Genomic DNA, 113,240 nt, shown 5'->3' with positions numbered 1-113,240 from the left:
CTGATCAACGGGGTTCAGGTTGCCGGTGAAAACGGGCAGTTTGACGTGATCAACCCAGCCACCGGCACCGCATTCGCACAGTGCCCGGCCGGTTCCCTGGCGCAACTGGACCAGGCGGTGGCGGCTGCCCAGGCGGCCTTCAAGACGTGGCGGCACAGCACTCACGCGCTGCGTTGCGAGCGCCTGCTGGCGATTGCCGAGGCGATCGAACAGGATGCCGACGCCCTGGCCCGGTTGATCGTTCTCGAACAGGGCAAACCGCTGGAGCTGGCGTTGTCCGAAGTCATGGGCGCCGCCGCGTGGACCCGCTATGCCGCCGCGCAACAGATCCCCGTGGAACTGGTGGAAGAAACCCCCACCCAGCGTGTCGAGTTGCACCGCAAGCCGCTGGGCGTGGTGGCTTCCATCACACCGTGGAACTGGCCGGTGATGATTGCCGTGTGGCACATCATGCCGGCGTTGCGTGCCGGCAATTGCGTGATCAGCAAACCCTCGAGCCTGACGCCATTGAGCACCTTGCGGCTGGTGGACATCATCGCTCGGCATCTGCCCCACGGGGTGATCAATTGCGTGACCGGTGAGCAAGGTTTCGGCAGCGCGATCACCACCCACCCCGGTATCCAGAAGATCGTCTTCACCGGCTCGACCGCCACCGGGCAAAGCGTGATGCGCGGCGCTGCCGGCAACCTCAAGCGATTGACCCTCGAACTGGGCGGCAACGATGCCGCCATCGTACTGCCGGGCACGCCGGTGGAAGAGGTCGCCGAAGCGATTTTCCAGGCAGCGTTCCTCAACATGGGCCAGACCTGTGCGGCCCTCAAGCGTTTGTACGTTCATGAGTCCCAGTACTCGGCGTTTGCCGATGCATTGACGCGCATCGCCGCACGCCAGGTCGTCGGTGACGGCCTGGCGCCGGGGGTCACGTTTGGTCCGGTGCAGAACCTGGAGCAACTGCAACTGGTCGAGGCACTGGTCGCCGATGCGCGCGAACACGGCGCGCGGGTTTTGTGCGGCGGCGCACGCCTGGAGCGTCCGGGGTTCTTTTATCCACCCACGCTGGTCGCCGATGTCACGGACGGCCAGCGGCTGGTCGACGAGGAGCAGTTTGGCCCGGTGTTGCCGTTGATCGCCTATCAGGATGTGGAAGACGTGCTGCGTCGCGCGAATGCGGGCGACATGGGCTTGGGCGGCTCGGTCTGGGGGCCGGACGTCGAACAGGCGACGGCGTTGGCCAGCCGTCTGGAAAGCGGCGTGGCATGGGTCAACTGCCATGCCCGCATCCAGCCGAACACGCCGTTCGGCGGCAGCAAGATGTCCGGGTTCGGTGTCGAGTTCGGCCTTGAAGGGCTGCTGGAATTCACCGGGCAACAGCTGTTGTTTGTCCACAACCGTGACGCTGAGTAAGGGCCTGAGCCATGTACGAAAAATACAAAACCGCGCAGAAGAAATTCTGGCATCCGATGAGTTCCAGTGCCCCGGCGCAGCGTGCCAAGACCTTGATCATTGCCCGTGGCGACGGCAACTACATCACCGACATCGACGGCCAGCGCATGCTCGACGGCGTGGGCGGCCTGTGGAACGTCAACATCGGGCACAACCGTGCGTCGGTCAAGGCCGCGATTGCCGCGCAACTCGACGAACTGGCGTATTACCAGACCTTCGACGGCATTGCCCATCCGCGGGTGTTCGACCTGGCCGAGCGGCTGACGTCGATGTTCGCCCAGGAGCAGATGACGCGTGTGCTGTTCAGTTCCGGTGGCTCCGATGCGGTGGAGACCGCACTGAAAATGGCCCGCCAGTACTGGATCGCCAGCGGCGAGCCGGGGCGCACGCGCTTTTTGTCCCTGCGCAACGGTTATCACGGCGTACACATGGGCGGCACGTCAGTGGGCGGCAATGGGGTTTATCACTACAACCACGGGCCGTTGTTGGCCGGATGCCATTTGCTCGACACCCCATGGTTGTATCGCAACCCTTGGGACTGCCGGGACCCGCAAGCGCTGACCGCGCACTGCATTCGCCAGCTTGAAGATCAGATCGCCTTGCTGGGCGCGCAGACCATCGCCGCGTTGATCGCGGAGCCGGTGCAAGGCGCCGGTGGCGTGATCGTGCCGCCGGACGACTACTGGAAGCGCCTGCGTGAGGTGTGCGACCGCCACGGCATTCTGTTGATCGCCGACGAAGTGGTCACCGGTTTCGGTCGCTCGGGCTGCATGCTCGGCAGCCGCGGCTGGGGTGTCGCGCCGGACATGCTGTGCCTGGCCAAAGGCATCACCGCCGGTTATATCCCGCTGGGCGCAACGATGTTCAATCAGCGCATCGTCGACGCGATTGAGCACGGCGAAGGCTTCAGCAACGTGATCATGCACGGCTACACCTACAGCGGGCATCCGACCGCCTGCGCGGCCGCCCTGGCGGTGCTGGATATCGTCGAAGCCGAGGACCTGCCGGGCAACGCCGCCAAGGTCGGCGGGCAATTGCTCGAACAGCTGCAAGCACTGACCGAGCGTTACGCCGTGGTCGGTGAAGTGCGCGGCAAGGGCCTGATGATTGCCCTCGACCTGGTGGCGGACAAAACCACCCGCGAACCGCTGAACCCGGCGGCCGGGCAGCCTTTGCGGATCGCTGACGCGGCACGCCGCGCCGGGGTGCTGGTGCGGCCGATCGGCAACAAAATCGTTCTTTCGCCACCGCTGACCCTCACGGGCGGGGAGGCCGAATTGATCGTCGCGGCGCTGGACACCGCGCTCGCCGCTTGCGGCTAGCCCTTGCGAGCCTGGCGCAGCGCGGCTGCGCCAGTGTTATGCGAATACCTAAGACAGCCTTTGAAGGTGCACCTCAAGGAGTTTCAACCATGCGGTATCCATCCCCTCCCTTTCGCCGCGGCACCCTGGCTGCTACATTGGCGCTTTGCGCCGTCGGCCAGGCCCATGCCTATGAGGTTTACAGCGACGAGAGCCGACATCTGAACGCCGATATGACCGCCGTATTCGGTCAGTTCAACAGTCGCAAAAACTATGACGGCGCCCCGGGCGGTTCGACCTGGCGCGAAGGCTTCATCAAATACGGCTTGAGCGGCGACCAGGCCCTGGCAGGCAAAGGCACGGCCTATGGCGCGTTCGCGCTGGTCAGTTCCGCGACCTGGGGCGACGGTGATCCGGCCGGCAATACCCTCGGCACCGAACACACCACGAAAATTGAAGACGCTTACCTCGGTTGGCGTTCCGGCGACCTGTTTCCGGCACTGGGCAAGGACGGTGTGGATATTTCCGGTGGGCGCCAGGTGGTCAAGATCGGTCGTGGTTTCCTGATCAACGACGACGGGCCGAACCTGGGCAAGGGCCCGGCGGATGGCGCGCTGAACCGTGGCGGGGCCTTTTACCTGGCGGCGCGGCATGCCTTCGATCAAACCGCGGTCCTGCGCCTGGGCGGGCAGGAGGGCGTGCATGGCAGCGTGTTGTGGCTCAAGTCCGACAACCGCGCCCAGGCTGAAACCGAACTGGCCGCCGGCACCCTGGACTACACCGCCAAGCCCGGCACCCTGGGGTTGACCTGGGTGCATGGCATCGATGTGAACGAGCGCTGGGCCAGCGATTTTCAGCGCCAGCGCAAAGGCATGAATGTCTACAGCGTGCGCGGCGAAGGCGATGCCGGGCTGCCGAACGTCAGCCTGGCATTCGAGTATGCCTGGCAGGACAAAGACGCCGGGCCTGAAAAAGCCTGGTACGGCGAAGCCGGCTACACCTTTGCCGACATCGCCTGGGCGCCGAAGCTGACCTACCGCTACACGCGCTATTCGCAAAAATGGGACCCGCTGTTCACCGGGCTCAGCACGGGTTACGGCACCTGGTTCCAGGGCGAGGTGGCCTCCAACTATGCCGGCCCGTTCAACAGCAACACCGGTATCCATCACGTCGGTCTCAAGGCAACGCCATTGGAGAACCTGACGGTCGGCGCGCTGTACTTCGACTTCGACACGTTGCGCAAAAGCAATGCGCTGAACCTCGATGCGCGGGAGCTGGACGTCTACGTCGAGTGGGCCGTCAACCCGCACCTGATCGTCACGCCGCTGATCGGCCTCTACAAGCCGAAGCAGGACTCCACCAGCGGCGGCAACCAGACGGTCGGCAATGGCACCAACCTGTACAGCCAATTCACGGTCGCGGTGCCGTTCTGAGGTTGACGGCCGTCGCGTTCCTGACCCTCAGGACGCGGGGGCGCTCGGTGGGTTGCGCATGTTTTCGGCAATTCGCCGTGTGGTGTCCATCACCATTTCGATCACGGTTTCCTGACGCAGCAGCTTGAAGCTCTGGCTGCTGCCGACGGCGGACAGACTGCCAACCACCTCGTCCATATCCGGCCGGATGATGGGCGCGGCGATGCCGGTCAGGCCCAGGTTGAGTTCGTCGTGGGTCAGGCAGTAGCCGTCCTTGCGGATCTTTTTCGCGGCCTTGGAGAAGCTGGCCCAGTCGTATGGGCTGTCCGGGTCGTGGGCCATGTGTTCTTCGAACAGGCGTTGCAAGCGTCGACCTTTCTGAAAGGCGATCAGCACCTTGGATTGCGCGCCGCGAAAAAACGGCAGCGGGTGTCCGCGGCCAAAGGAGAAGTGGTAGGTGTCGCTGGGTTCGGCGATGTAGGTGTTGATGATGCGCCCGTCATAAAAAACGCTGGCGAACACGGCCAGGCCGGTCTGGGCGGACAGTTCGTGCATCAGCTCGCGCCCGGCGAGGAGGATGGGGTCGTACTGGCGCATCATCCAGTCCAGTTCGATCACGCGCGGCCCCAGGCCGTAGCTGCCGGCATCCACGCGGGTCAGCAGGCCGGCGTCACACAGGTCCTTGACGTAGCGATACACGGTGGCGCGCGACAGGCCCATGCGCTCGGCGATGGTGTCCGGATCGATCTTCAACGTCTGCGGACCGAACAGGTCCAGGACACTCAACAACTTGCTCAGACTGCTCATTTCGTTCCTAGAAAAGGGGATGGCACGCGGGTGAGCACTATAGGCACGCCCGCCCGCGCTGAAAAGACGGCCGGCCCGATGGGGGGCCGTCACGCCACCCTATCGCAGTTAAGCGAAAAAGCAATCGTCGCAGCACTTTTCATAACCGATTAATTGGCATTTATCTCATAAGTAGAGACAAATGGTAAAAAACAGCTTGTTTGATGTGTTTTTATGTGTGATAAATCTCATCAAAGAAGATGCTCAAGCGAGAGGGCTGATAATGAATGGTGCGCAACTGATAGTGAATGCGGCAGCGGCAAGCGGTATCGAGTACTGCTTCGCCAACCCGGGAACCACGGAGATCCCGCTGGTGGCGGCCATGGCCAGCGCGCCCGCCCTCAAGCCGGTGTTGTCGTTGTTCGAAGGCGTCTGTACCGGAGCGGCGGACGGTTACGGCCGCGTCGCCGGCAAGCCCGCGATGACGCTGACTCACCTGGGCCCGGGGTTTGCCAATGGCATCGCCAACCTGCACAACGCGCGGCGCGCCAACACGCCTATCGTCAATGTGATCGGTGACCACGCCTCATGGCACGTCAACTACGACCCGCCCCTGGCCAGCGATATCCAGGCCCTGGCCGGCACCGTGTCCGGTTGGGTTCGCACGTCGCGCACCGCCTCGGCGATCGGTGAGGACCTGCAGGAAGCCGTGCGTGCCGCCTGGCAAGCCAAGGGCCAGATCGCCAGCCTGATCCTGCCGATGGACCTGCAAGCCGCCGCGGTGACGCACAACGGTGTGTTCACGCGGATGCAGGCGCCGATCCGCCGCTTTGCCGGCGACCGTATCGAAGCGGTCGCGCAGGCCTTGCGTGATGGTCAGCGGCTGGTCTTCATCGTCGGTGATCAAGGCTTGTCGGTTGCCGGCCTGGAAGCGGCAGGGCGTCTGGCGCAATTGCCCGGCGTGCGGCTGTTCGCCGAAACCTTTCCCCGGCTCAGCTACCGGGGCGGCGGCTTGCCGGACCTGGACCGCCTGCCGTACTTCCCGGAAGTGGCCATCGAGATCCTCGAGCAGTACGACAAGGTGGTCTGTGCCGGTGTCCCGGAACCCATCAGTTACTTCGGCTACGAAGGCATTCCGTCGCGGCTGGCCGAGCGTGAGCGCTTGCTGTCGCTGGCCGACGTCGGCGACGACGTGGCCGGGGCGTTGACCGCGCTGGCCGACGCGCTGAATGCACCGGCTTATGTGCCGACCCCGCGGGGGATCGAGCTGCCGCCAGGCGAGGCCGCGTTGACGCCGCAGTCGGTCGGCCAAGTGTTGGCCGCAGCGCTGCCGGACGACTGCATTGTCTCGGTCGAAGGGGGCACCTGCGGCTATCCGTTTTTCACCGCCTCCGCCGGTGCGGCGCGGCACCGTGTGTTGACCAACACCGGCGGCGCGATTGGCCAGGGCATTCCGGTCGGGTTCGGCGCCGCGCTGGCGGAGCCCGGTACCCGGGTGTTTTGCCTGCAATCGGACGGCAGCGCGCAGTACACCATTCAAACCCTGTGGAGCATCGCCCGCGAGCAATTGCCGGTGGTGATCCTGATCGCCGCCAACCACCGCTACGCGATCCTGCAGAACGAACTGCGCCGTTTCGGCATGACCGAACTCGACCCGCAAGCCCTCAGCCTGACCGTGCTGGACCGTCCGCGGATCGACTGGAAAGCCCTGGCCACCGGCTACGGCGTGCCGGCCCGTACCGTACACACCAATGCCGAACTGCAACGGGCGCTGGCCAATGCCGCCGCCGATGCGGGCCCTTGCCTGATCGAAATGGCACTGTGAAGGAGTCGATGATGAATCAGCTTGACGTGTTACCCGCCGTCCAGGCGTTCCTGTCTCAACCCGGCCGTCTGTTCATCGGCGGTACCTGGCAGGACGCGGCCAGCGGTCGCCGGTTCGCGGTGGAAAACCCTGCCACGGAAGAAACACTCACGGAAGTCGCGCGCAGCGACGAGCGCGATGTGGATGCGGCCGTAGCCGCCGCCCGCTCCGCATTCACGGGGGCTTGGGCGCAGCAGTCACCGGCCCAGCGCGGCATGTTGCTGTTTCGCCTGGCGGACTTGCTCGACCAGCACCGCGAAGAGCTGGCGCAACTGATCACCCTGGAAAACGGCAAGCCGATTACCAACGCACGCGCCGAGGCGGCCAGCGCGGCCAGCATCCTTCGTTACTTCGCCGGTTGGCCGACCAAGATCGAAGGCAGCACGCTGCCGGTATCGCCGGCCAGCGGCGCACCGATGCTCAACTACACGTTGCGCGAGCCGGTGGGCGTCTGCGCCTTGATCGTGCCGTGGAACTTCCCGTTGAACATGTGCGTGTGGAAGCTCGGCCCGGCGCTGGCCACCGGCTGTGTGGCGGTGCTCAAGCCCGCCGAGCAGACGCCGCTGGTGGCGATCCGGCTGGTGCAGTTGATCGAGGCGGCGGGCTTCCCGCCGGGTGTGGTCAACCTGATCACCGGCCTGGGCGCCGAGACCGGCGCACCGCTGGCGCAGCATCCTGACGTGGACAAGATCGCCTTCACCGGCTCGACCCAGGTCGGGCGGCTGATCGCCCAGGCGGCCACCGGCAACATGAAGAAGGTCTCGCTGGAGCTGGGCGGCAAATCACCGAACATCATCTTGCCCGACGCCGACATCGTGCGCGCCGCCAAGGGCGCCGCCGATGGGATTTTCTACAACCAGGGCCAGGTGTGTACGGCGGCATCGCGTCTGTACGTACACGCCAGCGTGCTGGATCAGGTGCTCGAAGAATTGCAGCGCCACGCTGCTGCCCATGTCCTCGGCAACGGCCTGGACCCGGCCAACAGCATGGGCCCGCTGGTGTCCGCGCGGCAGCTGGATACGGTCAAGGGCTACCTGCAGCGCGGCCAGGAGGAGGGCGCCGAACTGATTTGCGGTGGCGGCCGCCCCGAGCACCTGGAACGCGGGCACTTCATCCAGCCGAGCGTGTTCCTCGATCGTGCCGAGCGTGCCTGCGTGGCCCGCGAAGAGATCTTCGGCCCGGTGCTCACCGTCATGAGCTGGACCGACGTCGATGACCTGGTGTTGCGCGCCAACGACTCGCCCTATGGCCTGGCCGCCGGCCTGTGGACCCGCGACTTGCGCTCGGCGCACCGCCTGGCGGCGCAGCTCCAGGCCGGTTCGGTGTGGATCAACTGTTGGAACGTGGTCGATGCGGCTTCGCCGTTCGGCGGCTACAAGCAATCCGGCTGGGGCCGGGAAATGGGCAAGAACGTTATCGACGCCTACACCGAGACCAAAAGTGTGTTTGTCGATCTCGGCTGAACAGAATAATCACAAGAGGAACTGCTATGGATCTGGAATTGAAAGGCCGCGTGGCAATCGTCACCGGAGGTGGCATGGGCATCGGCAAGGAAGTTGCGCGCTTTCTGTCCGAAGAAGGCTGCAAGGTGGTGATCTGTGCGCGGCGCATGGCGTTTCTCCAGCTGGCCGCCGAAGAGATCAGCGCGCAGACCGGCAACGAAGTACTGCCGCTGTTCTGCGACACCAACGATATGTCGGCCGTGTCGGAAATGGTCGCCGCCGCGCACAAGCACTTCGGCCGCATCGACATCCTGGTCAACGGTGCCGCGGCGCCGTCGGGCGTGGTGCGCAATGACATCGAGCATGCCGGCGACGACGAGTTGCTGTCGGACCTCAACACCAAAGTGATCGGCTACTTCCGCTGTGCCAAGGCCGTGACCCCGCACATGAAGGCGGGTGGCTTCGGCCGCATCATCAACATCGGCGGCCTCACCGGGCGCAGCAGCAAAGTCCTCTCGGGGATGCGCAACCTGGCGATCGCGCACATGACCAAAACCCTGTCCGACCAGTTGGGCGCGTTCGGCATCACGGTCAACCTGATCCACCCGGGCGTGGTCGACACCCCGCACATCCGCGAGCTGTACGAGCGCGAAGGGATCAAGCAGGGCAAGACCCCGGAGCAGGTCGAGCAGGGCTACATCGACGCAACGCCGATTCGCCGCACGCTGGCGCCCATTGAAATGGGTTGGCTGATCGGCTTCCTGGCGTCCCCCAAGGCTGGCGCGGTGACCGGTGAATCCATCGGCATCGACGGCGGCCTGACCCGTGGCATCTTCATCTGAGGAGTAACTGCGATGAGTAACGGAACCCTATTAGTCGCCACCGTCGGCCAGGCCGTGATCCGTAGCGCCGACGATGGCCGCAGTTGGCATCGTCTCGGCCTCGGGCAGGATCTGGAGTTCGATGCGATCACCCGTTCGCTGAGCTTTCACCCCGGCACGCCGGACGTGATTTATGCCGGCACCGACATTGGTTTGTGCGTCAGCCACGACACGGGCGGCCATTGGCAGCAGGTCGACACGCCGTTCAACGGGCAGACCGTGTGGAAGGTGGCGGTCGACCCGCAGGATGCTCTGCGGATATTCGTCGGCACCGGTGCGCCTTCGCGCGCCGAGCTATGGCGCACCCTGGACGGCGGCCTGAGCTGGGATCGCGCGCCGGTGGAAATCCCGGAGTTCTGTGATGGCGTCAGTCGTCCACGGTTGCTGGCCTTCGCCTACGACCCCACCGACCGCAACCAGGTGTGGTTCGGCCTCGAGGAGGGCGGGTTGTTCCATTCGCGTAACGGCGGCGAAAGCTGGATGCGCGTCGATGATCGGCTGCTGTGGGACTTCAACTCGGACATTCACAACATCCTGGTCCTGCCCAATCACGGTGAGAAAGTCATCGTGGTGGTTTGCGTCAATGCGGTTTACCGCAGCCTTGATGAAGGGCTGACCTGGACCGGCATCGTCGCCCGCGAAGCGTTTGGCCTGTATTACGCGCGCGCCATGAGTGCGCCATTGGGCACGCAGGATACGCTGTACCTGAGCATCTCCGACGGCACGCCGGGCACCACCAGCAAGATCCTGGTCTCCCATGATGCCGCGCTCAGTTGGCAGGTGTTGCCGCTGCCGCAACAGCCCAATTCCTGTGTGTGGGCTATCGCCTTCAACCCGGCGAACCCTCGGCAAATCGTCGCGGGCACCAAGTACGGCCATTTGTTCACCTCCGAGAACGGCGGTGACGGCTGGCAGAAGCAGTGGCGCGAATTCAGTGAGATCGCTGACGTGCTGTGGACGCCCGCCGTGGCGCAGATCAAGGCGGGGCATCAATCCATCGTCAAGAAAAACTGAGGTAGTGCGTGATGAAAGTCGAAGTCCTTCGTACTCACTTATCGCTATGGGTGAGTGATCCAGATGTGTCAGCACTTTGGTACGCCGACATCCTGGGTATGCACGAAAGTGCCCGTGGCGAGAGCTGGGTGATGATGGCGTTTGGCACCAAGCACCACGACATTGCGTTGATTCGTGCCGAACCCGGCGCCCATCAGGGCGGGTTGGGGTTGCAGCACTACGGATTGGAAATCGCCGGCGACATGACCACCCTGCGCCAGCTCTACGGCATGTTGCTGAGCAAAGGCGTCGAGGTGGTGAAAATCACCGATCACGAAATCGGCCATGGCGTGTATTTCCACGATCCGGATTGTAATCGCATGGAATTCTTTCTCGAGACCGAGCACGACGACGCACTTGGCAAGGCCCGCTTCAAGGCCGCCGGCGCGCCGAGCCGGAATTTTAAACTCGACCCACTTTGAATAGAGGCAGCTCTGATGAAAACCGCGAATTTCGCCAGCTATCACATCCGTAAATGGTACAGCTTCATTGAAGAAACCCTGGCCAACGAAACCGGCCAGTTGGCCGATGGCGAACCTGTGTACAAGTACGCCATCGCCGCAGTGATTGCCAACCCCTATGCCGGCCGCTTCAGCCAGACGCTGGATGCATTGGTGGACGACTCGCCGTTGCTGGGCGAAGAGTTCGGCCGGCGCATCAACGCACTGGCCGGCGAGCACGAGATTGTCAGCTACGGCAAGGCTATCCTGGTGGGCACCGAGGGCGAGTACGAGCACGGCAACGCGTTCCTGACCAACCCTGCCGCCGATCCGATCCGTGTCGCGCTGGGCGGTGGCAAGTCGTGGGTGCCGTCCACTGGCAAACGTGGCGGTCCGGGTTCGACCATTGACGTGCCATTGGCTCACAAGGACGCGCTGTATGTGCGCTCCCATTACGACAGCATGTCGCTGATGTTCGGTGACGGTCCTTCGCCGGACGAGATCGTTGTGATCTGGGCCTTCGCCACGCGCGGACGCCTGCATGCACGGCTCGGCGGTTTGCAGGCGGCGGATGTGCAAGGTCTCGACGGGCTGCACTGAGCCCGGGCGCAAGGCCTTGCGTGGCATCCGATCAAAACCACAACAAGAAAGCGGTGACTAGCGATGAAGCAGGACAAAACCCAGGTGGTCATTGTCGGCGGCGGCCCGAACGGGATCACCGCCGCACACTATATGGGGATGTACGGTATCGACTGCGTCGTCCTTGAACTGGCCGACGGCATCCTGCCTTATCCCCGCGCAGTTGGCATGGATGATGAAGCGCTGCGTGTACTGCAGGGGATCGGCATTGCCGAGCTGGCCGCACGTGACATGATCTGCGATGTACCGCTGCGCTATTACAACGCGCGTGGCGTGTGTTTCGCCGAGGTCAAGCCGAGCGTCGCGCAGTACGGTTGGCCGATGCGGAACATCTTCATGCAGCAATTGCTCGAAGGCACCCTGCGCGAACATCTCGTGCAGCACGCCAGCGTCCAATTGCGCCAGGGCCATGAACTGCTCGAACTGGAGCAGGACGAGCAGGGCGTGACCTTGCAGGTGCGCGATGCCCACGGCGAGCTCTACCAATTGCAGGCCGACTATGTGATTGGCGCCGACGGCGGGCGTTCCACCGTGCGCAAACAGTTGGGCGTCGAACTGCTCGGGCTCACGCATCCGCGCAAATGGGTGGTGGTCGATACGGCCAACGACACCCTGGATGCGCCGTACACCGCCCTGCATGCCGATCCGCAACGGCCCTTCGTGTGTATCTACCTGCCTTATCAGCAGCGGCGCTGGGAGTTCATGCTGCTGGAGGGCGAAGACGAAGCGAAAATGTGCGACGAGGCAACGATTCGTGAACTGATCCGTGGCCATATCGGCGCGGCCGTGGATCAGTTGAACGTCATCCGGATCCGCGCTTACACCCACCACTCCCGCGTTGCGGCGCGGTTTGTCCAGGGGCGGGTCGCGCTGGTCGGCGATGCGGCGCATATTTCGCCGCCCTGGGCCGGGCAGGGCCTCAATTCCGGCCTGCGCGACGTGGCCAACGTGGCCTGGAAACTGGCGGCGATCATTCAGGGCCGCGCGGCGCCATCGATCCTCGCCAGCTACGACCAGGAACGCCGCGGCCACGCCACCGAGCTGGTGGCGCTGGCCGACAACATGGGCGCCGTGCTGGGGTTGACCAACCCGCTGATGGCCGGCGTGCGCGACTGGCTGTTCCAGGCGGTCAACAGTGTCGACAACCTGCGCTCGCACCTCTTGGAATTCAAGTTCAAACCCAAGGCCACCATCACCCAAGGCCTGGTCTATCACGAGCGTGCCGAGCTGCGCGAAGACGACCTGGTCGGGCAACTGTTCGTGCAGCCTTATATCGAAGATGCCCAGGGCCAACGTCGGCGCCTCGACGACATGCTGGGCAACTCGTATGCCGTGCTGGGTTACCGTACCAATCCCCGGGCGCCACTGAGCGAGGACATGGCCGCGTATTGGGCGCGTTGGAACACGCGCTTTATCCAGGTCAACCGTTCGCGCAGCGGCGTGGGGCGCAACCAGCCGCTGACGGCGATGGACGCGATCAGTGTGGAGGACGTGGATAACCGGCTGGGCGAGTGGTTCTCCAAGGTGCGCGACTGCATCGTCGTGGTGCGTCCGGACCGCTTTGTCGCGGCCATTACCACCCCAGAGCGGCTGGACGGTGTATTGCGCAAGCTGGCGGAGCAACTGTCATGAGCACGCCCGACGATGTACTCGGCCAACTGCGCCAAGCGAGGCTCAGCGCTCATGCCATTGCACCTTTGGCACCGCAGGCGCTGGACCGGCAGCAAGGCTACGCGCTGTTGCGCCAGACCCTGGAGCGACGCGTGGCCGCCGGGGAGAAACCGAGCGGCTGGAAGGTCGCCTTCGCTGGCCGAGCCGCGCAAGCACGCTTTGCTCTCGACGAACCGGTGTACGGCGGCCTCACGGATGCGATGCAGGTCGAGCCGGGGAGTGCGGTGCCGTTGGCGCGGCTGATCCAGCCCAAGCTGGAGGTCGAACTGGCGTTCGTCTTCGGGCACGCGCTGGCGCCGGGGGACTACCGCGACCAGGACATTCTGACGGCCATCGCCGAGGTGGCGCCCGCGTTCGAAATCGCCGACTGCCGGTGGCAAGGCTGGCGTTTCGGGCTTGGCGCCTTCCTCGCCGATAACGCGGCGGCGGGGCTTTACTGTGTGGGGCCGAGGTCGCCGTTCGAGCCGCAACAGCATGCCTGCGTGCCCTATCGTCTGGAGCACGAAGGGGTTCACCTGGGCAGCGGCGATACGCAGGCTCGGGAAGACAACCCCCTGTTCAATCTGTGCTGGTTGGTGCGCCGGCTCCTGGCGGACGGTCACCGTATCGAGGCTGGGCAGGTGGTGCTGTCGGGCGCGTTGCTGGCACCGATCGATATACAGCCGGGAACCTATCGTCTGCAGATGCTTGGCACGGAACTGGCTTTGGTTTTCCAGGCGGACACTGTGCCCGTGTGAATGCCAGCTGCCGTCAGGGATGACTGAGCCCCCTTCAGGCCAATGACCAGACACAGGCCGCCGAGGAACGACGAATATGCTCGCTGAAGTCCGAACCTTCAATGATCCTCAACAGCACGCCGGCTCGATCCAGGGCTGGCAGCAGATCTACGACCAACTGGGCCGTGGCTGCCTCACCAGTGAACTGCGCCAGTTGTCCTGCGATCGCTTCCAGATTTTCCAGGAGGTGCTGGACAAGCGAGTGGTGCAGCATGGTTCCTCGCCCAAAGGCCGGTTGTGCGCCGCCATGTCATTGGGCAGCTCGCCGGTGGTGCAAGGGCAGCAAGTGGACGCGCAGAGCGTGGTGCTGCTGCGCGATTCAGAGGAGTTCGTATTGCATGCCCCGGAAGGCACGCATTTTTTCGCGATCAACGTCGACGCGGTACGCTTTGCCAAACTGGCGGCTTTCGAATTATCCGGCGAGCAGCTTAAACGCCTGACCACCGTGTCTCAGCTGCGTGTGGATGAGGCGTTACTGCTGCGTATACACCAGCGTATTCACCCGTTGTTTCGTCACCTTTTGGAACATACCGACGCGATCAGCGCCGTTTCGGAAAAGATCCTGGAAGATGAGCTGCTCGGCACCTTCCTGGACCTGTTCACCCATGCCAGCGACGAGGTGCGTTGCCGGCGCGGCAATTTCGCCGTCAGTGCCTACCTGGTCCGGCGTTGCCAGGAGTTGATCGTTGCCAGTGGCGATACCCCGTTGAGCATCCTCGACCTGTGCGAGCAATTGCGCGTCAGCCGCAGGACCCTGCAGAACAGTTTTCAGGCGGTGACCGGCCTGCGCCCGGTCGAGTACCTGCGCAATCTGCGCCTCAACGCGGTCCGGCGGCGGTTGATCGCGACCGCGGCCAGCGAGAAAAACGTCGGTGAGGTCGCCGTGGCCATGGGCTTTTTTCACCTGAGTCACTTCGCGGCGCATTACCGCGAATTGTTTGGCGAGTCGCCCTCGGAAACGCGCAGGGCCGAGCGCTGATGCGCGATCAGTCCGCTGCCTCGCCAAGCCCGGGGTTCACGCGCTTGCCGATGTCCTTGAGCCGCGCCAGTTGGTCGATCATCGAGGGGGCTTCATCCAGGCAACTGACGAAAGTCCACAGGTAAGTCATCACCGCATAGATATGCCCGGCTTTTACGGCCGGCGACAATGCCAGTTGCGTGATGGCAACCACAAACAGCAGCGCCGCCAGGATGCCAATGAACAGGAAGGCGATGGCCTCACGGTCCGACAAGCGGATGCGCAGTCGCGACAGCAGGCGATAATGACGGTGCAGGGTATGCGCGCCGACGGCTTCCACCATGCCGATTTCCTTTTCCAGGCGATTGTTCAAGCGCTCATGCAAGCGCTGGTTACGCCGGGCGAAGCCGGGCATCACGGTGACGCACAGCAGCAGCGCGAGCAGGCATGCCACGCCAACCCATGGCTCGATCACCAGCAACATGCCGGCCGCGCCAATGATCGAGACCAGCGCGGTGGCGATGATCGGCACGTGCTTCTCGAAAAAGTCGACAAAGTCCCGCGCCAGCACCACCCGCGCCGCCGCCTTGGACGTGCTCTGGCGTTCCAGGCGCTGATTGAGGATCACCGGCACCGCAAGATCGGCGTAGATGCGCGTAAAGGTGCGCGTATCCAGCGCGCGCCGCGCCGCCCCCACCACCCAGAACCCCAGCACCACGCCGGCATAGAGCAATGCGCTGGCGGCATCGCCACGGATGATTGAGTCCACGGCAAACCCGGCAAACAGCGGGTAGGCGAGCAGCAGTGCATTTTCCAGCGCCACCAGCGACAAGGTCGCGAACAGCTTGCCGGGGTAGGCCCTGGCAATGGCCTTGAGGGTCTGGCTGGCGGATTGCTGACCGAGCTTTTTGCTTTCTTCGAGCACAATCCTAGGGGTTACGGACGGCATGGGCCACCTGTCGAGCGCATCATGGGAGGATAGATACCGCGGGCGACGCCGAGCAGATAGCGCGCCTCCTCGGTCATCAATAACAAATTGATCTGCACTTCTTCGATAACGATTTCCAGGGCGATCAATATGCAAATGGCCGGCGCTGCAATCAGCCAGTGACAATAAGACTGTGTGATCAACGACGCGCACACACCAATCAACCACAACGCCAATACGCAATGCGGCGCGTACTTCTGCAGGGGAATCCAGAAGCGCTGCAACTTTCGCAGTTTGAGTGTGTAGAGCGTCAGTGACGCTTCCAGCTGTTTGGAGTCAACAAGGGGGCGAGCGGAATGCAGAGTCGGCATAACAATTGTCCGCGTAAAACATTGAACGTCATTTGCCAGGTGTTGCTTCATTATCCCGGCGCCCGTGGCCTGGAAGGGTTTGATTGAACCAGGCAAGATTGATTGCTGTGACTTCGACCCATTCGCCCTGAGTTGGCATCCTTTCGCAGCTCTTGAACGCGATACAACGTCCTTGTGAGTTCAATAAGGCAAAGTGGCGATATTTCGTGGCTCTATTAACTATAAAAATAGAGAGGCGCATGCCATCACCTTTGTCGGTTTGAATATTCAAGCGGGTTTGGCGTTATATGCAGTTACACCTCAGTAGACTCCGTGTAGGTATCCAGGCTTTGCGTTGTTGTTGGCCAACTGAGTTCAAACACGGTGCCGCCGTTAATCGATGTCCGACAGCTCACCGTGCCACCATGGGCGATGGCAATCGCGCGCACCACGGCCAGGCCCAGCCCACTGCCTCCCTGGGCACGGGAGCGAGAACTTTCGCCGCGCTGGAACGCATCGAAAATATGCGTCGCGAACGCATCGTCCACCCCCGGCCCCTCATCCGTGACTCTCAGGAAGTTGCGCGAGCGTTGGCTGCCGAGTTGCACCCAGACATTGCCCGGCGTCGCATGCCGGCGGATGTTGTCCAGCAGCGCCAGCAACGCCTGGCGAATCCGCGCGCGGTCACAGCATATCGGGCCTTTGAGCAGGTCCAGGTGCAGCACGAAGCCGGCGCTGCGCAGGCTCGATTCGAACAACCGTGCTTCGGCTTCCAGGTCGGCGGCCAGGTCGGCGTAGTCGGGTTCGAGCTTGAGGTAGCCGCTGTCTCCCAGGCCGACCACGCGCAGGTCTTCAACCAGGCGCGTCAAGCCTTCCACTTGCGTCAGCAGGCTGTAGAACTGCGCGGTGTCCGGTTCGAACACACCTTCGGCGAGCCCCTGCAGGCGGCCGCGCAAGATGGTCAGCGGCGTGCGCAACTCATGGGCGATCGCTGCGTTCCAGAACGCCTGTTCTTCGGCCATGCGTTTCAGTCGGTTGGCCATGCTGTTGAAGTCATCCACTAATAAGGCGGCTTCGCCCAAGGATTGATCCGGCGCCACTGCGCGGGCATCCAGGTCGCCATCGGCCAGCCTGCGCAGGCTGGCCGCCACCGAGTTCAAGGGCATCAGAATGCGCCGGGACAACTTGATCGCCGCTGCGACGCCGACACCCAGGCTGACGCAGGTGATCAGGCTCATCCAGGCCCACTCCATGCCGCTGGGCAGCCACTCATCCATTTCCGCGTCGCTCAGCGGAGCAAACGACCACAGCAACCCATAAAAAACATAGGTCCCGACAATCGCCAGGGTTATCACACACAGGACCACGGCCGACATCGACAGGATAATCTGCCGACTCAAGCTGTTGGCGCCTTTCATGGCAGGCTCCCGAACCGGTAGCCGACCCCGCGGATACTGGCCGGTACGCCTTGCAGTCCGAGGTCCTCGATTTTCCTGCGCAATTTGCTGATATGGCTGTCGACCGTGCGCTCCAGGCTGTCGCTCTCGGGCGAACAGAGGGCCAGCAACTCGGCGCGGCTGAACACGCGCCGGGGCGCCTTTGCCAATTGCGCGAGTAACTTGAATTCGGTCACGGTCAGGTTCAATGGGTGTTTCTGCCCATCGATGCTGACGCTCACGTCATGGTTGTCGATGTCGATTTCGAAGGCGTCCACGCGCAGCACGCTGCGCCCCGTCAAATAGCCATTGTCGATGCAGCGGCGCAGCACCGCCTGGGTTCTGGCGACGACCTCGGCCGGGTTGAACGGCTTGACGATGTAATCGTCGGCGCCAATACGCAGCCCCATGAGTTTGTCCACGTCCTGGTCCTGTGCGGTCAGCATGATGACCGGCGTGTTACCGCGGTGACGAACCTCCGCCAGTACCATCCAGCCATCCAGTTTCGGCATCAGTACATCGAGCAGCACCAGGTCGGGCTTGAGCGTTTGATGCAGTTCGAGTGCGCGACGGCCATCCTGCGCATGCGCGGTTTGAAAGCCGGCGCGTTTGAGATAGGCCGTGAGGATATCGGCGATTTCCGGTTCGTCTTCGGCGATCAGGATCAGTGCCTGATTAGCGGTTGATGCAACGAGTGATTCGGTCATGTTCTGCTCGGTCGATGTGCCCTGTGCTACCGGGCCATGCTGCAACGGCGCGCGGTTTTCTGGCAACGGGTTGGATGATGCACGGCAAGCATGCACTTTCAGCGTAGGTTTTATGGAGAAATGATGGAGACGCAGGTTTATTTTTCGTCGCGCGGGGGAGGGGGGTGAACGCTGCCTGATGCGGCGCGTTCAGGCGAAGCTGATGCGGTCGCTGTAGGCGTTCTGCACAATTTTGCGCTGGTAGTCACAGGGTGTCGTACTGACCAGCTTCTTGAAGTCGCGCAGGAAGTGTGACTGATCGGAGAAGCCCAGGTCCAGCGCCAGTTCCGAGAAGGATACATCGTGCTGGGTGTTCAATGTTTCCAGGGCCGCCTGGCAGCGAATGATGCGACAAAAGATCTTCGGCGACATGCCGGTGTCCTGGCTGAACTGGCGATGGATGGTGCGGCTGGTGTAGCCGCTGAGGTCTTCAAGCTGCTGAATGCGCAGGTCACCGCGATGCACCAGGGCCTGTTGAATCACCATCGCCGTCAGTTTCGAGGTCCTGCCCATCAGGCGCGGGGCCAGGTAGTCATTGAACAGCCTCATCTGCTCTTCCAGCCGTGGGGTTTGCACGATGTTCTCGAACATGCGCTGGGCAAACCCCGAGACCTTGAGCAGATCCAGCTCCTGTTCGGTCAGGTCCGCGGCCAGCACATTGATGAAGCCTGGAATGACCCCCGGTGAAAAGCGCACGCCAAAGTAGTGATGATGCTGGTGCAGTTCGACGCGCTGCGCCTCCAGCGGCGTGCCGCAGATCCGCACGGTGGGACGTGTGGCATCGCAGTCGAAAACGATGTCCACGCAGCCATCCGGCACCGCCAGCACGTCGGTCGATTGGGCGACATCGAAGGCATAGAAATGCGAGATCGCCGGGTGTTCGGAAGGCATCACCGAATACCGCGATGAGTTGAGTACGAACCAGGGTTGTTCGTAGGCGGTTGGGTGCCGCGGCCTCGGCGCACACAGGTTGACCATGACGGAACCTTCGATTGGCAATATGCGCGAATATTCAGGCATTTATCGCGCCAACTCAGGTGCCCGCGGCAAGCGCCGATGTCCGAAATTTACAATACCGCCGATAAGCCCAGCCCGATACTCGGACTCGACAGCGTGGGAGCCGCGCCTACCGCAGCGATATCACCTTCAGCCCGAGAATAATTATGTCCACGACTACAAAAATAGACTTCATCTACCTGTCCGAGCAGGACATGATCCGCGCTGGCGTCACCGACATGCTTGCCTGTGTCGACACCATGGAAGAGATGTTCGGCCTGCTGTATATCGGCGACTACCGCATGGCGGGCCCGAACAACGATTCCCACGGCGCGATGGTGATTTTCCCCAAGGAATCACCATTCCCGAACATGCCCAAACCCACCGCTGACCGACGCATGATGGCGATGCCGGCCTACCTGGGCGGCAACTTCTGCACCGCCGGCGTGAAGTGGTACGGCTCCAATATCGCCAACCGCGACAAAGGCCTGCCGCGCTCGATCCTGATGTTCACGCTCAACGACCCCGACACGGGCGCACCGCTGGCGCACATGTCGGCCAACCTGCTGTCGGCGTATCGCACCGGCGCGATTCCCGGCGTGGGCGCGCGCCACCTGGCCCGCAAGGATGCCAAAGTCGTCGGCCTGCTGGGCCCGGGGGTGATGGGCAAGACCACGCTGGCCGCTTTCATCGCGGTGTGCCCGCAGATCGATACCTTGAAGATCAAGGGACGCGGCGAGAAAAGCCTCAACGATTTTATTGCCTGGGTAAAGCAAACCTACCCACAGGTGACCACGATAAAAGTCGTCGACACCCTCGAAGATGTGGTCCGCGACGCCGACCTTGTTACTTATTGTAGCTCCGGTGAGGTCGGCGACCCCTCGAACTACCCAATCGTTAAGCGTGAGTGGGTCAAACCGGGCGCCTTCATGGCGATGCCGGCGTCCTGCTCCCTGGATGAAGGCATGGAGAGCTCCGAGGTGCGCAAGGTGCTGGATAACACCGGCCTCTATGAAGCCTGGTTCGAAGAGTTGCCCAAGCCCGCGCACCACTGTGTGCCGGTGATCGGTGTGCGGTTCATGGACATGATCGCCGAAGGCAAGATGCAGCGCGACGAGCTCGAAGACATCGGCAAGATCGTTGCCGGCGATGCCCAGGGCCGCCGGAACGACGAAGAGATCATCATCATGTCGGTGGGCGGCATGCCCGTGGAAGACGTGGCCTGGGGCACGGTGGTGTATCGCAATGCCATCGCAAAAGGCATCGGCGTGAAACTGAATCTGTGGGAAACCCCCGCGTTGCGCTAAGCCACCCTTATCCATCTGAAGAGGCAACGACATGACCAAAATCATCAAGCTCAAGACCGGTTCCCCGTTTGAAGACCAAGCCAGCTATTCACGCCTGGTGGTGGTGGACAACTGGATCTATGTCTCCAATACCGCAGGCCGCAACCCGCAAACCAAGTTGATCCCCGAGGACATCCTCGAACAGACGCATCAGGTATTCGCCAACATCGAAACGGCCCTCGCCGCCGTCGACGCCAGCCTGGCCGATGTGGTGTGCTCGCGGGTGTTCATCCAGGACCCCAAGGACGTTCCGGCGGTCATGGGTCTGATCGGCGAGAAGTTTCGCGGTGTCGATCCGGCCAGTACCGTGACCTGCCCGCCGTTGGGCTCGACGGTCTACAAGGTGGAACTGGAAGTGACGGCCTATCGCAACGCCTCCAAGGCGCAGGTCGAAGTCATCCGCCTGTCGCAATGACCGCTACGCGGCCGTGCGCTTGCGCGGCCGACCTCAATCGCTCACAGAGTCTTGATCATGGCCCCGACTATAGCGCCCGTGAACACGTCAACCACGTTCCCCTTCGCGACGTCCGTCGTCATCATTGGCGGCGGGATTATCGGCTTGACGGCTGCGCTGACATTGGCCGAACGCAATATCGCGGTGGTGGTGCTGGAAAAAGGCCGTATCGCCGGCGAGCAGTCCTCACGCAACCTCGGCTGGGTACGCAAGACCAGCCGGCACGCCGCCGATATCCCCTTGGCCCTCGCCGCAGATCGCTTGTGGGCGCAGATGCCTGAGCGGGTCGGCGCCGACGTCGGGTATCGGCAAGAGGGCATCATGTTCCTGGGCCGCAACGAGGCGCAGATGGCGATGCATGAAAGCTGGCTGAAATCGGTCGAACATCTGTCCCTCGACTCGCGGTTGCTGAGCCAGCGCGAGATCGCGCAACGGGTGCCGGGCGGCGTGGCTGACTGGGCCGGCGGTATCTTTACGCCATCCGATGCGCGGGCCGAGCCGACCCTGGCCAGCAGTGCGATCGCCAAGGCGGCCATGGCCAAGGGCGTGGTGATCATCGAGCAGTGTGCGGTGCGTACACTGCAGATGTCCGCCGGCAAGGTCAGTGGGGTGGTCACTGAAAAGGGTGAGATTCGCTGCGATCAGGTATTGCTGGCCGGGGGGATGTGGTCGCGGCGCTTTTTGGGCAACCTCGGCGTGGCGTTGCCGACCTTGGCCTTGACCTGTTCGGTGCTGCGCACGCATCCGATGGACGGGCCTACGGAAATCGCCGTGGGCGCGCCGGACTTTTCCTTTCGCAAGCATAAGGACGGCGGTTTCATCATTACCCAACGCGGCAAATTGGACGCCTACCTGACCCTCGATCATCTGTTGCTCGCCAAGCAATACATGCCGCAGTTTCGCGCGCAGCGCAGCGTGTTGAACGTGTCGCTGGGCAAGTATTTCTTTAACGACCTGGCGCTGGCCCGGCGTTGGTCGGCCGACAGTGTCAGCCCGTTCGAACGGGTACGGGTGCAGGACCCGGCCGCCAACCCGCGGCTCAACAACGATGCGATGAACAACCTCAAGGCCGCCTGGCCGGTATTCGAGCAGGCGCGGATCGCCCAGGCCTGGGCGGGCACCATCGACGTGACGCCGGACTCGAACCCGGTGATTGGGCCGGTCGCGCAAATTCCCGGGTTGACTGTCGCCACCGGTTTCTCGGGGCACGGTTTCGGTACCTCGCCGGCGGCCGGCCATCTGGCGGCGGATATCGTCAGCGGGGATACCCCGATCATCGATCCGAGCCCGTATCGTTTCGATCGTTTCTAAGCCGGCCCAAGCCCAGCCTTCATGGAGCACAACGATGTCGCCTGCCAGCTGTTTTTTTACTAATCGCACAGGCTTGCGCCTGCATTTTCTGCAATGGGGCGAGCCGAGCGGCGTGCCTCTGGTTCTGCTGCACGGCTTGCGGGCCTATGCGCAGACCTGGGAGTCGCTGGTGCAGGCGTTGGGCCCCGGTTACTGCGTTTACGCCCTGGACCAGCGCGGTCGCGGGTTGAGCGATTGGGCCACGCCGAGCAGCTACCACACGCAATCTTATGTGGAGGATGTGGAGGACTTCGTCGCCCACCTCGGTTTGCAACGCTTCGTGTTGCTGGGGCATTCGCTGGGTGGCGCCAATGCCCTTGAATATGCACGGCAAAACCCAGGGCGTTTGCACGGGCTGATCATCGAAGACATCGGTCCCGGCTCTTCGATCCAGGGCGACGGCGCGGCGCGTATTCGCCGTGAAATGAGCCAGACGCCGTTGCACTTCGACAGCTGGGCGAGCGCCCGCGCTTTCTGGCAGGCGTCGCGCCCGGGCTTGTCGGAGCAGGGCCTCGCTTCCAGGCTGGCGCATTCGATGAAAGCGCACGAAGGGCTGATCAGCTGGCGGCACGATCAGCAAGGCATCGCCGAGGCGCGCCTGAGCATCGAGCCGACCGACCTGTGGCCGGCGGTGCGGGCCTTGGACTGCCCGACCCTGTTCATTCGTGGCGGGCGTTCGGACTTCCTGCCCACCGCGACGCTGCAGGCGATGCGTGACAGCAATCGGCAGGTGCAGACGGTGGAAGTCGCGCACGCCAGTCACTATGTCCACGACGATCAGGGCGAGACGTTCAACCGGCTGGTCGCTGACTTTCTCGCCAGCCTCACGACTCCCAGCCCATGAAGGCAAGCGCGCGCCGGCACTGACGTTTACGCCGCATCGAGACTGGCGCGGATCTTGTCCGCCAGCGCCAGCAACGGCGCGGCATACTGCGCGACCACCGCTTCGATCGGCTGCGGGGTCGACACGCTGATATTCAAAATGTGGTCCTGATAATTGCGTATGCCGAGTGGGGTCGAAATAGCCACCACCTCGGCCTGCCAGGACGCCGCGCAATACCCGCGAAGGCGGATGCTTTCATCGGCCTCGGCGATCTCGGCCGCCAACCCCTCCCATCTGGCGTCGCAGCGCCTGGCCTTGAACAGCGCCAGCAGCGCTTGCTGTTTCTGCGTTGGAATCGTCGCCAGGTAAGCGCGTCCCAGCGAGGTGAACTCCATGGGTACCCGTTGCCCGGTTTGTACGGTGCGTGGCGTGTTCTTGCGACTCAGGCGGATCGACTCCAGGTAAATCATTTCATCGCGGTCGGCGGCGGCCAACCCGACATTCACCCGGAGTGCATGAGCCGCCTCGCGCATCAGTGGCGCGGCGCGCTGAATCAGTGAACTGCTGTTGTACATGGCGTTGCCCAAGCAAAGCGTGGCGGGCGCGAGGCGATAGGCGCTGCGCTGGCCGTCGTACACCAGCATCCCGCTGTGAATCAGCGTCTGGGTCAAGCGACTGATGGTCGACTTGGACAAACCCGTGCGCTCGCTGATATCGCCATTCCCCAGGTACTCGGTGCCCGCGCGAAAGGCCCGCAGAATCTCGAGGCCCCGCTCAAGCGAGCGGTTGAGGGGCGCCTTGCCCGCACCGGGTCTGTCCAGGCCGTCATCCTCTCTCATCGTGTTCCACCCAGTGGAATTGGCGGATTGTTAATCATGGGGAGCTCCATAGACTCGGATCAGCGCAAGGCCTTTCAGTTTGGGCCGCTGCCATGCCAACAACAAGAGAGAGATTCCCCATGACGATGTTGCAAAGTGTTACTTCGCCGATCCACATGACCGTTGATGACGACGGTATCGCCGTGCTCACGCTCAACCGCCCCGAGGCGCGTAATGCGATCAGCGACGAGATGCGCAGCCAGATGATCGAGCTGCTGGAGGAGGTCGCCGCGAACCGCGCGATTCGCGCACTCATCATCACCGGCACCGGCAAGGGTTTCTGCGCCGGAGGCGACATCAAAGGCATGGAAAAGCGCATGAGTGCGCCGGCGGGCGAGGTGGCCTACAACGGTTGGAAGCGCCAGCAGCGCGTGCATCATGCGGTGTCCCTGTTGCTCAACCTGCCCAAGCCGACGCTCGCCGCGGTCAACGGCGCCGCCACGGGCCTGGGGTGCGACCTGGCGTTGAGCTGCGATTTCGTGGTGTCCTCGCGGCAAGCCAGTTATGCGATGAGCTACATCGCACGGGGCCTGATTCCCGACGGCGGTGGCTTGTATCTGCTGCCGCGTCGCGTCGGGCTGCCCAAGGCCAAGGAGCTGATCTATACCGGGCGCACCGTGCAGCCTGAAGAAGGTTTGGCGATCGGCCTGGTGGACCGGCTGGTGGAGCATGACGACCTGCTTGTGGAGGCCCGGCGCTGGGCCCTTGAGTTATCCGCCGGCTCGGCCACTGCGCTGGCCTTGAGCAAATCCATCCTGAACAACAGCTTCGAACTCACCCAGGCCCAGGTATTGGCCATGGGCAGCCAGGCCCAGGGCATCTGCTACACCTCCGCCGAGCACCAGGCATCGGTCGCCGCTTTTCTGGCGGCCAAGGCGAAGAGGGGGTGAGCATGGACAGCATTTCCCGCCTGATGAACCCGCGCAGTGTCGCCGTGATCGGCGCCTCCGGGGACGCGCAAAAAACCTCCGGCAGGCCCATCGCGTTCTTGCGTAAACATGGCTTCGCCGGCCGCTTGTACCCGGTCAATCCACGCTACGCCGAGATCGATGGATTGACGTGCTATCCCAACATCGCCGCATTGCCGGAAGTGCCGGACGCCGCCATCATCCTGCTCGGCCCCGAACGCGCCAACCAGGCCGTGGCCGAATTGGCGGCCATGGGCACGCCGGCGGCCATCGTGCTTGCCGGTGGTTATGGCGAAGCCGGCGAGGAGGGCATCGCGCGCCAGCAAGCCTTGCAAGCCGCGCGAGGCAACATGCGCGTGCTGGGGCCGAACACCATCGGCCTGATCAACCTCACTCAAGGCATCACCCTGTCTGCCAGCGGCGCACTTGATCAGGAGGCGTTGCGGGCCGGCAATATCGCGGTGATTTCGCAAAGTGGCGGGATTCTCGGCTCTATCCTGTCCCGTGGCGCAGCTGCCGGCATCGGCTTTTCAAAGTTGGTGGCAACCAGCAACGAGGTCGATCTGGACGTCGCCGATTTCGTCGATTACCTGGTGGATGACGCGGCAACCGACGTTATCGCCCTGTATCTGGAAGGGCTTCGCGACACGGCCAAGTTCAGCCGTGCCGCGCTCAAGGCGCGCGCTGCCGGCAAACCGATCGTCGTCTTCAAGGTCGGACGTTCCGAGGCCGGTGCCCGCTCGGCGGCGTCCCATACCGGCGCCCTGGCCGGTGCCGACGCGCTCTACGATGTCTACTTCAAACAATTGGGCATTGTTCGCGCCCAGACCTTTGCCGACTTGCTCGACCTGCCTTTCGCACTGGCCAGCCGGCGCACGATGGCGGGCAATCGTGTGGCGATTCTGACCTCCACAGGCGGCGCCGGTACGCTGATCGCAGATGCCCTGGGCGCCAGCGGGTTCGACACCCCACCGCCGGGCGAGGCCACCGCCGCGCGTTTGCGCGATCTCGACATCGGCGACCAGGCCGTGCTGGATCGCAACCCTATCGACCTGACGCTGGCCGGCCTGCAGCCGCATATCATGCAGCAGGCCATGTGCATCCTGCTGGAAAGCACGGACTACGACGCGGTCATCAGCGTGGTGGGGTCGTCCGGCGTCGCCCGCCCGACATTGATGGCGGATGCAATCCGCGACAGTCAGCGCGACAGCCGCAAGCCGGTCCTCGCCTATGTCAGTCCTTATGCACCGCAAGCCTTGCTGCGCATCAACAGCAACCAAGGCATCGCCTTTACCGCGCCTGAGGCGTGTGCCAGTGCGTTGCTGGCCTTGAAAGGCCACAGCGCTGTCGAGCCGTGCGCGGCGCCGACGCAAGCGCGCAATCAAGCCATGACCGCGACGGAAGTTGAGCAATTGCCGAGCGGCACCCTGGATGAACGGCACAGCAAGGCGCTGTTCAGCCGCTTTGGCGTGCCGGTCACCCGCGAACGGGCGGTTGAGCATACGAGCCAGGCAATAGACGCCGCTCGTGCGCTCGGCCCCAAGGTTGTGCTGAAGGTGCTCTCCGAGCGCATTCCCCACAAAACCGAAGTGGGCGGCGTCGCGCTCGGTCTTACCGAACACACCATTGGCCAGGCGCTGGAACACATGCGCGGCGTGGTCGCGGACAAGGTGGGTTTTGTCCCCGAGCGCTTTCTGGTTCAGGAGATGGTCAGCGGCGGCCACGAGCTGATCCTGGGCTTCCATCGAGACCCGCAACTGGGGCCTGCGTTGCTACTGGGGATGGGCGGTGTCAGCGCCGAACTGCTGCGGGACACCAGCATGAGGCTGCTGCCGATCAGCCGCAACGACGCGCAGGCAATGCTCAGAGAACTGAAAACCTTTGCGCTGCTCGACGGCTATCGCGGCGCCCCCAAGGCGGATATCGGTGCGCTTGTCGACTGCATCATGGCCTTCGCCGATATGGCAACGACCTTGGGCACCAAGCTCCACGAAGCCGAAATCAACCCTTTGCGCGTGTTCGCGCAAGGGCAGGGTGTCAGGGCGGTGGATGGCCTGGCACTGCTGGCGTGAGGCAACACCTGTTCCACTCTGTGGAATAGGTGGATTGACCCTCACAGCCCCGGTTTCATAATCAAGACAGCTTCATCAACGACTCATAAAAACAAGTAGGTCGCTATGAACGTACTCAACTGCACATCGAACCAACGGCTCCCTCTGGGCAACCTGCATTTTCAGAGAAGGAGCCCATCATGCCTGTCGCATTAAAAGCCATCACCACGCCAGCTGGCGCGGAACGGGATGAGCGCGCGTCGGCGCTGATCCAATTTATCGGTGTTTCCAAATCCTTCACGGTCAAGGGCGTGGCCAAACAGGCATCCCACAGCATCAACCTGTCGATCGAGAAGGGTGAAGTGGTCACCGTGGTCGGGCCATCGGGATGTGGTAAATCCACACTGCTGAACATGGTCGCGGGGCTGTTCGCGCCCACCGAAGGGCAGGTGGTCTACAACGGCAAAGCCGTATGCGGGGTCAATGGCCGTACCGGCTACATGACCCAGAGCGACCACTTGCTGCCCTGGCGCGATGTGGTCGGCAACATTGCCGTGCCCCTGGAAATCCAAGGCATGCCCAAGGTGCAACGGCGCGAGCGTATTCAGGAACTGATCAAACTGGTCGGTCTTGAAGGCTTCGAAAAATCCTACCCCAGCCAACTGTCCGGCGGCATGCGCAAACGTGCGGCGCTGGCCCGCCTGCTCGCCTATGACCCGGAAACGCTGCTGATGGACGAGCCTTTCGCGGCATTGGATGCGCAACTGCGCATGCGTATGCAGACCGAGCTGATTCGGCTCAGTCGGCGCTTGAACAAGACCGTGATCTTCGTGACTCACGACTTGGATGAAGCCGTCGCCCTGGGGGATCGCTGCCTGATCTTCGCCGGCCGGCCCGGCACCATTGTCAAGGACGTGCCGATCCCGCTGGGCGAGGAGCGCAACATTCTCCAACTGCGCAAGGACCCCAGGTACCACCAGCTTTGCGGCGACTTGTGGGACTTCATGACCCCATCTTTGAACGATGCATCGGAGGGTAACCGAGCATGAATATATTCCTTGGACGTCTGGCGATCTTCATCACACTGTTCGCCACGTGGGAGCTGTCATCGGGGCCGTTGATCGATCCCTTTTTCGTCAGTTCTCCCAGTGAAATCGCCGGCAAGTTCTACGAGCTGGTGATCAGCGGAAGGCTGTTTTCCCATGGTGGGATCACGGTGGTGGAAACCCTTGCCGGCTTCGTGCTCGGGGCGACGGTCGGGATCGGGGTGGGGTTGCTGTTGGGCCGTAACGAATTGCTGGCCAAGCTGCTCGATCCGATCCTCGTGTCGATCTATAGCTTGCCGAAAGTGGCCCTGGCCCCGCTGTTCATCATGTGGTTCGGCATCGGGATCGAGATGAAGATCATCCTGACCGCCACCATCGTGTTCTTCCTTGTCTTCCTCAACACCTACAGCGGCGTGCGAGCGGTCGACCGCGAGCAGCTGGAGATCCTGCGCTTGATGGGCGCACGCGAGCATCACTTGATCACCAAGGTGGTGTTCCCTTCGGCCATCCAATGGGTATTCACCGGGCTCAAGCTCTCGGTGCCTTACGCGCTGATCGGGGCCATCGTCGGCGAAATCATGGCGTCCAATCGTGGGCTCGGCTATCTGCTGCAAGATGCGGCGGGGCAGTTGGACACCGCTGGGGTGTTCGCCGCGTTGGTCGCCATCATCGCTCTGGCGCTGCTGCTGCAAGCGATCGTGCGTATGGTCGAGACACGCCTGATGCCATGGAAAAAAGATCTGGGTGATCGTGAAGCTTCGGTTTGACCTGTTCATAACTCACAAGAAAATACAGGTGTACGCATGTCTATTAAAAAACTGATCGCAAAGGCGGGCCTTGTCGCTTCGTTGCTGGCTGGCGCCACTGGCGCTTATGCGCAGGATATAAAAGTTGCCCTGGGCACCGATGGGTTCGTGCATATGCCGCTGTTCGTGGCGGTGGATGGCGGCTATTTCAAGAAGCAGGGGATGAATGTCGAACTCGTCAAGTTCAAGGGCGGCGGTGCCGCGACCTCGGGCCTGGCCAGTCGAACCGTCGAGTTCTGTTCCTGTGCGATCCAGAACTCGATCAACGCGAAATTGAAGGGCGCCGACTTGACCCTGCTGGGCCGGCTGGTGGGGCAGTACGCAAGCAACGTGGTGATCAGCCAGAAGAAAGCCGACCAACTGGGCCTGACCGCGCAAACGCCGATGGAGCAGCGGCTGAAAGCGATGAAGGGCTTGAAGATTGCGGTCAGCGGCGCGGGCGGCAGTGCTGATTTCCTGGTGCGGTTTCTCGGTGAAAAAGGCGGCCTTTCGGCAGAAAAGGACTTCACGTTGTTATACCTGAACAGTGCCAGCGCCATTCTGACGGCGTTCGCCCAGGAACGTATCGACGGTTTCGCACTGTCCTCTCCGACCTCGGACAGCGCCATTATCGAACACAAAGGTTTCACCCTGTTGGATATGGCCGAAGGACAGGTCAAGGAGCTTGATGGTTATCCCTCCATCGCCTTGAGTGCGCGCAAGCAATGGGCCGATGAAAACCCGCAGACGGTGAAGACATTCCTGGACGCGCTGGCGCAAGCGACGACGCTGATCAACGAGCACCCTGAGCAGGCCATGAAACTGGTGCGCGCGCGCTTTGAAGGCACGCCGGATAACGTGTACGCGGCGGCCTGGGCCTCCAACAAACACTCATTTCCTCAAACGCCTTATCTGAGCGAGGAAGACGTCGCCCGGGCGATTGCGTTTCTCGGCAAAGTCCAAGGTCAATCGATTCCCGGCAAGGCCGGCGACTACATGACCGCGATGCACTGACACCCTCACTCTTACCTGATGGATATACCGGCCCACCGATCTCGAACGAGCGCGGTGTGGCTGCGTACCGCCCGGAAATCATCATGAATAATAAAAAAATATGCACATCGTGGGGCGTGGTGTTCGCCGTCGGACCCTGCCTGGCCACCGCCCAGGCAGCCGACTTCTTCGCCGACTCCAAGGTCGACCTGGAAATGCGCAACTTCTACATGAACCGCGATTTTCGCGACGGCAGCGGCCCATCAAAACGCGATGAATGGGCGCAGGGCTTCATTCTGCGCGCACAGTCGGGTTACACGCCCGGCGTCGTCGGGTTTGGCCTGGATGCGATCGCCATGGTCGGCCTGAAACTCGATTCGAGTCCGGATCGAACCGGCACGGGGTTACTGCCGGTTCGCGATGACGGCAGCGCCCCGGGCGAGTATTCCAAGGCCGGGTTGACCGCGAAAATGCGCGTGTCCAAAACCGAGCTGAAGGTCGGCACCTTGATGCCCAAGCTGCCGACGCTGCAAGCGAACTTCGGACGCTTGCTCCCGCAAACGTTTCGCGGAGGCATGATCGAGTCCCGGGAGTGGAATGGCCTGGAGCTGATCGGGGGGCACCTTGATCAGGTCACCGATCGCGATGTCACCGGTGCGCGAGGGTTGTCGATCAATAACAAGAATCGGCGCTTTTCCGGCGCGCTCGACGGCGGCAACTTCGAGTTGGCGGGTGCCGCTTACCGCTGGAAGCATTTCCAGCTGACCTATCAGCTCGGACGACTGGAGGATGTCTACCAGCAGCACTATCTCGGTTTCAACAGTACCCACGACGTCGGTGAGGGTAAGTTCAAGGCGGATCTGCGCCTGTTTGTCAGCGACGATCAGGGGCAAGCGCGCGCCGGGCAGGTGGACAATCGTGCGTTCAGCGGGCTGGCTACCTATGAATGGCGGGGCAACGCATTCAGCCTGGGGTATCAAGCCATGCACGGGGATTCGGCGTTTCCCTACGTCGACGGTACCGACCCTTACCTGGTCAACTTCGTGCAGGTGGGCGACTTTGCCGAGAAGGGCGAACGCTCATGGCAAGTGCGTTATGCGCGCGATCTGGCGTCGTGGGGCTTGCCGGGGATGACCTTCATGACCCGTTACATCAAGGGCTCCGACGCAGAGCTGCGCACGACCGACTCCGGCGGCGAGCGTGAGCTGGATGTCGAACTGCAGTATCGGGTGCAGAGCGGGCCGCTCAAGGCCTTGGACATACGCCTGCGCAACGCGGTGTACCGCTCGGACTTCTCCCGTAATGCCAACGACACGCGGGTGATCCTCAGCTATCCCATTTCCTTCCTGTGACCCTTCCGCCTGGTGACGAAGGATCGTTACCAGGCGACGGTCGCATCACTCAGGTAACGCTCATGGAATCCTTGGTCAGTTTGAATTCAGCTGATGGCATTGGTGTCATCGTCATCCATAACCCGCCGGTGAACGCGTTGTCCCAAGGCGTCCGGCAACAACTGTCGGACTGTTTGGCACAGGCTCAGGCCGACCCCACGGTGCGCGCCATCGTCCTCGCCTGCCAGGGCACGACGTTTGTGGCCGGAGCCGATCTCAAGGAGTTCGACCAGCCGTTGATGGCGCCGCACCTTCCGGACGTTCTGAACACCATTGAAAACAGCCCCAAACCGGTGATTGCTGCGCTTCACGGCTCCGTGCTCGGCGGGGGGCTGGAGCTGGCGTTGGCGTGTCATCTGCGGGTCGCGGATGCGTCTGCGGTGCTTGGTCTGCCCGAGGTCAGCCTGGGCTTGATCCCCGGTGCCGGCGGCACGCAGCGCTTGGTTCGCCTGTGTGGCGCGTTGATCGCCGTCGACCTGGTCATTGCCGGGCAGCGTCTGACGGCGGCGCAGGCACACGCAGCCGGGCTGATCGATCACTGCGTGGCGACCGACGTCCACGTCGCAGCGATTGAGTACGCACGGCGCTTCAGTGTGGCCCAACCCTTCTGGCGGCGAACGCGAGATCGGCTGATTGCCGAACATGACGCCGCTGAATTCGAGGCGAAAGTCGCCGGCGTCATGAAAAAAATGCGCGGGCAACAAGCGCCCCTGGCTGCCCTCGAGGCGATCAAGGCCGCCCTGACCGTGCCGTTTGACGAAGGCATGGCCGTGGAGCGCAGGCTGTTTATCGAGCGCCGACAATCGGCCCAGGCCAAGGCGTTGCGGCATCTGTTTTTCACTGAGCGCGCCTTGGCCAGCCGCACGCGTCAGCTCGCTGCCAATGGCCACGCGCCCTCGATTCAAAAGGTCGCGGTGATTGGCTCAGGCACCATGGGCGCCGGGATTGCCATCTGCATCGCCAATGCAGGCCTCGTTGTAAGCCTGATCGACGTGCAGGATGCCGCGTTGCAACGCGGTGTGAAAAACATCGACGACTATTACCGGGACGCGTTGCTCAAAGGGCGGCTCGATGCCCAGGCTGCGCAACACTGCCGGGCCTTGATTCGGCCGTCGACCTCAATGGACGCGGTGGCGGACGCCGACCTGGTCATCGAAGCGGTGTTTGAAGACCTGCAGGTAAAACGTGCGGTGTTTCAACAACTGGACAGGTTGTGTCAGCCGCACGCCATTCTGGCGACCAACACGTCCTACTTGGACATCGAAGCCATCGCCGATGGCGTCAGCCGTCCACAGCAGGTCCTGGGCATGCATTTCTTCAGCCCCGCGCCGGTGATGAAACTGCTGGAGGTGGTGCGTACCACCCAGACCGACCGGGCAGTGCTGGCGGCGGTGCTGGCTTTGGCGCAGCGGCTCGGCAAGGTTGCGGTAACGGTCGGGGTGTGTGACGGTTTTGTGGGCAATCGGCTGTTGGCGGCGCGGGAGCGGGAAGCTATGTTCCTGTTGGAGGAGGGCGCGCCACCCGAGGATGTCGACCGTGTGATGCGTGCCTTCGGCTTCCCCATCGGCCCCTTTGAACTGCGTGATCTGGCCGGCGTGGATGTTGCCTGGCGCAACCGCCAGGGGCGCCTTTCTCGGTTGAACGAGCGTGAGCGGCGCTGCGATTGGGTCGATAAACTGTACGCCGCCGACCGTCTTGGCCAAAAAGCCGGTGTTGGGTTTTATCGATACGCGCCAGGCAGCCGCCAGGCCGTGCCGGACCCCTGGTTGACCGAGGTGTTGGACCAGCACCGGCAGCAATGGCACATCACGCCGCGGAACATCACCGATCAGGAAATCGAAGAGCGCTGTTTGTTTGCAATGATCAACGAGGCCGCCTGGCTGATCGACAACGATATCGTGGCGCACCCTGGCGATATCGATCTGGTGTGGATTCATGGATATGGCTTTCCGCGCTACAAGGGCGGGTTGACTTACCATGCCGACCAGAGGGGGCTGGGCTATGTGGCAAAAGCGCTGACGCGCTATAACCCTGAAGCTGGAAAGGCACTCTTGGCGTTCATGACGCGCCGCAAAACCTTCCACGCTCATTGACGATCGGCCCCGGCGGGTTGTTGAGCCCGCCGGGGCATTGCGTCAGGCTTCTTTGATCACATGCCTCAGAATCAACGTCAGGACCGTCGCGACACACAGCATCGCGGCCATTGCGATAAGGCCGGCGTTGAATGAGTGGGTGAGGTCTTTGAGCCAGCCGACCGCGTAAGGACCGACCAACCCCCCGAGGCTACCCACGGCGTTGATGAACGCAATGCCACCGGCCGCGGCTTGCTTGCTCAGAAACGTCGCGGGGATGCTGTAGAAGCACGTGCGGACCGAACTCAACCCGATCAACGCCACCGTGAGGCCAATCAGTGCCGGAATCAGGTCGCTGTAGACCACCGAGAAAATAAACCCGGCCGCTCCGGTGGCGCAGGTAATGGCCAGGTGGAGCACATACCGCCTTTTGCGCGCGAGCACCTTCGCCCACACGAGCATCGCGACACTGGCAATCAGATACGGTATCGCCGACACCCAGCCGATCTGAGTCGTCGTCAGCGCATGGCTTTTGAGGATTTGCGGCAACCATACGCCAATGCCCAGGATGCCGATGATGTAGCTGAACAGAATCGCGGCGAGCAGCCATACCCTGACGTCGTTGATGGACTGTCGAAAGCTGTGCGCGCCCTTTGACTCATGTTCCGCGTCGAGTGCCGACTGCAACGCTTGGCGCTCGTGCACAGTCAGCCACTTGGCGTCTGCGGGCCTGTCGGCCAGGCACTTCAAGCACAGTACGCCGAGCACACATGCCGGAAGGCCTTGTAGCACCAACAGCCACTGCCAGCCCCGGTACCCCCAAAGACCATCCATCGAGAGCATGGCGGCAGAGAGCGGCCCACCGAGGACGGAAGAGACGGGGATGGCAAACAGAAACCAGGCCATGACCCGCGTCCGGTATTGGATCGGAAACCACAGCGACAAGAAGAAAATGACGCCAGGAAAGAACCCGGCTTCTGCGATACCGGCCAGCAGGCGGATGAAGGCGTAACTGAGCGGCCCTTGAGCCAGCGCGGTGGAGGCGGAGAACAGCCCCCAGGTAATCATGATTCTTGCGAGCCATCGCCGCGCACCGAAGCGGTACAGCGCCAGATTGCTGGGTACCTCGAACAAGCAATAGCCCACATAAAAAATGCCGGCTGCAAAACCGAACTGGGAAGCAGTGAGCCCCAAATCTTCATTCATTGTCAGTGAAGCAAAGCCGACGTTAGTTCTGTCGAGATAATTAAAGAAATACGCGATGGCGAGCAGTGGGATTAACCTTATCGCGGCTTTACGGCAGGCACTCGATTCCAGCGCCTCCTGTCTTGTTACTTCGCCTGCTGTGAGTATGTTCATGCGCGTCCATTATTGTTGTAGTGAGGAACCTGGAAGCATAGGGGCGCGCTTCTTATCCTCGCCAACACCTTTTAACCATAGGTCGCTATAACCACAGGGCATGGGGCCGTGGCAGTGTTTGCGGGGATTCCTGCCATGCCCGACAGGCATCGAAAACCATGACGCATCAGCATTGGTTATTTTCTTGAAAGTGCATAAACCTGATGGCTCACACCCATCGGTTTGGCGTGCCAAACAATAATAAAAGGCTCATGTAATGCAATACACTAAGATGATTAAATCTCTCATAGTGGCAGGGCTAGTTGCCTATAGCTTGCCGGGACATACCGACGACATGGTCAGAACAATTGTTGCCGAGAAAGGCAATGTACACATTGAGGCGCTGGATCAGGGCAAGGGGCATGTCATCGTGATCCTGCCTTCAAAAGGCCGTGGCGCGAACGACTATGACGAAGTGGCCCGTTACCTGGTAGGTGACGGCTATCGCGTGATCCGTCCGGAGCCTCGCGGTGTCAAGGGCAGCAAGGCGCCCATGGATACGCCGACGCTGCACGATTTTGCGGCCGACGTCGCCTTGGTGATGGATAAAGCCAGCACCGGGCCTGCGGTGGTGGTCGGGCATGCCTGGGGAAGCCAACCTGCGCGTGTGCTGGCGGTCGATCGTCCAGATCTGGTCAAGGGGATCGTATTGGCCGCCGCGTCGATTGGTAAGTTGCCTGCCGGTTCATCTGAAAAGCCCTACGGCCGCATGCTCGAAGCGATCAAAGGCGCGGGCAATTACGCGTTACCCGAAGCCCAGCGAATCAGCTATCTGAAGGAAGCGTTCTTCGCCCCCGGCAACGATCCGCGCGCCTGGCTGAGCGGATGGTACGACAAGACCCACCAGGCTCAAGACCATGCACGGGACAGCACACCCGTGGATCTTTATTGGTCAGCCGGCGCAACCGTGCCGATTCTCGACCTGCAAGGGCAGCATGACGCCGTCGTTATCCCGAACATTCTTAAATCCATGCTCGGCGATCGGGTCGAACATAAAACCATTGCCAACGCCGGACATGCCATGGCCCCCGAGCAGCCGCGTGAAATGGCGAGTGCCATCGCCGATTTCGCTAAACGCGTGTATGCGGACAAGTGATCGGCGTCTGTCGCCGATTTGATTGACGGGCGGTGCATGCGTTGGCCGTGGCCTGACGGAAAAATGCTCCGGACCTTTCGGTTCGGAGCATTCCTCATCTGTTGCGCGGCGTGTATTGCGCGCTACATCTTGCGGGCGTACTGGGCCTTGGCAAACGCAGCGATGGCATCCGCCATCGCTTTGGGTTGCTCAGGCGCCATGGCGTGTCCGGCATCTTTCAAGACCACGACCTGGACCCGGTCACCGAGCATGCTTTTGAGCACGCCGGAGAAGCGCCGCGGGGCAACCGTGTCCGCTTCACCTTGCAGATCGAGAATCGGGGCACTGCCGGCGGCGAAGTAGTCGTCTACCGGTGTGGTGTTGCGTGCATGGGACTCGGCATCGTGGGTGGCCTGGTGCCAACCGCCCAGCCACACAGTAGGATCGTTGCCGGGGGCAAAGAAGGCCTTGCGCAGGTAGATCAGGCGTTGCTCTTCGGGCAGCGACAGGTCGCCGGCACCATCGATGGCCTGCCGCATCTCGGCATTGATCGGTTTTTCCGTCGAGCCCGGCGGCACTTTGCCGGCAGACGCTGCGGCCATCACTACACCGCGGACAAGGTCAGGGCGATCGGCGGCGAGCATGCGCGCGGCGAAGTTGCCCCAGGCGTGACCGACCACCACGACAGGGCCTGTGTTTTCATGTTCGACGACTGCTGCGACGTCCCGGGCAAAGTCGTGTACCGACAGGTTTTCCATCGGCCCTTTGCTTTGCCCTATGCCACGCGGCTCGGGCCTGAGGACGCGGAACCCATCCACCTGAAGATAATGGGCGACCTGGTCATAATCGCGAGCCGAACGCCCCAATGAAGGGAGCATCACGATCACCGGCCCTTTCCCTTGCGAGCTGACCTCGATTTGCACGTTGTCATAGTTGACCAGCGTTTGCTTGATCGGTGTGCCAGCAGCCATCGCAACGGCGCAAGTGAGGCCAAAGGTGGCGCCGAGCAGAATACGCGAGAGGGTTTTCATTATTTACGCTCCTGTGCCGTTGGATTGTTGGCCGGTTCGAGGCCGCTTTCGGTCAGCAGATGACGTGCGGCCGGGCTGTTGAGGAAGGCAATGAACTCACGGGCAGGTTGTGTATGAGGCGTCTCGCGGGCGACTGTCGCGCAGAACCGGCTGATTTTCTGTACCTCTTCGGGAAGCGGGCCCAGGTAGTCGACGCCGGGGGTGACCTTCAACTCGCTGATTTGCTGCATGCCGATGTCCGCATCGCCTCTGGCCAGCGCCGTGCCCACCAGTTCCTTGCCGGCGATCTCAACGGTTTTACCTTTGATCTTGTCGCTGATGCCCAACCGCTGGAACAGCTCGGTACGGATATACACGCCGCTGGCACCTTGGGAGTAAGCGATCTTGTCGGCATTGAGCAACGCCGAGGTGAGCGCGGCGACGCTTGATACGTCCGGCTTGGGTTTGCCGTGAGGCACCCCGACACCGATGCGCGAGTCGGCGATCTCGCGGCGGGTGGTCATATCAAACGCGCCGGTGGGCGAGAGCAGTTCCAGGGTTTCATCCGCCATGATCGCCAGGTCCATCGGCTCTTTATGCCTGATGCGTTCTGGAATGGATTCGGGCGATGTGCCCATTGAAGGTCCCCAACTGAAACTCAGGGTATTGCCGCTGGCTTTTTCGTAGGCCGGCTGAAGGTGTTCCATGGCACCCCGCAGTGCGCCACTGGCAATGATCTTCAGTTCAGCGGCTTGGCTCAATTGAGAAAAACCGAGCAGGCTGACCAAACCGGTGGACAGCAGTATCGGAGCAGATCTTGTTTTTTTCATGGTGCTGCCTTCTTCAATGGGCGCCTGTTTCAAGCGCCGCGAGTGTTGACGAATAACGAGTACAACGATGTGGTCGACGCCATCAGCAGACGATTCCCGCGTGGGCCGCCGAAGCACAGGTTGGCGCAACGCTCCGGCAGGTCGATGTGACCAATCGCGGTGCCATCAGGGGCGAAGATGCGTACACCGTCCAGTCCGGGCTCAGGCGTGGCCCAGCCGCACCAGAGGTTACCGTCCACATCCACGCGTATCCCGTCGGGCAACCCGCTGCCGGCATCGATCAGCTCACGCCGATGACTGACTTGGCCTTGCTCATCGACGCTGTAGGCGACGATGCGCCGAGGGCGAGCCCTGGACTCAACCAGGTAGAGGGTCTTTTCATCCGGGGAGAAGGCCAGGCCGTTCGGGCCGTCGAGGTCTTCGGCCACGCAGTGCAGGCTGCCGTCCGCATCGAGGCGATAGAGGTTGGCCGGCAGTTGCGCGGTGCCTTGCCGGCCCATGTAGTCGCTGATCAGGCCGAACGGTGGGTCGGTGAACCAGATACTGTCGTCCGACTTCACGACGATGTCATTCGGCGAATTCAGCGGCTTTCCTGCAAAGCTGTCGGCCAGCACGCTGATGCTGCCGTCGTATTCGGTGCGGGTGACGCGCCGGCCGCCATGCTCGCAAACGAGCAGGCGTCCTTGACGGTCGCGCGTCATGCCATTGGCCTGATTCGAGGGCTGGCGAAAGACACTCAAGCCGCCGGTGGTCTCGTCCCAACGCATGATGCGATCGTTCGGCAGGTCGGTGAACAGCAGGAAGCGCGCGTCGGCGAACCAGGCGGGGCCTTCCGCCCAGCGCAGGCCTGTACCGAGACGCTCAACCTTGGCATGGGCAAGGCGGTAGTGCGCAAATCGAGGGTCCAATTCGCGAACGCTCGGGTCGGGCACGCGGGAGCTGGGAACCCAGGTAATTTCGTTCATCGTTTGATCTCCTGAATGGACGCACATCAGGCGTAAAGGCGCGCCGGGTTGTCGACCAGCACCGCCTGCTGCAAGGCGGGGCTGTCGCACACCTGGCGAATGAAGGCGAGAAGCTGGGCATCGTCAGGTATCGGCCCTTTGATGTTCGGATGCGGCCAGTCCGATCCCCAGATGGCGCGCTCGGGGGCGCACTCCAGTAACGCGCGAACCTGATCCAGCGCCTGCGGCCAAGGGCCGGGCTGACCCTGCATGGCACGATCGATGCCCGACAGTTTGATCCAGCGATTCGCGTGGCCCAGTTCCGCCCGCAGTTCGTCCATCAACCGCGGATCAACCGGCTGGGTGAGGTCCGGGCGCGCCATATGATCAATGACCAGTGGCGTCTTCAGGTCGCGCCAGGTGTGGAGGAATGGCAACAGCGTCGGCAACTCCCCGTGCACCAGCACGTGCCACCCCAGCGGAGCGACGCGCTCGGCCAATGCGCGCAGCTTTTGTGGGTCGCGGGCCCCCGGCAGATGGCCCATCAAGTTGAAGCGGATACCGCGCAGGCCGCCGTCGTGCAGAGCCTGCAACTGATCGTCGGTGGTGGTTTCATCAATGATGCCGACACCGCGATAATGCCCGTTGCTGCTGGCTATCGCCTCCAGAATGGCGCTGTGGTCGGTGCCATAGGGCGCAGCCTGCACCAGCACGCCGTGACTGATACCCAGTCGACGATGCATGCCCAGCAGTTCGCTGAAAGGCGCAGGCTCAGGCGTATAGGCCGCGTTGGCCGGAAGAGGGAAACGCGCCCACGGGCCATAGATATGGGTGTGACAATCCCAGGCACCTGTAGCGCTGGATGAAATCGACATGCTGGCTCCGAAAGTCTGCCCCGATACGCCGCCTGCCAGACCGATACCGGCGGCAGCTATCATGGTGTGTTTGATGAACAGACGACGTGACGTCTGAACGCAGGAAAAGTCGTCCATGTTCGGCCCTGGTTGGGTAGGCGGGCAGGGCTGCGCTTTGCACAGCCCTTTGGAATGAGTCAGTCGCAGCGTGCGGTCATGCCGCCATCGACGATGATTTCCGTGGCGGTGACGAAGCGTGATTCGTCACTGGCCAGATACAGCGCTGCAAACGCCGTATCGCGGCCATCGCCCATGAACCCGAGTGGAATGCGTGCCACACGCGAATCGAGCAGTTTGCTCACATCGCCGCCCGTGCGTTGCCCGGCCAGGCGCACTTCGACCATCGGTGTATGCAACTGCCCCGGAACCACCGTATTTACGCGGATGCCCTTGGGGGCGTATTCGACGGCGGTGACGCGAGACAGTTGAATGACGCCGGCTTTGCTGGCGGCGTAAGCCACTTGTGCCGAGCCCGTCCAGCGCGTGCCGGACGTCGAGGCGGTGTTGATGATCGAACCGCCGCCCTGTGCTTCCATCAGTGGCAGCACATGCTTGCAGGTCAGGTAGACGCTTCTGAGGTTCAGGGCGATCTGCGCATCGAACTTGTCTTCGGCCAATGCCACAGCGCCGCCCGCGGCGGAACCGCCGACGTTGTTGACGAGAATATCGACTTGGCCGTAAGCCGCTTTGCACGCGGCGACCATCGAGGCGACCGCCTGACTGTCGGTGACATCGCAGGCGAATGGGGTGACCTCACCGCCGGCTTCACGGATGCGTTCGAGGGTTTCCTCCATGGCGCCCAGGTCGCGATCGACCGCGAACACCTTCGCCCCGGCCATGGCGAATATCACCGCGACCGCGCGGCCATTACCCCAGCCACTGCCGACACAGCCGGCGCCGGTGACGATAGCGACTTTGCCCTTGAGGCGATCGCTTTTTGGGAGAGTATCAGTCATGCAAGTATCCTCAGTTCAATGTAGTCGGCAGTTCGGCAGTGGCGCCCGCAGGTGGCGGAACTTCGAACACCTTGATGGTCATGGAAATCAGGGTGTAGTAACCCGCGATGCCGACCAGATCGACGGCCGCATCGGTACCCATCAGTTCGACGAATTCGGCGTAGAGGCCGTCGCCGATAGCGCGTTGGGCGTGCAGTTCGCGAATGAAGCGGTAGACCAGGGCTTCATCGGCGTTTTCGAACGCCGGCTCGCGGTCATCCCGAATCGCTTCGATGATGTGTGGCGCCAGCCCGGCCTTCAGTGCGAAAGGCTTGTGCGCCGCCCACTCGTATTCGGCGAGCCAGTGCCGGCCCATCAACAGAATGGCCAGCTCCGACAGGCGCGGGTCCAGGCAGGTGTCATAGCGGCAGTAGCGGCCCAGTGCCTGGGCGCACTCGGCCAGCGCTGGCCGATGCAGCCAGATCGCCAGAGGGCCGCGCACGCCTTGGCGAGGGCCATTGGCGATGCGCTCGTAAACCGGGCGCTGCGCGTCGCTGAGGTGGTTCGGGTCGATAGGCTTTAAACGATTCATGGAGCTTTCCTGTCAGGGACGCGGTGACTGAATAGACGGTTTGTGCGCGGGCGCGATGGCCGCCTCGGCTGACGGGCTTTCGACCGGTGGGCGCAGCAGGCTTCGGCTCGGCTTGCGGCCGGTTGCCCGCTCGAAAGCGTCGGGGTCGAATGCGCCTTCCCAGCGCGCGATGGCAAACACCGCGACGGTGTTGCCGACGATATTGGTCAGGGCGGTAGCGGTGGCCATGATCCGGTCAATGCCGAACAGCAACCCCAGGCCACTCAGCGGAAGGGTTTGTACCGATTGCAACGTCGCGGCCAGCTTGATGAAGGCACCGCCTGCAACGGTGGTACCGCCTTTGGAGGTGATACTCAGGATCGCCAGCAGACCCAGTTGCTGCACCAGGGAGAAAGGCGTGTCGGTCGCTTGTGCGATGAACCCGATCGCAACCGCCATGTAGATGGCAGTTCCATCAAGGTTGAAGCTGTAGCCGGCGGGCAGTACAAAACCGACGACCACTTCGTCACAACCGCTGCGTTGCAGCTTTTCGATCAGGCGTGGGAATACCACTTCGCCGGACGCCGTGCCGAACACCAGCAGGATCTCATCGCGAATCAGGCGCAGCACAGTGCCGAAGGGCAGGCCGATAGACCAACTGATCGAGCCCAGAATGCCGAAGACGAAGATCAGTGAAGCGGCGTAGTAAACCGCGATCAACTTGAGCAGATAGAGCAGGGTGTCGCCACCGTAACTGCCGATGGCCGCAGCCATGGCGCCGAACGCGCCCAGAGGGGCCAGCTTCATGATGAAGCCGAGCATTTTGAAGAGGATGCTCTGCGCCTCGCCAAGGGCTTTGACGGCGACCGAATCAGGGCCGCAGACGCGGTTGATGGCGATACCGGCCAATACCGAGATGATCAGTACCTGGATGATGTCGCCCTTGGCGAAAGCATCGACCAGTGTGTGGGGAATGAGCCCCAGCAGGTAGTTGATCATCGACACACTGCCTGCCGCAGAGGTGGCCTTGATCGCTTCACTGGATTCATTCAGGCTCGTCGCATGCAGGCCCACGCCCGGTTCAACGACGTTGACCAGAATGAAACCAATGAGCATCGCGACGGTGCTGACCACTTCAAAATAGACTAGCGACTTGATACCGAGTCGGCCGAGTTTGCGCATGTCCTGAACATGGGTAAGGCCATGAACCAGGGTGACGAAAACGATCGGCGCCAGCATCATTTTCAGCAGCGCGATGAATGCTTGTCCGAGGGGCTTCATGGCGACCGCCCATTGCGGTGCGGCGAAACCGAGGATGACGGCAGCAACAAGTGCTATCAGCACCTGTACGTGGAGTTTCTTCAACTGATTCATGGCATTTCCTGGCCCGAGAATGGGCATCATTATTCTTGTGGTAACACGTCCCTTGACGGGCAAGCTGGGCCTTCAGCTATCAGCGATGAGCATAGAAAAAACTAAAGCTAGGCACAAAAACCTTATTTTGATACAAAGCTATGCCATTACGGCATGGTGATAACGATGGATATTCGGGAACTACGCTCCTTCGTAAAAGTGGCCCAGTGCGGAGGTTTCAGCCGTGCGGCCAAAGAGCTCTTCATTGCTCAGCCGGCTCTGAGTCGGCAGATCGCCAAGCTTGAAGAGCAGCTTCAGGTGGCACTGTTCATTCGTCACGGAAGGGGGGTGGAGCTGACTGCCGCTGGGGCGCGTCTGCTGGAGCGGGCGGATGTAATGCTGCGTTACATGGAGGACACCGCTGACCATGTCCGAAACAGTGCGTTTGAAGAGCGCGGCCATTTGGCGATCGGGTTGCCTCCTGCGATCGGGACCATTGTGGGGCCGCAATTGATCCGTCGTTTTCACGAACGCTGGCCGAAGGCGTCGCTGCACGCGCTGGAAGGGTTGAGCACGTCGTTGCAGGAATGGCTGCTGGATGGCCGAATCCAGGTAGCCGTGGTGTACAACCAGCCTCTGCTCGAGGCCTTTGATGTCAAACCCATTTTCAGTGAGCGCATGGTGCTGGTCGGGCCTCCAGGGGAAGCGCCGAGATCGGTGCGTATCACCGGCCTGGCTGATTTCCCGCTGATCCTTCCGGGCCTGCCGCACAGTAACCGTCGCTTGATCGAGCAGGTTGCCGCGCAGAATGGACTGCGGCTGAACGTCATATTCGAAGTGGACAGCGTGAGCTTGACCAAGCGTCTGGTCGCCGAAGGCATGGGGTACTCCATTCTTGCTCACGCAGCCGTTCAGGAAGATATCGCGAAGGGGCTGTTGGTCGGTCACACCATCGAACGACCGGGCATCCGATCCACGGTTTCGTTGACGACACTCAAAGACCGTAGAAGCAGCCGCCTGGCGTTGAGTTGGGAAAAGATTCTGTTGGAGACGTTGGAAGAGCTGGTGACGGTCGGCGCGTGGAAGGACGCGACTCTCTGGCTGGGGCTGGAAAGCACAAAAACCTAGGGTGCCCCGGCATGGCAAAGGCGAACCACTCCAGCGAGTGGTTTTTTTTTGCCTGGATTTTTATGCGGTTGATACAAAGCTGATACGCGAAAAACAGTTAATGAGAATCCATGTCATACGCGAATGGTTTGGTATATCATGCGCCGCGAATTCTTGGCAGGTTTGCCTGCGCGTCGGCTCATTCATGAGGTCCAACATCCATGCGTCACACCCTGATTTCCCTCTGCGTGCTTCAGGCGTTTACTCCTTTTGCCTGGGCGCAGGTTGCCGCCTCTGAACAACCCAGCCTCGAGTTGCAGGCGACCACGGTCACCGGCGAAATGGACTACGAGACGGCTCAAGGGCCGGTCAAGGGCTACCGCGCGACACGTTCAGCCAGTGCGACCCGTACCGACACTTCGATTCATGAAACGCCGCAGTCCATCAGCGTAGTGCCCAAGGACGTGGTCGAGGACATTGGTGCGACTCGCCTGCAGGAGGCCCTGGACTACGCGGGCGGCGTCGGCCGGGCGAACAACTTCGGCGGGCAAGGGCTTACCAGCTTCACCGTGCGAGGCTTTACCACTGCCGAGTTCTACCGCAACGGTTTCCCGATCAACCGCGGCTACCCGAGCATGCCCGACGCCAACAGCATCGAGCGCCTTGAAGTGCTGCGCGGGCCGGCGACCATGCTGTATGGCCGTGGCGATCCCGGTGGCACCTTCAACGTGGTATCCAAGCAGCCGCTGGCCGAGCCCACGGTCACGCTGGGTAGCCAATTGAATGATCAGGGCATGAAGCGCGGCACCCTCGATGCGTCCGGCCCGCTGGATGAGCAAGGCGCGCTGGCCTATCGTCTGAACGTGGTGGGCGAGGGCGGCGACACCTTCCGCGACCATGTCTCGAGCGAACGCTACGGCGTGACCCCGGTGTTGACCTGGCAGGCCAATGACGCCACCAAGGTGATCTTCGAAGGCGACTTCATGCGTAACAATCGCCCGCTGGATCGCGGCCTGACACGCTTCGCCAACCAGCGTGGGACGCCGTCCCGTGACACCTTCTGGGGTGAGAAGTACGCCGGCGACCTGCACAACGATAACAACATGGCCCAGTTGCGCTTCGAACATCTGCTCAACGACAACTGGACCCTGGGCGGTGGGTTCCAGTGGCTGGACGGGACGATGAAGGGCAATGGTGTCGAGGCCAACGGCGCGACCAGCCTGGATGCCGATGGCCGCACACTTCAGCGCAACTTCAACTACCGCAAGCTGGAATGGACCGACAAGGACTACCAACTCAACCTGACCGGGCACTTTTCCACCGGCGGCTTTGATCACACCTTGCTCACTGGCATCGAATACGAAGACTACGACTACAAGTCGATCATCCAGCGTTCCAGCGCCGTGGCGGGGACCTTTCCGATCGATATCTACAACCCGGTCTACGGCCAGCCTCGTCCGGCGCTGACCCGCACGCCGACGCACGATAAAGAAAACCTCAAGACCTACGCGGCCTTCGTTCAGGACCAGGTGGCACTGACCGAGCGCTTGAAAGTCCTCGCCGGTGCGCGCTTCGAGCGCTTCGAGCACGATTACGAGTCCTACGTACCCGGTGTCAGAAGCTGGAACGCCGCCGACAACGCCGTCACCCCGCGCGTCGGCGTGATGTATGACCTCACCGACACCGTCGCGCTCTACGCGGATGCCGCGCGCTCGTTCAAGCCCAACACTGGCGCCAGTCGTCAGGGCGGTGGGTTCGATCCGGAGAAGGGCAAGTCCTACGAGATGGGCGTGAAGTGGGAAGCGCTTGACCGACAGCTGAGCGTCGATGCGGCGATCTACCAGATCGAGAAGAAAAATGTCCAGGGTGTCGACCCCGTTGACTCCGCCTTCAATGTTGCGACGGGCCAGGTCCGCAGCCGCGGCTTTGATCTGAACGTGGCCGGCAACCTGACGCCCGAGTGGCGGATGATCGGCGGCTATGCCTATGTGGATGCCGCCGTCACCAAGGACACCACTGTCCGTACCGGAACGCGTTTGGCCAACATTCCGCGCAATAGCTTCAGCCTGCTCAACGTGTATGAGTTCCAGGACGGCGCGCTCAAAGGCTTGGGCCTCGGCGCCGGTGGCAAATACGTGGCCGAGCGTGCCGGGCAGACGGCCAACAACACGTTCGCGATGGACGCCTACACGGTCGTAGACCTGCTCGGTTACTACAAGGTCAACGAAAAGGTCAGGCTCAACCTGGACGTGAAGAACCTGTTCAATCGCGAGTACGAAGAGGGCTCGTTCTTGAACTTCTACGCCTACCCTGGCGAGCCGCGCACGGTGCAAGTGGGTATTTCCTACACTCTGTAGCGCGGTCAGCGCCCGGCGCGATGTGCCTCGTCGGTTGATCCGGTGGTATGCCGGGCGAAGGTCACGCAGCCACACTTTTTGGCGGCCTGTAGGGAAACCCCTACAGGCTCCGAAAATCCCTCGCGCAATATCAGGATTGGATGATGGCTCTTTGCTAGATGTCGGGTTAGAGTGATTAAAAGGTTCTTGCGAATCTTCGTTTCTGCGACCCCTCCCGAGGCTGCAGGACACTTCATAATGTGGAGTGCATCATGAAAGTCCTAATCGCTGATGACTCATCCATGTCCCGCAAGCTGGTCTTGCGTTCCCTGCCAGAATCACTGACCGAAGATGTTCGCCAGGCCTGTAACGGTGCCGAGGTGATGGAGGCGTATCACGCCGGTTTGGTGGACCTGCTTTTTCTCGATCTGACCATGCCGGTCATGGATGGCTTCCAGACCCTTGAGGCGCTCAAGCGCGAGGACGCGAATGTGGTTGTCGTGGTGATCAGCGCCGACATCCAGCCGCTGGCCAGGCAGCGCGTATCCGATCTGGGCGCTGCTGCATTCGTCGCCAAGCCGGTTACGGCGCAAGCTGTACTCAATGCCTTGCACGTCATAGGGGTACTTTGATGGAAACCTTGGCCGCGCTAACCGAAGACCAACGTGACGCCTTGCAGGAATTGATGAACATTGCCATGGGGCAGGCCGCCGAACGACTGGCCCGGCTGACCAACACCATGGTTACGCTTTCGGTTCCTTTCATTCACCCACTGATCCGGGAGCAGGACAACCTGTTGATTCCGGACCATCTTCGTCGAAGCTCCATGATCGTCACCCGCCAGTCGTTCCTGGGGGAGTTGCGCGGAGAGGTGTTCGTTTGCTTTGGTTCCATGGGGGCCGACAAGCTCGCCGAATTGCTCGGCTATAGCGACGGCGGCCCTGCGCAGCAGGAAGAACTGATGCTGGATGTCACCAACATCCTGTCCGGCGCCTGCATCAGTGGCCTGGCCAAGCAGGTGGCGATACAAGTGAGTTATGACGCGCCGTCGATTCTGGTCCACAGAGAAGAGTCCGCGAACGCACTGAATGAATTGAACCTGAACGAACACCTGGCGATGGTGTTGGAAATCCGTTTCGAGGTGCAGGCTCATCAATTCTCTTGCGACCTGCTGATCTGTATTACCGAACGTACAGCAGGCGTTGTGGTCCGGGCCATCGATCGCTTGCTCTATGAGCTTTGAAGGGGCGTCTTCATGACAGACAACAAGGCAATTTCCCGGGAAACCCTTGAGTCGATGCTCAAGGCCATCAACATGGGCGTGCTGCTGGTCGACCATGACTGCAAAGTGCTGTTCTCCAACCACTTCATGTCCATCAACAGCGGCCGCAGCGCCGAAGAGCTCGTCGGTCGCACGCTGTTCGAAGTGTTTCCGGAACTGCCCGAGGTCTGGACCCGGCAGAAGATCAACAGCGTCGTCACGCTGCAGAACTTTGCGTTCACCTCCTGGCAGCAACGGCCGCACCTGTTCAACTTCGAAAGCACCCGGCCGATCAGTGGCTTGGTCGGGCACATGTATCAGAACTGCACGTTCTTCCCGGTGCAGGACGCCGATGGCGGCAGTCTGGGGGTGGGCCTGGCGATAAGCGATACGACCGATACCGCTGCCCGCCAACTCGAACTGACGCACCTCAACGAGTTGCTGGAAGAGGAAAAGAGCGCCCAGGCGCTGCTGATCGCACGGCTCGAGGAGGCTCAGGCGCAGTTGCTGCAGTCCGAGAAAATGGCTGCGATAGGCCAGCTTGCGGCGGGCGTGGCCCACGAAATCAATAACCCGATCGGCTTTGTGTGCTCCAACGTCAACAGCCTGCGGCGTTACCTGGTGGATCTTTTCGCATTGCTCGACGCCTACGAACAGGCCAGTGACGAAAAACATGCGCAGGCTCATCCCGAGCTTGCGGCCATGCGGGACAAGGCGGATTACGACTTCATGCGGCAGGACATCGACGAGCTGATCGTCGAGTCGGTCGAGGGGCTGGACCGGGTCACTCGTATCGTCAAGGACCTGCGCGAGTTCTCCCATGTCGACAGCTACGAATGGCAGTTGGCCGATCTGCACAAGAGGCTGGATAGCACCCTCAACGTTATCTGGAACGAGATCAAGTTCAAGGCTCAGGTGATCAAGCGCTACGGCGATATCGAGCCTATCGAGTGCATGGGCTCGCAGATCAATCAGGTGTTCTTGAATCTGCTCATCAATGCGAGCCATGCCGTGGGCGTTGATGGCGAAATCATCATCAACAGTGGCAGGGAAGACGGCGGTGTGTTCGTCGAGGTCGTCGACAACGGTCACGGCATCCCGCTGGACATCCAGAACCGGATATTCGAACCGTTCTTCACCACCAAGCCGGTAGGCATGGGCTCGGGCCTGGGCCTGTCGCTGTCGTACAGCATCATCGTCAAGCACCATGGAAGACTCACCGTCGAAAGTGAACCGGGCCGGGGCAGTTGCTTCCGTGCGTGGCTCCCGTTACGTCAGCCCCAGGTACAGGCCCACGCTACCTCTGCCGTTGAAGGATGCTGAGCATGAACACCACCGAGTTGAGCGAAAAACGCTACACCGTCATGCTGGTGGACGACGAAGAAAGTATCCTCAACAGCCTGCGCCGCTTGCTGCGTGGCAAGCCTTACGATTTGCTGCTGGCCACCAGTGGCGCGCAGGCGCTGAGCCTTTTCGAACTGCACCCCATAGACCTGATCGTCTGCGACGCGCGCATGCCGTTCATGGACGGCCCGACCCTGCTCCGTGAGGTGCATAAGCGCGATCCGCACTGCATGAATATCCTGCTGACCGGTTATGCCGACATGAGCATGATCACGCAGGCACTCAGCGATGGGTACATTTTCCGCTACATCAGCAAACCCTGGAAGGATGAAGAGCTTCAGCTCACCCTCGATGAGGCTTTGGAAATGCAATGTGTGCTGCGTGAACGTGACAACCCGAAGAAGCTCATCAGCGAATAGTGGCTCGACAGCTTCGGCGCCTCACGGTTTTTGATAAATCGAAGGCGCCACCAGCTTGAACGCATCGCTGACGCCGTTCAGGCTTTCCGAATGACTGATCATGAAATAGCCGCCACGTCGCAGGAATGGGAGCAGGCGACTGACCACTTTTCGCTTGGTCTCCTGATCAAAGTAAATCATCACGTTGCGCAGGAAAATCACATCGAATTCGCCCAGTTGGGGCAGGGTTTCGATCAGGTTGACTTGCACGAAACTGACCCGCTGGCGCAGGGATTTATCGATCAGGAAGGTGCCTTCCTGCTGGCCGATGCCCTTGAGGCAGTATCGACTGAGCAAGGACTGCGGCAGTCTGTTGGCGCGTTCCATCGGGTAATGCCCGTTCCGGGCCTTGGCCAGTACCTGGGTGCTGATGTCCGATCCGATGACCTCCCAGGGCGTGCTGCGCAGGGTTTCGGCAAGGGTCATGGCCAGGCTGTAAGGTTCTTCGCCCGAGGAGCTGGCCGCGCTCCACACCCTGAAGGTCTTGCCTGGCGACGCGAAGGGCAATACCCGTTCGCGCAGGAACTCGAAGTGCTTGGGTTCACGAAAGAAATACGTTTCGTTGGTGGTCAACAGGTCCAGGGCGAACTGCAGTTCGTCGGGGTTCTCCTTGCCCATTATCATTTTGAAATACGCGCCGTAGCTCTCCAGTTCATGGAACTGCAGGCGCTTGAACAGACGCCCGGCAACCAGGGCTTTTTTCATGGGTGACAAGTGGATGCCCGCTGCACCATAGAGCCAGGACTGGAACTGGGTGAATTCACGATCTTCAAGATTGATCTGTTTCAATCCGAACTCCTTGTTCGTGACTTACAGCTCCTGGAGGCTGGGGCTGTCACCGGCGTCCGCCAGTTGAGACATTTCATCCATCGACAACACCTTGTCCACCTGCAAGACGATGACGAACGTGCCGGCGACCTTGGCCATGCCGCTGATGAAGTCCGGGCGAATGCGCGCGCCAAAGCTGGGGGCTGGCTTGATCTCGTCCGCCGGAATTTCCAGTACCTCTGACACACTGTCCACCAGAAGCCCGATATCCTGGGCCTGGTGGTCCTCGCTGCTGGCTTCGAGGATCACCACACAGCTGCGTCGAGAGACCTTCGTGCAGGGCTGCCCGAACCGTGCCTTGAGGTCCAGCACCGGCACCACGGCACCTCGCAGGTTAAGCACGCCGCGCACGAAGTCGGGCATCATCGGCACCGGAGTCACGTGTCCGTACTCGATGATTTCCTTGATGCCCTGGATATCGATGGCGAACATTTCGCCGCCCAGCAGGAGCGTCAGGTACTGCGCCTCCTGCTTTTGAATCGCCGTCGTCTGTCGGGTATCGGTTAACGCGCCCATGTCGCTCTCCTGCATGAAAAAAGCACCGCGTCCGGTTTGCGCTCAGAACCGCGTGAACTCGCTTTCGTCGGGGCCTGCGCTCTTGAGGAAGGTTTTCTGCGGGACCGCTCGCGGTGCCCGCGCCACCGCACGCGATACGCTGCTTGCCTGGCTGGATTTGCCCAGTGTGACGTTCGATGCCTGATCGCTTGCGTCCAGCCTGAAAAAACTCATGGCCTGCTGCAACTGTTCGGCCTGGGTACTCATTTCTTCGGCGGTGGAAGCGAGCTCTTCGCTGCTGGAGGCATTTTGCTGAGTGACCTGGTTGAGTTGGTTCATCGCCGAATTGATCTGCGCCACGCCGGCTGCCTGTTCTTCGGAGGCGGCCGTGATTTCCTGGACCAGATCGGAGGTCTTGTTGATCGACGGCAGCATCTCGCCAAGCAGATGGCCGGCCCGTTCGGCCATTTCGACACTGCTGGTGGACAGTTCGCCTATTTCCAGAGCGGCCACCTGGCTGCGCTCCGCCAGTTTGCGCACTTCGGCCGCCACCACCGCGAAGCCCTTGCCATGTTCGCCGGCTCGCGCCGCTTCGATGGCGGCGTTCAAGGCCAGCAAGTTGGTCTGGTAAGCAATGTCATCGATGATGCTGATGCGTTGCGCGATTTTTTTCATCGCCTGCACCGTCTGCTGAACAGAGTCGCCGCCGTCTCCTGCTTCCTTGGCCGCCTTGCTGGCCATGCCGTCGGTTATCTTGGCGTTCTCGGTGTTCTGGTTAATGCTGGCACTCATTTGTTCGATGGACGCACTGGTTTCTTCGACGCTTGCGGCTTGTTGGCTGGTGGTCTGGCTGATGGCCTGGGCGGTAGCGCTGACTTCCTCCGACGCGCTGGCCAGACCGTCGGCGGCATTGCGCACCTCACCGATAATCTGCGAAAGCTTGCCAATCATTGCCTGCATCGCCGTGAGCACACGCCCGGTTTCGTCCTTGGAACCACCTTCGATCTTCACGGCCAGGTTACCTTCGGCCAGTTGGCTGGCCACATCCACTGCCCTTTTCAGCGGGGTGGAAATGATGCGTGAAATAAACAACGCCAGCGCGATACCCACCAGCAAAGCCACGAGTACCGCGGCGATGATGGACAGTCGCGCATTGGCGTAGATTTCGTTACCGCGTTGATTGGCTGCCGTGGCTCCGGCGTCGTTGAGGTCGATGAGTTTTACCAGGTCGCTGGAGATCTGTTCGAAGTCCCGTTTCGAATCCCCTTTGAGAATGACACTGGTCTGTTCCTTCAAACCCTGCCGCGACTCGGCCAACAGGTTCTTGCTGGTGTTGAGGTAGCTGTTCCAGTTGGTCTTGAGCGTATCGAACAACGCCTGTTCCGCCGGGCTTGAGATCAGCTCTTTTTCATAGCGCGCCATGCGGGTCTCGACTTCCTTGCGGGCATCGACGATCTCCTGTTCATATTGCGCCTGTTCCGTCGGGCTGTCGGCCATCAGATAGCGCAGTTCCTTGACCCGATAGTTGGCGACAAAAAAACGAATGCCGGAGACAACCCGCACCGAAGGCAACCAGTTGTCGCGCATCTCAGCGGCAGTTTCGTTAACCAGGCCCAACTGGATGATGGCGAACACGCCCGTCATGGCCGTCAGCACCAACACCAGCAAGAACGAAGTGATGAGCTTGGTAGCTATCCTTAAATCGTAGAACCATTTCATTGAAAGGCCTCTCCATGTGCGGTGCGGTTGGCTGAATTGCCGGGTTTGCTATCGTTCGAGGAATAAACAGCGGTTTGCCCAGGCGTTTGCTGGGCGCGTTGTCTGGTTGTCGGTGCGCCAGCCGCTCAATAGCAGGGCGCACGCGCCACAGGCAGCGGCTACGAGCGATAAGTGGAAAAAAGTGCGAGCCTGAGGAAGCGGCTGCAAGTTGCCGTATGACGACATAGGTTCCTCCCTGAATCAGTAAATAGCGATCCTTCTCACATCAGCCTATCGGCTCGGGCCAAGATCAACTTGAGCGCAGAACAGGTCAGTCGTCGGTCAGCGGTAAAATAATTCGGTTTTACCGGGGCGGTAAGTAAGGGCTGTAATAAAAAACGGCCCGGCAGCGGTGATTTATATAATCGGTAGACGACTGACGGAGGCGTGGCGTTATATAAATAGCGCGCAATCGCCGCGTGCGATTCCTTCAACGTCATGATTGCCTCCTAGTTTCTTTGTCCTATCCAGGTTTCTAAGGCCTTGGAACTCATAGGTTTTTCTATCAAGTAACGCTGCAGAACTTCTTGGTTTTCTACACCTTCTGCAACGACTCGGTAGCCGATATTTTGAAGTTATGCAGAATAGTTTCGCAAATTTGCTCAGGGCCCGGCTCATTCATTGAGAATCAAGCCGAATCGCGTCGGACTGATTTTATAAAGCAAGCAATTATTGGGTAGCAGTTTTGTAGGCGCGACGTTATCGTCAGGATCACGTCTTGTGCACAGATATAACCCGGTGCCTTGACTATATCGTTGAGGACTTTCGGCGTAATGACGTCGACTGCGTCAATCTCGCATGCGCTGTTTACCCGGACCGTTTGATGTATATCTTCCTCAAACCTCAATCGATTAAACAACCCGGTGGGTTGGTCTACGAAGTTACGAGCGCGCATGTTGCAGATACGCATCATGACCCGTTCAGCGAAGTCATTGAGCATGCCTCTGTCCAAATCGCCCATGGGCGCGCGCGTGACAGTTTTTAGCCTTTCAGCTTCATTCGACGGAATAGGAGCGCCTTCGCCCATGATGACCCTCGCAATTGCTTGGTTCTACCTACAAGGTATCAGGTGATGATGTCATTATGATATCATTTTTTCGTTCACGGCAACGCTCAACGGTCTGCGCCTCGGCGTTGCGGGTGAGCACAGACAAGAGGTGATGCAAAACCCGCGACGGCCCACGAGTATTGACTTGGATCAGCTCCTGTAGCGCCTTCTCTTCTATCGTGCTGCAGCTCTTTGAAGCCTGATATTGGGCTACAGTTCGAGCAAAGGATTGAGTCGTGGGTCTGAAGGCGCTTTAACGCGAGATAGACAAGTTGGCGGTGAGGGGCCGTGCTCTCGTAAAAAGGTCAATGTTCAGGCGTTTCCGATTTCCAGCGCTGCGTAGAAGGTTGCTAGGCGTTTTACCCGCCTTGCAAATATCGTTAAGTCCGTTCAACGACCGAGGGCACAGGGATGATGGCTCGCGACGCACAGGCAGTGGCTGACGACGATACGTTGCGAACCCTCGAGAGTGTGCTCGGCTGTCTGTCCATTGCGGTTGTGGCGCTGGACCGCGCCGCTCGGGTTGTCGCCGGCAATCCCGCGTTCGCCCAACTGCAAGTTCAAAATGGCGTTTCTCCGGCAGCGGGCGGCGAGTTCATCGCCCTCCTGCGGCCCGAAGACCATGGGCTGTTTTATGCGGCGCTGGAAACGGCCACAGGGAACACGCGGGCTGGTTTCGCGGCGTTGAGCAGAGGGGCGTGCGGGCTGGACGTCTCCCTGACGTTGTGGCGCGATGCGTATTTTATTGTCGAGGTCGTTGCCCGCCAGGGCGCGTCGGCTCCGCCATCCGAAACCGAAAGCTACGCGCAGATCCCGCTCAGGTCGATTTTCGATTCCTCCGGTACCGGCCTGGCGCTGGTGTCGCTGGACGGTCGTTGGCTACGGGCCAATGGCGTCATCTGCAGGTTGCTTGGGTATAGCGAAGCGCAGTTGCAAACCACCACGTTCATGGCACTGACCCACCCCGAGGACCGCGAGGTCGGCAAGCAGTTGATCGACGAACTCAAGCGCGGTGCAAGGTCGGGCGCGACGTTGCATAAACGCTATATCCATCGCGACGGGCGGGTGGTGTGGGCGCGGTTGACCGTGGGAATGGTGCGGGACGATCAGGGGCAGCCGCTCTGCTTTGTGTCCCAACTGGAGGACATCACCGAGAACTGGCAGCTGCGCGAAACGCTGGTGGGCAGCGAACTCAAATTTCTCACCCTCGCGGAAAGTTCACCCAACATCATCGTGCGCTACAATCGCAACCTGTTGCGCACTTACGTCAACCCGGCCTTTTTGCGCTTGACCGGCATGTCTTATGACGAGTCGATAGGCGTGAGCCCCGACGAGGATGCGGGTGACTATATCAACCAACTGCGCCATGTCGTTGCGACGGGTGAAACCGCGCAATTCCTCGACAGTTGGACCTTCGCGGACAGTACCGAGTTGGTCAGTTGTGCGGTCAGCCTGACGGCCGAGCGCAGCCCGACAGGCGAGGTGATCGGCGTGTTGGCGCTGGCCCACGACATTACCGAGTTGTGCAAACAACAGGTCCTGGAAGACGCGCGCTTGGGGATTTTCGAAAAAATGGCGACGGGCGCGCCCCTGGAAGAAACGCTCGGGCTCCTGGTGGACTATCTGCAATTGGCCTTGCCCCATCGGTCCTGCCGGGTGCAGTTGGTAGCGCCGCTCGGCACCGGCGCGGTGATGAATACGGCGTCTGCCGTAGGCTGGTCCGAGCCGATCGTGGACAAACAAGGCCACGTGCTCGGCACTTTCGAGTTGTCTCAGTCGTCCGGCACCGGGCCGGATGAGAGCGACATCCTGCGTGTGCGCCAGACCTGTCATATTGCGGCGATCGCGATCGAACGCTGGCAGTCAGAGTCGTTGCTCCGCGAGCGCGAGCGTCGTTACCGTGACATTTTCGACCATACCCTGGACATGCTTTGCCTGCTGGAAATGACGGCGGTCGGTTGCCTGCGTTGTGTCGAGGTCAACCCGGCGTTGTTGCGCGCGCTGGGCAAACCGCATGCCGACGTCATCGGTGAGCCGCTGGAGTTGATCTTTGGTCGGTTGGACGCGCAAAAAATCCAGGCGCTTTGTGAGCAATGCACAAGCGCCGGGCGGGTGGTTGAGTCGGATGAGGGCATGGTGCTTCGCAACGAAGTCCGTCAACTGCACTTTACGCTGGTGCCGGTGGCGGATTCAGGGCGTGTGGCGGCGCGGATATTGGTGATCAGCCGCGACATTACCCTGTTGATCAGGGCCCGGCAGAAAGAACTCGGACGCCAGCACGACATCAGCGCACTGGTCGAAAACAGCCCGGACGCTATCGCTCGGTTGAGTGCTCATGGCGAAGTGCTCTACGTCAATGCGCAGTTGCGAAGATGGGTGGGCGGGGCCTGGCCGGAACTGATGGGCATGCCCATGGACGCGGTGGCGCCGCTGAACCACCAGTCTCAGCTGTTTCGCGAATTGGTGGCCCAAGTGATTCAGGAAAATAAAGCGACTGAGCAGGAGTTTCTGCTCTCGGGGTTGAAGAGCGCACCCAAAGTGGTACTGATCCACTTTGTTCCAGAGGTCGACGGCCAGCGGGTCGTGAGTGTGCTGGCGGTGGGGCGCGATATTTCCAGGCTGCGGGCTGCCGAGCGGCGCCTGGCCAACTCCAATGCACAATTGCGCGATCTGTCGACCCGTCGCGAAACGGCGCGGGAAGAGGAGCGCAAACTGATCGCCAGGGAGATCCATGATGAGCTGGGCCAGCACTTGACGGCACTGCGCATGGGGATATCACTGTTGAGGTTTCAATTCGGCGCCTCGACACCCGAGCTGACCCCGCAGGTCGAGCGGCTGATGGTGCTGACCGACAAGACGATCCAGGTCGTGCGTGATGTCTCCACCAGCCTGCGACCGTCCGCGTTAAACCTGGGGCTGGTTTCCGGTCTTGAGTGGCTGACCACCGAGTTCGTCACCTTGACCCGGGTTCCCTGTGTGTTACACCTGCCGTCGATTCCCCTGACGCTCCCCGATACCCACGTCACCGCCGCGTTTCGCATCGTGCAGGAGTCGTTGACCAATATCGCGCGTTACGCCGAAGCGACACAGGTCAGCGTCACCCTGAGCCCGCAGGAAACCAACTGGCTGCTGGAGGTCCAGGATAACGGCAAGGGGTTTGACCCCGACGCCGTCACCCGGCAGACCCTGGGGCTGGCCGGGATGCGTGAGCGTGGCCTGATGTTGGGCGGCAAAGTGATTGTTTTCAGCCATCCCGGACAGGGCACAACAGTCCAGGCATTCATTCCGATGCACAAGGATACGTATTAATGATTCGCATGCTGATCGCCGATGACCACACCATCATGCGCGAAGGGCTCAAGCAGTTGTTCATGCTGGTCGCCGATGTCCAGGTGGTGGCCGAAGCCGAGAGTGGCACGCAAGTGATCGAGCTGTTGCGCCAGGTCGAGATCGACCTGCTGCTGCTCGATATGAACATGCCGGGTATCAGCGGCGAAATCCTGATCGCCCGCCTGCATACCCAGTACCCGGAGCTGCCGATCCTGGTGTTGAGCATGCATAACGAAATCCACATTGCGCAACGCGCACTGCGCGCCGGTGCGCTCGGCTACCTCACCAAGGACCGCGACCCCGAGACCCTGTTGGTTGCCATGCGACGAGTGGCCAGCGGCCAACGTTACCTGGACCCGGCGCTGGCAGAGCAGATTGCCCTGCAAAGCAGTGGCCTGAAGCAACAGACCTACGTTGAAAGCCTGTCCGATCGCGAGTTTCAGATTCTGCGCTTGCTGGCTCATGGCATGAGCGTCAACCAGATCGCTGAACAGTTGGTCATCAGCAACAAGACGGTCAGCACCCACAAGACCCGGCTCATGGAAAAGATGGGGTTCGGCTCTACGGCGGACATTGTGCGCTTCGCCATGACCTTGGGTATTTCGTGAGCAAGCCCCTTGTGTAGGGATTTTCCTACCTTGGTTGCCGGTATCCCTACCCTGGAATAGGGATGGTCCGATGGCCGTGGTGCCATTATTGGGCCAGTATCCCTCTCAAGCAATCGAACTGCCGATCAACCGGCGACGAGATGCTTCGATTGGGAGACAGACCGTGAGCGAACAGACCACACCCCCCTCGGCTGCTTTGATAGTGTTTCCGGTCGCCTTGGCCGGTCTGCTCGGAGGCCTTGCGGTTGCCTACAGCAATGACTTCAGCGCATGGGCTGTGGCGGCAGGGGGCGCGTTGTTGGTGCTGTGCGTTGGCTTGGGCCTTTGGGCAAACAGATGCTTCCAGGCGCATTGCAACAGCCTGCAACGCCAGCTCGATCAGCCGCCCGAGGTCTCGGCGACATTGGCCGTCGATAACGGCCTGGCAGACGTGTGCCTCAGCGTGCTTCCCGTTTGGTCCAGGCAGATCGAAGCCGCGCGCCTGATCAGCGAAACGTCCATCCTCAAGCTCAGCGAACGCTTTGGCACGCTGTCATCGAACATCAGCCACAGCGTGGCCAGCAACGGCGGGCAAGATGCTTCCCAGCAATTGGTCGACTTGCTGGAAGTCGGCCAGCGCGACCTCAATTCCATCGTGCTGGCTCTGCGCTCCGCGCTCTCCAATAAAGAGAGCGAACTCAAAGAAGTCCTGCAGCTCTCCGGCTTCACCGAACAACTTCAGCAGATGGCCAAGTTTGTCGGTGACATCGCCAGTCAAACCAACCTGCTTGCCCTCAACGCCGCCATCGAGGCCGCGCGCGCCGGTGAGGCGGGGCGAGGTTTTGCGGTGGTCGCCGATGAAGTGCGCAAGCTGTCGAGTATGTCCGGCGAGACCGGGCGCAAGATCAGTGAAACCGTGAATACCGTCAATGCGGCCATTGCCCGCACAGTGCAAATGTCCCGCCACCACGCTGAACAAGACACTTTGACCCTCGCGGATTCGGAGCGTGTGGTCTCGCAGGTCATCGAACATTTTCGCGGTACCGCCCAGACCCTCGTGCGCAACAGCCATGACCTGCAACAGCAGAGCGCCAACGTCGCCGACGAGATTGCCCAGGTGCTGGTCGCCTTGCAGTTCCAGGACCGCGTCAGCCAGATGTTGACGCTGATTACCCGCGACCTGGACAAGCTCCAGCAGCAATTGGACGAGCGCCAGGCATCGAGCCTGAGCGGGCATACCCTCAGCCCGATGGTCAGTGATCGTTGGCTGCAAGAGCTTTCAACGGCCTACACCATGCCGGAGCAACACGCTATCCATGGCGGTAACACGCACGCCAAGTCCGATGACAGCGAAATCACCTTTTTCTAGAGGAGCTTTTCCGATGAGCAAAACCATTCTGATCGTCGACGACTCCGCCTCCATCCGGCAGGTGGTCAGCATCACTCTCAAAGGCGCGGGTTATGACGTGATCGAAGGCTGTGATGGCAAAGATGCGCTGAGCAAACTGGACGGACGCAAAATCCACCTGATTGTCAGCGACGTGAACATGCCGAACATGGACGGCTTCAGCTTCGTCAAGGCGGCCAAGCTATTGCCGGCCTACAAGTTCACGCCGGTCATCATGCTGACCACCGAGGCCAGTGATGCGATGAAGCAGCAAGGCCAGGCCTCCGGTGCCAAGGCGTGGATGGTCAAGCCCTTTCAGCCGGCGCAAATGCTCACTGCCGTCTCCAAGTTGATCCTGCCATAGCAATGACCAGCGACCGCTGGCCAGGAGGTTTCCATGAAAAGCACCGTACCGATGCTACGTCGAATCCAGGTCATGGAAGGCCCCCTGACGATCTACACCGCCACTGAACAAAAAGACCTGTTGTTGTCGTTGTTTCCGCTGGCGCATGAGGTTGAGTTGGACTTGTCCAATGTCGACGAACTGGACAGCGCCGGTCTGCAACTGTTGATCCTCATCAAACGCGAGTCGCTCAAGGACGGAACGCAGCTGTTGCTGAGCAACCCGAGCGCGACCGTAATCGAAGCAATACGGCTCAGCGGTCTTGACGACTACTTCGCCAATCCGCTTTTCGCCCAGTCGCTTGGAGCATGATCGTATGGCCCAGCCCATGAACATGGATGACGTGCTGCAGACTTTCATTGCCGAGAGTCGCGAGCTCCTGCTGCAAATGGAAGACGCACTGCTGCAGATCGAGAGGTCGCCGCAGGACCTCGACACCATCAACGGCTTGTTCCGCGTGGCCCACACCATCAAAGGCTCGGCCGGCTTGTTTGGCTTGATGCCCATCGTTGAGTTCACCCATGTCGCCGAAAGCGTCCTGGACCGGGTCCGCAGCCTGGAAGTGCGCGTCGACGAGGCATTGAGTGCGTTGTTTCTCGATGCCCGTGACCATATCGGCCAGTTGATCGACCTGCTGGCCGAGGATGGCAACCTTGACCGATTGGACGAACCGCTGCGGGTCCAGGGCCAATGCCTGGGCGAGCGGCTCGCGCAGTACCTGGAAGGCTCGGTGCCGAGCGCTTCGCCCGCTCCAGCCACGTTGCCGGCGGACGAGCCGGGCGCAAGTCCCGGCCACTGGCACTTGTCCCTGCGCTTTGGCCCGGATGTATTGCGCAACGGCATGGACCCGCTGGCGTTCCTGCGTTACCTGAGCACGTTGGGGCAGTTGCTGCATACCGTCACACTGTGCGAGGGGTTGCCGCCGTTTGCGTCGATGGACCCGGAAACCAACTACCTGGGCTTTGAACTCGCGCTGCTCAGCGATGCCTCGCGGGAGGTCATCGACGGGGCCTTTGATTTTGTGCGCGATGACGCGCTCGTCCAGATCCTTGCACCGCAAGCCTCTGTCCAAGCCTGTCGCGCGCATCTCGACGGATTGCCGGAAGACAATGCCGTGCTGCTTGAGCTGCTGGTGCGTTGCGGCACATTGACGGAGTCCCAGGCCCTGCTCGTCACCCAGGAGGGTGAGCAAGCTCCGGTCGAGATGCGCGGCGAGCTGGACGCAGCCCCCGATTCAGTCGCGCCGTTGATCAAGGCCGGCAAGGGCGCGGCGAGCAACGAAGGCAACCTGATCCGCGTCGATGCCGCCAAGCTGGACCAACTGATCAACCTGGTTGGCGAGCTGATCATCGCCGGAGCCGGAGCCAACCTGGTGGCAGTGCGTAGCGGGATTGGCGAGATGATCGAAGCCACCAGCCTGTTATCGCGCTTGGTGGAAGAGGTGCGTGACTCGGCACTGACCCTGCGCATGGTGCAGATCGGCGCGACATTCACGCGCTTCCAGCGGGTGGTGCGCGACGTCTCCAAGGAACTGGGCAAGGACATCGTGCTGCAGATCGGCGGTGGCGAGACCGAGTTGGACAAGACCGTCGTCGAACGTATCGGCGACCCGTTGACGCACTTGGTGCGCAACGCCATGGACCATGGCATCGAGGCCGTGTCGACGCGCCTTCAACGGGGCAAGCCGGCCCAGGGCACGGTACGCCTGAATGCCTACCACGAGTCCGGCAGTATCGTGATCGAAGTGTCGGACGACGGCGGTGGCCTGGCCAAGGACAAAATCCTGGCCAAGGCCCGCGAGCGTGGCCTGGTGGGGGACGGCCAGCTACCGGCGGATAAAGACATCCTGAACTTGATTTTCGAGCCGGGCTTCTCCACCGCCGACCAGGTCAGCAACCTGTCCGGCCGCGGGGTGGGCATGGATGTGGTCAAGCGCAATATCACCGCGTTGCGCGGCAGCGTGAGCCTCGAGAGCGAAGAAGGGCAGGGCACAACGGTACGGATTCGTCTGCCGCTGACCCTGGCCATCATCGACGGCTTTCTGATCGGGGTGGGCAAGGCTTCTTACGTCATCCCGCTGAACATGGTGGAGGAGTGCATCGAGCTGGCGCCTGGACAGGGCGCAGACACCGGCTACCTGGACCTGCGTGGAGATGTGCTGCCGATCCTGCGCCTGCGGGACATGTTCGATGTGCAAGAACCTCGAGGCAGTCGAGAAAACGTGGTCGTCGTGCAATACGCCGGCTTGCGTGCTGGCTTGGTGGTCGATCGCTTGCAGGGGGAGTTTCAAACCGTGATCAAGCCATTGGGCAAAGTGTTTGGTGAGGCCCATGGGCTCGGCGGGTTCACCATCCTTGGCAGTGGAGCCGTCGCCCTGATTCTGGATATACCCAATTTGTTAGGACACGTTGCCAAGGACGCCACCCACCGTTCGATCCCAAGTCCGTTATCGACTTAATGAGCGTCATCAGGAGTTCCTCGCCATGACCGTTATCAGAAATATCATGCTGTTGGTTTTCACCGCAGTGCTCGGCGTTGTCGTGTTGGGTGGTACCAGCCTTTACCTGGCCGGTGAAATCAATACGAGCGCCAGTTATGCCAACGTCAATACCGTGCCCAGCTTGCTGGAAATCGACCGTGCGGCGGCTGCGTTCACCGACCTTCACGCCCTGGAATGGCAGCGTCTGAACGATTCCGAAAAAAACTTCGTGTCCAGCTATGCGCAGAACGTGGCACAGAACTTCAGCGCGATTGGCAAAGCCCTGGATCACTATGAGGCCGCATTGGTCTCCGACGACCATGACGCAGCACTGTTGAAGCAGTTACGTGGCCGCTTGGGTGAATTTGCGACCCTGCAGGCGCATTTCGACAAGTTCATCGACGACGGTGATCAAGCCTCGGCCCGCGCATTGATCGAGGCCAGCCAGCCATTGCAGAGCGCGGTGCTGACGACGATCGGTGACCTGCGCGAATACAACCTGGAACTGGGGCGCAAGGGCCAATTGGTTGCCACCGCCACTGAGAAGAATGCCCGCTCCCTCATCCTGCTGGTCAGCGCGCTGACATTTTTAGCCACCGCGTTGGTGGGCGCACTTCTGGGGCGCAACCTGATGCGCCAACTCGGCGGCGAACCGGTGGCCGTGCGCGCTTTCGCCGCTCGCTTGTCAGCGGGGGAGCTGGATGCCAAAGCCACGCTCAAGCCCGGTGACACCACGAGCTTGATGGCGTCCATGCAACAACTGGGCGCGAGCCTGCATGGGCTGGTCGCGGAGATAAACCGCATGTCCAGTGAACACGACAAGGGCGACATCGATGCACAGATCGATGCTGGCCGCTTTCATGGCAGTTACCGCTCCATGGCCCAGGGCATCAACGAGATGGTCAACGGCCATATCAGCGTGAAGAAAAAAGCCATGGCCTGCATCCGCGCCTTTGGTGAAGGTGATCTGTCGGCGTCGCTGGAAAAATTCCCGGGCAAAAAAGCCTTTATCAATGAAAACATCGAGCTGCTGCGCAGCAATGTGCTGGCGTTGATCCATGAGATGCAGCACATGTCCAGCGAGCATGAAAAAGGCGACATTGACGTCATGATCGACGTCGATCGCTTCTCGGGTTCGTACCGCGATATCGGTCAGGGCATCAATCAGATGGTCAGTGGCCATATCAGCGTGAAGAAAAAAGCCATGGCCTGTATCCGCGCGTTCGGCGAAGGCAATCTGTCAGCACCGCTTGAGCAATTCCCCGGCAAAAAAGCCTTTATCAACGAGAACATCGAGCAACTGCGGGCCAATATCCTGGCGCTCGTCGAAGACACCAGCCAGATCAGCGACAGCGCGCTGATCGGCAAACTCGATACCCGGCCTGACGCCGCTCGGCATCAAGGTGATTTCCGCCGCATCATCCTGGGGATCAACGGTTCGCTGGATGCGATCATCGTACCGATTACTGAAGCCATGGATGTCTTGTCGGCGATGTCCAATGGCGACCTGACCCGGACCATCAACGGCGACTATCAAGGCAAGTTCCTGGAACTGAAAAACTCGGTCAACGGCACCGTGGAAAAACTCTCGGAAATCATCGGCGAAGTGCGCGGCTCGGCCGATTCGCTGTCCAGTGCTTCCGAGGAGATCTCCGCCACTGCGCAAAGCATGGCGCAGTCGGCGTCCGAACAGGCCGCGTCGGTGGAGCAGACCTCGGCATCGATGGAGCAGATGTCGGCGTCCATTGCTCAAAATACCGAAAATGCCAAGGTGACCGACGGCATGGCGGGTAAAGCCAACAAGGAAGCCTCGGAAGGCGGTCGCGCCGTGAAGGACACGGTGGCGGCGATGAAGACCATCGCTGAGAAAATCGGCATCGTCGACTCCATCGCTTACCAGACCAACCTGTTGGCGCTCAACGCGGCGATCGAAGCGGCGCGTGCCGGCGAGCACGGCAAAGGCTTCGCGGTGGTGGCGGCCGAAGTGCGCAAACTGGCCGAGCGCAGCCAGATCGCGGCGCAGGAAATCAGTGAAGTGGCCAAGAACAGCGTGGCCTTGGCGGAACGGGCGGGCAACCTGCTTGACGAGATTGTGCCCTCGATCGCCAAGACCTCTGATCTGGTGCAGGAAATCGCGGCCGCCTCGGAAGAGCAATCCATCGGCTCTGAGCAAATCAACAGCGCGATGTCGCAGATGAGCCAACTGACCCAGCAAAACGCTTCGGCCTCCGAAGAGCTGGCGGCGACGGCCGAGGAAATGAGCGGCCAGGCCGAGCAGTTGCAGGAACTCATGGGCTTTTTCAGCGTACAGAGCAAGCGCGCCGGGCGGACCGCCTCGATGCCCGTGATCAATCGCGCGGCATCCACGTTCGACCAGGATAGCCGTGCGGTGGAGAGCGGTTTCGTCCGCTTCGGGAGCTGACCCATGAGCGCCACAGCCGTTATGCCGAGCACTTTGGAGTCAGCGCCGCAGGTCGATGAGCCCTTGCAGTACCTGACCTTCTTGGCTGACCAGCAGATGTATGCGGTCAATACACTGAACGTTCGCGAAATCATCGAATACAACCAGGTGACCACGGTGCCGATGATGCCGACATTCCTGCGCGGGGTGATCAACCTGCGCGGTTCAGTGGTGCCGTTAGTGGACCTCAAGGCACGGTTTGGCAAGGGTGTGACGGTGCTGGGCAGCCGAACGTGCATCGTCATTCTTGAAGCGGCGAAGGAGGGCGAGTCCCAGGTGCTGGGGGTGGTGGTGGACTCGGTCAGCGAAGTGATTGAGATCCTCGATATCGATATCAAGCCCGCGCCGGCCTTTGGTAACCCTATCCGTACCGACTTCATCCGGGGGATGACCAAGGTGCGAGGTGCGTTTGTCACGCTGCTGCAAATCGAGCAGGTGTTGTGTGTCGATGAGATGGCCGGCTTGATGCGAGCTTGACGTGTACGACCGCGCCTCCCGGCGCGGCCGCAAAGTAATCGATGCGAGGTGAGTCATGGCGTTATCCATCGCAAGTCCAGGGAAAGCCACGGTCTCGAGCCCTAGCCAATACCTCACCTTCGAGTTGGGGGATGAGATGTTCGCCGTCGGCACGCTCAACGTGCGAGAGATCATCGAATACGGACCGATCACCAGCGTGCCGTTGTTGCCGCCCAGCATCCGCGGCGTGATCAATCTGCGCGGCGCGGCGGTTCCGGTGCTGGACCTGGGCGTGCGCTTTCGCGGCGAGCGCACGGTGCAGACCTCGAGGACCTGCTTTGTGATCCTTGAGGTACAGGCCAATGCCGGGGGCAAGCCGGTGGGCATCATTGTGGATGCGGTCAGCGAGGTCCTTGAAATCGCCGATCAGGATATCGAACCGTCCTTGAATTTCGGGACCGATGTCAGAGCGGACTTCCTGTTGGGCATCGGCAAATTGGAGAGCGGTTTTGTGTTGTTGCTGGATATCGGTCGCGTGTTGTCCCTGGAACAGGTCGATGTGCTGGCAACCCTTGATCCCTTGCTGCCTTCAACTGCCTGATTGTTTTTTGGGAGTGTCCTCATGAACGTGATTCTCTCCGATGCGGAGTTCCTGCAGTTTCGCACTCTCATTCATCAAATCGCCGGCATCAGCCTGTCGGATGCCAAAAAACAGTTGGTGAGCGCTCGGCTCGCCAAGCGCCTGCAAGTGTTCAAGCTCAATACCTACGGCGCGTACTACAAAGTGTTGATGAAGGACGCGACGGAACTACAAGTGGCGGTCGATATGCTGACCACCAACGAAACCTACTTCTTCCGCGAGCCCAAGCATTTTGATTTCCTGCGCGATGTCGCACTGCCCGAACTGCGTGGCGCCGGGCCTTTGCGTGTATGGAGCGGCGCCTGCTCGAGCGGTGAAGAGCCCTACACCCTGGCCATGGTCCTGGCGGACAGCCTCGGCGGCCGGCCCTGGGAAATCGTCGCATCGGATATCAGCAGCCGGGTACTGGAAACGGCCCGCCAGGGGCGCTACCCCCTCGAAGGCACGCGCGGCATTCCCCAAGCGTTGCTCAACAAATATTGCCTCAAGGGCGTCGGCGCCAACCACGGTTGCTTCATGGTCGAACCGGCGCTGGCGTCGAGGATCGATTTCCAGGCCATCAACTTGAACAATCCGCTGCCGAAACTGGGAATGTTTGACGTGATCTTCCTGCGCAACGTGATGATCTATTTTGACAGCGAGACCAAAGTGCAAGTGGTCAAGCGCCTGGTCAGCCACCTCAAGCCCGGCGGCTATTTCCTGGTCAGCCATTCGGAAAGTCTCAATGGCGTGACCGATGAACTGCGACTGGTCAAGCCTTCGATCTATCGGAGGCCACATGCCTGACACCCCACCGTCCCGCGAGGTGTACCTGAATCCCGGCGAGTGGTTTTTCGGTTCAGGCGCCATTCGGCTGCGCACCGTGCTGGGCTCATGCGTTGCATTGGTGGTCTGGCATCCGCGGCGCTTGTTGGGCGGCATGTGCCACTACCTGCTGCCCCGGCGCGCAGTGAAGAGATCGGCTGCACTGGATGGTCGCTACGGTGATGAGGCGCTCCAATTGCTGCTCGGCCGAATGCACGCGATCAAGGTGCCGCCGACGGAGTTCAGAATCAGCGTGTATGGCGGCGGGGATATGTTTCCGGGGCTGGCGCGTTCGGACAATCACTACGTTGGCCAGCGCAATGTCGAGCAAGCCAGGCACCTGCTCGATTCGCATCAGTTGCGGTGTCACAACTTTCATGTGGAAGGCGTGGGTTATCGAACCGTGGTGTTCGATCTGGCCAATGGCAACATCGAACTCAACTACCTGGCCCTGCATTGGCCACTCAGCAGCCCTCATGGAGAGCGTGCGATATGAGCCTTATCAAAGTACTGATCATTGACGACTCCGCGGTGGTTCGCCAGGTGCTGACGGCGACCCTTGGGCAAGACCCGGCCATTGAAGTGATCGGCGCGGCGGCGGACCCGGTGTTCGCCATGGACAAGATGAACAAGCAATGGCCGGACGTCATCGTGCTGGACGTCGAGATGCCGCGGATGGATGGCATTACGTTCCTCAAGAAACTGATGGCCGAACATCCGACGCCAGTGGTCATCTGTTCCACGCTGACCGAGAAGGGCGCGGCCACCACCATGCAAGCGCTGGCGGCCGGTGCGGTGAGTATCGTGACCAAGCCGCAACTCAATTTGCGTCAGTTCCTGACCGACAGTTCCGATGAATTGGCCGGTGCCGTCAAGGCCGCAGCCCGTGCCAACATGAAACGCATGGTGCCGTCCAGCGAGCGAGCCCCGGTCAAGCTGACTGCCGACGTCATACTGCCGGCGAGCACGCAGGCCATGGCGCGCACCACCGAAAACATCGTCGCCATTGGTACGTCCACCGGCGGCACGCAAGCCCTGGAGCTGGTGCTGACTGCCTTGCCCAGGGTGTGCCCGGGAATCGTGATCGTGCAGCACATGCCGGAACACTTCACCGCGGCATTTGCCGAGCGGCTCAACCGCCTGTGCGAGATCGAAGTCAGGGAGGCGAAAAATGGCGACCGGGTCATTCCCGGTTGTGCGTTGATTGCTCCCGGCGGCAGGCACATGTTGCTCAAGCGCAGCGGCGCCCAATACCTGGTTGAAATCGTTGATGGGCCCCCTGTCAGCCGGCACCGCCCTTCGGTGGACGTGCTGTTTCGTTCGGTCGCCCGCAGCGCCGGCGGCAACGCGCTGGGCATCATCATGACGGGCATGGGGGACGATGGCGCTCGCGGGTTGAAGGAGATGCACGACAACGGCGCGCTGACGCTGGGCCAGAATGAAGAGTCGTGCGTGGTGTACGGCATGCCTAAGGAGGCCTTCAAGCTCGGTGCGGTGGAGCGCGAGTTGCCGCTCGAACAAATTCCAGCCGCGATTCTGCAGTCCATGCACCTGCGCCGCTGACGGTTGATGCTGGTGAACCGAGGTTTTTTGCGCGCCTGGGTCGGGTTGGGCGGCGAGGGGGCTGGCTGCGCCGAAACGGCTTGGGAAGGTGATGAGTTCCGTATCTCAGCAGATGCTCTTCCTACCTGGGCGCTGGAAACTTTCAGCGCGATCAGGAACCGACTCCCACAGTTCTGCCACACAGGATAAGCCTGCTTCCGCTGGTTTGCTTGACGATTTATCGATCGTCGGGGCGCCTGGAGCGCTGAGGCAAGGCGTCTGATCAAACCGAACTGGAGAACTAAATGTCGGCATCAGTATTCATGCAGTCTGTCGCTCACTCCTCTGATGACAAGTCTTTCAGAGACCCCATGTCCATTGCCGAGCGGTCTATGAGCTCATCGGCCAGCCAGAGCCTGTTCTGGGATTCGTATCACTTCGGCTCAGCATTCGGCAGCACGTCGTCGCGCCCGTACTTCGGCCACGGTCATTATCACTCGGGGCCGCCGCAACGTCCGCTGCCCGATAATGTGCGCCCGAACCCCGGCCCGCCGCCGCGCCCAACCCCCGAACGGCCGGACCCGCATTACTCCAAGCAAAGCAATCAGCAACTGGCCCAGGCGCTGCTGAGCAATTACGGCGCGTTCAGGGAAGGGCATTTTTCGCGGCAAGTCACCCTCGAAAGCCTGAAAAAAATGGCCGAGCGACCGTTGACCGGCAACCCGCAGATGGACGCCAATATCCGCCTGGCGAAGGAACTGCTGCGGCGTCCCGAGCTGGTACGCGCGCTCGATCGAAACATGAGCACCGGTGCTTCGGATGGCCGCTTGTCCAGGGACGACATTATGAGCGTCATCGGTTCCGATAACCCCTTTAAACTCAAAGACGACAAACAGCTGATCAAGGAAATGCTCGGCCATTTCCAACAGTTGAAGGGCAACGGGCGGGGCGACAGCATCAAGCTCGACAAGCTCAAAGAGTTTGCGGCGCAAGCGTTGACGGGCAACCCCTTCACTGACCATCTCATCCAATTGACCAAGGAAGTCATGGCCCGTTCGATTCTGCAGGGGCGGATGGACAATGTTGACGAGTGGCAGCGCGACGGCAAGATTTCGCGACGCGAACTGCTGAAACTGCTGCGTTAACTCGGGCACAGCCGAATGCCGCGTCACTCGCGGCATAGGTTGGCAAGCGTAGTGAGCAGGAAGCACCACTTCAGTCAGGGAGGAAGGGTTTTACCACGAAGAGATTGCCATCGGCCGTTGAATGGCTGCCGGTGTCTTCACCTACCGAATCAGGTCTGGACTATGAATTCGACATCCTTTGAATCTCAGCCCTCCCAGTACACGGTTGCGAGCCTGGCGATGCCTGCACGGGAAGCAGGCCTCCCAAGCACATCCCGTTCGCAGGCACTCAACCTCATGTCTTCGCCGAAGTTCAGCTTCAGGGCGCCCACCGCCGAAGACTTCGATAAAGGTTCTCGAACATTCACGGAGGAACCGTTGTCCAGCCCTGTGTTTTCCACGCTCGCCGGGTTATGGCACAAGTTGTCTTGCCGTCTGGCCAATGACACCGAGCGGCATCTGGGCTAACCACTGAACCGTTCTGCCAGGCACAGCGCTGCGGACGGGAAACGATAAGGCAGGGAAGAAACGATCAGGCGTACATGAGCTACTTGAAGGATTCAGGCCGCTCATGTCCTTTGCTCATACCCGCAGTATTTTGCCGCTGACCGCCACCGCTGCGAGCAATCCCCCGATCAACAGGAAGGCAGTCGCCAGGCTGCTGCCATGGGCAATGAAACCGATCACCGCGGGCCCCGCGAGAATACCGGCATAGCCGAGGGTGGTGATGGCCGGCACGGCGATGTGTTCCGGCATGACGGTCTGCTTGCCGACAGCGGTGTAGAGCACCGGGACGATATTTGAACATCCGGCGCCGACCAGCGCATAGCCCAGCAGGGACATGGCCCAGGCCGGTGACAGGGTCGCGAGGAAGATCCCGGCCGCCGCCAGCGCCCCGCCGGTGACGATCACCCGGGCAGCCCCCAGTCGATGGACAATCCGGTCGCCGGTCAGGCGCCCGGCGGTCATGGTCAGGGCAAAGGCCGCATAACCCAGGCCGGCGTAGGCTTCGTCCAGGCCGCGTTCGGCACTGAGGAACACCGCGCTCCAGTCGAGCACGGCGCCTTCGGCCAAAAACACGATGAAACACAAGCCGCCGATAAACAGCACCACGCCGTGGGGAATGGCAAACGGCGGCCCGGCGCTTTCACTGCCGTAGGGCAACCAGTGGGGGGCGGCCTTGAACAGCGCCAGCGCCATGATGACGATCACCACCAGGGTCGCCTGCAGCGGCGAAAACCCCAGCCCCAGCAACCCGGAGACCCCCGCTGCGCCGACGATGCCGCCCAGGCTGAACAACCCATGGAAGCCCGACATCATGGTTTTGCCGCTGGCGCGCTCGACGATCACCGCTTGCAGGTTGACCGTGGAGTCGACCGTACCCAGGCCCGCGCCGAACAGGAACAGACCAGCCATCAGCAACGGGATCGAACCGACCGTGGCGAGCATGGGCAACGCCAGGCAGATCAGGACCGTCCCGGCGCTCAGTACGCGCCGGCAACCATAGCGCGAGGCCAGTGCGCCGGCCACTGGCATGGCGATGATCGAACCGACCCCCAGGCACAGCAGCAACAGGCCCAGAGTGCCCTCGTTGAGTTCGGCGCGGGCCTTGGCATACGGCACCAACGGCGCCCAGGCGGCGATGCCGAAGCCGGCGATGAAGAAGGCGATGCGCGTCGACATTTGCTCCAGCCGCCCGGGAACCACGGGCGCTGGGGTGGGGATGGCAGTCATGGAGAATCCTTGGTTTTGCGTTCAACGAACGATGTCCGGCACGACATCCTTACACATCAAGCCTGATCGAGCGAGCCAGGTTCACGCGGCGTTCGCGCTGGCGGCGGGTTTTATTTTCGCCAGCACGGAACGCTCTGGACACTGGCTGCCACCTAGAGGACATCGACGTGTAGGAGGTGGTCTGGAAGGTGCGTAATCCCCGTGAGAATTGCTGAACCCCAGGCTTCCTGCGGCGGATGACGCACCTTCCAGACCACTTCCCACGCGCCGACCGTTCTGTAATACGCTGCTGCTTCTGTGTGCAGACGATTGGACGGACGAAGCGATGAAGGACTTTCAGCCAGGCGACCCCACGACCCGGTTCTACGATGCCCGCGGCAATATCTATGGGGTGGTCAGCCCGGCCTGTTTGCGTCGCCACGGGGTCGAGGTGCCCGACACTGCGGCCCTCGCGGCGAGCCGGCGCGACGCTTGGGCACTGCCGGCCATTGCCGCCGAATGTGGCTGGGGGCCTTCGCCGCGTCCGGCCGGCGCCAAGGCGCACCGTTGTGATGGGTTGTTGGTCGGGCCGTTCCAGGCGGCGCCGCCGTTCGACCTGTTGATCGTCAACACTGACGGCTCCCTTGCGGAGCGCAGTGGCAATGGCCTGACCATCTTTGCCCAGGCGCTGAGCGATCAGGGCTTGATGACGCAGGGCTGCGAGCTGCGGGTGCATCACGATAAACAGGATGCGAAGTCGCCGCTGGCCACCTATGTCGAACCGGCACTGCACGAGCAGGTGCGTGGGTTCTGGCTGGCGTTGGGGCCGCCGGCGTTTGGCCCGCTGGCGGTCGGCGCGGACCTGCCTGGCGCCGAAGAAGGGGCGTTCAGCCATCTGCCCGCGCTGGCGGCGATCAACCCGGCATGGACGCGCAGCCAGTTTGTGCGGGTGGGCAACCCCCATTGCGTGACGTTGGTGTACCAGGCCGCTGCGCTGCCGGACAATCTGCCGATGCACCAGAGCGCACTGTTCGAGCCCTTGCAGGCGATTGCATTTGCGCCACCTGCCGGGCGTGGCCAGCCCTGTGTGGCCGGGGTCAACTTGCAATGGGCTGCCCAGGCGTCCGGCAATCGAGTGCTTGCGCGGGTGTTCGAGCGGGGAGAGGGGCCGACGGCGTCCTCCGGGACCAGCGCCTGTGCCGTGGCGTGCGCCGCGTGGCGCGCCGGTTGGGTCGCGGGCGGGGAGGTCGCGGTGGTGATGCCGGGCGGTACGGTGCCGGTTCGGTTGCAGATTCAGGATGCGACAGTGCTGAGCGTCAGCCTGTTCGGGGCTGCGCGGCCGCAGCTCGATGCAGGGCCGCGCGGCTGATCGCGTCGAGTCGTATCAGCGGCTGCTCATTGAACCCCGCGTGCTACAAAAACGTCACCTGCGCCGGCTGGCGCTTCATCAACACCTTGCCGTTGCGGATCGAGTACAGCGCCAGGCCCTGGCTGCGAATCACCTCGTAGTCGCTGTCGGCCGAGAGGATCAACAGGTTGGCCGGCCGGCCGGGTTCCAGCCCATAGCGATCGCCGAGGGCCATGGCCTTGGCGCTGTTGTCCGTGACCAGGTCCAGGGCGTTTTGCAGGTTGCGGTAGCCGAGCATGTGGCAGATGTGCAACCCGGCTTCGAGCACCCGCAGGATGTTGCCGTTGCCCAGGGGATACCAGGGATCGACGATGGAGTCCTGGCCGAAGCACACGTTCATGCCGGCTTCCAGCAGTTCGTTGACGCGGGTGACGCCGCGCCGTTTCGGGAAACTGTCGAAGCGCCCTTGCAGGTGAATGCTTTCGGTGGGGCAGGAGACGAAGCTGATACCCGAATGCCCGAGCAGGCGGAACAGTTTGGCGCAGTAGGCGTTGTCGTAGGAGCCCATGGCCGTGGTGTGGCTGGCAGTGACGCGGGCGCCCATGTCGCGGCTGCGCGCTTCTTCGGCGAGCACTTCGAGGAAACGCGAGTGCGGGTCGTCGGTTTCGTCGCAATGCACGTCGACCAGGCAGCCGCTGCGTTCGGCCAGGTCCATCAGGAACTTCACCGAACTCACGCCCTGGTCGCGGGTGTATTCAAAGTGAGGGATGCCGCCGATCACGTCGGCGCCCAGGCGGACGGCTTCTTCCATCAGCTCGCGGCCATTGCGGTACGACTCGATGCCCTCCTGGGGAAATGCGACGATTTGCAGGTCGATCAGGTGCGCAGTGTCCTCGCGCACTTCGAGCATGGCTTTGAGCGCGGTGAGGTCCGGGTCGGTGACGTCGACGTGGGTACGCACATGCTGGATACCGTGGGCGGCGAGAGCCTGGATGGTTTTCCTGGCGCGGGCCTTGGTGTCTTCGTGGGTGATGGTGGCTTTGCGTTCGCCCCAGCACTCGATCCCTTCGAACAGGGTGCCGCTCATGTTCCAGCGCGGCTCGCCGGCGGTGAGGGTGGCGTCGAGGTGGATGTGCGGTTCGACGAAGGGCGGTATCACCAGGTTGCCGGCCGCGTCGAGGTCGTCGGGCCCCGCCGTGGGGGCTGTGGTTTGCGGCGTGATGCTGGCGATCCGGCCGTGTTCCAGGTGCAGATCATGCAGGCCTTCACGGTTGCGCAGGCGGGCGTTGATGATGTGCATGGGCAAGTTCCTCTTGGCTAAAAACAATCAGGCAGACAGCCGCCAGATCATCAGCGCGATGCCGATGTCCAGGCGGTCATACGAATTATCCAGCCTCAGCCCGCACAGGGCTTCGATGCGCTGGACGCGGTGCGTCAGGGTATTGCGGTGGACGGCCAGGCGCTGCGCGGCGGCCACCAGGTTACCATTCTCGTGGAACCAGGCTTCGAGGGTCGGCAGCAGGCTTGGGCCATGGTGCAGGTCGTGGCGCAGCAACGGGCCCAGGCGGTCATTGAGAAACTGGTCGAGCAGCGCACGATCGCGCACGCCGCTGAGCAGCTTCAATACGCCGAGTTCGTCATACACGCAGAGCCCGGCGCGTTCGCTGAAGCGCCGCGCAGCGGCCAACGCCTGGCGCGCTTCATCCTGCGCCTGGGCCAGGCGCGCCGGCGGGTGGGCGGCGGCGCTCAGGCCGATGAACAGTTTCAGCGGCGCCAGACGCAGGTTCAGCGGCTTCAACCAATTGGCCAGTTGCTCCCGGTTAGCCAGCGCCGCGACGGCATCGGCGGCCGGCAGCAGCAACGTCCATTGGCCGGCGCGCCCGAGTACCGGCACCGCGGCCGACAACTGCCGCAAGCGCCGGGTAATGCTGTCGTGTTGCCGCGCCAACTGCGCTTCCATCTGCGCGGCCTCACCCTGGGCAAATAACGCGTCGCTGCCCTCCAACTGCAACTGCACGATTTGCCAATGGCCGGCCAGGGGCATGCCCAACTGGGCGGCGCGGTGCAGCAGCAGATCCAACGATTGATAGTCACCGGCCAGCAACCGCTCCAGCACATCGTGCCGCGAGCGGCCCAATTGCTCCGACTGGATCAACGCCGAACCGATCGCCTGGGTCACCAGCACCATTTTCAGTGAGTAAGGCTGTTCGATCAGCGGCATGTCGGCGGCTTCGGCGGCGTCCAGCAAGCGCTGGGGAATCGCCTGGATATAGGCCGGCCCGGTGAGAATCACCAACCCGGCCACCTGACGCAGGCAGGCTTCCTCCAGCAGTTGCAGCAAATTCGCTTCGTCCCGTGGGTGATTGATACCGGTGACGAACACCAGTTCGCCCCCCAGCACCCACTCGGCGATGCCGCTGTTCTCTGCGACATACGGCCAGCGCACGGCATTCTCCAGGCCCGCCGCCCCGGCGCGCAGACACAGAGACTCCAGCCCCGGCAGGGCGAGCACATCGGCAATGGTCAGGCTCATGCCTGTGCGTCAGCCAACGGTGCCCGCACGCGCAGTACGGCGCTGAGTAGCATGTAGGTCAGCGACGCGGCCACGATCCCCACCAACGGCGCCACCCAGGGCGAATTGAACGCCAGTACGGTGCCCACGGCGTAGGCGGTCAGCCCCGGCCAGTTGAACGCCGGCAGGCGCGCATCGGCCAGGCGCGGATAGCGGCCGCGGTAGCGATAGAAAAAGTCCGCCATGATCACCCCGCCAATCGGTGGAATCACCGTGCCCAGCAGGATCAGGTACGGCACCAGCATGTCGTACATGCCGAGCAGCGCCAGCAGCGTGCCGATCACCGCACCTGCCAGGGTCACCGTCTTGCGGCGGCGGGTGCGCAGCAGGTTGCAACCGGCCACGGCGAAGTTGTAGATGGTGTTGTCCTGCGTGCTCCAGATATTGAGCAGCAACATCGCCATCGCGGCCGTGGCAAAGCCTTGCAGCAGCAACACCTCCACCACGTCGGGCTGTTGATAGACGATGGCGCCATAAGCCCCGATCAGCACCATCAAGCCATTGCCGACAAAGAAACCGATCAGGCTGGCGAGCACCGCGACCTTGGCCGAGCGCGAAAAGCGCGTCCAGTTGGTGGCCTGGGTCGCGCCGCTGACAAAGGTGCCGAACACCAGGGTGATCGCCGTCGACAAGTCCAGTTCCGACGTCGGCACCACCGCCAGCAAGCCTTGCAGCCCGCCGACTTTCACCGTGGCGACCCACATCGACAGGCACAACAGAATGCCCATGGCCGGCACCGCGATGTAGGACAGAATCTCCAACCCGCGATAGCCCACGTAGGCCGTGGCGCAGAACAGCAGGCCAAACAGCACCATCAGCACCAGCACGTTGCCCTGGCTCAGCTCGAAATATTTGCCCAGCACCACGGCGGCGGTGGCGGTGCCCCAGGCGTACCAGCCGATCTGGGTGAAACCGAGGATCAAATCACTGAGCTTGCTGCCGACTTCGCCAAAACAGAAGCGCCCCATCAGCACCGAGTTCAGGCCGCTCTTGAACGCGATGTAACCCAAGCCTGCGGCATAAATGCCCAACAGCAGGTTACCCAAGGCCACGACGCCGAGCATGTCGACGAAACTGAACGCCACGCCCAGCTTGCCGCCGGCAAACATGGTCGCGGTGAAAAAGGTGAAGCCCAGCAGCACCATGGCGGTGGACGCCAGGCCCTTGCGTGCGTGCATCGGGACTTCGCTGAGGGGGTAATCGTTGCCCGGTTCTTGCTGCGTCATGTGCCTTGCTCCCTGAATGAGTGACGCAGGCCTATTGCACCGCGCGTGCCAATTGAGCAGCAGTGACGGGCGCACGGTGGGTGTTGTGCAGTATGCACAGGATTTATCGCCAGACAGGCGCGGAACGCGGGCGGGAGTGGTCGCGGTGCCCAATCGGGCACGAAAGCGGTGCAGCGGTGATACAAATTGGATCAGTCGAACAGCGTCAGCGTGGTTTCGCCGCGATGAAACGCAAAGGCCGCCTCGAGATCGCTTTCGATGGTGCGCCCACGGGACAGCGGCGGCAGGTCATCGAGGGCGAAAAAGCCCACCTCGGTGGTTTCGAACCCGGCCGTCGGCGCCAGTTGGTCGACCCGTTCACACAGGAAATACAGCTTGTAGAAGTCCCGCACATCCGGGCGATACAAGCCCTTGGCCTTGTGCGTGACGCTGTAGAGCGCCCGCGCCGTCACGGTCAGCCCGGCTTCCTCGCGGATCTCCTTGACGATGTTTTCTGCGGCCGACAGACCGATATCGGCATAGCCCCCCGGCAGCGCCCAGCAACCATCGGTCGCCTCGCGTACCAGCAGAATGCGCTCGCCGTCGATCACCGCGCCGCGGACATCGATCATTGGCGTCGAATAGCGCTGGGCGAAATCCGGGACGAGCCCGCTGATGCGCTCCAGCGGCACATTGCCCAATTGCGCGAGCATGCTGTGGGCGATCTCGGCAATTTCTTCCAGGCGCTCGCGTTCGAAGTCGTCGGTGCAAAAGTGCAGCCCCGTGGAAGCCAATGCCTGCAAGCGTTTGGCCTGGGCCAGCCAGGTGTTTTCCATGGGGTGCTCCCGCAGGGCGTTGACGTGAGGGTTACTCGCCGCGATAGATGCAGCCGCTGGTGCAGGTTTCATGGATGCGAATCGCGCTGAGTTCGGGCAGCAGGGGTTTCAATTCGGTCCAAATCCACTTGGCCAGTACTTCGCTGGTGGGGTTTTCCAGGCCGGGGATGTCGTTCAGGTAGTTGTGGTCGAGGCGTTCATAGAGCGGCTTGAAAATCGCCTTGATCTCCGAGAAGTCGCGAATCCAGCCGGTATGGGGGTCCAGGTCGCCGCTCAGGTGGATCGCCACCTTGAACGAATGCCCATGCAGGCGCCCGCATTTGTGGCCGTCTGGCACGTGGGGCAGGCGGTGGGCGGATTCGAATGTAAATTCCTTGAAGATTTCCACAGTATTTTTCAGCTCGGTCAGGTTTCTGGCAGGCGGCGAGTTTAACAGCTACATCGCGCCTCGCGCATACCGCTGGGTCAAAGCGCCTGCAAGCGCTCGCCCAGGCCACCCTGGTCGGCCAGGTGCAGAAACTCATCGCCCAGGCGCCGGCTCTCGCTCATTGCGGTTTGCCAGTATTTGTTGCGAGTCGCGTCATCGCCCAGAAAGCGCTTGAAGTCGCTGCGGTCCGGCAGTTTGCCGTGGGGCAGGCGGGCCAGGTAGTCCTTCGACGGCGCCAGCAGCAACACGTCCTGCAAGCCTTGTTGATTGCTGCGTCGCCACGGCAGGCCCTTGTCGAACCAGCCGGGGATGACGCGGTCGGTGAAGTGCGGGTACAGCACGATGTCATCGCCGTGGTAGGGCAGGTCGAGGTGGTAATCCAGCAGGCCGCCGTCGCGGTAGGTGCCGGCACCGGCGCCAGGCAGGTCGCGCACGCCTTGCATCACCAGGGGAATCGAGCCGGACGCCAGCAGCGCCTGGCGCAGGTTGCCCAGGTTCAGGTCGAGGAAGCGCGACGGAAAATCCCGCAGCGCATGCACTGGCGGCGCCTGGCGCGGGTCATGGATGATCAGCCGCTCGAAATGCCGCGCCAGCCGCGCGCGGCCGCGCAGGTTGTCGGCAATCACCGACGACAGGCCCAGGCCCAGCCGCCCGCGGTGGTCATCGGCGAGCAGGCCGTGGCTCTTGACCACCATGATGTTCAGCCGATAGCCGGGGTTGTCCAGCACCCGCGCATCGCGCCCGGCCAGCAGGTCATCGAGCATGCGCCGGCAGCTCTGGCTGACCTCGGCCATGGTCACGCCTTTGGCGAAGCGTTGTTCGTTGTACAGGCGGCCGAGGTCGAGCAGGCCTTGCACCGGGTCGGGCAGGCAGGCGCTGGCAAACCGCCAGGAACCGATGGAGGCACCGATCAGCGCACGTTCGCGTGGCGCGCGGGGCAGCCACTCGCCGAACAGCGCCAGGTCCAGGCCCTGGATGCCCAAGGCCTTGGGCCCGCCTGCCGCACCGGGAAGGATACCGACATCGGCAGGCTTGAGGCCTTGCTCGCGAATGCGCGCAAAGGCGCGTTTGCCGGCCTTGAGGGTCAGGGCGGGAAACTTGATGTGGATGGCTGTCATACCGGTCTCTGTTGAAGCGAGCGGGGCAGTATAGAAAATCTCGTCGGGTGAAGGAAAACGCGGGTGACGCGAATTGCCATGGTGGCAATTCAGTTTCAGTTAAGTTGCCGCGGATACGCTGGCGGGTGTAGGACAAATATCGTGAAACGGAGACTCAGCATGAAGCGTCTCACAATGCTGGTCGCCGCCGGGTGCGCGGCCTCTTTGGCGGCACAGGCCCTGGCAGCCGACCCCGACAAGTCACTCCGCGGGCCCGGCACTGTTACTATTGTCGCCTTCGATCAGCTGGACGCCACGGCCCTGGCCTTGCATCCCGGTTCGACCCTGCTGGACACCGACCTGGACGAGGTCTACGGCAAGTACCTCTACGAGGTCGAACTGGAGGATGTCGACGGCATCGAATGGGAGGTTGAATTGGACGCGCTCACCGGGCATGTGCTCAAGAATCATCAGGATACGTAATGAAGGTATATCGACGCGCCGCTGGCTGGGCGGGGCTGGTGCTCCTGGCGTTTTGCTCAAGCCTGTCAGCCCGCGACCTCAACCAGGACGAAGCCTTGGCACTGCGCCAGCAGGGGGTGATCCTGCCGCTCGAGCAACTGTTGCAGCAGGCCATGGCGCGCCACCCCGGCTCGCGGCTGCTGGAGGCCGAGCTTGAGAAAAAGGACGAGCAATATGCCTATGAAGTGGAACTGGTGACGACCGACGGTGTGGTGCGCGAGATCAAACTCGACGCCACCAGCGGTGCGCTGATCAAAGACGAGGAAGACTGATGCGCCTGCTGTTGGTGGAAGACAACGTACCGCTGGCCGATGAACTGCTGGCCGGCCTGCAGCGCCAGGGCTATGCCGTCGATTGGCTGGCCGATGGGCGCGATGCCGCGTACCAGGGCCGCAGCGAACCCTATGACTTGATCATCCTCGACCTCGGCCTGCCCGGCTTGCCCGGGCTCGAGGTGTTGGCGCAATGGCGCGCGGCCGCGCTGGCCACCCCGGTGCTGATCCTCACCGCGCGCGATTCCTGGGCCGAGCGCATCGAAGGGCTCAAGGCCGGCGCCGACGATTACCTGAGCAAACCGTTTCACCCCGAAGAACTGCACCTGCGTGTCCAGGCGCTGTTGCGCCGTTCCCATGGCCAGGCCAACCAGCCGACCTTGCAAGCGGCCGGCCTGCACCTGGATGAAGGGCGCCAATGCGTGCTGCGCGACGGCGACGAAATCCAGCTGACCGCCGCCGAGTTTCGCTTGCTGCGCTATTTCATGTTGCACCCGCAACAGATCCTGTCGAAAAGCCATCTGGCCGAGCATTTGTATGACGGTGAGACCGAGCGCGATTCGAATGTGCTCGAAGTCCACGTCAACCACCTGCGCCGCAAATTGGGCCGCAGCGTGATCGAAACCCGGCGCGGCCAGGGTTACCGGTTCGGCGCCAGTCCTGCATGAAGTCGATCCAGCGGCACCTGAGCCTGGGGCTGATCAGTGTGATGGTGGTGGTCGGCGTGGTGCTGGCGCAAACCAGCCTGTGGTTGTTCGAAGCCGGTTTGCAGCGCTATCTGGAGGCCGGCCTGCGCAACGACAGCGAGAACCTGCTGGTGGCGCTGGTGCGCGGGCCGAATGGCGTGCAACTCGACGAGCAACGCCTGGCGCCGGCCTATCAGCGGCCGTTCTCGGGGCATTATTTCCGTATCGATTTCGCCGACATCCACTGGCGCTCCCGCTCGTTGTGGGACCAGGAGCTACCACGCCTGCCCGCGGCCGGGCTCAAGGGCAATCTGCAGCTGGGGCCGGAAGGCCAGCAACTGTTGGTACTGCGCTCGGACTACAAGCGCTTCGGCCAATTGATTTCCATCAGCGTGGCCCAGGACTACACGCCCGTGCGCGAAAGCTTTCGGCTGATGCGTCAGATCGGCCTGGTGCTGGGGGTGGCGGCCCTGTTGCTGGTGTTGATCCTGCAACGGGTCACGGTCCGTCGTGCCTTGCGCCCGCTGGAAGTTGCGCGCAACCAGATCGCCCAGCTGCAACAGGGCCAGCGCTCGCAACTCGACACCCAGGTGCCGCAGGAGCTGGAACCGCTGGTAGCGCAGATCAACCACCTGCTGGCCCACACTGAAGACAGCCTCAAGCGTTCACGCAATGCCCTGGGCAACCTCGGCCACGCGCTGAAAACCCCGCTGTCGGTGCTGTTGAGCGCGGCGTCGAGCGAAGCGCTCAAGGATCAGCCGCGCTTGCGCACGCTGCTGCGCGAACAGCTTGAACAGGTGCAACAGCGCCTCGACCGCGAACTCAACCGCGCACGCCTGGCCGGCGACACCCTGCCGGGCGCCTTGTTTGATTGCGCGAACGAACTGCCGGGCCTGCTGGCGACCCTGAACATGGTCCACGGCGACCACCTGGACTTGAGCCACCACGCCGTCCCTGGCCTGCAATTGCCCTGGGACCGCGAAGACCTGCTGGAGCTGCTCGGCAACCTGCTGGACAACGCCTGCAAATGGGCGGATGCGCAGGTGTGCCTGAGCATCGGCGAGACGCCGCACAGTTACCTGCTGGCAGTGGAAGACGACGGCCCCGGCATTCCCGAAGCCCAACACGACCGGGTGTTCAGCCGTGGTACGCGCCTGGACGAGCAGACCGACGGCCATGGCCTGGGCCTGGGAATCGTGCGCGATATCGTCGAGGTGTGGGGCGGGGTGTTGCAGTTGCAGGAAAGCCAACTGGGCGGGCTCAAGGTGCTGATCGAACTGCCCAAACGCTGAGGTCGATCAAAAATGGGGGGAGGGGCTTACCCCCGGTGCAGACCGGAGACATCCTTTACGTTTGAAACCGGAGACATCGTTTACATGTATTAATCATGGCCTGGCGATGACCAGCCGATCAAAAGTGTGGGAGGGGGCTTGCCCCCGATAGCGGTGAATCAGTCGATGTAGCCTTTGACTGACCCACTGCAATCGGGGGCAAGCCCCCTCCCACATTGGATTTCCTTCAGAGTTGGTGTCGGTCACTCACACCTGGAAATGATCCATCAACCCCTGTTGTTGATTGGCCAGGTGGTTCAACGCCTGGCTGACGCGCGCCGATTCGTTGGCCTGTTCCGACAGCGACTCGGTGACATCGCGGATTGTCGCCACGTTGCTGTTGATCTCCTCGGCCACTGCGCTTTGCTCTTCGGCGGCGCTGGCGATTTGCAGGTTCATGTCGCTGATCACTGTGACCGCGGCGCCGATCTGGCGCAGGGCGGTGACCGCCTCGCCGACTTGTTCGACGCTGCTCTGGGCCTGGCGATAGCTGTTGCCCATGGCGCCGACCACATCGGTGGTGCCGCTTTGCAGTTGCTCGATCACCAGGCGGGTTTCTTCCACCGACTCCTGGGTACGACGCGCCAGGTTGCGCACTTCGTCGGCGACCACGGCAAACCCACGGCCGGCCTCACCGGCCCGGGCCGCTTCGATGGCGGCGTTGAGGGCCAGCAGGTTGGTCTGCTCGGCGATGCCGCGAATCACTTCGAGCACCGAGCCGATCTGCGCACTGTTGGTCGCGAGGCCTTCAACCTGGGCCATGGCGGTGCTCATGTCCGCCGCCAGATGGCCGATGTTGGTGGTGGTGCGGTCGATCACCTGCAGGCCGTCACGGGTGGCCTGGTCGGCATCGCGCGCGGCTTGGGCGGCCTGGGCCGCACTGCGGGCGACGTCCTGGGCGGTGGCGCTCATTTCATGGGAGGCGGTGGCCACCTGGTCGACCTGGCGGTATTGCTGCTCCATGCCGGCGCTGGTTTCGCTGGCGATCGCGGCGGATTGGTCGGCGGTGCCGCGGGCGTCCTGCACCGAGCGTTTGACCTCGGCGATGATCGGCTGCAGTTTGTCGAGGAAGCGGTTGAACCAGCCGGCCAGTTGCCCCAGCTCGTCCTGTTTGGCGTAGTCCAGGCGGCGGGTCAGGTCGCCTTCGCCGCTGGCGATGTCTTCGAGCATGTGCGCCACGCTCAGGATCGGCCGGGTCACGCTGCGCGCCATCAGCCACACCAGTCCCAGGCCGATCACGGCGGCGAGCAGGCCCAGGCTCAACTCGAGCAGGGTGCCGCGGGCGTTGTCGGCGTCCAGTTGCGCCTTGAGCGCTTCGGCCGGGCCCACCAGGACTTTTTCCGGCACATCCAGCAACACGCCCCACGGCTTGCCGCCGGGGATCGGCGTGAACGGCGCCAGGACCTTGAGTCGATGGTCGGCACGCAGGCTGCTGATCCGCGTACTGCCGGCCAGGGCGCTGAGCAATTGCGCGCCGCTGGCGGTGTCGACCTGGTCCAGGCGCTGGCTGAGCTTGCTCGCATCCGGGCTGTAGCCGGCCAGCAAGCCGGTGGCGCTGAGAATGCTGATCTGGGTCTGGCCGTCATACAGCGTGTGGCTCGCCTGCTGGCTCACCGCCTGCAGGCTGTTGAGGTTGATGTCCACCGACAGCGAGGCGATGACTTTGCCATTCACTATCAGCGGGAACACGAGGCTGGTCATCAGTACGTTTTGGCCGTCGATGACATAGAAGTACGGTTCGATCACACACGGTTTGAGGGTGGTGCGCGGGCAGGTGAACCAGGCGTTGGCCTTTTCTCCACTCGGGCCGACGCTGGTGTCGGACATGTCGCTTTCGGGCAGCGACATGGCGGTGAGTTTGCCGGGCGTCGGCTGTGACCAGTAGAGGGCGAATCGGCCTTTGTCGTTGCTGCCCAGCTCTGGCTGGTTGACGAACAGCTCATCCTTGCCGTCCAGGGCATTGGCTTCGAACACCAGGGACAAGCCGAGCAGGTCGGGGTTGGCCTGCAAGGCGGCCTTGACCTGGCGGGTCAAGTCTTCACGGGTGTCGAAGGCGTCAAGGAAGCGCTTTTCTGCCTGTTCGCGCAGGAACAGCACCTGGCGGGAAAACCCGTGACCGTATTGATAGGCATCCATGAACTGCTGGCGGATGCCCAGCGCCTGCGCTTCGCCCTGGGCTTCGATACGCGCCTGGGCCGCTTCGTCGAGCATGTGCATGCTGGAGGCTTTGACCTGCTGCGAACTCTGTTCCATGCGGTACAGCGACAGACCCACCAGCAGGGTCACGATCCCCAGCAGGCAGAGGCCGGCGAGCAGGGTGATTTTCCATTGAATGGACAGCTGTCTGAGGGACATCGCGGAGCATCCTTTACCTGAAAACATAGAGAGCCTTTATATCGGCGGCTGTATTTTTTTCTTTATTCAAACGTTCAATTTAAATTTGAAAGCGACGTCGTTTTTTGACATGCGACCGCGCCTGCTGCAAAGTGCGCGCCCTCTAATAAGACCTCCTTCCAGCCTGCACACCGGCAGTCATGCCGGTGCGGGCATGCCTGTATTTTGTTTTTTGCTTGAGGTAACCATGATTAACGCAGTCATCGCCGCGGTCGGCACCATGCTGGTGCTCAGCTTGTCCCGCGTGCATGTGGTCATCGCCATCATCGTCGGCGCCCTGGTGGGCGGGCTGACCGGTGGCCTGGGCATCGACGCCACGCTCCAGGCCTTCAACGGTGGGCTGGGTGGTGGCGCGACAGTGGCTTTGTCCTACGCATTGCTCGGCGCTTTCGCGGTGGCGATTGCCAAGTCCGGCCTGGCCCATGCCCTGGCGGACAAGGCGTTGCTGCTGGTCGATCGCCAGGAAGCCAGCGGCGGCAGCCATGTCAAATGGCTACTGATCGGCCTGCTGTGGGTGGTGGCGATCGCCTCGCAAAACATCCTGCCGATTCATATCGCGTTTATCCCGCTGCTGGTGCCGCCGTTGCTGTACGTGCTGACCAAACTGCAACTGGACCGTCGCCTGATCGCCTGCGTGATGACCTTCGGTTTGATCACGCCCTACATGTTCCTGCCGGTGGGCTTCGGCAACATCTTTCTCAACCAGATCCTGCTGGCCAACGTGGCCAAGAGCGGCGTGGACATCAGCCAGGTCAACGTGACCCACGCCATGGGCCTGCCGGCGCTGGGCATGGTGGTCGGCCTGCTGGTGGCGGTGTTTGTCAGCTACCGTAAAAAGCGCGTGTACGACCTGGAGAAAATCGAGCGGGTCGAACAGGTCGCGGTGCAATACAACCCACTGACCCTGCTGGTGGCCGGCCTGGCGATCGCCTCGGCGTTCATCATTCAGTTGTGGTTGGACTCGATGATCATCGGCGCCCTGGCCGGGTTTTTGATTTTCTCGGTATCGGGCATTGTGCGCTGGCGCGAGACCGACGACCTGTTCACCGAAGGCATGAAGATGATGGCGATGATCGGCTTCATCATGATTGCCGCTTCAGGCTTCGCCGAAGTGCTCAAGGCCACCGGTGATGTGCGCTCGCTGGTGGAAACGTCGGCGGCGTTCATCGGCCATAGCCGTGGGATCGGGGCGTTGCTGATGTTACTGGTGGGGCTGCTGGTGACCATGGGCATCGGTTCGTCGTTTTCCACGGTGCCGATCCTGGCCGCGATTTTCGTGCCGCTGTGTGTGCAACTGGGCTTCAGCCCGCTGGCCATTGTGTGCATCGTCGGCACGGCCGGCGCCTTGGGCGATGCCGGTTCGCCAGCGTCGGACTCGACCCTGGGCCCGACCTCCGGCCTGAATATCGACGGCCAGCACCACCATATCTGGGACACCGTGGTGCCGACGTTCCTGCATTACAACATCCCGCTGCTGGTGTTCGGCTGGGTGGCGGCGATGACGCTCTGACGGGGTCGTCCTACAGAATCTGCGCAACTGGCCGTTAACCTCTTAAGCCGCCACTAATAAGAGAGAAAAGCCATGCGTCTGAGCCTGAAGGTCAAAGTCCTGTGCCTGGCCATCGTGCCGGTGCTGTTGTTTGCGTTGGTGATCAGCCTGACCACGGTGTGGATCCTCAAGGGGCAAGCGCGCAACGAGGTGGATGAGACCCGCCAGCACTTGCTCGACGCCGCCAAGGCCACTCTGCAGAGTTATGTGGAAGTGGCCATGACCACCATCAAGCCGCTCTACGACGCCGCCGCCCCGGGCGATACGGCGGCGCGTGCCGAGGTGGTCAAGCTGCTGTCCAATACTAGCTACGGCAAGGATGGCTACTTCTTCGGCTACGACTCCGAAACCATCCGCCTGTTCAAGGGCAACAGCCCGGACGGCGTGGGCAAGAGCTTCAAGGACAACCGCGACCCGAATGGCGTCTACGTCAACCGCGACCTGGTCAAGGTCGGCAAGGACGGCACCCACTACCTGCAATACAGCTCGACCCAGCCCGGCCAGACCGAACTGGTGCCCAAGCTCGGCTACACCGAATACCTGCCCAAGTGGGACATGGTATTCGGCACCTCGGTCAACCTGGATGGCATCGATGCCCAGGTGGCGGTGGTCGAGGCCAAGGTCAAGAAGCGCATGGAGGGCGTATTGCTGAGTATCTTCGGTGTGGCCGTGCTGGTGCTGCTGGTGATTGCGGCGGCGGGCATGGTCCTGGCCAATACCATCCTGCGTCCGCTGCACCTGATGAAAGCCAACCTCGACGATATCGCTGCCGGTGAGGGCGACCTGACGCGGCGCCTGGCTATCACCAGCCAGGACGAACTGGGCGATCTGGCCGGGGCCTTCAACCGGTTTGTCGAAAAGATCCACGGTTTGGTGCGCCAGATCACCGAAATGACCGCGCAACTCACCGGGCTGGTGGGCCAGGTGTCCGACCAGGCGCAGCGTTCGGAGCAGGCCATGGAGCGTCAGCGTCACGAGACCGACCAGGTGGCCACCGCGATCAATCAAATGTCTTCCGCCGCCCAGGAAGTGGCGCGCAGTGCCCAAGGCGCTTCCGTGGCTGCGCAACAGACCGACGCCGAGGGCCAGGCCGCCAAGCGCGTGGTGGACGGCAGCATCGCGCAGATCCATGCGCTGGTGAACGATATCCGCAGCAGCGGCGTGTCCCTCGACAGCTTGCAGCAGGACGTGTCGTCGATTGTCAGCGTGCTCGGCGTGATCCGCTCGATTGCCGAGCAGACCAACCTGTTGGCCCTTAACGCCGCGATCGAAGCGGCGCGGGCGGGGGAGGCCGGTCGCGGCTTTGCCGTGGTCGCCGACGAAGTGCGTGCCCTGGCCAGTCGTACCCAGACCAGCACCCAGGAGATCCAGGGCATGATCGATCGCCTGCAAAAAGGCACCGTCGCCGCCGTGGAGGCCATGCGCCGCTCCAGCGATGCCGGGGACGGCACCTCGGCCCAAGCCAACGAAGCCGGGGCGTCGCTGGACACCATGGCGCAGTTGATCGGCACCATCAACTCGATGAACGCGCAAATTGCCAGCGCCGCCGAAGAACAGACCGCCGTGGCCGAAGAGATCAACCGCAGCGTGCATCAGATTGCCGTGGCGGTCGACAGCGTGGCCGATGAAACCCAGTTGGGCGCCCAGACGTCGCGCAGCCTGGCCGACCTCGGCCAGCGCTTGGGCCAACTGGTGGCCCAGTTCAGGATCTGAGGGGGGTTACTCGACGTCGCGCATCAACAGGCCGAAACGCAGATCCATCTGCGCCGGCAAGGGCACATACACCGTGTGCCCATCCCCCGGCGCCACCTCGATGGCTTCGCCCTTGGCGTTGTGCAGGGTGGCCAGGTCGAAGTGAAAGTTGCCGGCGGGGGTCATCAGTTCCAGGTGATTGCCCACTGCAAAGCGGTTCTTCACCTTGACCTCCGCCAGCTCGCCCCGGCGCTCGCCGGTCAATTCGCCGACGAACTGCTGACGTTCCGACACCGAACTTCCGTTCTGGTAGTTCTGGTACTCGTCGTGTACATGGCGACGCAGGAAACCTTCGGTGTAGCCGCGTTGGGCCAGTGACTCCAGGTTGGTCATCAGGTTGCGGTCAAATTCGCGACCGGCCACGGCGTCATCGATGGCCTGGCGATACACCTGGGTGGTGCGCGCGCAGTAGAAGTGGGACTTGGTGCGGCCTTCGATCTTCAACGAATGCACGCCCATGCGGGTCAGGCGCTCCACATGCTGCACCGCGCGCAGGTCCTTGGCGTTCATGATGTAGGTGCCGTGCTCGTCTTCGAAGGCGGGCATCTGTTCATCCGGGCGGTTGGCCTCCTGCAACAGGAACACCTGATCGGTCGGCGCGCCAATGCCCAGTGTGGGCTCCGGCTGATATTCCTGGACGATATCGCCGGTGACGTTTTCCACCGCCGGCGTGGCCTGGTATTTCCAGCGGCAGGCGTTGGTGCAGGTGCCTTGGTTGGCGTCGCGCTTGTTCATATAGCCGGAGAGCAGGCAGCGCCCGGAATAGGCCATGCACAACGCGCCATGGACAAACACTTCCAGCTCCATGGCCGGCACTTGCTCGCGGATTTCGCCGATCTCTTCCAAGGACAATTCCCGCGACAGGATCACCCGGCAGATGCCCTGCTGTTGCCAGAATTCCACACTGGCCCAGTTCACGGTATTGGCCTGCACCGACAAGTGGATGGGCATCATCGGGAAGTGGCGACGCACCAGCATGATCAGCCCGGGGTCGGACATGATCAACGCATCCGGGCCCATGGCGATCACCGGGGCCAGGTCCTTGAGGAAGGTCTTCAGCTTGGCGTTGTGCGGCGCGATGTTGACCACCACGTAGAAACGCTTGCCCAGTGCATGGGCTTCCTCGATGCCCAGGGCCAGGTTGGCGTGGTCGAATTCGTTGTTGCGCACGCGCAGGCTGTAGCGCGGCTGGCCGGCGTATACCGCATCGGCGCCGTAGGCGAAGGCGTAGCGCATGTTTTTCAGGGTGCCGGCGGGGGCGAGCAGTTCGGGTGCAAGGACGAGAGACATGGGGAGTGGGGCCCAAAAGGCCGCGAGCGTAGCCGAACGCGTATAGGGATTTATTGATCCAGGTCTACGCTTGCTGCAACAAAAAAGGCACTCCCGGGATTTGCGACGGACTAAGCACGTGGACGCAAGCGCGCGCCCGGCTTTTTGACCTGGATCGGACATGAATCAAACCAATCTGCAATTCAAGACTCTGCTGTTACTGCTGGCCCTGGTGACCGTTGCCTTTATCTGGATATTGCTGCCGTTTTACGGCGCGGTGTTCTGGGCGGTCATCCTGGGCATCATCTTTGCCCCGATGCAGCGGCGCCTGCAGGTGAAATCAGGCTGGAACCGCAACCTGACCTCCCTGGCCACCCTGACGGTGTGCCTGGTGATTGCGATTCTGCCGGTGATCATCACCAGCGCCTTGCTGGTGCAGGAGGGGGCCACGCTGTACAAAAATGTCGAAAGCGGCAAGCTGGACGTGGCCGGGTATATCGAACAGTTCAAGAACTTCCTGCCACCTTATTTTCAGCACCTTCTGGACCGCTTCGGCATGGGCAACCTGGAAAGCCTGCGCGAGAAAATCGTCAAGAGTGCGATGCAGGGCAGCCAGTTCTTCGCCAGTCAGGCGTTCAGCTTTGGCCAGGGCACGTTCGATTTCCTGGTGAGTTTTTTCATCATGCTGTATCTGCTGTTTTTCCTGCTGCGTGACGGCCCGGAGCTGGTGCGAAAAGTCCGCACGGCGGTGCCGCTGGCCGAGCCGCAAAAGCGCCGCCTGCAACTCAAGTTCAACCGCGTGGTGCGCGCCACGGTCAAGGGCAACGTGTTGGTTGCCGTGACCCAAGGCGCGTTGGGCGGTTTGATCTTCTGGTTTCTGGACATTCCCAGCGCGTTGCTCTGGGCGGTGCTGATGGCGTTTTTGTCGCTGCTGCCGGCGGTGGGCGCGGGGATCGTGTGGGGGCCGGTGGCGGCCTACTTCCTGCTGAGTGGGGCGATCTGGCAAGGCGTGGTGCTGAGCCTGTTTGGTGTGTTCGTCATCGGCCTGGTGGATAACGTGCTGCGCCCGATCCTGGTGGGCAAGGACACCAAGATGCCGGACTACCTGATTCTGATCTCGACCCTGGGCGGCCTGTCGGTGTTCGGCCTCAACGGCTTTGTGATCGGGCCGCTGGTGGCGGCGTTGTTCATGTCCAGCTGGGCGTTGTTTGTCGAAAGCAAGCCGCGGCTCAAGTTGCCGTTGCCCTAGGCCTCAGGCGCGCAGCCTGAAGGTTGCCGCTTGTTGCTCGGCAGCCGATAACGACGTGAGCGGGCCGCTGACGGGTTCGCCATCGTGCATCAGGTACCAGCAGGCGAGTACACCCAGCTTGCGCAGGGGGGCAGGAACGGCGCTGCCGATGACGGACATGATCTGAATAGTGGGCATATGGACCTCCAATCGCTATGAGGGTCACCTTACGGGGTGCCAGCGTCGAGGAAAAATCACCCGGCTTGATAGTCGACATCAACGCCAGGCGTCACTCCACCACTTGATCGAGCATGTGTACCACTTCTTGCTCATTGAGCAGGCCTTTGCGCACCAGGCTTTCGGTCAGCAGTGCGAGGAATTTTGCGCTGCGGTGGCCTTCCAGGTGCTTGAGTTCGGTCAGTGCGCTGTAGACCTTGCTGGACGTACAGAGTCCGGCTACGTGGTGTGGATTTTGCGTGGGCATGGTCAGCCGTCCTTGTTGTTATCGGGTTCAGAGGTGGGATAGTGAAAGTGAGTCGTGACACAAACATGACAGCGCGAGACCCGGTCGGGCAAGTAGACTTTCGGCTTCGATGATGTGGGATTACGACTCGGCCATTGTCCTTATAACGACCTTGGTACGATCAATCCGCGCGAGGTGCGATAAAACGCCATGCAAAAAAGTGCCGGTGTCAATTCTTTCGCGCAAATCAAGAAGGACTTGAAACCGTATATGGGACAGTAGGTTAGCTCCTTTCGGGGCCGCTTAGAAGAAGAGCGGCGTTGTCGGCTAGGAGCGACATAGGAGCGTTGGGAGAGAAAGCCGCATCGCACTGTGTAGTGCTGGATTGCCGAGGAACGGCGGGCCTGTCGCATCATCATAGCCCAACAGGCTCGGCGGCATCCAGAATGAAGAACGCGCAGCCTGGGCTGCGCGTTCGATGGATGCCGTTGAATAGCATGCGGTGCAATCATGGCGGCTTCGGTGGTGTGCTGCGGGTCGCCGTGCCCTTCCTGAATCCTCGATCCCCCGCCATGAACGCTTCCAGCATATGCGGGATCAGCGTCGCCGCATCAACGGCCTCGCCATACGCCTGCGCGTGTAGCGCGGCGTAGCGGTCGAGGTCGACTTTCAAGCTGGTCGGGCAAACGAAAGTCAGCTTGGTGCTCTCGGTCTTCGGCAGCGGGCCGAGCCGCAGCTTCTTGGTCGTGCTCATCGTGAAGTCCCCCGGTTGAAGAACAGCGGCTGGTACGGCCGCAGCACCAGATCCCGGTTGACGATGATGCGAACCGGCAGGCCCGGCCGTTGCGTTAAGGTCGGCTGGATGTTGAGGTTGCGCCGGGTCATCTCCTGGCCGACCTGATTGATGCTGTCCTGCGCGCTGTCGCGCCCAGCGATGATGACGCGATCACCATCCTGCCGGTTCTCCGGCGCGGCCAGCTCGGCACCGACGCCCAGCAGCGTGGTGAGTGCCGCACCGGCAAAGATGCGGCCCCAGTGGTAGTCCACATCGTCCTCCAGCCCGGCATAGCCGGCTGGGTCGGTGCCGGCCAGGTTGTCGAGCGTGAGCGAAGACGTGTCCGGCAGGATGATCCGGTTCCAGACGACTTGAACGCGGCTCTGCCCGTAGCTGACCTGGCTGTTGTATTTGCCCAGGATGCGCGAACCCTGCGGAATCAGCAGGAAGCGCCCGGTGGCTGTGTCATAGACCGGCTCCGTCACCGTGGCGATCACGTCGCCGGGCAAGTCCGACTTGATGCCCGTCACCAAGGCACCTGCGACCACTGTTCCGGCCATAACCTGATACGGCGAAATTGGCAGAGTCAGATTGCCGGAATTACGGGTTTCAGTGGGGCCAGCTTTCATGAAAGCCTCTTTCTGGTCTTGCCGGTTTTGCACCGCTGTCGGGTCAGCAGGTTGGGCCGCCGTGGAGGCCGGCCCGGCCGCCAGCGGGTCAAACGCCGCATTGGCGGCGAAGCCCGGCGCAGCGGCCACCTGTGTCTGCGCTACCGGCGCCGCATTCTGCCCACCCGAGCGGAAGAACACGGACGAGGCCGCGGCCGCCTCGGCTTCTTTTCGCAGGGCATCGTTCGGGTCGTGACCGGGGGCCGCGTAGGCAGCCGTCGCCGGTTGCTGCGACTTCACGATAGCCGGGCCAAGATCGCCCGGCAGCGGTGGCCCTAGTTCGGGAACGGCTGGCAGCAACGCCGGCGGCAGCTTGGAATAGTCCGTCGGCAGCGCATCCAGTCCTTCCGACTTTGACACGCGATCGACGTTGTAAAGCTCGGTCTGCTCGCCTGTGCTGCGTCGATGAGGTTGCAGCGACCACATCAGCGCGCCGAGCACGGCGACCGCTAGGACGCCGGCAAGGATGGCCAGCGAGCGCCGGTTCAGGCGTGTGACTGGACGCGGCTGGGCGCGCAGCGCCACTGCCTCCGGCGCCACCTTGTCCGCCTGCGGCGCGGCAAGGTCGGGAGTGTCATCCTGGCTCATGGTCAGTTCCTCCGTGCAACACCATCGGTGCGCTCGATCCGCACCACGTCGCCGCCATCGCCGCCCAGCCGCAGTTCGGCCGCGCCGAACAGGCGATCCACGACGTAGTACGGCGAGCGAAAACGGTAGTTCACCAGTTGCCCGTCGCCCTGCGCGCCGATGACAAACAGCGGCGGCAGCTCGCCCTGGGCGATGCCCGGCGGGAACTGGATATAGACCTTCTCTCCATCATCGAAGGCGCGCAGAGGCTTCCACGGCGGGTTGCTGCCCGATACCGCGTAGCGGAAGCGGATCTTGTCCAGCGACAGGCCCGTATCGACAGGCGTTGTTGCCTGCGCTGCCTGCGCCTGGCGCTGCAACGCGAGCATTCGGTCTTTCGGATAGTCCCAGGACACCGACGCCATCCATGCCCTCTCGGTCGAGGTCAGCTCCAGCAGGTAGGTGCGCCGACTGGTGGTGATGACGAGATTGGTTTTCAGACCGGAGCGGATAGGCTTGACCAGCACATTGACGCGCAGATCGGCCCCGCCGCCGCTGGACGTGTCGCCCACGATCCAGCGCACGGTATCGCCGGCGGCGACCGTTACCAGTTCCTCGCCCGGTTGAAGCGAAACCACCGTCACGCGCCCCGGCGACGCATAGACCTGATAAAGCGCGCCATCGGTGAACGGCCACACCTGAATCGCGTTGACGTAGCCCTCACGGGTAGGCGCGATACGCGCTTCTGCATTGGCACGGGAAACGCGCACCTTTTCGTCGGCCGGCTCCGGCGCAACGGGGGCCTCATCGAGTTCCGGCAGGGGCTTCAACTGCGCCGGCAGCGCCAGCGGTTCAGGGACGGCGACGACTTCGACGGGCTTGGGCGGTTCGGGCAACGGCTGGGCCAGCACCGTCTCGTCGAGCGAGATGGATGGCGGCGGCTTCCCCTGCGAGGCGCAGCCCGCGAGGGCCAGCAGCGTCAAAGGAACAACGTAAAGGCGGAAACGAAGTTTCATGGTTTGGCTCCTTCGGAAGAATCCAGTTCGCGGCTCCATGACAGGCCGTTGACGTAGATACCCAATGGGTTCTTGAGCAGGCGCTGTTCAGTACGCGGGGTTTGCAGGACGGTCGAAAGCACGGCGTTCCAGCGTTCGGTGCCGGCGGGCGCACCGTTGACATAGCGCTGCTCTGTCCAGCGCACGTTGAAAGACGTGTCGCTCGCGCGAACCACGCTGGTGATTTGCACCGTTACCGATTCCTTGCCGATGCGGGCGAATGGGTCATTGGTGCGGGCGTAGTCGTTGAGCACCGCCGCGCCCTTGTCGGTGGTGTAGTCGTAGGCATCGAGCCAGTTCTGCCGCACCACGATGGGGTCGATGGACAGCGAGCGAACCAGCGTCACGAAGCGCGCCAGGTGGTGCGCGATCTGCGCGTCGCCGGGCCGGTACGGCGTGGCGGCCTCTCCCACGGCGCGCACCTGCCCGGCTTGATCGACCTCGATGACATAGGGCGTCACGATGGACTGCGCCGAGCGCCACACCAGGCCGCCGGCCATCAACAGCGCGAGCACTAGGCAGCCGAAGGCCATCAGGCGCCAATTCTTCGCCTGCACGCGGGCGGAGCCGATACGGTCGTCCCACACCTGGGCGGCGGCTTGATACGGGGTGGCAGGCTGCGGCGTATCGGCGTAGCGCACCTGCGGTCGTTTGAATCGCATGGGTGTTCTCCTTGAAGGTTAGGTATCGGAATCCCGCAGGCTCGGGCCTTGCCCGGAGCCGCCGCCGTCGCCGCCGCGCAGCGTGTGGGCGGCAGTGGTCGCGGCATGGGTAGCCTGCTGGCGGCGGTGCATCCGCTTGGCCCAGGCCGGTTGCTGTTGCTTCTGCGAGCCTGCGGTGCCGTCTGCGGTCTGGCCGGGGCCAGCACCGTCGCTGCCGGCTTCTGTGCCGTTCCAGCCAGCGCGGAAGGAGTCGGCCACCTTCTGCCCAACAGCGGAAGCACCAGAGGTGACGCTGCGGCCTGCGGCTTGTGCGCCAGTCTTGGCGACATTGCCGAGGCCAGCCGCCGCGCCCTTGGCACCGCCGCCGGCCGCAGCGGAACCGGCCTGGAACGCCGATCGGGCACTGCCGGCCGCCGAAGTCGCGGCACGCGCACCGGCACCGGCCAGCTTTGCGGCCGCCGGGGCCATTCGTGCCCCGGCCATGACGGCGCCGCCCACGCCCGTTACGGCGGCGCCGATGGCAACGCCGGTGCCGACAGCCCCGACCGCAGCACCAGCCATCGCGCCCGCACCAAGCTGTGGCGCACCGGACACCAGGCCGGTGGCGATACCGGGGCCGAAAATGCCCAGCGCCAGCAGCGCGAGCGAGGCCAGCATCACGACCAGCGCGTGGTCGATGGATGGTTCGTCGGGATGCACCTGGAACTCGGCGAACAGGCCTGAACCGATGCCGACGATGACGGCCAGCACCAAGACCTTGATGCCTGACGACACCACGTTGCCTAGCACCTTTTCCGCGAGGAACGAGGTCTTGTTCCAGAGTGCAAACGGGATCAAGACGAAGCCGGCGAGCGTAGTCAGTTTGAACTCGATCAGCGTGATGAAAAGCTGTACGGCCAGCACGAAGAAGCAGAGGATCACCACCAGCCAGGCGATGAACAGAACCACGATAGGGTCGATGTTCACGAACACCTCGGGGAACCCAGCCATGTCCCCGATCTGTTCCAGAATCGGCGCGGCTGCGTCGATGCCGGTCTTCGCCAGCCGGCCCGGCTGAAGGAAGTTCTCCATCGTGATGGCCGAGCCGGTAGCGGTAATTCCCAAGCCGGCGAACGAGCGGAACACGATGCTCGCCAGCCAGTTGAAGTTGCCGATGATGTAGGCGAACGCGCCGACACAGAGCACCTTGCGCAGCAGCTTGGCGATCACGTCGTCGCCCTGGCCGGTGGCGTGGCTCATGGCCCAATACAGGCCAGCGATCGTCATGTCGATGACGATGAGCGTGGCGGTGAGAAATGCCACTTCGCCCTGCAATAAGCCGAAGCCCGAGTCGATGTAGCGCGAGAACGTATCGAGGAAACGGTCGATGATGGTCACGTCGTTCATGGCGAATCCTCGGGCGGAGTGAGCGGAACGGCGCCCTCTGGCAATTCATCTGCGGGCGTATCGAAGCTCGGCGGAATCGGCGGGAGTTCAGCCAGCGAGTTGTATTCATCCGGCCCGGTATGGCCGGCGAAGAAGCGCCGCCGGAAGGCTTCAGCGGCGGCGCGGCAGGCATCCTCGCCCACGGCCTGCCGGTCGGCCGCGCATTGCCCGCGCAACGCCTTGAGCCGCACCGGATCTGCGGCCAGGGCGTCGGCCAGGTTCTCGGCCGGCTGCTGGCCGCACGCGGTCAGCAGCACGGCCATCAGGACGGAAGCGCATCGCATGGCCGCCTCCGGTCAGTTGTTATAGAAGTTGACGGACTGCGGCGTGTACGGCGTGCCGGTGCCCAGAAAGCGCCGCCGCACTTCGCGGGCGCGCTCCATAGCCGCCGCTTGCCGCGCCAGTTCCAGTGAAGCGGCCCGGTCTTGCGTGATCTGGAGCTGCTGCGCCTGGATCGACTGCTTGGCCTGCAAAGCCAGGAGCTGGTTCGTCGCCTGCATCGCTTGCAGCGCGCCGGTGGCCGACTGGCTCTGGCTCACGAGATCGGCCAGCGCGCTTTCGTCTTGGGCGAGGTTCTGCGACACCTGCGCCTGCATCCGCATCGCGGTGTGCAAGCCGTTCAAGGTGTTCTGCCAGCGTTCGCGGGCGTCCTGTGCCATGCGGTCGCCGCTGATGGTGGCGGCGTACTGTTCCGGGTACAGGCGGGCGAACGTGGCATCCATGCTCTGCACGTCGTAGGCCAAGCCGCGCGCCTCGGCGATCAGGCGCTCGGTGGTGGCGAGCGTCGAGCGCAGGCGGTTGACGATGTTGAAGTCGAGATTTGCCAGGTTCCTGGCCTGGTTCATCAACATCTGCGCCTCGTTCTGAAGCTGGTTGATCTGGTTGTTGATCTGTTCCAGCGTGCGCACGGCGGTCAGCGTGTTCTGCACGAAGTTGGACGGGTCGAACACCGTCAGCGCGGATGCGGGCTGCACGGCCAGCAGCGATACCGACAGCACGGCAGCGAGTGAGACAGAGAGCAAACGGGGCTTGGTCTTCATGGTGAAACCTCCAGCGGTTGAGAAGCGAGAAAGGAAGCTGCCGCCGGAGCGGACGGCAGCAGGTCGGCGGCCCAGCCGAGGCCGCGATGGCGCAGCCACGCGCCGGCGAAGCCGGGAGCGCCGGCCTGCGTCAGCACGCGGTCAATATCGCGTTGGTCTTGAGGGGTGGATGCGCCCGCGAATGCGAGCGCGACAGGCCCCAGGTCGAGGTCGAACAGGCGATTGCCGAGGCGCGACTGGTAGTAGTAATCGCGCTTGGGCTGTGCGGTCGCCACGATCTCAATCTGGCGGCTGTTCAAGCCGAAGCCTTCGTAGATCGTGCGAATCTGCGGCTCGGTGGCCTGCGGGTTAGGTAAGAAGATCCTGCTCGCGCAGCTTTCGATGATGGCTGGCGCGATGGTCGAGTCCTTGATGTCGGCCAGCGACTGCGTGGCAAAGATGACGCTGACGTTCTTTTTTCTGAGCGTCTTGAGCCATTGCCGGATGCGGGCCGCGAAGGACGGCTCATCGAGGAACAGCCACGCTTCATCGAGGATCAGCAGCGTGGGCGCGCCGTCAAAACGTTCGTCGAAGCGGGCGAACAGGTAGCGCAGCACTGCTTGCACGGCGGCGGGGCTGTGCATCAGTTCTTCCATCTCAAAGCCCTGCACGTCGGCCATGCCCAGCCGGTCGTGGTCAGCGTCCAGCAGCTTGCCGTGGGCGCCGCCCAACACATAGGGCGCGAGCGCTTGGCGCAGCGCGTTGGACTGCAATAACACCGACAAGCCGGTCATGGTGCGCTGCTCCACTGGCGCACCGGCAAGGCTTCGCAGCGCCGACCAAATGGCAGCCTTCTCGTCCGGGCCGACCGTCACGCCTTCGTGCAGCAGCCGGCCCTCCACCCATTCGGCGGCCCAGGTGCGGTAGCCCTCGTGGGCTATTCGCGCGAGTGGCTGGAAGGCGATGCCGCCATCGGCACCGAGGTCGTAGTGCTCACCGCCAAGGCCGAGGATGGTGGCGCGCATCGAGCGCCCCATGTCGAAGGCGAAGATCCGCGAGCCGAAGTAGCGCCGGAACTGCATGGCCAATATGGCGAGCAGCACCGACTTGCCCATGCCGGTCGGCCCGGCGACAAGGGTGTGCCCCACGTCGCCGATGTGCGTCACCAGCCGGAACGGCGTCGCGCCATCGGTGCGGGTGACGATCAGCGGCGGGCCATCGAGGTGTTCGTTCTTCTCCGGCCCAGCCCATACCGCTGACATCGGCATCATGTGCGCCAGGTTCAGCGTCGAAACGATGGGCTGACGCACGTTCGCGTATGCGTTGCCGGGGACGGACGACAGCCAGGCATCGACTGCGTTGAGGGTTTCGGGGATGGTCACGAAACCCCGGCCCTGGATGACGCGCTCCACCATGCGCAGCTTCTCGTCGGCCACGGCCGGGTCGGCGTCGAGCACCGTCACCGTGGCGGTGAGGTAGCCGAAGGCGACTTGATCGCTGCCCAGCTCCTGCAAGGCGGCATCGGCGTCGGCGGCCTTGTTGCTGGCATCGGTATCGACCAGCGGGCTTTCCTGCTGAAAGATCGTTTCGCGCAGCAGCGCGATGACGTTCTTGCGCTTGGCGAACCATTGGCGCCGCAAGCGCCCCAATTCCCGTTCCGCCTCGGCTTTGTCCAGGCACAGGAAGCGCGTACTCCAGCGATACGCAAAGCCCAGGCGGTTGAGGTCGTCCAAGATCCCCGGCCAGGTCGAGGTCGGGAAGCCTCGTACCGACACCACGCGCAGGTGCTGATCGCCCAGCATGGGCGCCAGGCCGCCGACCAGCGCGGCATCGGCCAGCAGTGCGTCGATATGGAACGGCACGTCGGGCACGCCGACGCGATAGCGCCGCGTGGAGACTGTGGCATGCAGGTAGGTCAGCGTCTGGCTATCGTCCAGCCAGGCAATCTCCGGCATCACACCATCGAGCAGGTCGAACACGCGATCGGTCTCTGCCACGAAGGAATCAAGCCGACCACGCCAGTCCACACCCTCAGTGGGCCGGTTCTCGTACAGCATCCCAGCCGCACGGGCGCGAGACTCTTGCGGCGGTAGGTGTTGCAACGTGAAGTGATAGACGCTCTCGAAATGGCCATCCGACTCCTCGAACGCCGCGCGTCGCTCCTCATCCACCAGCCAGGACAGTGGTTCGGGAAAGGAGGATTGCGGATAGCTCGATGCCCGCATCCGCTCGGCCTCGATATAGAAGGCCCAGCCAGACCCGGTACGGCGAAGCGCGTTGTTCTGCCGCGCCGACGTGGCAATCAGCTCGCCCTGTGTCGCACTGTCCAAGTCGGGGCCGCGAAACTGGAACGTGCGTTGAAACGAACCATCTTTGTTCAGCACAACGCCCGGCGCGACCAGCCCGGCCCAGGGCAGCCAGTCGGCAAGCAAGGCCGGGCGCTGACGATATTCGGCAAGGTTCAGCATGGCGTCCTCCCCTCACACGTCCAGAAGCGGGCGGTGTTTGATATGCCGCGCGAAGACCTGCATGAACTGCGGATCGACGCGCGCACCCCATACGGCCAGCGAGTGGCCGACGATCCAGAGCACCACGCCGGGAATCCACAGTTGCAGGCCCAGCCCGACGGCGGCGGCTAGCGTGCCGTTGGCAATCGCCACGGTGCGCGGCGCACCGCCCAGCAGGATCGGCTCGGTCAGCGAGCGATGCAGCGGCACTTCAAAGCCCGGAAGATCGGTGGCCTTACTCATACGACGGCCCCTCCGGAGAAGCTGAAGAACGACAGGAAGAACGAGGACGCGGCGAACGCGATGGACAGGCCGAACACGATCTGGATCAGCTTGCGAAAGCCGCCGCTGGTATCACCGAACGCCAGCGCAAGCCCCGTCGAGATGATGATGATCACCGCCACGATCCGGGCGACTGGCCCTTGGATGGATTCGAGGATGGAGGTCAGCGGCCCTTCCCACGGCATCGAGGAACCGGCGGCCTGCGCCGTGCCCGCCAGCAACAGCATCAGCGCGGCCAGCAGCAGCCCTTGCCCTGCGGGACGGGCCAGGTGGCGCAGCCGCGCCATGCTGGACAGGCGAGAAATAGGATTTACGGAAAGACGGAAAGCATCAACGTGCGTCATGGCAGTTCTCCAGGTTGGTCAGGGGTCGAGGAAGGCGCAGCGGCAGCGGCTGCAAGAGGAACCGGCGGCAGCTCGGGAAACGGCGTTTCCAGCGCATCTGTCAGGCGATAGCCCGCACCGTCGAAGCCGACGACACGGGAGATGGTTTCGACGTGACGTTTGCGGCCACGGCCTGCGATGTGAATCACCACGTTGACCGCCTCGGCGATCAGGGCGCGGGGCGGATTCACTGCCACTTCGAGGATCAGTTGCTCCAGACGCAGCAGTGCGCCCAAGGCGGAGCCGGCATGGATGGTGGCAATGCCGCCGGGGTGGCCGGTGCCCCAGACCTTCACCAAGTCCAGGGCTTCGCCGCCACGCACTTCGCCGACGATCACGCGGTCAGGCCGCAGGCGCATCGTGGCCCGCACCAGCTCGGTCATTGTGACGACGCCGGCGCGGGTGCGCAGCGGCACATGGTCGCGGGCCGCGCATTGCAGCTCGATGGTGTCTTCGAGCACCAGCACGCGGTCGCCTGTGGCGGCGATCTCGGCCAGCAGCGCGTTCGCCAGCGTGGTCTTGCCGGTGCTGGTGCCGCCGGCGATCAGGATGTTCTGCCGCTCGCGCACGGCGCGGCGCAGGAACTCGGCCTGCCCGGCGGTCAGGATGCCGTCGGCCACGTAGCGATCCAGGCCGATGATGCTCACGGCCCGCTTGCGTAGCGCGAAGGCTGGCCCCGGGGCGGCCGGAGGCAGGATGCCCTCGAAACGCTCGCCGGTTTCCGGCAACTCGGCGGTCAAGAGCGGCTGGCCGCGATGCACCTCCGCGCCGACATGCGCGGCGACCAGGCGGATGATGCGTTCACCATCGGCCTCGGGCATCTCCACGCCCAGCGGCGAGCGACCCGACGACAGCCGATCCACCCACAGGGTGCGATCGGGGTTGAGCATGATTTCCACAACATCCGGATCTTCGAGCGCAGCGGCGATCAGCGGCCCCATCGCCGTGCGCAGCATCTGGATGCGGCGATCCTGGGACGCCGCGGCGGATGAGCGAGATTCAGGCGGAATCTGCGGAACGGCACTCATGACGCACGCTCTGCAGCTCGCTCATCGGCGGACGCCATCGCTGCTGCGTCATCCATCCGCATCGGATCGGGGTGCAGTTCCTCCACCACGTCGCGCACCAGACTGCGGCCACGCAGCAGGTGGCGACCCAACTGCTCGACGAACTGCTCGAAGCGCGCTTTGCCCTGGGCGCGGGCCGCGTCCTTGTGGGCTTCTGGCACCGGCGTGCTGATGGTCAAGAAATAGCGGATGAACAGCGCCAGCGTTTCGATCTGGATGTTCTGGTCGCGCTCCATGCGTTCGGTCTGCCGCGACAGTCGATCCAGCCGCTTGGCAATGGCGGCCTCACGCTGGTCGCCCGCATCGGGTGACAGCCAGGACGCCAAGGCCGCTGCGACGATGGAGGACTTGGACACGCCTTTCTTGGCGGCAAGTTCATCCAGGCGCTTGGCGTGCTCGGGCTGGATGAAAAGATTGAGGCGGTATTGGCTCATAGGTCGATTCCGTCGTTGGGGTCGAGAGAAGCCAGCCGGGCCGTGCGCTGCATGGCCGGGTCGAGCTGGCCGGGAAGCGGGAGCGCCAGGTCGTCGTCATCGAGCAGCTCCAGGTCGTTCGCACACGCGTCCAACTCGGGCTCGTAGGCGACGGTTTCGGAGAGTTCGAGCTGGCGGCGCGGGCCGCCGTCATCGGTGCCGCCCGGACCATCGGCGGATACCGAGGTCGGCGCCGTAGGTACGGCCGGGATCGCCAAGCCGCTCCAGTCGTCGGGGCGGGCTGGCGGCGCGTCGGCGTACCTCCCGACTGCGAGCACGGGCGGTGGCAGGACGCGATCCTTGAAATTGGCGTCGACGTAGTAACGCAGCTTCTTCGCGCGGATCGGGGCAACGCTGGACACCATGACTACGGCGTCCTCAGGTGGAAGCTGCATCACCTCGCCGGGCGTCAGCAGCGGACGTGCAGTTTCCTGACGCGACACCATCAGGTGCCCCAGCCACGGAGCGAGGCGGTGGCCCGCGTAGTTGCGCTGCGCGCGAAGCTCGGTGGCGGTGCCGAGGGTTTCGGAAATCCTTTTCGCCGTCCTTTCGTCGTTGGTGGCGAAAGTCACCCGGACATGGCAGTTGTCGAGGATGGAATGGTTCTGCCCATACGCCTTGTCGATCTGGTTCAGGCTTTGAGCGATGAGAAAGCTGCGGATGCCGTAGCCGGCCATGAAGGCAAGCGCGGACTCGAAAAAATCGAGGCGACCCAGCGCCGGAAACTCGTCCAGCATCAGCAGCAGCTTGTGCCGGCGCGCGATGCCATCGCTGCCGTCGAGCGATTCGGTCAGCCGCCGCCCGATCTGGTTCAAGATGAGCCGGATCAGCGGCTTGGTGCGGCTTATGTCGGAGGGCGGCACCACCAGATAGAGCGATACCGGGTGCTCGGCGGAAATCAGGTCGGCGATGCGCCAATCGCAGCGCGATGTGACTTCGGCCACGGTCGGGTCGCGGTACAGGCCGAGAAACGACATGGCGGTGGAGAGCACGCCCGATCGCTCGTTGTCCGACTTGTTGAGCACTTCGCGGGCAGCGGATGCGACAACCGGGTGAGGCGCATCGCCCAGGTGCTTCGTCGTCATCATCCGGTGCAGCGTCAGCTCGAACGGACACGCCGGGTCGCTGAGGAAGTTGGCGACGCCGCGCAGCGTCTTGTCCTCGCCTGCGTACAGAACATGCAAGATTGCACCGACCAGTAGCGCGTGGCTGGTCTTCTCCCAATGATTGCGCTTCTCTAACGCACCTTCAGGGTCAACCAGAATGTCGGCGATGTTCTGCACGTCGCGCACTTCATGTGCGCCGCGCCGGACTTCAAGCAGCGGGTTGTAGGCGGCCGACTGCCTATCGGTGGGGTTGAAAAGCAGGCAGTGCGAAAAGCGCGAACGCCAGCCCGCCGTGATCTTCCAGTTCTCTCCCTTAATGTCGTGAATGACGGCGGACGCCGGCCACGAAAGCAACGTAGGCACCACCAAGCCCACGCCCTTGCCCGAGCGCGTGGGTGCGAAGCTCAGGACATGTTCCGGCCCCTCATGTCGGAGGTATTGGTCGTCGTGTTGGCCGAGGAAGACGCCCGCCGGGAGGGTCAGTCCAGCTTTGCGGATGTCGACGGCATCGGCCCAGCGTGCCGAACCATAAGTCGTAACCAGCCGCGACTGCCGAGAACGCCATACCGACATGGCGATGGCGACGAGTAAAGCGAACAAACCGCTACCACCCGCAATCGCACCGCCTGTGTCGAAGACGTGCGGCGCGTAGGCATCAAAGAAGAACCACCATTCGAACAAGCGCCACGGGTGATAAACCGGTACACCTAGAAGATCGAACCAGGGCGATCCGAGGCGTACTTGATAGCCAAGGGTCGCTGCTGTCCATTGTGTGGCGCCCCAGACGCCGGCGATCACGATGCCGATTACCACAGCGATCTGGCCGAACAGAACGTTCGTCCCTTGCATGACCTGTCCTCCGATTTCTCCTGCGCTGGTGTCTCATTGAAAGCGTTGCACAGGGGGTGTCGCAGGCGTCAGGATCGGTTCTGGGCTAGTGCCGGTCAAAGACCGTTCGCAGCACAATGGTCGAGGGAAAAGAAAGAATGAGCGCGGTGGCGAGTCAAAGAAAAGCGCCGCAAGCGAAAGCGCACTGCGGCGCATACAGAGTTCCAAGCAAGTTACCCAAAAAAAGCCGTCAATGGGCCTTGCTTCCACTCATAGGCAATATTTAGATATCATGAAAAACGATGATATTTAAGATTGGAATAAAAATGAAAAATATCAAGAGTATGGATCTCAACTTGCTCAAGGCGCTGGACGCATTGTTAGACGAACGCAATGTGACACGGGCGGCGGCCCGTCTGGGACTAACCCAGCCGGCCTTGAGTGGCATGCTGACGCGGTTGCGCGAGAGCTTCGGTGACCCGCTTTTCGCGCGCTCGCAGCGGGGTATCGTTCCAACGCAGCGGGCGCTGGATCTAGGGATGCCTGTCAAGCAGGTGCTCGCCGAAATCGACGCGCTGCTCCAGCCACCTTCCTTCAATCCGGCCACCGCACAACTGACCTTCTCCATCGCCGCGACGGACTATGCGCTGCGTGCCGTTGCTGTCCCATTTCTATCGGCACTTAAACGGCACGCACCGCGTGTACGAGTCTCATTAGTGCCAGTCGAGAGCGGGCAGCTACAGAACCAGCTTGAGCGCGGTCAGATCGATTTAGCCCTCCTGACGCCAGAGATCACTCCGCCAAATCTGCATGCCCGAGAGCTGTTCAAGGAACACTATGTGTGTGTCCTGCGGGAAGACCATCCTGCGGCTATGGGGCGCAAGCTGACCGTTAAACAGTTCTGTGCTCTCGACCATGCGCTTGTTTCCTACGATGGTGGAGGTTTCCGCGGCGTCACCGACGATGCGCTAGAACAGTTGGGCAAACGACGCAGCGTCACACTGTCGGTCAAGAGCTTTCTGATCTTGCCAGACATCCTGCGTGCCAGTGACATGGTTGCGATCTTGCCGAGCCGCTTGGTCGCCGGTATGGACAAGCTGGCTATCTCCCTGCCGCCGGTGAAGATACCGGGGTTCACCAAGACGGCTGCTTGGCACGAACGCACCCATCACGATCCAGCACATCGCTGGATACGAGCACTGCTGTTCACTTCCTGTGCTAACAACAAGTAGGCAAGATCGCTCCTATCGTCATGCTCAGCACAACTCTACCTCGCACTACAAATAAGCAATCAGTCGGCTCAATTGGAGACGCGCCCTTTCGTAGCGCCGCTGCGAGATAGCCTAGTCGGTGGATGGCAGAACCTAGGCCTTGATATCATATTTTATGATATCAAAAATAGAAACTTAGGATTTCACTTATTGCAGATGGAGGCTCATGATTTGCTCCATGACCACTTGAATGACGCAGCCACCCCTGTTGCGTCATCGACATTTTGTGAAGGAGCTTCGATATGAGCAAGCAACAGAACGCCATCCTCTGGCCCGAAGGCTACACGCCGGGCTTTACTGAGAATTTCGCCTCCAATGAGATCATCGCCGCCGGCTTGAGCGCGGCCGACGTATGGCCTCTACTCGTCACACCATCGCTGTGGCCAAGCTACTACGCCAACTCGGCTAACGTGTGCTTTCATGACGGCAAAGGCCCGGTACTGGCCGACGGCGATCGGTTTTACTTCGAGACCTTCGGCTTCCCGGTAGAGGGGCAGTGCAACAAATACGTGCCACCTGCGGATGGGCAACCCGGCCGCGTGGCCTGGCACGGCTGGTCCGGCGAGGAAGGCACAGATACGCGCCTGGATGTGCATCACGCCTGGCTGGTTGAGAACCTGGACGGCAGGCGCGTGCGCATCCTCACGCAGGAAACTCAGAAGGGCAAACCGGCCGAGGAGCTGCACAACGCCAAACCCAACCCGATGATCAACGGCCATCAGGACTGGCTCGACAGCTTGGTCGAGGCAGCGCGCAAAGCCAAGCAGGCGTAGTGGTCTCCGGCCGCTTGATCCCAAGCGTCTGAACGGAGAAAACCATGATGAGAACTCCCCTCAGGATTCTGCTGGTCCTGACTTCGCAGGCAACGATGGGCGACGAACTGCTCAACCGCGAATGGTTCCGCAGTCGGACCGAAGCGAAGGTGCTGATCGAACGTTGGCGACAGTTCTACAACGAGCAGCGGCCGCATAGCGCGCATGCTTACAAACCGCCGGCGACGATCCGGCGCAACTGGATCCAATCCGATAGCATCCCCTCCGAACTCACTGCCTGACTGGCTACAAAGTTCGTACTCAGGTCACCTTGGCGCAGGCACTGAAGGTGGAGCCACCCGGAATGGGTGCTCCCACCGCCTTACGCGCACTGGCTCGAACTCTCCCGAGGCGCCGGCAAGCTCGTCACATAGCGACTAGAGAGAGGAGGTGACCGTACGAGTTCCCAGCGCCCGATCCACTCTGGGAGCTGGGTCGCCTAGCGACTACGCTACCAATGGAGCTAGCGATCAACTCGATAACTTGAGCGTGATAACGCCCAGGATGATCAACGCCACGCCAAGGTATCGCATCAGGGAGGTTGGGTCGCCATAGAAATGAATTCCGACTAAGAAAGTTCCCGCCGCTCCGATACCCGTCCACACCGCATAAGCAGTCCCAATCGGTATCTGACGCTGAGCAAGCCATAGGAAGGCGCCGCTAATTGTCATGAAAGAGACGGCTACTGCGACCCCACTCCAACGCGATGTTGGCTCTTGCGCCATTTTCAGCCCGACCGGCCATCCGATTTCAAACAATCCAGCCAAAACAAGATAGATCCAACCCATTGCGATTCTCCTTCAAATTTTTCATATCCGGCATACATACTCCGGCATGACCACCAGCTTAGAACTTCGGCGGCTCTTTAGGCGTGGTGTGGGGCACATCGCCATCTTCGTAAAAGCGCTTTCGCGTAGCCTCGGCAACCCGGTTACATAGTTGGTCGCCCAGCATTGGTCGATCCAACTTGCATTGCTTGCGCAACTCTTTCAGACGCTCAGGATTGAGCGCTAATTCATCGACTGTCGGAAGGTTGGCTTTATCTGGTTTCCCAGATGGGCTGCAGGCTGCCAATGTCGAGGAAAGCAATATGAGAGCAATCTTCTTCATGGTTAATTTTCTTTGGGAGATTGTGTGATGGTTTACCGCCGACCTTTGGCATCTGGAGATTTGATCGAATGAACGCGTTCCATGAAGCGAGTCAGCATTTCTGACGGCTCGCTGGCCGGCCGTAGTAGATAGGTCGTGAGCATTGGCGAACGTCCAGTCAGCGGCCGTGCGACCACCCCCTGTTCCCTGCTGGCTGTGATATGCGCGCCTCCTGTGAGGCCTAGTGCAAGTCCCGCCGAAACCAGGACCATCATTAGATCGCTGGAAGTCACGCGTTCGGCAATCAGTGGCTCTATGTCCACGCGACGTAGCACCCGTTCAACTTGCCGAGCATGGCCCTCACACGCCACCGCGTCGCAGAGCACCAGCGGATACCGCAACAGCTCTTCTAGGGGAATCTGTTTGTGGGATAGCAAGGGGTGCCGTGCGGGCACAGCTACCATCAGAGGGTCACTCCACACCGGCACGGCGATGATGCCTTCGCCGACTTCATCCGATTGAGCGAAGCCGAGATCGTACAGTTCGCCACACAATCCCTTGATTTGCTGTGCCAAAGGCACCTCGAAGAAGCGAACTTCCACTTCCGGCTCTTCCTGCCGGCAGAGCGCCAACAACGCAGGCAGGCGCGATGGCGTGATTCCATCAGACAATGCAATACGGAGCTGGCAATGAAAGCCATTGGCTGCGGCGTTCACACTGTCGCGCGCCTGCTGCAAAGCTGCGAAGACACGCGGCACGCTCTCAAAGAAGAGCCTGCCCGCACGAGTCAAGCGGGTGCTCCGAGTGGTTCTCGCAAATAGCGCTACGCCCAACTCTTCCTCAAGTTCCTTGATGGCGCGCGACAGCGGCGATGTCTCTATGTGGAGGCGCTCTGCGGCTCGGGCAAAGTGCAGCTCCTCTGCCACCGCCAGAAAGTAGCGCAGGTGTCGAATTTCCATGTTCGCATTCCTCATCACTCAGGCCTCACCACCTTCGCCTTGCGTCACGCTATTTAGCTAGCCTTCGCAAGCTGCTCCAGCATGTTTCTGCGATCAAACAGGAGAGCCGGATAATGCTTTTGCCAGGACGCCCCATTGCATGGCTGTCTCGGCCCGCGTGCGGATCAGCGAAGCCTGCGCTGACAGCACCCCGGCCTCAGCCTCGGCCACCACCGTGGCGTCCACTTGTCCCGCCTCGAACAGACGTCGGCTGCGATCGAGCTGACGCTCCGCGACTGCGACACCCTCGGCCTGATGCTCCAGTGCTGCGTGCTGCGTATGCCAACCGAGATATGCGTTCTCTACGTCCTGCAAAGCACTCAACAAAGTGCGCTCGAACTCCGCACGGGCAGCTCGGCTGCGCGCCTCTCCGGTCTCGATGCCGGCACGGATCGCGCCACCATCGAAGATCGGCAACGACACCCCGGCCCCAAGTGAAAAAATGTTTCCAGTGATGCGGGTTCCCACACTCTCTACGCGCTGCCGTCCGCCGCTCAGGTCCAACACCAGCCTGGGGAAGCGTTCGCCTTCGGCTGCGTTCCAGCGCGCGGTTTCGGCGGCGAACTTCGCTTCGGCGGCGCGCACGTCGGGCCGCTCACTCAGCAGGTCCGCAGGTATGCGTGTCGGTGTCCAGTCCGGGACGGCGAGCGACGCAAGAGTTGGGGAAGCTGCAGGCGCTCCGGGCGTTTGTCCCACTAGTACATCGAGTGCATGCGTCGCCTCGCCGCGCGCACGCCGCAGTTGCTCTTGCTCCACGCGCAGTGCGACGACGCCGGCGCGGGTACGCTCGATGTCGAAGCCGGTAGCTTGTCCGGCCTCGAACTTCCGTTGCATCAGCAAGACGAGTCGTTCTGCGGATGCCAGCCGCGCCGCGGCTAGCGCTTCGAGCTCACTGGCTTGGCGCTGCTGCACAGCCGCCGACACTGTTTCAAACGCGACCTGCCACCGCGTGGCAACCCACGCTTGTTCGGCTGCCACCGCATCCAGGCGCGCACCTTCTGCTGCCTGCGAAAGCCGTCCCGACAGGTCTGCCTCCCACGATGCGGACAACGTGGCGCGGCCATCATTGCCGATTGCAACGTTCCCTGAATAGTCGCGTCCTCGAGTTGCCTGCGTGCCCGCGGACAACGAGGGGAGCAGGGAGGCCCGTGCTCGCCGCGTGGCGGCCGATGCCTCGTCCACGCGCGCTCGCGCAATCGTCAGTTCGGTATTGCGCTCCAGCGCCGCCCGGACCAAGGCATTGAGGTGCGGATCGCCGTAGGCCGTCCACCAATCGACGGGAAGAGTACGGCGGGACGATTTGTCCAAGATGCCTTCACCTCCCTCTTCATTTGAGAAATGGGCCGGTACATCCAGGCGAGGTGGATCGGCAGAGTGCGGGGCATGGCTGCAGGCCGCAAGAAGCAGTAGCGGAGAAATCATGGCAATGAGGCGATAGCGTTCAAGAATTTGAGACATGGCAGCTCCTTGCGCTCCGAAAAAGTCTTGACGGACTGTTGTATGGCTTCTACTATACCGTCTGGACTGTATATGACTCAAGCTTTTTTGGAGCACGACCATGCCGCCCCGCGCGAAAACAAAGTTGCCCCCCCCGTCCACTGCCCATAGCAGCGCCGATGCGCAGCCCGGCCTCCAGCAAGGAGCCCAGCGAACTCGCGACCGCATCCTGCAGGCCGCCCGCGAACTGGTGCTGGAGGAAGGTGCCAGTCGCTTGACACTGGACGCCGTCGTTGTGCGGGCCGGGTTGAGCAAAGGGGCGTTTCTCTATCACTTCAAGACCAAACGCGATTTGTTCGTGACACTGATCGACGAGATGATCCGGGCGTTCGACGCGGTACAAGCCAATCACGAGCGCAGGTTTGCCGGAGATCCGGACCCCTGGCTGTCGAGCCAGGTGGAAGCGATGCCCGACGACGAGATGCAGAAGATGGGCGCAGCGCTGCTCGCGGCAGCTGCGGAAGATCCAACACTTCTCGACCCACTGCGCGAGTGTTACCGCGTGCAGTACGAACGCGTGCGTCGATCCCCGCGTGGCACCGAGACCGCGGCACTCATCATGCTGGCATTGGATGGCGCCCTGTTCGCCGATCTTCTGGGTTTGCCAATACTCGCACCCGCAGAGCGGCGGCATTTCTTTCGGGCGCTCCAGGATCTCGCCTCGGGCCATCTCGAACTTGTCCCGGCAAAAGGACGCACATGAGTCGCGTCCGTAGCGGTGTCATGACCGCGTGCGCACCGCGCTCCTTGGCGGTTGCTTGCACACTATCCATTTCGACTCTGCTCTCAGGGTGCGGAAACTCGCAATCCACCGTATCCGAGCCTCCGCGCGCAGTGAAGCTCGCCGCCGCGCAGTCGGATCTCCCGCATAGCTCTCGCATCGAATTGACTGGCTCGGCGCGAGCAACCGAGCGCAGCATCCTAGGATTTGAAACAGGAGGACGGATCGCCAAGTTGAACGTCGACGTGGGTGAACGGTTCTCCCGCGGCCAAGTCCTGGCAGAACTTGATGCGCAACCTGACCGGCTTCGCGTGACACAAGCGCAAGCATCCCTGGCGGCCGCCGAAGCCGGCCTGATGGATCGACGTGTACAGACAGATCAACAGCGCCGGTTGCTCGAAAGCGAAGTCATCTCCCCTGCTGCGTTCGAGAGCGCGAAGGCGCAGCTAGCGGTCGCAGAGGGTCAAGCGCGCACTGCCAAGGCGGCGCTTGGCCTGGCCGAACGAGCACAACGTGGCACGATGATCGTCGCTCCTTTCGATGGTGTCGTGGCGGAAAAGCTGGCTTTGGCGTTCACCGACATTGCTGCTGGTGCGCCGGTATTTCAGGTCGACGGCGTGCGCAGTGGCACTGAGATCATCGCGAACGCGTCTACTACACAGGCACCTCACATAGATGTCGGCCAACGCGCAGAACTGAGCTGGAGCGGAGCCGAACAACCAATCCGAGCGGTGGTACGTCGTGTCGGTCTGCGCGCCGAAAATGGCTCGCTCCTACCCGTGGTGCTAGTGCCTGAAGATAACGCGCAAGCGCGCGCACTTCGGCCAGGTATTCCCGTACAGGTCGTGCTCGACGCACCTGCGGCAACCTCCAAGACCTCTCGGCCCGAGACTGTATCCATACCTTATGCCTCGCTGGTGCTCGGCACGAAGCCGGGCGAGGCTTCCGTCTTCGTCTACACCCCTGAAGATAAGAAGGTGCACCGTCGCGCGGTGCGCTTCACGCCGGTACAGGAAGGAGACAGCGCGCGCGTCCTCGCTGGACTCAAGCCCGGCGAGACGGTGGTTGCCGCCGGAGGAGGATGGCTCACCGATGGACAGCCAGTGACACCACTGGAAGCCACCACTCAATTGACCAAGCGCTAACGCGATCCACCAGGTTACTTCATCATGAAGATCACCGAGATGGCGCTGCGCGCCAGTCGACTTACCTACTTTGTAGCGCTCATCATTTTCGTCGCCGGCATCGCGACCTTCCTGAATTTTCCTTCTCAGGAGGAGCCGACTGTCACGGTCCGCGATGCGATGGTCACGGCGTTGAACCCGGGGCTGCCCGCCGAACGCGTTGAGCAACTCATTGCCCGGCCGATCGAGGAGCGCTTGCGCGAACTGGCAGAGGTCAAGCGCGTGACGAGCACCGTGCGCGCAGGCAGCGCCATGATCCAGGTCACGATCTGGGACCGCTACACCGACTTGGCACCGATCTGGCAGCGCGTCCGGGCCAAGGTCGCCGATTCGAAGGATGCCTTACCACAGAGCACGATGGGGCCTTTCGTCGACGAAGACTTCGGCCGCGTCGCGGTTGCCTCGATTGCGGTCACTGCACCAGGTTACTCCATGAGCGAGATGCGCGTCGCGCTCAAGCAGATGCGCGACCGCCTGTACACCGTGCCTGGTATTGAGCGCATCACTTTCTACGGCCTGCAGGAAGAGCGCGTCTATCTCGAATTCGATCGGCCTAGGCTCGCGCGATTGGAGCTGACACCACAGGGGGTGATCGACCAACTCGTCAAACAGAACGTCGTCGCTTCGGGTGGACAAATTGTTGTCGGCGGCATCAATGCAACCTTGGCGGTCAGTGGCGAAGTGCGTGACGCTCCCTCCCTGCGAGCAATGCCGATCGCGCTGCCACGACCGCAAAGTAGTACGGCGCCCGTGCCGACGATCGCATTGGGTGAACTGGCGCAGGTGAGTGTGCGGCCAGCCGATCCGCCGGAATCTGCTGCCATCTACAAAGGCCAGCCCGCTGTCGTCATGGCGGTTTCGATGGCCTCCGGTCAGAACGTGGAGCAGTTCGGAAAAGCGCTCAAAGCACGGGTTGCAGACCAGGAGAAGCTGCTGCCGGCGGGTTTCGATCTGTCATACGTCACTTTCCAGGCCGATGTCGTCAAGCACGAGATGGGCAAAATGAACCACGTCATGATGGAGACGATCATCGTCGTCCTCGGTGTCGTCGTGCTATTTCTCGGTTGGCGCACCGGGATCATCGTGGGCATGATCGTGCCGTTGACGATCCTCAGTGCACTCATCGTCATGCGCGCGATGAACATCGAGCTTCAGAACGTCTCGATGGGCGCCATCATCATTGCGCTCGGCTTGTTGGTGGACAACGGCATTGTGATTGCCGAAGACATCGAACGCCGCCTGGCCGGTGGCGAAGATCGTAAGCATGCCTGCCTCGAGGCGGGCCGCACGCTCGCCATTCCGCTGCTCACGTCCTCGCTCGTGATCGTGATCGTGTTCTCGCCGTTCTTTTTTGGCCAGAACGCCACGAGCGAGTATCTGCACAATCTCGTGGTCGTGCTGGCACTGACGTTGTTCGCTTCGTGGCTGCTGTGCCTGACTGTCACGCCCCTATTGTGCTACCACTTCGCCAAACCCCATCACAAGCAGGAGCAGGGCGACGCCTATGACACCCGCTTCTACCGTGGCTACCGGCGCGTACTGGAGTGGGTGCTCCACCATAAGGCGGTCTATGTAGCGTCGATGATCGCGGCGCTTGCCATTGCGCTGTATGGCTTCACCACCCTGCCGTACGATTTCATGCCCAAGTCCGACCGGCTTCAGTTCCAGATTCCGGTGCAGCTCGCCCCCGGTACCGACTCGCGCGAAACGCTCGCCCGCGTGAAGCAGATCAGTGGTTGGCTGGGCGACACGAACATCAATCCAGAAGTCTCCGATCACATCGGCTACGTCGCCGATGGTGGCCCGCGCTTCATCCTTAGCCTGAATCCACCACTGCCGGCATCGAACATCGCGTACTTCGTTGTCACATTGAAGCCGAAGAGCGACATCGACGCCGTCCTCGCCCGCACCCGCAGCTACTTTGCGCAAGCACATGGCGACGTGCGCGCCGAGCCCAAGCGTTTCTCGCTCGGTGCGACCGAGTCAGGGACTGCCATTTATCGCGTCAGCGGTCCGGATGAGGAGGTATTGTTGGGGGCCGCGTCCAAAATCGAAGCAGCGCTGCGCAAGCTGCCCGGCACCATCAACGTCAAGAACGATTGGGATACGCGCGTTGGCCGCATCGACGTACGGGTCGACCAGGACCGCGCGCGTCGGGCGGGCGTGACGACTGAAGACATCGCTGGCGGGCTGGATGTCCGCTACAGCGGCAGATCGATCTCGGTTATTCGCGACGGTGACACCTCCGTCCCGATCGTCCTGCGCAGTATCGTAAGCGAGCGTCGCAGCACGGCAGACGTAGGCGCGACGCTCATCTATCCCACCAACGGCGGTCCAGCGGTGACGCTGGCTCAGGTCGCAGACGTATCGCTCGCGAGCGAGCCCTCGGTCATCCAACGGCGCAATCTCATCCGCACGATCACCGTGCAAGGACAGAACACCTCTTACACCGCCCAGGAGATCATCAACCGCCTGGCGCCTAGCGTCGCTGCCCTGGACCTGCCCGCGGGCTACTCGGTTGAACTTGGCGGCGAGATCGAGGAAGCCGCCGAATCGAACGCCGCGCTGTCGACCTACATGCCCCTCGCATTTCTGGCGATGCTGATGCTGTTCGTATGGCAGTTCAATTCTTTCCGCAAGCTCGGTGTGATCCTCGCGACGATCCCTTTCACGCTTATCGGCGTGGTATTGGCTCTGAAGCTGACCGGCACACCTTTCAGCTTCATGGCGACCTTCGGCGTACTGGCCCTGTTCGGGATCATTGTCAACAACGCCGTGCTCTTGCTGGAACGCATCGACCAGGGGCTAGCGGAAGGCCTGCCACGCCATGAAGCCTTGGTTGGGGCCGCGATACAACGGCTTCGTCCAATCGTGATGACCAAGGTCACCTGCATTTCGGGACTGGTGCCACTCATGCTCTTCTCCGGACCATTATGGAAAGGGATGGCGATCGCGATGATCGGTGGGCTGGCACTCGGAACGCTGGTGACGTTGGGCTTGATTCCGCTGCTTTACGAAGTCCTGTTTGGAATCAAGCGAATTGGGCCGTGGAACCTGAGTGTCGCCACCGCGCATGGAGATCGCTCATGAGTCTCTTGCGAGCCGCCGCGTGCTGCGCATTCTCAGAATTCGTATGCACCCACGCTTCATGCGTATGTCTCGCTAGGCTTATGCGATTCAGCACCCATCCGCTGATCTGGAAATCCTGGTCGATTGTCATTGCCGCAGGGGTTCTAGGAGCGGGCTATCCACTGGGCCTGCGGGCCATCACGGCGGGCGGTCCGATGCGCTGGGTCGGCCTCTGTGTGGCAGTGACGTGCATGGCGGCCAGCGGCGCACTTTTGTGGTTCGCGCTCAAGCGGATTCCGATCAGCGCGGCCTCTGCAGCCTGGGCAGGAATCGGGCTACTTGGAAACTTGGGCGTCGGCGCCCTCCTACTAGGCGATGTCGCATCGGTAACGCGCTGGTCTGGCACCGCCCTCATCGCAGCAGGCATTGCCTGTCTTAGTTTCGTTTGATCAAGGAGACCCATTATGAAGAGCAAAACTGCATTGATCCGCGGCGGCATCTTTTTTTGCGTAGCAGGCGCGCTCTCTGGATGCGCGACCAACAGCATGACGCGCTCCGGATTTCTCGGCGACTACGAGAAGTTATCGCCGACACGATACGAGAACGTACTGATGTACCGCGCAGCGGGATTCGAGCCCAAGCGTTATGCCGCTGTCGTGGTGGAAGAAGCGCAGATCAAGACCGCCTCGGGTCGCATCGATGGGCTCGATGACGCGCAGCAGCGCGAAGTGCTAGACCATGTGACGAGCGAACTGAAACGCCAGGAAGGCAAAAGTCCCGCCCCCCCAGGTGGCGCGGGACAGGTTCGGGTGCGTGTAGCGGTCACCGAACTGCAGACACCGAATCGGGCAGTCAATGCAATGACGACCCTGCTGGTTGGACCCGTGACGACGGGTGGTGCCAGCCTAGAGTTCGAAGCAGTCGATTTAAGGACGGGACGCCGAGTTGCTGCCGCCAGTTGCTTCGAGCGCGGCAACGTCATTAAAGAGTTCGCCGGTTCGTACACATTGCTGGGTCATGC

Annotated in this window: 106 protein-coding genes and 3 pseudogenes (2 of these 109 running past the window's edge); 61 read left to right on the top strand and 48 right to left on the bottom strand. The window is 62.0% G+C overall.

Annotated elements, in window-relative coordinates; all coding sequences use genetic code 11:
• The 3 genes from ACP7E3_RS25630 to ACP7E3_RS25620 all read left to right on the top strand — a co-directional run.
• Nucleotides 1-1,404: the 3' portion of an aldehyde dehydrogenase family protein gene (locus tag ACP7E3_RS25630; RefSeq protein WP_301555983.1), read on the top strand. It extends 18 nt beyond the left edge of the window; only the last 1,404 of its 1,422 coding nucleotides appear in the window; its start codon lies off the left edge, out of view; its stop codon occupies nt 1,402-1,404.
• An 11-nt stretch (nt 1,405-1,415) separates the two neighbouring features.
• Nucleotides 1,416-2,765, top strand: coding sequence for an aminotransferase class III-fold pyridoxal phosphate-dependent enzyme (locus ACP7E3_RS25625; RefSeq protein WP_046384092.1), 1,350 nt, complete (start codon nt 1,416-1,418; stop codon nt 2,763-2,765).
• Between the two features lie 89 nt (nt 2,766-2,854).
• Nucleotides 2,855-4,177 carry a hypothetical protein gene (locus ACP7E3_RS25620; protein ID WP_169864809.1) on the top strand — a complete coding sequence of 441 codons (1,323 nt, stop codon included), beginning with the start codon at nt 2,855-2,857 and terminating at the stop codon, nt 4,175-4,177.
• Nucleotides 4,178-4,204: 27 nt separating this feature from the next.
• Here ACP7E3_RS25620 and ACP7E3_RS25615 read toward each other — a convergent pair whose 3' ends face one another.
• Nucleotides 4,205-4,963: an IclR family transcriptional regulator gene (locus ACP7E3_RS25615; protein WP_301555985.1), complete on the bottom strand. Its 759-nt coding sequence runs from the start codon at nt 4,961-4,963 to the stop codon at nt 4,205-4,207.
• A 262-nt stretch (nt 4,964-5,225) separates the two neighbouring features.
• Between ACP7E3_RS25615 and ACP7E3_RS25610 the strand changes: the two genes are divergently transcribed.
• The 9 genes from ACP7E3_RS25610 (at nt 5,226) to ACP7E3_RS25570 (ending at nt 14,687) form a co-directional block, all read left to right on the top strand.
• Nucleotides 5,226-6,767: an acetolactate synthase large subunit gene (locus ACP7E3_RS25610; RefSeq protein WP_169881454.1), complete on the top strand. Its 1,542-nt coding sequence runs from the start codon at nt 5,226-5,228 to the stop codon at nt 6,765-6,767.
• Between the two features lie 11 nt (nt 6,768-6,778).
• Complete coding sequence (locus ACP7E3_RS25605) at nt 6,779-8,269, top strand: aldehyde dehydrogenase family protein (protein WP_426124792.1); 1,491 nt, start codon at nt 6,779-6,781, stop codon at nt 8,267-8,269.
• A gap of 26 nt (nt 8,270-8,295) precedes the next feature.
• Nucleotides 8,296-9,090 (top strand): SDR family NAD(P)-dependent oxidoreductase, encoded by a 795-nt coding sequence (locus tag ACP7E3_RS25600; protein ID WP_017846967.1) that lies wholly within the window; start codon nt 8,296-8,298, stop codon nt 9,088-9,090.
• A 12-nt stretch (nt 9,091-9,102) separates the two neighbouring features.
• On the top strand, nt 9,103-10,143 hold the full coding sequence (locus tag ACP7E3_RS25595) for a WD40/YVTN/BNR-like repeat-containing protein (RefSeq protein ID WP_046384088.1): 1,041 nt from the start codon (nt 9,103-9,105) through the stop codon (nt 10,141-10,143).
• An 11-nt stretch (nt 10,144-10,154) separates the two neighbouring features.
• A complete protein-coding gene (locus ACP7E3_RS25590) occupies nt 10,155-10,604 on the top strand; it encodes a VOC family protein (RefSeq protein WP_046384087.1) in 450 nt (149 codons plus the stop codon).
• Between the two features lie 15 nt (nt 10,605-10,619).
• Nucleotides 10,620-11,222 carry an amino acid synthesis family protein gene (locus ACP7E3_RS25585; protein WP_046384086.1) on the top strand — a complete coding sequence of 201 codons (603 nt, stop codon included), beginning with the start codon at nt 10,620-10,622 and terminating at the stop codon, nt 11,220-11,222.
• Between the two features lie 63 nt (nt 11,223-11,285).
• Complete coding sequence (locus ACP7E3_RS25580; RefSeq protein WP_046384085.1) at nt 11,286-12,893, top strand: bifunctional 3-(3-hydroxy-phenyl)propionate/3-hydroxycinnamic acid hydroxylase; 1,608 nt, start codon at nt 11,286-11,288, stop codon at nt 12,891-12,893.
• Nucleotides 12,890-13,669 carry a 2-keto-4-pentenoate hydratase gene (locus ACP7E3_RS25575; protein WP_128192040.1) on the top strand — a complete coding sequence of 260 codons (780 nt, stop codon included), beginning with the start codon at nt 12,890-12,892 and terminating at the stop codon, nt 13,667-13,669. The genes ACP7E3_RS25580 and ACP7E3_RS25575 overlap by 4 nt, the downstream gene beginning before the upstream one ends.
• Nucleotides 13,670-13,745: 76 nt before the next feature.
• Nucleotides 13,746-14,687: a helix-turn-helix domain-containing protein gene (locus ACP7E3_RS25570; protein WP_046384083.1), complete on the top strand. Its 942-nt coding sequence runs from the start codon at nt 13,746-13,748 to the stop codon at nt 14,685-14,687.
• A gap of 7 nt (nt 14,688-14,694) precedes the next feature.
• On the opposite strand, the gene ACP7E3_RS25565 is transcribed toward ACP7E3_RS25570, so the two are convergent.
• From ACP7E3_RS25565 to ACP7E3_RS25545, 5 genes are all read right to left on the bottom strand, one after another.
• Entirely contained in the window at nt 14,695-15,615 is a 921-nt protein-coding gene (locus tag ACP7E3_RS25565) for an ABC transporter six-transmembrane domain-containing protein (RefSeq protein ID WP_169881452.1), read from the bottom strand.
• Nucleotides 15,603-15,965: a hypothetical protein gene (locus ACP7E3_RS25560; RefSeq protein WP_057004881.1), complete on the bottom strand. Its 363-nt coding sequence runs from the start codon at nt 15,963-15,965 to the stop codon at nt 15,603-15,605. The genes ACP7E3_RS25565 and ACP7E3_RS25560 overlap by 13 nt, the downstream gene beginning before the upstream one ends.
• Nucleotides 15,966-16,258: 293 nt before the next feature.
• A complete protein-coding gene (locus ACP7E3_RS25555; protein WP_411220410.1) occupies nt 16,259-17,362 on the bottom strand; it encodes an ATP-binding protein in 1,104 nt (367 codons plus the stop codon).
• Nucleotides 17,359-18,087, bottom strand: a complete 729-nt coding sequence (locus ACP7E3_RS25550) for a response regulator (RefSeq protein ID WP_046384079.1) — start codon at nt 18,085-18,087, stop codon at nt 17,359-17,361. Before ACP7E3_RS25550 ends, ACP7E3_RS25555 begins: the two co-directional genes overlap by 4 nt.
• Nucleotides 18,088-18,276: 189 nt before the next feature.
• On the bottom strand, nt 18,277-19,104 hold the full coding sequence (locus ACP7E3_RS25545; protein ID WP_026140022.1) for an AraC family transcriptional regulator: 828 nt from the start codon (nt 19,102-19,104) through the stop codon (nt 18,277-18,279).
• A gap of 185 nt (nt 19,105-19,289) precedes the next feature.
• On the opposite strand from ACP7E3_RS25545, the gene ACP7E3_RS25540 reads away from it, so the two are divergent.
• The 4 genes from ACP7E3_RS25540 to ACP7E3_RS25525 are packed head-to-tail and all read left to right on the top strand — an operon-like array spanning nt 19,290 to nt 23,116.
• Nucleotides 19,290-20,429: a tyramine oxidase subunit B gene (locus ACP7E3_RS25540; protein WP_026140023.1), complete on the top strand. Its 1,140-nt coding sequence runs from the start codon at nt 19,290-19,292 to the stop codon at nt 20,427-20,429.
• Nucleotides 20,430-20,460: 31 nt separating this feature from the next.
• Nucleotides 20,461-20,883 carry a RidA family protein gene (locus ACP7E3_RS25535; protein WP_017846980.1) on the top strand — a complete coding sequence of 141 codons (423 nt, stop codon included), beginning with the start codon at nt 20,461-20,463 and terminating at the stop codon, nt 20,881-20,883.
• A 57-nt stretch (nt 20,884-20,940) separates the two neighbouring features.
• Nucleotides 20,941-22,233: an NAD(P)/FAD-dependent oxidoreductase gene (locus ACP7E3_RS25530; RefSeq protein WP_128192039.1), complete on the top strand. Its 1,293-nt coding sequence runs from the start codon at nt 20,941-20,943 to the stop codon at nt 22,231-22,233.
• A gap of 34 nt (nt 22,234-22,267) precedes the next feature.
• The gene (locus ACP7E3_RS25525; RefSeq protein WP_426124785.1) at nt 22,268-23,116 is read left to right on the top strand and encodes an alpha/beta fold hydrolase; all 849 of its coding nucleotides are present in this window, start codon (nt 22,268-22,270) and stop codon (nt 23,114-23,116) included.
• A 26-nt stretch (nt 23,117-23,142) separates the two neighbouring features.
• On the opposite strand, the gene ACP7E3_RS25520 is transcribed toward ACP7E3_RS25525, so the two are convergent.
• The gene (locus ACP7E3_RS25520) at nt 23,143-23,934 is read right to left on the bottom strand and encodes an IclR family transcriptional regulator (protein ID WP_046384076.1); all 792 of its coding nucleotides are present in this window, start codon (nt 23,932-23,934) and stop codon (nt 23,143-23,145) included.
• A 119-nt stretch (nt 23,935-24,053) separates the two neighbouring features.
• Between ACP7E3_RS25520 and ACP7E3_RS25515 the strand changes: the two genes are divergently transcribed.
• The 7 genes from ACP7E3_RS25515 (at nt 24,054) to ACP7E3_RS25485 (ending at nt 33,240) form a co-directional block, all read left to right on the top strand.
• On the top strand, nt 24,054-24,863 hold the full coding sequence (locus tag ACP7E3_RS25515) for an enoyl-CoA hydratase/isomerase family protein (protein ID WP_177030025.1): 810 nt from the start codon (nt 24,054-24,056) through the stop codon (nt 24,861-24,863).
• Nucleotides 24,864-24,865: 2 nt separating this feature from the next.
• Complete coding sequence (locus tag ACP7E3_RS25510) at nt 24,866-26,953, top strand: acetate--CoA ligase family protein (protein ID WP_426124782.1); 2,088 nt, start codon at nt 24,866-24,868, stop codon at nt 26,951-26,953.
• Between the two features lie 179 nt (nt 26,954-27,132).
• Nucleotides 27,133-27,981 carry an ABC transporter ATP-binding protein gene (locus tag ACP7E3_RS25505; protein ID WP_426124780.1) on the top strand — a complete coding sequence of 283 codons (849 nt, stop codon included), beginning with the start codon at nt 27,133-27,135 and terminating at the stop codon, nt 27,979-27,981.
• On the top strand, nt 27,978-28,745 hold the full coding sequence (locus tag ACP7E3_RS25500) for an ABC transporter permease (RefSeq protein WP_046384073.1): 768 nt from the start codon (nt 27,978-27,980) through the stop codon (nt 28,743-28,745). The genes ACP7E3_RS25505 and ACP7E3_RS25500 overlap by 4 nt, the downstream gene beginning before the upstream one ends.
• Nucleotides 28,746-28,781: 36 nt before the next feature.
• Nucleotides 28,782-29,777, top strand: a complete 996-nt coding sequence (locus ACP7E3_RS25495) for an ABC transporter substrate-binding protein (RefSeq protein ID WP_046384072.1) — start codon at nt 28,782-28,784, stop codon at nt 29,775-29,777.
• A gap of 83 nt (nt 29,778-29,860) precedes the next feature.
• Complete coding sequence (locus ACP7E3_RS25490; RefSeq protein WP_426124777.1) at nt 29,861-31,108, top strand: OprD family porin; 1,248 nt, start codon at nt 29,861-29,863, stop codon at nt 31,106-31,108.
• A gap of 62 nt (nt 31,109-31,170) precedes the next feature.
• On the top strand, nt 31,171-33,240 hold the full coding sequence (locus tag ACP7E3_RS25485) for a 3-hydroxyacyl-CoA dehydrogenase NAD-binding domain-containing protein (RefSeq protein WP_108525685.1): 2,070 nt from the start codon (nt 31,171-31,173) through the stop codon (nt 33,238-33,240).
• Between the two features lie 42 nt (nt 33,241-33,282).
• On the opposite strand, the gene ACP7E3_RS25480 is transcribed toward ACP7E3_RS25485, so the two are convergent.
• Nucleotides 33,283-34,578 carry an MFS transporter gene (locus ACP7E3_RS25480; protein ID WP_046384070.1) on the bottom strand — a complete coding sequence of 432 codons (1,296 nt, stop codon included), beginning with the start codon at nt 34,576-34,578 and terminating at the stop codon, nt 33,283-33,285.
• A 256-nt stretch (nt 34,579-34,834) separates the two neighbouring features.
• On the opposite strand from ACP7E3_RS25480, the gene ACP7E3_RS25475 reads away from it, so the two are divergent.
• Nucleotides 34,835-35,713, top strand: a complete 879-nt coding sequence (locus ACP7E3_RS25475; protein ID WP_108525683.1) for an alpha/beta fold hydrolase — start codon at nt 34,835-34,837, stop codon at nt 35,711-35,713.
• 122 nt (nt 35,714-35,835) lie between these two features.
• On the opposite strand, the gene ACP7E3_RS25470 is transcribed toward ACP7E3_RS25475, so the two are convergent.
• The 7 genes from ACP7E3_RS25470 to ACP7E3_RS25440 are packed head-to-tail and all read right to left on the bottom strand — an operon-like array spanning nt 35,836 to nt 42,270.
• On the bottom strand, nt 35,836-36,723 hold the full coding sequence (locus tag ACP7E3_RS25470; RefSeq protein ID WP_046384068.1) for an alpha/beta fold hydrolase: 888 nt from the start codon (nt 36,721-36,723) through the stop codon (nt 35,836-35,838).
• A complete protein-coding gene (locus ACP7E3_RS25465) occupies nt 36,723-37,532 on the bottom strand; it encodes a molybdate ABC transporter substrate-binding protein (RefSeq protein WP_046384067.1) in 810 nt (269 codons plus the stop codon). The genes ACP7E3_RS25470 and ACP7E3_RS25465 overlap by 1 nt, the downstream gene beginning before the upstream one ends.
• 29 nt (nt 37,533-37,561) lie before the next feature.
• The gene (locus ACP7E3_RS25460) at nt 37,562-38,497 is read right to left on the bottom strand and encodes an SMP-30/gluconolactonase/LRE family protein (RefSeq protein ID WP_126588483.1); all 936 of its coding nucleotides are present in this window, start codon (nt 38,495-38,497) and stop codon (nt 37,562-37,564) included.
• Between the two features lie 26 nt (nt 38,498-38,523).
• On the bottom strand, nt 38,524-39,468 hold the full coding sequence (locus ACP7E3_RS25455) for an amidohydrolase family protein (RefSeq protein WP_241561609.1): 945 nt from the start codon (nt 39,466-39,468) through the stop codon (nt 38,524-38,526).
• A 59-nt stretch (nt 39,469-39,527) separates the two neighbouring features.
• Nucleotides 39,528-40,346: an SDR family NAD(P)-dependent oxidoreductase gene (locus ACP7E3_RS25450; RefSeq protein ID WP_046384064.1), complete on the bottom strand. Its 819-nt coding sequence runs from the start codon at nt 40,344-40,346 to the stop codon at nt 39,528-39,530.
• Between the two features lie 10 nt (nt 40,347-40,356).
• Nucleotides 40,357-40,917, bottom strand: a complete 561-nt coding sequence (locus tag ACP7E3_RS25445; protein WP_426124772.1) for a carboxymuconolactone decarboxylase family protein — start codon at nt 40,915-40,917, stop codon at nt 40,357-40,359.
• Nucleotides 40,918-40,929: 12 nt separating this feature from the next.
• Nucleotides 40,930-42,270: a cation:dicarboxylate symporter family transporter gene (locus ACP7E3_RS25440; protein ID WP_046384062.1), complete on the bottom strand. Its 1,341-nt coding sequence runs from the start codon at nt 42,268-42,270 to the stop codon at nt 40,930-40,932.
• Nucleotides 42,271-42,435: 165 nt separating this feature from the next.
• Between ACP7E3_RS25440 and ACP7E3_RS25435 the strand changes: the two genes are divergently transcribed.
• The 6 genes from ACP7E3_RS25435 to ACP7E3_RS25410 all read left to right on the top strand — a co-directional run bounded on the left by ACP7E3_RS25435 (nt 42,436) and on the right by ACP7E3_RS25410 (nt 48,716).
• Nucleotides 42,436-43,377, top strand: coding sequence for a LysR family transcriptional regulator (locus ACP7E3_RS25435; protein WP_046384061.1), 942 nt, complete (start codon nt 42,436-42,438; stop codon nt 43,375-43,377).
• Between the two features lie 200 nt (nt 43,378-43,577).
• Nucleotides 43,578-45,713, top strand: a complete 2,136-nt coding sequence (locus tag ACP7E3_RS25430) for a TonB-dependent siderophore receptor (protein WP_169864794.1) — start codon at nt 43,578-43,580, stop codon at nt 45,711-45,713.
• 251 nt (nt 45,714-45,964) lie between these two features.
• Nucleotides 45,965-46,324, top strand: coding sequence for a response regulator (locus ACP7E3_RS25425; RefSeq protein ID WP_017846984.1), 360 nt, complete (start codon nt 45,965-45,967; stop codon nt 46,322-46,324).
• A complete protein-coding gene (locus ACP7E3_RS25420; RefSeq protein WP_046384059.1) occupies nt 46,324-46,935 on the top strand; it encodes a chemotaxis protein CheC in 612 nt (203 codons plus the stop codon). The genes ACP7E3_RS25425 and ACP7E3_RS25420 overlap by 1 nt, the downstream gene beginning before the upstream one ends.
• A gap of 12 nt (nt 46,936-46,947) precedes the next feature.
• Nucleotides 46,948-48,276 (top strand): ATP-binding protein, encoded by a 1,329-nt coding sequence (locus ACP7E3_RS25415; protein WP_426124769.1) that lies wholly within the window; start codon nt 46,948-46,950, stop codon nt 48,274-48,276.
• A gap of 2 nt (nt 48,277-48,278) precedes the next feature.
• On the top strand, nt 48,279-48,716 hold the full coding sequence (locus tag ACP7E3_RS25410) for a response regulator (RefSeq protein WP_017846987.1): 438 nt from the start codon (nt 48,279-48,281) through the stop codon (nt 48,714-48,716).
• Nucleotides 48,717-48,737: 21 nt separating this feature from the next.
• Here the strand turns inward: ACP7E3_RS25410 and ACP7E3_RS25405 are convergent, their stop codons facing one another.
• The 4 genes from ACP7E3_RS25405 to ACP7E3_RS25390 form a co-directional block, all read right to left on the bottom strand.
• On the bottom strand, nt 48,738-49,544 hold the full coding sequence (locus ACP7E3_RS25405; RefSeq protein ID WP_017846988.1) for a CheR family methyltransferase: 807 nt from the start codon (nt 49,542-49,544) through the stop codon (nt 48,738-48,740).
• Between the two features lie 21 nt (nt 49,545-49,565).
• A complete protein-coding gene (locus ACP7E3_RS25400; RefSeq protein ID WP_057004888.1) occupies nt 49,566-50,099 on the bottom strand; it encodes a chemotaxis protein CheW in 534 nt (177 codons plus the stop codon).
• Nucleotides 50,100-50,141: 42 nt separating this feature from the next.
• Entirely contained in the window at nt 50,142-51,797 is a 1,656-nt protein-coding gene (locus ACP7E3_RS25395; protein WP_177030022.1) for a methyl-accepting chemotaxis protein, read from the bottom strand.
• Nucleotides 51,798-52,057: 260 nt separating this feature from the next.
• A complete protein-coding gene (locus ACP7E3_RS25390; protein ID WP_132849952.1) occupies nt 52,058-52,276 on the bottom strand; it encodes a hypothetical protein in 219 nt (72 codons plus the stop codon).
• A 1,019-nt stretch (nt 52,277-53,295) separates the two neighbouring features.
• Between ACP7E3_RS25390 and ACP7E3_RS25385 the strand changes: the two genes are divergently transcribed.
• The 14 genes from ACP7E3_RS25385 to ACP7E3_RS25320 all read left to right on the top strand — a co-directional run bounded on the left by ACP7E3_RS25385 (nt 53,296) and on the right by ACP7E3_RS25320 (nt 68,565).
• Nucleotides 53,296-56,193 (top strand): PAS domain-containing sensor histidine kinase, encoded by a 2,898-nt coding sequence (locus ACP7E3_RS25385; RefSeq protein ID WP_426124765.1) that lies wholly within the window; start codon nt 53,296-53,298, stop codon nt 56,191-56,193.
• On the top strand, nt 56,193-56,822 hold the full coding sequence (locus tag ACP7E3_RS25380) for a response regulator (RefSeq protein WP_017846992.1): 630 nt from the start codon (nt 56,193-56,195) through the stop codon (nt 56,820-56,822). The genes ACP7E3_RS25385 and ACP7E3_RS25380 overlap by 1 nt, the downstream gene beginning before the upstream one ends.
• A gap of 70 nt (nt 56,823-56,892) precedes the next feature.
• Nucleotides 56,893-58,170 (top strand): methyl-accepting chemotaxis protein, encoded by a 1,278-nt coding sequence (locus ACP7E3_RS25375; protein ID WP_371928145.1) that lies wholly within the window; start codon nt 56,893-56,895, stop codon nt 58,168-58,170.
• Nucleotides 58,171-58,183: 13 nt separating this feature from the next.
• Entirely contained in the window at nt 58,184-58,552 is a 369-nt protein-coding gene (locus tag ACP7E3_RS25370; protein ID WP_017846994.1) for a response regulator, read from the top strand.
• Between the two features lie 33 nt (nt 58,553-58,585).
• The gene (locus tag ACP7E3_RS25365) at nt 58,586-58,903 is read left to right on the top strand and encodes an STAS domain-containing protein (RefSeq protein ID WP_017846995.1); all 318 of its coding nucleotides are present in this window, start codon (nt 58,586-58,588) and stop codon (nt 58,901-58,903) included.
• A 4-nt stretch (nt 58,904-58,907) separates the two neighbouring features.
• A complete protein-coding gene (locus tag ACP7E3_RS25360) occupies nt 58,908-61,049 on the top strand; it encodes a chemotaxis protein CheA (protein ID WP_126588477.1) in 2,142 nt (713 codons plus the stop codon).
• Between the two features lie 25 nt (nt 61,050-61,074).
• Complete coding sequence (locus ACP7E3_RS25355) at nt 61,075-63,492, top strand: methyl-accepting chemotaxis protein (RefSeq protein ID WP_126588476.1); 2,418 nt, start codon at nt 61,075-61,077, stop codon at nt 63,490-63,492.
• A gap of 3 nt (nt 63,493-63,495) precedes the next feature.
• Nucleotides 63,496-64,008: a chemotaxis protein CheW gene (locus tag ACP7E3_RS25350; RefSeq protein WP_227778821.1), complete on the top strand. Its 513-nt coding sequence runs from the start codon at nt 63,496-63,498 to the stop codon at nt 64,006-64,008.
• Nucleotides 64,009-64,063: 55 nt separating this feature from the next.
• On the top strand, nt 64,064-64,588 hold the full coding sequence (locus ACP7E3_RS25345; RefSeq protein ID WP_026140027.1) for a chemotaxis protein CheW: 525 nt from the start codon (nt 64,064-64,066) through the stop codon (nt 64,586-64,588).
• A 21-nt stretch (nt 64,589-64,609) separates the two neighbouring features.
• Nucleotides 64,610-65,413, top strand: a complete 804-nt coding sequence (locus ACP7E3_RS25340; protein WP_046384051.1) for a CheR family methyltransferase — start codon at nt 64,610-64,612, stop codon at nt 65,411-65,413.
• A complete protein-coding gene (locus tag ACP7E3_RS25335) occupies nt 65,406-65,927 on the top strand; it encodes a chemotaxis protein CheD (RefSeq protein WP_046384050.1) in 522 nt (173 codons plus the stop codon). The genes ACP7E3_RS25340 and ACP7E3_RS25335 overlap by 8 nt, the downstream gene beginning before the upstream one ends.
• Entirely contained in the window at nt 65,924-66,994 is a 1,071-nt protein-coding gene (locus tag ACP7E3_RS25330; protein ID WP_017847002.1) for a protein-glutamate methylesterase/protein-glutamine glutaminase, read from the top strand. Before ACP7E3_RS25335 ends, ACP7E3_RS25330 begins: the two co-directional genes overlap by 4 nt.
• A gap of 371 nt (nt 66,995-67,365) precedes the next feature.
• A complete protein-coding gene (locus ACP7E3_RS25325) occupies nt 67,366-68,118 on the top strand; it encodes a hypothetical protein (RefSeq protein ID WP_079443285.1) in 753 nt (250 codons plus the stop codon).
• A gap of 276 nt (nt 68,119-68,394) precedes the next feature.
• On the top strand, nt 68,395-68,565 hold the full coding sequence (locus ACP7E3_RS25320) for a hypothetical protein (RefSeq protein ID WP_226926067.1): 171 nt from the start codon (nt 68,395-68,397) through the stop codon (nt 68,563-68,565).
• Between the two features lie 114 nt (nt 68,566-68,679).
• On the opposite strand, the gene ACP7E3_RS25315 is transcribed toward ACP7E3_RS25320, so the two are convergent.
• On the bottom strand, nt 68,680-69,831 hold the full coding sequence (locus ACP7E3_RS25315) for an MFS transporter (RefSeq protein ID WP_426124760.1): 1,152 nt from the start codon (nt 69,829-69,831) through the stop codon (nt 68,680-68,682).
• A gap of 325 nt (nt 69,832-70,156) precedes the next feature.
• Here ACP7E3_RS25315 and ACP7E3_RS25310 point away from each other — a divergent pair, with 325 nt between their 5' ends.
• Nucleotides 70,157-71,179 (top strand): diaminopimelate epimerase, encoded by a 1,023-nt coding sequence (locus ACP7E3_RS25310; RefSeq protein ID WP_426124758.1) that lies wholly within the window; start codon nt 70,157-70,159, stop codon nt 71,177-71,179.
• A gap of 43 nt (nt 71,180-71,222) precedes the next feature.
• On the opposite strand, the gene codA is transcribed toward ACP7E3_RS25310, so the two are convergent.
• From codA to ACP7E3_RS25280, 6 genes are all read right to left on the bottom strand, one after another.
• A complete protein-coding gene (gene codA, locus ACP7E3_RS25305; protein WP_046384046.1) occupies nt 71,223-72,458 on the bottom strand; it encodes a cytosine deaminase in 1,236 nt (411 codons plus the stop codon).
• Nucleotides 72,459-72,485: 27 nt separating this feature from the next.
• Nucleotides 72,486-73,691 (bottom strand): PucR family transcriptional regulator, encoded by a 1,206-nt coding sequence (locus ACP7E3_RS25300; RefSeq protein ID WP_372813260.1) that lies wholly within the window; start codon nt 73,689-73,691, stop codon nt 72,486-72,488.
• Nucleotides 73,688-74,956 carry a cytosine permease gene (gene codB / locus ACP7E3_RS25295; RefSeq protein WP_057004895.1) on the bottom strand — a complete coding sequence of 423 codons (1,269 nt, stop codon included), beginning with the start codon at nt 74,954-74,956 and terminating at the stop codon, nt 73,688-73,690. Before codB ends, ACP7E3_RS25300 begins: the two co-directional genes overlap by 4 nt.
• A gap of 191 nt (nt 74,957-75,147) precedes the next feature.
• Complete coding sequence (locus tag ACP7E3_RS25290) at nt 75,148-75,771, bottom strand: NUDIX hydrolase (RefSeq protein WP_017847009.1); 624 nt, start codon at nt 75,769-75,771, stop codon at nt 75,148-75,150.
• Between the two features lie 31 nt (nt 75,772-75,802).
• The gene (queD, locus tag ACP7E3_RS25285) at nt 75,803-76,159 is read right to left on the bottom strand and encodes a 6-carboxytetrahydropterin synthase QueD (RefSeq protein WP_017736453.1); all 357 of its coding nucleotides are present in this window, start codon (nt 76,157-76,159) and stop codon (nt 75,803-75,805) included.
• A 77-nt stretch (nt 76,160-76,236) separates the two neighbouring features.
• Nucleotides 76,237-77,316 (bottom strand): patatin-like phospholipase family protein, encoded by a 1,080-nt coding sequence (locus tag ACP7E3_RS25280; protein WP_057004897.1) that lies wholly within the window; start codon nt 77,314-77,316, stop codon nt 76,237-76,239.
• A 159-nt stretch (nt 77,317-77,475) separates the two neighbouring features.
• On the opposite strand from ACP7E3_RS25280, the gene ACP7E3_RS25275 reads away from it, so the two are divergent.
• From ACP7E3_RS25275 to ACP7E3_RS25260, 4 genes are read left to right on the top strand one after another with little or no spacing between them, the layout of a single operon-like run.
• On the top strand, nt 77,476-77,778 hold the full coding sequence (locus ACP7E3_RS25275) for a PepSY domain-containing protein (protein WP_057004898.1): 303 nt from the start codon (nt 77,476-77,478) through the stop codon (nt 77,776-77,778).
• Nucleotides 77,778-78,089 (top strand): PepSY domain-containing protein, encoded by a 312-nt coding sequence (locus ACP7E3_RS25270; RefSeq protein WP_017847012.1) that lies wholly within the window; start codon nt 77,778-77,780, stop codon nt 78,087-78,089. The genes ACP7E3_RS25275 and ACP7E3_RS25270 overlap by 1 nt, the downstream gene beginning before the upstream one ends.
• Nucleotides 78,089-78,757: a response regulator transcription factor gene (locus ACP7E3_RS25265; RefSeq protein WP_046384042.1), complete on the top strand. Its 669-nt coding sequence runs from the start codon at nt 78,089-78,091 to the stop codon at nt 78,755-78,757. The genes ACP7E3_RS25270 and ACP7E3_RS25265 overlap by 1 nt, the downstream gene beginning before the upstream one ends.
• Entirely contained in the window at nt 78,754-80,067 is a 1,314-nt protein-coding gene (locus ACP7E3_RS25260; protein ID WP_232566468.1) for a sensor histidine kinase, read from the top strand. The genes ACP7E3_RS25265 and ACP7E3_RS25260 overlap by 4 nt, the downstream gene beginning before the upstream one ends.
• A 246-nt stretch (nt 80,068-80,313) precedes the next feature.
• Here the strand turns inward: ACP7E3_RS25260 and ACP7E3_RS25255 are convergent, their stop codons facing one another.
• Both ACP7E3_RS25255 and ACP7E3_RS25250 read right to left on the bottom strand, forming a co-directional pair.
• Nucleotides 80,314-81,069 carry a methyl-accepting chemotaxis protein gene (locus ACP7E3_RS25255; protein WP_370737510.1) on the bottom strand — a complete coding sequence of 252 codons (756 nt, stop codon included), beginning with the start codon at nt 81,067-81,069 and terminating at the stop codon, nt 80,314-80,316.
• Nucleotides 81,070-81,171: 102 nt separating this feature from the next.
• Nucleotides 81,172-81,318: pseudogene (locus tag ACP7E3_RS25250) on the bottom strand (HAMP domain-containing protein); the annotation flags it as partial.
• A 1,372-nt stretch (nt 81,319-82,690) separates the two neighbouring features.
• Between ACP7E3_RS25250 and ACP7E3_RS25245 the strand changes: the two are divergent.
• The 3 genes and pseudogenes from ACP7E3_RS25245 to ACP7E3_RS25235 all read left to right on the top strand — a co-directional run bounded on the left by ACP7E3_RS25245 (nt 82,691) and on the right by ACP7E3_RS25235 (nt 85,762).
• Nucleotides 82,691-84,010 carry a Na+/H+ antiporter family protein gene (locus ACP7E3_RS25245; protein WP_164887027.1) on the top strand — a complete coding sequence of 440 codons (1,320 nt, stop codon included), beginning with the start codon at nt 82,691-82,693 and terminating at the stop codon, nt 84,008-84,010.
• A gap of 72 nt (nt 84,011-84,082) precedes the next feature.
• Nucleotides 84,083-84,904 (top strand): annotated as a pseudogene (locus ACP7E3_RS25240) (cache domain-containing protein); the annotation flags it as partial.
• A gap of 36 nt (nt 84,905-84,940) precedes the next feature.
• Complete coding sequence (locus ACP7E3_RS25235; RefSeq protein WP_370737509.1) at nt 84,941-85,762, top strand: methyl-accepting chemotaxis protein; 822 nt, start codon at nt 84,941-84,943, stop codon at nt 85,760-85,762.
• Between the two features lie 6 nt (nt 85,763-85,768).
• Here ACP7E3_RS25235 and yegQ read toward each other — a convergent pair whose 3' ends face one another.
• Complete coding sequence (gene yegQ / locus ACP7E3_RS25230; RefSeq protein ID WP_079443293.1) at nt 85,769-87,091, bottom strand: tRNA 5-hydroxyuridine modification protein YegQ; 1,323 nt, start codon at nt 87,089-87,091, stop codon at nt 85,769-85,771.
• 160 nt (nt 87,092-87,251) lie between these two features.
• On the opposite strand from yegQ, the gene ACP7E3_RS25225 reads away from it, so the two are divergent.
• Nucleotides 87,252-88,319: an AI-2E family transporter gene (locus ACP7E3_RS25225; protein WP_017847019.1), complete on the top strand. Its 1,068-nt coding sequence runs from the start codon at nt 87,252-87,254 to the stop codon at nt 88,317-88,319.
• Between the two features lie 3 nt (nt 88,320-88,322).
• Here the strand turns inward: ACP7E3_RS25225 and ACP7E3_RS25220 are convergent, their stop codons facing one another.
• The 15 genes from ACP7E3_RS25220 to ACP7E3_RS25150 form a co-directional block, all read right to left on the bottom strand.
• Entirely contained in the window at nt 88,323-88,496 is a 174-nt protein-coding gene (locus ACP7E3_RS25220; protein WP_017847020.1) for a hypothetical protein, read from the bottom strand.
• Between the two features lie 91 nt (nt 88,497-88,587).
• The gene (locus ACP7E3_RS25215; RefSeq protein ID WP_017847021.1) at nt 88,588-88,782 is read right to left on the bottom strand and encodes a hypothetical protein; all 195 of its coding nucleotides are present in this window, start codon (nt 88,780-88,782) and stop codon (nt 88,588-88,590) included.
• 487 nt (nt 88,783-89,269) lie between these two features.
• A complete protein-coding gene (locus ACP7E3_RS25210) occupies nt 89,270-89,515 on the bottom strand; it encodes a DUF2274 domain-containing protein (RefSeq protein ID WP_000108283.1) in 246 nt (81 codons plus the stop codon).
• On the bottom strand, nt 89,512-90,792 hold the full coding sequence (locus ACP7E3_RS25205) for a TrbI/VirB10 family protein (RefSeq protein ID WP_003092274.1): 1,281 nt from the start codon (nt 90,790-90,792) through the stop codon (nt 89,512-89,514). The genes ACP7E3_RS25210 and ACP7E3_RS25205 overlap by 4 nt, the downstream gene beginning before the upstream one ends.
• 2 nt (nt 90,793-90,794) lie before the next feature.
• On the bottom strand, nt 90,795-91,787 hold the full coding sequence (trbG, locus tag ACP7E3_RS25200) for a P-type conjugative transfer protein TrbG (RefSeq protein ID WP_000776560.1): 993 nt from the start codon (nt 91,785-91,787) through the stop codon (nt 90,795-90,797).
• On the bottom strand, nt 91,784-92,488 hold the full coding sequence (gene trbF, locus ACP7E3_RS25195; RefSeq protein WP_001211312.1) for a conjugal transfer protein TrbF: 705 nt from the start codon (nt 92,486-92,488) through the stop codon (nt 91,784-91,786). Before trbF ends, trbG begins: the two co-directional genes overlap by 4 nt.
• A gap of 18 nt (nt 92,489-92,506) precedes the next feature.
• Nucleotides 92,507-93,874: a P-type conjugative transfer protein TrbL gene (gene trbL, locus ACP7E3_RS25190; protein ID WP_023093366.1), complete on the bottom strand. Its 1,368-nt coding sequence runs from the start codon at nt 93,872-93,874 to the stop codon at nt 92,507-92,509.
• On the bottom strand, nt 93,871-94,197 hold the full coding sequence (locus ACP7E3_RS25185; RefSeq protein ID WP_014603538.1) for a hypothetical protein: 327 nt from the start codon (nt 94,195-94,197) through the stop codon (nt 93,871-93,873). The genes trbL and ACP7E3_RS25185 overlap by 4 nt, the downstream gene beginning before the upstream one ends.
• Before the next feature lie 12 nt (nt 94,198-94,209).
• Complete coding sequence (gene trbJ, locus ACP7E3_RS25180) at nt 94,210-94,953, bottom strand: P-type conjugative transfer protein TrbJ (protein ID WP_003092277.1); 744 nt, start codon at nt 94,951-94,953, stop codon at nt 94,210-94,212.
• Complete coding sequence (gene trbE, locus ACP7E3_RS25175; RefSeq protein ID WP_000933135.1) at nt 94,950-97,400, bottom strand: conjugal transfer protein TrbE; 2,451 nt, start codon at nt 97,398-97,400, stop codon at nt 94,950-94,952. The genes trbJ and trbE overlap by 4 nt, the downstream gene beginning before the upstream one ends.
• 12 nt (nt 97,401-97,412) lie before the next feature.
• Nucleotides 97,413-97,682 (bottom strand): VirB3 family type IV secretion system protein, encoded by a 270-nt coding sequence (locus tag ACP7E3_RS25170; protein WP_003092280.1) that lies wholly within the window; start codon nt 97,680-97,682, stop codon nt 97,413-97,415.
• Nucleotides 97,679-98,065 carry a TrbC/VirB2 family protein gene (locus tag ACP7E3_RS25165; RefSeq protein WP_000150010.1) on the bottom strand — a complete coding sequence of 129 codons (387 nt, stop codon included), beginning with the start codon at nt 98,063-98,065 and terminating at the stop codon, nt 97,679-97,681. The genes ACP7E3_RS25170 and ACP7E3_RS25165 overlap by 4 nt, the downstream gene beginning before the upstream one ends.
• A complete protein-coding gene (gene trbB, locus ACP7E3_RS25160; protein ID WP_023093367.1) occupies nt 98,062-99,132 on the bottom strand; it encodes a P-type conjugative transfer ATPase TrbB in 1,071 nt (356 codons plus the stop codon). Before trbB ends, ACP7E3_RS25165 begins: the two co-directional genes overlap by 4 nt.
• The gene (locus ACP7E3_RS25155; protein WP_000085131.1) at nt 99,129-99,605 is read right to left on the bottom strand and encodes a ribbon-helix-helix protein, CopG family; all 477 of its coding nucleotides are present in this window, start codon (nt 99,603-99,605) and stop codon (nt 99,129-99,131) included. The genes trbB and ACP7E3_RS25155 overlap by 4 nt, the downstream gene beginning before the upstream one ends.
• Nucleotides 99,602-101,599, bottom strand: a complete 1,998-nt coding sequence (locus ACP7E3_RS25150) for a conjugal transfer protein TraG (RefSeq protein ID WP_001163195.1) — start codon at nt 101,597-101,599, stop codon at nt 99,602-99,604. Before ACP7E3_RS25150 ends, ACP7E3_RS25155 begins: the two co-directional genes overlap by 4 nt.
• 305 nt (nt 101,600-101,904) lie before the next feature.
• Between ACP7E3_RS25150 and ACP7E3_RS25145 the strand changes: the two genes are divergently transcribed.
• The 3 genes and pseudogenes from ACP7E3_RS25145 to ACP7E3_RS25135 all read left to right on the top strand — a co-directional run.
• Entirely contained in the window at nt 101,905-102,810 is a 906-nt protein-coding gene (locus ACP7E3_RS25145) for a LysR family transcriptional regulator (protein WP_023093368.1), read from the top strand.
• A 281-nt stretch (nt 102,811-103,091) separates the two neighbouring features.
• Complete coding sequence (locus tag ACP7E3_RS25140; protein ID WP_426124745.1) at nt 103,092-103,622, top strand: SRPBCC domain-containing protein; 531 nt, start codon at nt 103,092-103,094, stop codon at nt 103,620-103,622.
• 101 nt (nt 103,623-103,723) lie between these two features.
• A pseudogene (locus tag ACP7E3_RS25135) lies at nt 103,724-103,903 on the top strand (integrase core domain-containing protein); the annotation flags it as partial.
• Between the two features lie 228 nt (nt 103,904-104,131).
• Here the strand turns inward: ACP7E3_RS25135 and ACP7E3_RS25130 are convergent.
• From ACP7E3_RS25130 to ACP7E3_RS25115, 4 genes are all read right to left on the bottom strand, one after another.
• On the bottom strand, nt 104,132-104,449 hold the full coding sequence (locus ACP7E3_RS25130) for a DMT family transporter (RefSeq protein ID WP_000539741.1): 318 nt from the start codon (nt 104,447-104,449) through the stop codon (nt 104,132-104,134).
• Between the two features lie 58 nt (nt 104,450-104,507).
• The gene (locus tag ACP7E3_RS25125; protein ID WP_000717310.1) at nt 104,508-104,771 is read right to left on the bottom strand and encodes an EexN family lipoprotein; all 264 of its coding nucleotides are present in this window, start codon (nt 104,769-104,771) and stop codon (nt 104,508-104,510) included.
• A 32-nt stretch (nt 104,772-104,803) separates the two neighbouring features.
• The gene (locus tag ACP7E3_RS25120) at nt 104,804-105,709 is read right to left on the bottom strand and encodes a LysR family transcriptional regulator (protein WP_000405670.1); all 906 of its coding nucleotides are present in this window, start codon (nt 105,707-105,709) and stop codon (nt 104,804-104,806) included.
• 93 nt (nt 105,710-105,802) lie between these two features.
• The gene (locus ACP7E3_RS25115) at nt 105,803-107,206 is read right to left on the bottom strand and encodes an efflux transporter outer membrane subunit (RefSeq protein ID WP_225011067.1); all 1,404 of its coding nucleotides are present in this window, start codon (nt 107,204-107,206) and stop codon (nt 105,803-105,805) included.
• A 100-nt stretch (nt 107,207-107,306) separates the two neighbouring features.
• Between ACP7E3_RS25115 and ACP7E3_RS25110 the strand changes: the two genes are divergently transcribed.
• From ACP7E3_RS25110 to ACP7E3_RS25090, 5 genes are all read left to right on the top strand, one after another.
• A complete protein-coding gene (locus ACP7E3_RS25110) occupies nt 107,307-107,948 on the top strand; it encodes a TetR/AcrR family transcriptional regulator (protein ID WP_024944154.1) in 642 nt (213 codons plus the stop codon).
• 131 nt (nt 107,949-108,079) lie between these two features.
• Nucleotides 108,080-109,111, top strand: coding sequence for an efflux RND transporter periplasmic adaptor subunit (locus ACP7E3_RS25105; protein WP_225984323.1), 1,032 nt, complete (start codon nt 108,080-108,082; stop codon nt 109,109-109,111).
• 24 nt (nt 109,112-109,135) lie between these two features.
• Entirely contained in the window at nt 109,136-112,240 is a 3,105-nt protein-coding gene (locus ACP7E3_RS25100; RefSeq protein WP_003092293.1) for an efflux RND transporter permease subunit, read from the top strand.
• The gene (locus tag ACP7E3_RS25095; protein ID WP_000055206.1) at nt 112,237-112,668 is read left to right on the top strand and encodes a DMT family transporter; all 432 of its coding nucleotides are present in this window, start codon (nt 112,237-112,239) and stop codon (nt 112,666-112,668) included. The genes ACP7E3_RS25100 and ACP7E3_RS25095 overlap by 4 nt, the downstream gene beginning before the upstream one ends.
• A gap of 15 nt (nt 112,669-112,683) precedes the next feature.
• Nucleotides 112,684-113,240, top strand: partial view of a DUF3313 family protein gene (locus tag ACP7E3_RS25090; RefSeq protein ID WP_000837791.1) — the 5' portion only. 64 nt of this gene lie beyond the right edge of the window; only the first 557 of its 621 coding nucleotides appear in the window; it begins with the start codon at nt 112,684-112,686; its stop codon lies beyond the right edge, outside the window.

Source organism: Pseudomonas sp. PSPC2-3, assembly GCF_049898265.1.
Taxonomy (GTDB): Bacteria; Pseudomonadota; Gammaproteobacteria; order Pseudomonadales; family Pseudomonadaceae; genus Aquipseudomonas; species Aquipseudomonas veronii.
Note: the sequence above shows the minus strand (reverse complement) of the source record. Positions and strands in the feature narration are given on the sequence as shown.

Coding starts and splice junctions, on each gene's coding strand:
- ACP7E3_RS25625 (WP_046384092.1), top strand. CDS start 1,416: ATGTACGAAAAATACAAAACCGCGCAGAAGAAATTCTGGCATCCGATG.
- ACP7E3_RS25620 (WP_169864809.1), top strand. CDS start 2,855: ATGCGGTATCCATCCCCTCCCTTTCGCCGCGGCACCCTGGCTGCTACA.
- ACP7E3_RS25615 (WP_301555985.1), bottom strand. CDS start 4,963: ATGAGCAGTCTGAGCAAGTTGTTGAGTGTCCTGGACCTGTTCGGTCCG.
- ACP7E3_RS25610 (WP_169881454.1), top strand. CDS start 5,226: ATGAATGGTGCGCAACTGATAGTGAATGCGGCAGCGGCAAGCGGTATC.
- ACP7E3_RS25605 (WP_426124792.1), top strand. CDS start 6,779: ATGAATCAGCTTGACGTGTTACCCGCCGTCCAGGCGTTCCTGTCTCAA.
- ACP7E3_RS25600 (WP_017846967.1), top strand. CDS start 8,296: ATGGATCTGGAATTGAAAGGCCGCGTGGCAATCGTCACCGGAGGTGGC.
- ACP7E3_RS25595 (WP_046384088.1), top strand. CDS start 9,103: ATGAGTAACGGAACCCTATTAGTCGCCACCGTCGGCCAGGCCGTGATC.
- ACP7E3_RS25590 (WP_046384087.1), top strand. CDS start 10,155: ATGAAAGTCGAAGTCCTTCGTACTCACTTATCGCTATGGGTGAGTGAT.
- ACP7E3_RS25585 (WP_046384086.1), top strand. CDS start 10,620: ATGAAAACCGCGAATTTCGCCAGCTATCACATCCGTAAATGGTACAGC.
- ACP7E3_RS25580 (WP_046384085.1), top strand. CDS start 11,286: ATGAAGCAGGACAAAACCCAGGTGGTCATTGTCGGCGGCGGCCCGAAC.
- ACP7E3_RS25575 (WP_128192040.1), top strand. CDS start 12,890: ATGAGCACGCCCGACGATGTACTCGGCCAACTGCGCCAAGCGAGGCTC.
- ACP7E3_RS25570 (WP_046384083.1), top strand. CDS start 13,746: ATGCTCGCTGAAGTCCGAACCTTCAATGATCCTCAACAGCACGCCGGC.
- ACP7E3_RS25565 (WP_169881452.1), bottom strand. CDS start 15,615: ATGCCGTCCGTAACCCCTAGGATTGTGCTCGAAGAAAGCAAAAAGCTC.
- ACP7E3_RS25560 (WP_057004881.1), bottom strand. CDS start 15,965: ATGCCGACTCTGCATTCCGCTCGCCCCCTTGTTGACTCCAAACAGCTG.
- ACP7E3_RS25555 (WP_411220410.1), bottom strand. CDS start 17,362: ATGAAAGGCGCCAACAGCTTGAGTCGGCAGATTATCCTGTCGATGTCG.
- ACP7E3_RS25550 (WP_046384079.1), bottom strand. CDS start 18,087: ATGACCGAATCACTCGTTGCATCAACCGCTAATCAGGCACTGATCCTG.
- ACP7E3_RS25545 (WP_026140022.1), bottom strand. CDS start 19,104: ATGGTCAACCTGTGTGCGCCGAGGCCGCGGCACCCAACCGCCTACGAA.
- ACP7E3_RS25540 (WP_026140023.1), top strand. CDS start 19,290: ATGTCCACGACTACAAAAATAGACTTCATCTACCTGTCCGAGCAGGAC.
- ACP7E3_RS25535 (WP_017846980.1), top strand. CDS start 20,461: ATGACCAAAATCATCAAGCTCAAGACCGGTTCCCCGTTTGAAGACCAA.
- ACP7E3_RS25530 (WP_128192039.1), top strand. CDS start 20,941: ATGGCCCCGACTATAGCGCCCGTGAACACGTCAACCACGTTCCCCTTC.
- ACP7E3_RS25525 (WP_426124785.1), top strand. CDS start 22,268: ATGTCGCCTGCCAGCTGTTTTTTTACTAATCGCACAGGCTTGCGCCTG.
- ACP7E3_RS25520 (WP_046384076.1), bottom strand. CDS start 23,934: ATGAGAGAGGATGACGGCCTGGACAGACCCGGTGCGGGCAAGGCGCCC.
- ACP7E3_RS25515 (WP_177030025.1), top strand. CDS start 24,054: ATGACGATGTTGCAAAGTGTTACTTCGCCGATCCACATGACCGTTGAT.
- ACP7E3_RS25510 (WP_426124782.1), top strand. CDS start 24,866: ATGGACAGCATTTCCCGCCTGATGAACCCGCGCAGTGTCGCCGTGATC.
- ACP7E3_RS25505 (WP_426124780.1), top strand. CDS start 27,133: ATGCCTGTCGCATTAAAAGCCATCACCACGCCAGCTGGCGCGGAACGG.
- ACP7E3_RS25500 (WP_046384073.1), top strand. CDS start 27,978: ATGAATATATTCCTTGGACGTCTGGCGATCTTCATCACACTGTTCGCC.
- ACP7E3_RS25495 (WP_046384072.1), top strand. CDS start 28,782: ATGTCTATTAAAAAACTGATCGCAAAGGCGGGCCTTGTCGCTTCGTTG.
- ACP7E3_RS25490 (WP_426124777.1), top strand. CDS start 29,861: ATGAATAATAAAAAAATATGCACATCGTGGGGCGTGGTGTTCGCCGTC.
- ACP7E3_RS25485 (WP_108525685.1), top strand. CDS start 31,171: ATGGAATCCTTGGTCAGTTTGAATTCAGCTGATGGCATTGGTGTCATC.
- ACP7E3_RS25480 (WP_046384070.1), bottom strand. CDS start 34,578: ATGAACATACTCACAGCAGGCGAAGTAACAAGACAGGAGGCGCTGGAA.
- ACP7E3_RS25475 (WP_108525683.1), top strand. CDS start 34,835: ATGCAATACACTAAGATGATTAAATCTCTCATAGTGGCAGGGCTAGTT.
- ACP7E3_RS25470 (WP_046384068.1), bottom strand. CDS start 36,723: ATGAAAACCCTCTCGCGTATTCTGCTCGGCGCCACCTTTGGCCTCACT.
- ACP7E3_RS25465 (WP_046384067.1), bottom strand. CDS start 37,532: ATGAAAAAAACAAGATCTGCTCCGATACTGCTGTCCACCGGTTTGGTC.
- ACP7E3_RS25460 (WP_126588483.1), bottom strand. CDS start 38,497: ATGAACGAAATTACCTGGGTTCCCAGCTCCCGCGTGCCCGACCCGAGC.
- ACP7E3_RS25455 (WP_241561609.1), bottom strand. CDS start 39,468: ATGGACGACTTTTCCTGCGTTCAGACGTCACGTCGTCTGTTCATCAAA.
- ACP7E3_RS25450 (WP_046384064.1), bottom strand. CDS start 40,346: ATGACTGATACTCTCCCAAAAAGCGATCGCCTCAAGGGCAAAGTCGCT.
- ACP7E3_RS25445 (WP_426124772.1), bottom strand. CDS start 40,917: ATGAATCGTTTAAAGCCTATCGACCCGAACCACCTCAGCGACGCGCAG.
- ACP7E3_RS25440 (WP_046384062.1), bottom strand. CDS start 42,270: ATGAATCAGTTGAAGAAACTCCACGTACAGGTGCTGATAGCACTTGTT.
- ACP7E3_RS25435 (WP_046384061.1), top strand. CDS start 42,436: ATGGATATTCGGGAACTACGCTCCTTCGTAAAAGTGGCCCAGTGCGGA.
- ACP7E3_RS25430 (WP_169864794.1), top strand. CDS start 43,578: ATGCGTCACACCCTGATTTCCCTCTGCGTGCTTCAGGCGTTTACTCCT.
- ACP7E3_RS25425 (WP_017846984.1), top strand. CDS start 45,965: ATGAAAGTCCTAATCGCTGATGACTCATCCATGTCCCGCAAGCTGGTC.
- ACP7E3_RS25420 (WP_046384059.1), top strand. CDS start 46,324: ATGGAAACCTTGGCCGCGCTAACCGAAGACCAACGTGACGCCTTGCAG.
- ACP7E3_RS25415 (WP_426124769.1), top strand. CDS start 46,948: ATGACAGACAACAAGGCAATTTCCCGGGAAACCCTTGAGTCGATGCTC.
- ACP7E3_RS25410 (WP_017846987.1), top strand. CDS start 48,279: ATGAACACCACCGAGTTGAGCGAAAAACGCTACACCGTCATGCTGGTG.
- ACP7E3_RS25400 (WP_057004888.1), bottom strand. CDS start 50,099: ATGGGCGCGTTAACCGATACCCGACAGACGACGGCGATTCAAAAGCAG.
- ACP7E3_RS25395 (WP_177030022.1), bottom strand. CDS start 51,797: ATGAAATGGTTCTACGATTTAAGGATAGCTACCAAGCTCATCACTTCG.
- ACP7E3_RS25390 (WP_132849952.1), bottom strand. CDS start 52,276: ATGACGTTGAAGGAATCGCACGCGGCGATTGCGCGCTATTTATATAAC.
- ACP7E3_RS25385 (WP_426124765.1), top strand. CDS start 53,296: ATGATGGCTCGCGACGCACAGGCAGTGGCTGACGACGATACGTTGCGA.
- ACP7E3_RS25380 (WP_017846992.1), top strand. CDS start 56,193: ATGATTCGCATGCTGATCGCCGATGACCACACCATCATGCGCGAAGGG.
- ACP7E3_RS25375 (WP_371928145.1), top strand. CDS start 56,893: ATGGCCGTGGTGCCATTATTGGGCCAGTATCCCTCTCAAGCAATCGAA.
- ACP7E3_RS25370 (WP_017846994.1), top strand. CDS start 58,184: ATGAGCAAAACCATTCTGATCGTCGACGACTCCGCCTCCATCCGGCAG.
- ACP7E3_RS25365 (WP_017846995.1), top strand. CDS start 58,586: ATGAAAAGCACCGTACCGATGCTACGTCGAATCCAGGTCATGGAAGGC.
- ACP7E3_RS25360 (WP_126588477.1), top strand. CDS start 58,908: ATGGCCCAGCCCATGAACATGGATGACGTGCTGCAGACTTTCATTGCC.
- ACP7E3_RS25355 (WP_126588476.1), top strand. CDS start 61,075: ATGACCGTTATCAGAAATATCATGCTGTTGGTTTTCACCGCAGTGCTC.
- ACP7E3_RS25350 (WP_227778821.1), top strand. CDS start 63,496: ATGAGCGCCACAGCCGTTATGCCGAGCACTTTGGAGTCAGCGCCGCAG.
- ACP7E3_RS25345 (WP_026140027.1), top strand. CDS start 64,064: ATGGCGTTATCCATCGCAAGTCCAGGGAAAGCCACGGTCTCGAGCCCT.
- ACP7E3_RS25340 (WP_046384051.1), top strand. CDS start 64,610: ATGAACGTGATTCTCTCCGATGCGGAGTTCCTGCAGTTTCGCACTCTC.
- ACP7E3_RS25335 (WP_046384050.1), top strand. CDS start 65,406: ATGCCTGACACCCCACCGTCCCGCGAGGTGTACCTGAATCCCGGCGAG.
- ACP7E3_RS25330 (WP_017847002.1), top strand. CDS start 65,924: ATGAGCCTTATCAAAGTACTGATCATTGACGACTCCGCGGTGGTTCGC.
- ACP7E3_RS25325 (WP_079443285.1), top strand. CDS start 67,366: ATGAGCTCATCGGCCAGCCAGAGCCTGTTCTGGGATTCGTATCACTTC.
- ACP7E3_RS25320 (WP_226926067.1), top strand. CDS start 68,395: ATGTCTTCGCCGAAGTTCAGCTTCAGGGCGCCCACCGCCGAAGACTTC.
- ACP7E3_RS25315 (WP_426124760.1), bottom strand. CDS start 69,831: ATGACTGCCATCCCCACCCCAGCGCCCGTGGTTCCCGGGCGGCTGGAG.
- ACP7E3_RS25310 (WP_426124758.1), top strand. CDS start 70,157: ATGAAGGACTTTCAGCCAGGCGACCCCACGACCCGGTTCTACGATGCC.
- codA (WP_046384046.1), bottom strand. CDS start 72,458: ATGCACATCATCAACGCCCGCCTGCGCAACCGTGAAGGCCTGCATGAT.
- ACP7E3_RS25300 (WP_372813260.1), bottom strand. CDS start 73,691: ATGAGCCTGACCATTGCCGATGTGCTCGCCCTGCCGGGGCTGGAGTCT.
- codB (WP_057004895.1), bottom strand. CDS start 74,956: ATGACGCAGCAAGAACCGGGCAACGATTACCCCCTCAGCGAAGTCCCG.
- ACP7E3_RS25290 (WP_017847009.1), bottom strand. CDS start 75,771: ATGGAAAACACCTGGCTGGCCCAGGCCAAACGCTTGCAGGCATTGGCT.
- ACP7E3_RS25280 (WP_057004897.1), bottom strand. CDS start 77,316: ATGACAGCCATCCACATCAAGTTTCCCGCCCTGACCCTCAAGGCCGGC.
- ACP7E3_RS25275 (WP_057004898.1), top strand. CDS start 77,476: ATGAAGCGTCTCACAATGCTGGTCGCCGCCGGGTGCGCGGCCTCTTTG.
- ACP7E3_RS25270 (WP_017847012.1), top strand. CDS start 77,778: ATGAAGGTATATCGACGCGCCGCTGGCTGGGCGGGGCTGGTGCTCCTG.
- ACP7E3_RS25265 (WP_046384042.1), top strand. CDS start 78,089: ATGCGCCTGCTGTTGGTGGAAGACAACGTACCGCTGGCCGATGAACTG.
- ACP7E3_RS25260 (WP_232566468.1), top strand. CDS start 78,754: ATGAAGTCGATCCAGCGGCACCTGAGCCTGGGGCTGATCAGTGTGATG.
- ACP7E3_RS25255 (WP_370737510.1), bottom strand. CDS start 81,069: ATGGAGCAGCAATACCGCCAGGTCGACCAGGTGGCCACCGCCTCCCAT.
- ACP7E3_RS25235 (WP_370737509.1), top strand. CDS start 84,941: ATGACCGCGCAACTCACCGGGCTGGTGGGCCAGGTGTCCGACCAGGCG.
- yegQ (WP_079443293.1), bottom strand. CDS start 87,091: ATGTCTCTCGTCCTTGCACCCGAACTGCTCGCCCCCGCCGGCACCCTG.
- ACP7E3_RS25225 (WP_017847019.1), top strand. CDS start 87,252: ATGAATCAAACCAATCTGCAATTCAAGACTCTGCTGTTACTGCTGGCC.
- ACP7E3_RS25220 (WP_017847020.1), bottom strand. CDS start 88,496: ATGCCCACTATTCAGATCATGTCCGTCATCGGCAGCGCCGTTCCTGCC.
- ACP7E3_RS25215 (WP_017847021.1), bottom strand. CDS start 88,782: ATGCCCACGCAAAATCCACACCACGTAGCCGGACTCTGTACGTCCAGC.
- ACP7E3_RS25210 (WP_000108283.1), bottom strand. CDS start 89,515: ATGAGCACGACCAAGAAGCTGCGGCTCGGCCCGCTGCCGAAGACCGAG.
- ACP7E3_RS25205 (WP_003092274.1), bottom strand. CDS start 90,792: ATGAGCCAGGATGACACTCCCGACCTTGCCGCGCCGCAGGCGGACAAG.
- trbG (WP_000776560.1), bottom strand. CDS start 91,787: ATGAAACTTCGTTTCCGCCTTTACGTTGTTCCTTTGACGCTGCTGGCC.
- trbF (WP_001211312.1), bottom strand. CDS start 92,488: ATGCGATTCAAACGACCGCAGGTGCGCTACGCCGATACGCCGCAGCCT.
- trbL (WP_023093366.1), bottom strand. CDS start 93,874: ATGAACGACGTGACCATCATCGACCGTTTCCTCGATACGTTCTCGCGC.
- ACP7E3_RS25185 (WP_014603538.1), bottom strand. CDS start 94,197: ATGCGATGCGCTTCCGTCCTGATGGCCGTGCTGCTGACCGCGTGCGGC.
- trbJ (WP_003092277.1), bottom strand. CDS start 94,953: ATGAAGACCAAGCCCCGTTTGCTCTCTGTCTCACTCGCTGCCGTGCTG.
- trbE (WP_000933135.1), bottom strand. CDS start 97,400: ATGCTGAACCTTGCCGAATATCGTCAGCGCCCGGCCTTGCTTGCCGAC.
- ACP7E3_RS25170 (WP_003092280.1), bottom strand. CDS start 97,682: ATGAGTAAGGCCACCGATCTTCCGGGCTTTGAAGTGCCGCTGCATCGC.
- ACP7E3_RS25165 (WP_000150010.1), bottom strand. CDS start 98,065: ATGACGCACGTTGATGCTTTCCGTCTTTCCGTAAATCCTATTTCTCGC.
- trbB (WP_023093367.1), bottom strand. CDS start 99,132: ATGAGTGCCGTTCCGCAGATTCCGCCTGAATCTCGCTCATCCGCCGCG.
- ACP7E3_RS25155 (WP_000085131.1), bottom strand. CDS start 99,605: ATGAGCCAATACCGCCTCAATCTTTTCATCCAGCCCGAGCACGCCAAG.
- ACP7E3_RS25150 (WP_001163195.1), bottom strand. CDS start 101,599: ATGCAAGGGACGAACGTTCTGTTCGGCCAGATCGCTGTGGTAATCGGC.
- ACP7E3_RS25145 (WP_023093368.1), top strand. CDS start 101,905: ATGAAAAATATCAAGAGTATGGATCTCAACTTGCTCAAGGCGCTGGAC.
- ACP7E3_RS25140 (WP_426124745.1), top strand. CDS start 103,092: ATGAGCAAGCAACAGAACGCCATCCTCTGGCCCGAAGGCTACACGCCG.
- ACP7E3_RS25130 (WP_000539741.1), bottom strand. CDS start 104,449: ATGGGTTGGATCTATCTTGTTTTGGCTGGATTGTTTGAAATCGGATGG.
- ACP7E3_RS25125 (WP_000717310.1), bottom strand. CDS start 104,771: ATGAAGAAGATTGCTCTCATATTGCTTTCCTCGACATTGGCAGCCTGC.
- ACP7E3_RS25120 (WP_000405670.1), bottom strand. CDS start 105,709: ATGGAAATTCGACACCTGCGCTACTTTCTGGCGGTGGCAGAGGAGCTG.
- ACP7E3_RS25115 (WP_225011067.1), bottom strand. CDS start 107,206: ATGTCTCAAATTCTTGAACGCTATCGCCTCATTGCCATGATTTCTCCG.
- ACP7E3_RS25110 (WP_024944154.1), top strand. CDS start 107,307: ATGCCGCCCCGCGCGAAAACAAAGTTGCCCCCCCCGTCCACTGCCCAT.
- ACP7E3_RS25100 (WP_003092293.1), top strand. CDS start 109,136: ATGAAGATCACCGAGATGGCGCTGCGCGCCAGTCGACTTACCTACTTT.
- ACP7E3_RS25095 (WP_000055206.1), top strand. CDS start 112,237: ATGAGTCTCTTGCGAGCCGCCGCGTGCTGCGCATTCTCAGAATTCGTA.